General features: G+C 70.4%; 100 protein-coding genes, 5 tRNA genes and 2 pseudogenes (1 of these 107 running past the window's edge). 68 read left to right on the top strand and 39 right to left on the bottom strand.

What is annotated here, in order from left to right; genetic code table 11:
* Positions 1–352: the 3' portion of a hypothetical protein gene (locus tag ACETWP_RS00535; protein WP_373970234.1), read on the top strand. It extends 242 nt beyond the left edge of the window; the window shows 352 of its 594 coding nt (coding positions 243–594); its start codon lies off the left edge, out of view; the stop codon is at positions 350–352.
* A 231-nt stretch (positions 353–583) separates the two neighbouring features.
* Positions 584–2,050, top strand: a complete 1,467-nt coding sequence (locus ACETWP_RS00530; RefSeq protein ID WP_373970233.1) for a glyceraldehyde-3-phosphate dehydrogenase — start codon at positions 584–586, stop codon at positions 2,048–2,050.
* 97 nt (positions 2,051–2,147) lie between these two features.
* Here the strand turns inward: ACETWP_RS00530 and def are convergent, their stop codons facing one another.
* From def to orn, 3 genes are all read right to left on the bottom strand, one after another.
* Positions 2,148–2,720, bottom strand: coding sequence for a peptide deformylase (def, locus tag ACETWP_RS00525; protein ID WP_373970232.1), 573 nt, complete (start codon positions 2,718–2,720; stop codon positions 2,148–2,150).
* Between the two features lie 57 nt (positions 2,721–2,777).
* Positions 2,778–2,853: transfer RNA gene (locus tag ACETWP_RS00520), tRNA-His, on the bottom strand.
* A gap of 141 nt (positions 2,854–2,994) precedes the next feature.
* Positions 2,995–3,609 (bottom strand): oligoribonuclease, encoded by a 615-nt coding sequence (gene orn / locus ACETWP_RS00515; protein ID WP_373970231.1) that lies wholly within the window; start codon positions 3,607–3,609, stop codon positions 2,995–2,997.
* A gap of 275 nt (positions 3,610–3,884) precedes the next feature.
* Here orn and mptB (ACETWP_RS00510) point away from each other — a divergent pair, with 275 nt between their 5' ends.
* The 3 genes from mptB (ACETWP_RS00510) to ACETWP_RS00500 are packed head-to-tail and all read left to right on the top strand — an operon-like array spanning position 3,885 to position 8,341.
* On the top strand, positions 3,885–5,399 hold the full coding sequence (mptB, locus tag ACETWP_RS00510) for a polyprenol phosphomannose-dependent alpha 1,6 mannosyltransferase MptB (RefSeq protein ID WP_373970230.1): 1,515 nt from the start codon (positions 3,885–3,887) through the stop codon (positions 5,397–5,399).
* Complete coding sequence (gene mptB, locus ACETWP_RS00505; protein ID WP_373970229.1) at positions 5,400–7,010, top strand: polyprenol phosphomannose-dependent alpha 1,6 mannosyltransferase MptB; 1,611 nt, start codon at positions 5,400–5,402, stop codon at positions 7,008–7,010. It begins immediately after the preceding gene.
* Entirely contained in the window at positions 7,007–8,341 is a 1,335-nt protein-coding gene (locus ACETWP_RS00500) for a glycosyltransferase family 87 protein (RefSeq protein ID WP_373970228.1), read from the top strand. Before mptB (ACETWP_RS00505) ends, ACETWP_RS00500 begins: the two co-directional genes overlap by 4 nt.
* Before the next feature lie 25 nt (positions 8,342–8,366).
* On the opposite strand, the gene ACETWP_RS00495 is transcribed toward ACETWP_RS00500, so the two are convergent.
* Both ACETWP_RS00495 and ACETWP_RS00490 read right to left on the bottom strand, forming a co-directional pair.
* On the bottom strand, positions 8,367–9,842 hold the full coding sequence (locus ACETWP_RS00495; protein WP_373970227.1) for a DUF2079 domain-containing protein: 1,476 nt from the start codon (positions 9,840–9,842) through the stop codon (positions 8,367–8,369).
* A 50-nt stretch (positions 9,843–9,892) separates the two neighbouring features.
* Positions 9,893–10,525 (bottom strand): uracil-DNA glycosylase family protein, encoded by a 633-nt coding sequence (locus tag ACETWP_RS00490; protein WP_373970226.1) that lies wholly within the window; start codon positions 10,523–10,525, stop codon positions 9,893–9,895.
* A gap of 351 nt (positions 10,526–10,876) precedes the next feature.
* Between ACETWP_RS00490 and ACETWP_RS00485 the strand changes: the two genes are divergently transcribed.
* Genes ACETWP_RS00485 through ACETWP_RS00475 form a run of 3 tightly spaced genes read left to right on the top strand, consistent with a single transcriptional unit; the run spans position 10,877 to position 13,541 of the window.
* Positions 10,877–11,968 (top strand): GTP pyrophosphokinase, encoded by a 1,092-nt coding sequence (locus ACETWP_RS00485; RefSeq protein ID WP_373970225.1) that lies wholly within the window; start codon positions 10,877–10,879, stop codon positions 11,966–11,968.
* A 24-nt stretch (positions 11,969–11,992) separates the two neighbouring features.
* Positions 11,993–12,835 (top strand): aldo/keto reductase, encoded by an 843-nt coding sequence (locus tag ACETWP_RS00480; protein ID WP_373970224.1) that lies wholly within the window; start codon positions 11,993–11,995, stop codon positions 12,833–12,835.
* Positions 12,836–12,890: 55 nt separating this feature from the next.
* Entirely contained in the window at positions 12,891–13,541 is a 651-nt protein-coding gene (locus ACETWP_RS00475) for an SDR family oxidoreductase (protein ID WP_373970223.1), read from the top strand.
* Here ACETWP_RS00475 and ACETWP_RS00470 read toward each other — a convergent pair.
* From ACETWP_RS00470 to ACETWP_RS00460, 3 genes are all read right to left on the bottom strand, one after another.
* Positions 13,538–14,899 carry an MFS transporter gene (locus ACETWP_RS00470; RefSeq protein ID WP_373970222.1) on the bottom strand — a complete coding sequence of 454 codons (1,362 nt, stop codon included), beginning with the start codon at positions 14,897–14,899 and terminating at the stop codon, positions 13,538–13,540. The genes ACETWP_RS00475 and ACETWP_RS00470 overlap by 4 nt on opposite strands.
* Positions 14,896–15,465, bottom strand: coding sequence for a hypothetical protein (locus ACETWP_RS00465; RefSeq protein WP_373970221.1), 570 nt, complete (start codon positions 15,463–15,465; stop codon positions 14,896–14,898). Before ACETWP_RS00465 ends, ACETWP_RS00470 begins: the two co-directional genes overlap by 4 nt.
* 27 nt (positions 15,466–15,492) lie before the next feature.
* Positions 15,493–15,569: transfer RNA gene (locus ACETWP_RS00460), tRNA-Arg, on the bottom strand.
* Between the two features lie 191 nt (positions 15,570–15,760).
* Between ACETWP_RS00460 and ACETWP_RS00455 the strand changes: the two genes are divergently transcribed.
* A complete protein-coding gene (locus ACETWP_RS00455; protein WP_373970220.1) occupies positions 15,761–16,345 on the top strand; it encodes a single-stranded DNA-binding protein in 585 nt (194 codons plus the stop codon).
* A 183-nt stretch (positions 16,346–16,528) separates the two neighbouring features.
* The gene (ettA, locus tag ACETWP_RS00450) at positions 16,529–18,211 is read left to right on the top strand and encodes an energy-dependent translational throttle protein EttA (protein ID WP_373970219.1); all 1,683 of its coding nucleotides are present in this window, start codon (positions 16,529–16,531) and stop codon (positions 18,209–18,211) included.
* Between the two features lie 127 nt (positions 18,212–18,338).
* Here the strand turns inward: ettA and ACETWP_RS00445 are convergent, their stop codons facing one another.
* Positions 18,339–19,298: an acyl-CoA thioesterase gene (locus tag ACETWP_RS00445; protein ID WP_373970218.1), complete on the bottom strand. Its 960-nt coding sequence runs from the start codon at positions 19,296–19,298 to the stop codon at positions 18,339–18,341.
* A gap of 130 nt (positions 19,299–19,428) precedes the next feature.
* On the opposite strand from ACETWP_RS00445, the gene ACETWP_RS00440 reads away from it, so the two are divergent.
* Complete coding sequence (locus ACETWP_RS00440) at positions 19,429–20,175, top strand: DUF8185 domain-containing protein (protein ID WP_373970217.1); 747 nt, start codon at positions 19,429–19,431, stop codon at positions 20,173–20,175.
* Here the strand turns inward: ACETWP_RS00440 and ACETWP_RS00435 are convergent.
* From ACETWP_RS00435 to pepN, 3 genes are all read right to left on the bottom strand, one after another.
* Positions 20,172–20,669 (bottom strand): globin, encoded by a 498-nt coding sequence (locus tag ACETWP_RS00435; protein ID WP_373970571.1) that lies wholly within the window; start codon positions 20,667–20,669, stop codon positions 20,172–20,174. The two genes, ACETWP_RS00440 and ACETWP_RS00435, sit on opposite strands and share 4 nt — an antisense overlap.
* A 128-nt stretch (positions 20,670–20,797) precedes the next feature.
* Positions 20,798–21,286 carry an OsmC family protein gene (locus tag ACETWP_RS00430; RefSeq protein WP_373970216.1) on the bottom strand — a complete coding sequence of 163 codons (489 nt, stop codon included), beginning with the start codon at positions 21,284–21,286 and terminating at the stop codon, positions 20,798–20,800.
* A 168-nt stretch (positions 21,287–21,454) separates the two neighbouring features.
* A complete protein-coding gene (gene pepN / locus ACETWP_RS00425; protein WP_373970215.1) occupies positions 21,455–24,052 on the bottom strand; it encodes an aminopeptidase N in 2,598 nt (865 codons plus the stop codon).
* 238 nt (positions 24,053–24,290) lie between these two features.
* On the opposite strand from pepN, the gene ACETWP_RS00420 reads away from it, so the two are divergent.
* From ACETWP_RS00420 to ACETWP_RS00410, 3 genes are all read left to right on the top strand, one after another.
* The gene (locus ACETWP_RS00420; RefSeq protein ID WP_373970214.1) at positions 24,291–26,144 is read left to right on the top strand and encodes a gamma-glutamyltransferase family protein; all 1,854 of its coding nucleotides are present in this window, start codon (positions 24,291–24,293) and stop codon (positions 26,142–26,144) included.
* Positions 26,145–26,227: 83 nt separating this feature from the next.
* Positions 26,228–26,701: a ribose-5-phosphate isomerase gene (locus ACETWP_RS00415; RefSeq protein WP_373970213.1), complete on the top strand. Its 474-nt coding sequence runs from the start codon at positions 26,228–26,230 to the stop codon at positions 26,699–26,701.
* A 2-nt stretch (positions 26,702–26,703) separates the two neighbouring features.
* On the top strand, positions 26,704–27,618 hold the full coding sequence (locus tag ACETWP_RS00410; protein ID WP_373970212.1) for an Fpg/Nei family DNA glycosylase: 915 nt from the start codon (positions 26,704–26,706) through the stop codon (positions 27,616–27,618).
* 67 nt (positions 27,619–27,685) lie between these two features.
* On the opposite strand, the gene ACETWP_RS00405 is transcribed toward ACETWP_RS00410, so the two are convergent.
* A tRNA-Gly gene (locus ACETWP_RS00405) sits at positions 27,686–27,759 on the bottom strand.
* Between the two features lie 154 nt (positions 27,760–27,913).
* On the opposite strand from ACETWP_RS00405, the gene ACETWP_RS00400 reads away from it, so the two are divergent.
* The 6 genes and pseudogenes from ACETWP_RS00400 (at position 27,914) to ACETWP_RS00375 (ending at position 33,184) form a co-directional block, all read left to right on the top strand.
* A tRNA-Pro gene (locus ACETWP_RS00400) sits at positions 27,914–27,988 on the top strand.
* 82 nt (positions 27,989–28,070) lie between these two features.
* Positions 28,071–29,376: pseudogene (gene tig / locus ACETWP_RS00395) on the top strand (trigger factor); the annotation flags it as partial.
* A gap of 360 nt (positions 29,377–29,736) precedes the next feature.
* Positions 29,737–30,330 carry an ATP-dependent Clp protease proteolytic subunit gene (locus ACETWP_RS00390; protein WP_373970570.1) on the top strand — a complete coding sequence of 198 codons (594 nt, stop codon included), beginning with the start codon at positions 29,737–29,739 and terminating at the stop codon, positions 30,328–30,330.
* Positions 30,331–30,374: 44 nt separating this feature from the next.
* Positions 30,375–31,034, top strand: a complete 660-nt coding sequence (locus ACETWP_RS00385) for an ATP-dependent Clp protease proteolytic subunit (protein ID WP_373970211.1) — start codon at positions 30,375–30,377, stop codon at positions 31,032–31,034.
* Positions 31,035–31,181: 147 nt separating this feature from the next.
* Positions 31,182–32,477: an ATP-dependent Clp protease ATP-binding subunit ClpX gene (clpX, locus tag ACETWP_RS00380; RefSeq protein WP_373970210.1), complete on the top strand. Its 1,296-nt coding sequence runs from the start codon at positions 31,182–31,184 to the stop codon at positions 32,475–32,477.
* A gap of 92 nt (positions 32,478–32,569) precedes the next feature.
* Positions 32,570–33,184 carry a mycothiol-dependent nitroreductase Rv2466c family protein gene (locus ACETWP_RS00375; RefSeq protein WP_373970209.1) on the top strand — a complete coding sequence of 205 codons (615 nt, stop codon included), beginning with the start codon at positions 32,570–32,572 and terminating at the stop codon, positions 33,182–33,184.
* A gap of 348 nt (positions 33,185–33,532) precedes the next feature.
* Here the strand turns inward: ACETWP_RS00375 and valS are convergent, their stop codons facing one another.
* On the bottom strand, positions 33,533–36,160 hold the full coding sequence (valS, locus tag ACETWP_RS00370) for a valine--tRNA ligase (protein ID WP_373970208.1): 2,628 nt from the start codon (positions 36,158–36,160) through the stop codon (positions 33,533–33,535).
* 122 nt (positions 36,161–36,282) lie between these two features.
* Here valS and ACETWP_RS00365 point away from each other — a divergent pair, with 122 nt between their 5' ends.
* The 5 genes from ACETWP_RS00365 (at position 36,283) to ndk (ending at position 43,036) form a co-directional block, all read left to right on the top strand.
* Entirely contained in the window at positions 36,283–37,041 is a 759-nt protein-coding gene (locus ACETWP_RS00365; protein ID WP_373970207.1) for an SDR family oxidoreductase, read from the top strand.
* A gap of 424 nt (positions 37,042–37,465) precedes the next feature.
* Complete coding sequence (gene ileS / locus ACETWP_RS00360) at positions 37,466–40,759, top strand: isoleucine--tRNA ligase (protein WP_373970206.1); 3,294 nt, start codon at positions 37,466–37,468, stop codon at positions 40,757–40,759.
* Positions 40,756–42,114, top strand: a complete 1,359-nt coding sequence (locus ACETWP_RS00355; RefSeq protein WP_373970205.1) for a bifunctional folylpolyglutamate synthase/dihydrofolate synthase — start codon at positions 40,756–40,758, stop codon at positions 42,112–42,114. The genes ileS and ACETWP_RS00355 overlap by 4 nt, the downstream gene beginning before the upstream one ends.
* 7 nt (positions 42,115–42,121) lie before the next feature.
* On the top strand, positions 42,122–42,568 hold the full coding sequence (locus ACETWP_RS00350; RefSeq protein ID WP_373970204.1) for a DUF4233 domain-containing protein: 447 nt from the start codon (positions 42,122–42,124) through the stop codon (positions 42,566–42,568).
* A gap of 51 nt (positions 42,569–42,619) precedes the next feature.
* Positions 42,620–43,036: a nucleoside-diphosphate kinase gene (gene ndk, locus ACETWP_RS00345; protein ID WP_373970203.1), complete on the top strand. Its 417-nt coding sequence runs from the start codon at positions 42,620–42,622 to the stop codon at positions 43,034–43,036.
* A gap of 200 nt (positions 43,037–43,236) precedes the next feature.
* On the opposite strand, the gene ACETWP_RS00340 is transcribed toward ndk, so the two are convergent.
* Positions 43,237–43,899, bottom strand: coding sequence for a vitamin K epoxide reductase family protein (locus ACETWP_RS00340; RefSeq protein ID WP_373970202.1), 663 nt, complete (start codon positions 43,897–43,899; stop codon positions 43,237–43,239).
* Between the two features lie 413 nt (positions 43,900–44,312).
* On the opposite strand from ACETWP_RS00340, the gene ACETWP_RS00335 reads away from it, so the two are divergent.
* The 15 genes from ACETWP_RS00335 (at position 44,313) to nrdF (ending at position 60,778) form a co-directional block, all read left to right on the top strand.
* On the top strand, positions 44,313–48,023 hold the full coding sequence (locus ACETWP_RS00335; RefSeq protein ID WP_373970201.1) for an Rne/Rng family ribonuclease: 3,711 nt from the start codon (positions 44,313–44,315) through the stop codon (positions 48,021–48,023).
* A 202-nt stretch (positions 48,024–48,225) separates the two neighbouring features.
* Complete coding sequence (gene rplU, locus ACETWP_RS00330) at positions 48,226–48,534, top strand: 50S ribosomal protein L21 (protein ID WP_373970569.1); 309 nt, start codon at positions 48,226–48,228, stop codon at positions 48,532–48,534.
* A 46-nt stretch (positions 48,535–48,580) separates the two neighbouring features.
* A complete protein-coding gene (gene rpmA / locus ACETWP_RS00325; RefSeq protein ID WP_373970200.1) occupies positions 48,581–48,835 on the top strand; it encodes a 50S ribosomal protein L27 in 255 nt (84 codons plus the stop codon).
* A 121-nt stretch (positions 48,836–48,956) separates the two neighbouring features.
* Positions 48,957–50,522, top strand: a complete 1,566-nt coding sequence (gene obgE, locus ACETWP_RS00320; protein WP_373970199.1) for a GTPase ObgE — start codon at positions 48,957–48,959, stop codon at positions 50,520–50,522.
* A gap of 2 nt (positions 50,523–50,524) precedes the next feature.
* Positions 50,525–51,664, top strand: coding sequence for a glutamate 5-kinase (gene proB / locus ACETWP_RS00315; protein ID WP_373970198.1), 1,140 nt, complete (start codon positions 50,525–50,527; stop codon positions 51,662–51,664).
* Between the two features lie 118 nt (positions 51,665–51,782).
* The gene (locus ACETWP_RS00310) at positions 51,783–53,144 is read left to right on the top strand and encodes a glutamate-5-semialdehyde dehydrogenase (RefSeq protein ID WP_373970197.1); all 1,362 of its coding nucleotides are present in this window, start codon (positions 51,783–51,785) and stop codon (positions 53,142–53,144) included.
* Between the two features lie 104 nt (positions 53,145–53,248).
* A complete protein-coding gene (locus tag ACETWP_RS00305; RefSeq protein WP_373970196.1) occupies positions 53,249–53,476 on the top strand; it encodes a hypothetical protein in 228 nt (75 codons plus the stop codon).
* Between the two features lie 46 nt (positions 53,477–53,522).
* Positions 53,523–54,161 (top strand): nicotinate-nucleotide adenylyltransferase, encoded by a 639-nt coding sequence (gene nadD, locus ACETWP_RS00300; RefSeq protein WP_373970195.1) that lies wholly within the window; start codon positions 53,523–53,525, stop codon positions 54,159–54,161.
* A 717-nt stretch (positions 54,162–54,878) separates the two neighbouring features.
* On the top strand, positions 54,879–55,439 hold the full coding sequence (locus ACETWP_RS00295; RefSeq protein WP_373970194.1) for a hypothetical protein: 561 nt from the start codon (positions 54,879–54,881) through the stop codon (positions 55,437–55,439).
* 39 nt (positions 55,440–55,478) lie between these two features.
* Positions 55,479–55,988 carry a ribosome silencing factor gene (gene rsfS / locus ACETWP_RS00290; protein WP_373970193.1) on the top strand — a complete coding sequence of 170 codons (510 nt, stop codon included), beginning with the start codon at positions 55,479–55,481 and terminating at the stop codon, positions 55,986–55,988.
* 96 nt (positions 55,989–56,084) lie between these two features.
* Positions 56,085–56,157: transfer RNA gene (locus tag ACETWP_RS00285), tRNA-Ala, on the top strand.
* A 647-nt stretch (positions 56,158–56,804) separates the two neighbouring features.
* Entirely contained in the window at positions 56,805–57,050 is a 246-nt protein-coding gene (gene nrdH / locus ACETWP_RS00280; RefSeq protein ID WP_373970192.1) for a glutaredoxin-like protein NrdH, read from the top strand.
* A 35-nt stretch (positions 57,051–57,085) separates the two neighbouring features.
* On the top strand, positions 57,086–57,568 hold the full coding sequence (gene nrdI / locus ACETWP_RS00275; protein WP_373970191.1) for a class Ib ribonucleoside-diphosphate reductase assembly flavoprotein NrdI: 483 nt from the start codon (positions 57,086–57,088) through the stop codon (positions 57,566–57,568).
* Positions 57,569–57,585: 17 nt separating this feature from the next.
* Complete coding sequence (gene nrdE / locus ACETWP_RS00270) at positions 57,586–59,706, top strand: class 1b ribonucleoside-diphosphate reductase subunit alpha (RefSeq protein WP_373970568.1); 2,121 nt, start codon at positions 57,586–57,588, stop codon at positions 59,704–59,706.
* 97 nt (positions 59,707–59,803) lie between these two features.
* Positions 59,804–60,778 carry a class 1b ribonucleoside-diphosphate reductase subunit beta gene (gene nrdF / locus ACETWP_RS00265; protein ID WP_373970190.1) on the top strand — a complete coding sequence of 325 codons (975 nt, stop codon included), beginning with the start codon at positions 59,804–59,806 and terminating at the stop codon, positions 60,776–60,778.
* A gap of 194 nt (positions 60,779–60,972) precedes the next feature.
* Here the strand turns inward: nrdF and ACETWP_RS00260 are convergent, their stop codons facing one another.
* Both ACETWP_RS00260 and ACETWP_RS00255 read right to left on the bottom strand, forming a co-directional pair.
* On the bottom strand, positions 60,973–61,716 hold the full coding sequence (locus tag ACETWP_RS00260; protein ID WP_373970189.1) for a hypothetical protein: 744 nt from the start codon (positions 61,714–61,716) through the stop codon (positions 60,973–60,975).
* Between the two features lie 75 nt (positions 61,717–61,791).
* Positions 61,792–62,112 carry a hypothetical protein gene (locus ACETWP_RS00255; RefSeq protein ID WP_373970188.1) on the bottom strand — a complete coding sequence of 107 codons (321 nt, stop codon included), beginning with the start codon at positions 62,110–62,112 and terminating at the stop codon, positions 61,792–61,794.
* Between the two features lie 236 nt (positions 62,113–62,348).
* Between ACETWP_RS00255 and ACETWP_RS00250 the strand changes: the two genes are divergently transcribed.
* Entirely contained in the window at positions 62,349–63,200 is an 852-nt protein-coding gene (locus ACETWP_RS00250) for an SAM-dependent methyltransferase (RefSeq protein WP_373970187.1), read from the top strand.
* 701 nt (positions 63,201–63,901) lie between these two features.
* Here the strand turns inward: ACETWP_RS00250 and ACETWP_RS00245 are convergent.
* The 5 genes and pseudogenes from ACETWP_RS00245 to ACETWP_RS00225 form a co-directional block, all read right to left on the bottom strand.
* Positions 63,902–65,296 (bottom strand): FAD-binding oxidoreductase, encoded by a 1,395-nt coding sequence (locus ACETWP_RS00245; RefSeq protein ID WP_373970186.1) that lies wholly within the window; start codon positions 65,294–65,296, stop codon positions 63,902–63,904.
* A 326-nt stretch (positions 65,297–65,622) separates the two neighbouring features.
* The gene (locus tag ACETWP_RS00240; protein WP_373970185.1) at positions 65,623–66,303 is read right to left on the bottom strand and encodes an AfsR/SARP family transcriptional regulator; all 681 of its coding nucleotides are present in this window, start codon (positions 66,301–66,303) and stop codon (positions 65,623–65,625) included.
* A 299-nt stretch (positions 66,304–66,602) separates the two neighbouring features.
* Positions 66,603–67,160: a hypothetical protein gene (locus ACETWP_RS00235; protein ID WP_373970184.1), complete on the bottom strand. Its 558-nt coding sequence runs from the start codon at positions 67,158–67,160 to the stop codon at positions 66,603–66,605.
* A gap of 169 nt (positions 67,161–67,329) precedes the next feature.
* Positions 67,330–70,374 carry an ATP-binding protein gene (locus tag ACETWP_RS00230; RefSeq protein ID WP_373970567.1) on the bottom strand — a complete coding sequence of 1,015 codons (3,045 nt, stop codon included), beginning with the start codon at positions 70,372–70,374 and terminating at the stop codon, positions 67,330–67,332.
* A gap of 60 nt (positions 70,375–70,434) precedes the next feature.
* Positions 70,435–70,629 (bottom strand): annotated as a pseudogene (locus ACETWP_RS00225) (AfsR/SARP family transcriptional regulator); the annotation flags it as partial.
* Between ACETWP_RS00225 and ACETWP_RS00220 the strand changes: the two are divergent.
* From ACETWP_RS00220 to ACETWP_RS00180, 9 genes are all read left to right on the top strand, one after another.
* Complete coding sequence (locus tag ACETWP_RS00220) at positions 70,612–75,159, top strand: nSTAND1 domain-containing NTPase (RefSeq protein WP_373970566.1); 4,548 nt, start codon at positions 70,612–70,614, stop codon at positions 75,157–75,159. The pseudogene ACETWP_RS00225 and the gene ACETWP_RS00220 sit on opposite strands and share 18 nt — an antisense overlap.
* A 182-nt stretch (positions 75,160–75,341) precedes the next feature.
* Positions 75,342–76,514, top strand: coding sequence for a patatin-like phospholipase family protein (locus tag ACETWP_RS00215; RefSeq protein WP_373970183.1), 1,173 nt, complete (start codon positions 75,342–75,344; stop codon positions 76,512–76,514).
* Positions 76,515–76,518: 4 nt separating this feature from the next.
* Positions 76,519–76,917, top strand: coding sequence for a hypothetical protein (locus ACETWP_RS00210; RefSeq protein WP_373970182.1), 399 nt, complete (start codon positions 76,519–76,521; stop codon positions 76,915–76,917).
* Positions 76,918–77,200: 283 nt separating this feature from the next.
* Complete coding sequence (locus tag ACETWP_RS00205) at positions 77,201–77,737, top strand: hypothetical protein (RefSeq protein WP_373970181.1); 537 nt, start codon at positions 77,201–77,203, stop codon at positions 77,735–77,737.
* A 200-nt stretch (positions 77,738–77,937) separates the two neighbouring features.
* Positions 77,938–78,990, top strand: coding sequence for a DUF998 domain-containing protein (locus tag ACETWP_RS00200; protein WP_373970180.1), 1,053 nt, complete (start codon positions 77,938–77,940; stop codon positions 78,988–78,990).
* A gap of 136 nt (positions 78,991–79,126) precedes the next feature.
* On the top strand, positions 79,127–79,582 hold the full coding sequence (locus ACETWP_RS00195; protein ID WP_373970179.1) for a DUF6325 family protein: 456 nt from the start codon (positions 79,127–79,129) through the stop codon (positions 79,580–79,582).
* Between the two features lie 31 nt (positions 79,583–79,613).
* Entirely contained in the window at positions 79,614–79,940 is a 327-nt protein-coding gene (locus ACETWP_RS00190; protein WP_373970178.1) for an SHOCT domain-containing protein, read from the top strand.
* 341 nt (positions 79,941–80,281) lie between these two features.
* Positions 80,282–81,511 carry a glycerophosphodiester phosphodiesterase family protein gene (locus tag ACETWP_RS00185; protein WP_373970177.1) on the top strand — a complete coding sequence of 410 codons (1,230 nt, stop codon included), beginning with the start codon at positions 80,282–80,284 and terminating at the stop codon, positions 81,509–81,511.
* Positions 81,512–81,609: 98 nt separating this feature from the next.
* Entirely contained in the window at positions 81,610–82,296 is a 687-nt protein-coding gene (locus tag ACETWP_RS00180) for a Pr6Pr family membrane protein (RefSeq protein WP_373970176.1), read from the top strand.
* A gap of 4 nt (positions 82,297–82,300) precedes the next feature.
* On the opposite strand, the gene ACETWP_RS00175 is transcribed toward ACETWP_RS00180, so the two are convergent.
* Entirely contained in the window at positions 82,301–83,200 is a 900-nt protein-coding gene (locus ACETWP_RS00175; RefSeq protein ID WP_373970175.1) for an EamA family transporter, read from the bottom strand.
* Positions 83,201–83,285: 85 nt separating this feature from the next.
* Between ACETWP_RS00175 and ACETWP_RS00170 the strand changes: the two genes are divergently transcribed.
* The 4 genes from ACETWP_RS00170 to ACETWP_RS00155 all read left to right on the top strand — a co-directional run bounded on the left by ACETWP_RS00170 (position 83,286) and on the right by ACETWP_RS00155 (position 86,228).
* Entirely contained in the window at positions 83,286–84,137 is an 852-nt protein-coding gene (locus ACETWP_RS00170; protein ID WP_373970174.1) for a LysR family transcriptional regulator, read from the top strand.
* A 134-nt stretch (positions 84,138–84,271) separates the two neighbouring features.
* Complete coding sequence (locus ACETWP_RS00165; protein ID WP_373970173.1) at positions 84,272–84,634, top strand: DUF1801 domain-containing protein; 363 nt, start codon at positions 84,272–84,274, stop codon at positions 84,632–84,634.
* 123 nt (positions 84,635–84,757) lie between these two features.
* Positions 84,758–85,174: a VOC family protein gene (locus ACETWP_RS00160; RefSeq protein WP_373970172.1), complete on the top strand. Its 417-nt coding sequence runs from the start codon at positions 84,758–84,760 to the stop codon at positions 85,172–85,174.
* A 187-nt stretch (positions 85,175–85,361) separates the two neighbouring features.
* Entirely contained in the window at positions 85,362–86,228 is an 867-nt protein-coding gene (locus tag ACETWP_RS00155) for an alpha/beta fold hydrolase (RefSeq protein ID WP_373970171.1), read from the top strand.
* A gap of 95 nt (positions 86,229–86,323) precedes the next feature.
* Here the strand turns inward: ACETWP_RS00155 and mhpA are convergent, their stop codons facing one another.
* The 8 genes from mhpA to ACETWP_RS00115 all read right to left on the bottom strand — a co-directional run bounded on the left by mhpA (position 86,324) and on the right by ACETWP_RS00115 (position 94,991).
* The gene (gene mhpA, locus ACETWP_RS00150; RefSeq protein WP_373970170.1) at positions 86,324–88,102 is read right to left on the bottom strand and encodes a bifunctional 3-(3-hydroxy-phenyl)propionate/3-hydroxycinnamic acid hydroxylase MhpA; all 1,779 of its coding nucleotides are present in this window, start codon (positions 88,100–88,102) and stop codon (positions 86,324–86,326) included.
* Positions 88,103–88,299: 197 nt separating this feature from the next.
* Entirely contained in the window at positions 88,300–89,013 is a 714-nt protein-coding gene (locus ACETWP_RS00145) for an IclR family transcriptional regulator (protein ID WP_373970169.1), read from the bottom strand.
* A 64-nt stretch (positions 89,014–89,077) separates the two neighbouring features.
* Complete coding sequence (dmpG, locus tag ACETWP_RS00140) at positions 89,078–90,121, bottom strand: 4-hydroxy-2-oxovalerate aldolase (RefSeq protein ID WP_373970168.1); 1,044 nt, start codon at positions 90,119–90,121, stop codon at positions 89,078–89,080.
* Positions 90,122–90,130: 9 nt separating this feature from the next.
* Positions 90,131–91,087 carry an acetaldehyde dehydrogenase (acetylating) gene (locus ACETWP_RS00135; protein ID WP_373970167.1) on the bottom strand — a complete coding sequence of 319 codons (957 nt, stop codon included), beginning with the start codon at positions 91,085–91,087 and terminating at the stop codon, positions 90,131–90,133.
* A 67-nt stretch (positions 91,088–91,154) separates the two neighbouring features.
* Positions 91,155–91,997: a 2-keto-4-pentenoate hydratase gene (locus tag ACETWP_RS00130; RefSeq protein ID WP_373970166.1), complete on the bottom strand. Its 843-nt coding sequence runs from the start codon at positions 91,995–91,997 to the stop codon at positions 91,155–91,157.
* Positions 91,994–92,935, bottom strand: coding sequence for a 3-carboxyethylcatechol 2,3-dioxygenase (locus ACETWP_RS00125; RefSeq protein WP_373970165.1), 942 nt, complete (start codon positions 92,933–92,935; stop codon positions 91,994–91,996). Before ACETWP_RS00125 ends, ACETWP_RS00130 begins: the two co-directional genes overlap by 4 nt.
* Before the next feature lie 92 nt (positions 92,936–93,027).
* Positions 93,028–93,477, bottom strand: coding sequence for a PaaI family thioesterase (locus ACETWP_RS00120; protein WP_373970164.1), 450 nt, complete (start codon positions 93,475–93,477; stop codon positions 93,028–93,030).
* Positions 93,478–93,614: 137 nt separating this feature from the next.
* Positions 93,615–94,991 (bottom strand): MFS transporter, encoded by a 1,377-nt coding sequence (locus ACETWP_RS00115; RefSeq protein ID WP_373970163.1) that lies wholly within the window; start codon positions 94,989–94,991, stop codon positions 93,615–93,617.
* Positions 94,992–95,283: 292 nt separating this feature from the next.
* On the opposite strand from ACETWP_RS00115, the gene ACETWP_RS00110 reads away from it, so the two are divergent.
* The 8 genes from ACETWP_RS00110 to ACETWP_RS00075 all read left to right on the top strand — a co-directional run bounded on the left by ACETWP_RS00110 (position 95,284) and on the right by ACETWP_RS00075 (position 102,785).
* Complete coding sequence (locus tag ACETWP_RS00110; protein ID WP_373970162.1) at positions 95,284–96,105, top strand: enoyl-CoA hydratase-related protein; 822 nt, start codon at positions 95,284–95,286, stop codon at positions 96,103–96,105.
* Positions 96,106–96,254: 149 nt separating this feature from the next.
* The gene (locus ACETWP_RS00105; protein ID WP_373970161.1) at positions 96,255–97,604 is read left to right on the top strand and encodes an aromatic ring-hydroxylating oxygenase subunit alpha; all 1,350 of its coding nucleotides are present in this window, start codon (positions 96,255–96,257) and stop codon (positions 97,602–97,604) included.
* A 27-nt stretch (positions 97,605–97,631) separates the two neighbouring features.
* Complete coding sequence (locus ACETWP_RS00100) at positions 97,632–97,979, top strand: non-heme iron oxygenase ferredoxin subunit (protein ID WP_373970160.1); 348 nt, start codon at positions 97,632–97,634, stop codon at positions 97,977–97,979.
* Between the two features lie 57 nt (positions 97,980–98,036).
* Complete coding sequence (locus ACETWP_RS00095; protein ID WP_373970159.1) at positions 98,037–99,248, top strand: FAD-dependent oxidoreductase; 1,212 nt, start codon at positions 98,037–98,039, stop codon at positions 99,246–99,248.
* 27 nt (positions 99,249–99,275) lie between these two features.
* Complete coding sequence (locus ACETWP_RS00090) at positions 99,276–99,854, top strand: aromatic-ring-hydroxylating dioxygenase subunit beta (protein WP_373970158.1); 579 nt, start codon at positions 99,276–99,278, stop codon at positions 99,852–99,854.
* A gap of 36 nt (positions 99,855–99,890) precedes the next feature.
* Positions 99,891–100,742 carry an SDR family NAD(P)-dependent oxidoreductase gene (locus ACETWP_RS00085; protein ID WP_373970157.1) on the top strand — a complete coding sequence of 284 codons (852 nt, stop codon included), beginning with the start codon at positions 99,891–99,893 and terminating at the stop codon, positions 100,740–100,742.
* On the top strand, positions 100,739–102,331 hold the full coding sequence (locus ACETWP_RS00080) for an acyl-CoA synthetase (RefSeq protein WP_373970156.1): 1,593 nt from the start codon (positions 100,739–100,741) through the stop codon (positions 102,329–102,331). The genes ACETWP_RS00085 and ACETWP_RS00080 overlap by 4 nt, the downstream gene beginning before the upstream one ends.
* Positions 102,321–102,785, top strand: coding sequence for a hypothetical protein (locus ACETWP_RS00075; RefSeq protein WP_373970155.1), 465 nt, complete (start codon positions 102,321–102,323; stop codon positions 102,783–102,785). The genes ACETWP_RS00080 and ACETWP_RS00075 overlap by 11 nt, the downstream gene beginning before the upstream one ends.
* Here ACETWP_RS00075 and ACETWP_RS00070 read toward each other — a convergent pair.
* Positions 102,782–103,594 carry an IclR family transcriptional regulator gene (locus ACETWP_RS00070; RefSeq protein WP_373970154.1) on the bottom strand — a complete coding sequence of 271 codons (813 nt, stop codon included), beginning with the start codon at positions 103,592–103,594 and terminating at the stop codon, positions 102,782–102,784. The genes ACETWP_RS00075 and ACETWP_RS00070 overlap by 4 nt on opposite strands.
* A gap of 145 nt (positions 103,595–103,739) precedes the next feature.
* On the opposite strand from ACETWP_RS00070, the gene ACETWP_RS00065 reads away from it, so the two are divergent.
* From ACETWP_RS00065 to ACETWP_RS00055, 3 genes are all read left to right on the top strand, one after another.
* Positions 103,740–104,333, top strand: coding sequence for a helix-turn-helix domain-containing protein (locus tag ACETWP_RS00065; RefSeq protein ID WP_373970153.1), 594 nt, complete (start codon positions 103,740–103,742; stop codon positions 104,331–104,333).
* 152 nt (positions 104,334–104,485) lie between these two features.
* Positions 104,486–105,457 (top strand): zinc-binding dehydrogenase, encoded by a 972-nt coding sequence (locus tag ACETWP_RS00060; RefSeq protein ID WP_373970152.1) that lies wholly within the window; start codon positions 104,486–104,488, stop codon positions 105,455–105,457.
* Positions 105,458–105,919: 462 nt separating this feature from the next.
* Positions 105,920–107,161 carry a cation:proton antiporter gene (locus ACETWP_RS00055; protein WP_373970151.1) on the top strand — a complete coding sequence of 414 codons (1,242 nt, stop codon included), beginning with the start codon at positions 105,920–105,922 and terminating at the stop codon, positions 107,159–107,161.
* Between the two features lie 19 nt (positions 107,162–107,180).
* Here ACETWP_RS00055 and ACETWP_RS00050 read toward each other — a convergent pair whose 3' ends face one another.
* From ACETWP_RS00050 to ACETWP_RS00035, 4 genes are all read right to left on the bottom strand, one after another.
* Positions 107,181–108,692 (bottom strand): leucyl aminopeptidase family protein, encoded by a 1,512-nt coding sequence (locus ACETWP_RS00050; RefSeq protein ID WP_373970150.1) that lies wholly within the window; start codon positions 108,690–108,692, stop codon positions 107,181–107,183.
* Positions 108,689–110,374: an MFS transporter gene (locus ACETWP_RS00045; RefSeq protein WP_373970149.1), complete on the bottom strand. Its 1,686-nt coding sequence runs from the start codon at positions 110,372–110,374 to the stop codon at positions 108,689–108,691. Before ACETWP_RS00045 ends, ACETWP_RS00050 begins: the two co-directional genes overlap by 4 nt.
* A 95-nt stretch (positions 110,375–110,469) precedes the next feature.
* Positions 110,470–112,272: an SLC13 family permease gene (locus ACETWP_RS00040; RefSeq protein ID WP_373970148.1), complete on the bottom strand. Its 1,803-nt coding sequence runs from the start codon at positions 112,270–112,272 to the stop codon at positions 110,470–110,472.
* 192 nt (positions 112,273–112,464) lie between these two features.
* Positions 112,465–112,668: a hypothetical protein gene (locus ACETWP_RS00035; RefSeq protein ID WP_373970147.1), complete on the bottom strand. Its 204-nt coding sequence runs from the start codon at positions 112,666–112,668 to the stop codon at positions 112,465–112,467.
* Positions 112,669–112,785: 117 nt separating this feature from the next.
* On the opposite strand from ACETWP_RS00035, the gene ACETWP_RS00030 reads away from it, so the two are divergent.
* Positions 112,786–113,166, top strand: coding sequence for a DUF1905 domain-containing protein (locus ACETWP_RS00030; RefSeq protein WP_373970146.1), 381 nt, complete (start codon positions 112,786–112,788; stop codon positions 113,164–113,166).
* Between the two features lie 57 nt (positions 113,167–113,223).
* On the opposite strand, the gene ACETWP_RS00025 is transcribed toward ACETWP_RS00030, so the two are convergent.
* Positions 113,224–113,502: a cupin domain-containing protein gene (locus ACETWP_RS00025; RefSeq protein WP_373970145.1), complete on the bottom strand. Its 279-nt coding sequence runs from the start codon at positions 113,500–113,502 to the stop codon at positions 113,224–113,226.
* Positions 113,503–113,525: 23 nt separating this feature from the next.
* On the bottom strand, positions 113,526–113,822 hold the full coding sequence (locus tag ACETWP_RS00020; protein ID WP_373970144.1) for a DUF4193 domain-containing protein: 297 nt from the start codon (positions 113,820–113,822) through the stop codon (positions 113,526–113,528).
* 216 nt (positions 113,823–114,038) lie between these two features.
* Between ACETWP_RS00020 and ACETWP_RS00015 the strand changes: the two genes are divergently transcribed.
* A complete protein-coding gene (locus ACETWP_RS00015) occupies positions 114,039–114,293 on the top strand; it encodes a hypothetical protein (protein ID WP_373970143.1) in 255 nt (84 codons plus the stop codon).
* A gap of 61 nt (positions 114,294–114,354) precedes the next feature.
* Here ACETWP_RS00015 and ACETWP_RS00010 read toward each other — a convergent pair whose 3' ends face one another.
* A complete protein-coding gene (locus ACETWP_RS00010) occupies positions 114,355–114,597 on the bottom strand; it encodes a hypothetical protein (protein ID WP_373970142.1) in 243 nt (80 codons plus the stop codon).
* A gap of 194 nt (positions 114,598–114,791) precedes the next feature.
* On the opposite strand from ACETWP_RS00010, the gene ACETWP_RS00005 reads away from it, so the two are divergent.
* On the top strand, positions 114,792–115,343 hold a 552-nt coding region (locus tag ACETWP_RS00005; protein ID WP_373970141.1), incomplete at its 3' end, for an SH3 domain-containing protein.

The following is a 115,343-nucleotide window of genomic DNA, read 5'->3' as shown; positions in this document are numbered from 1 at the left end:
GGTCCGGTTCACGGACGCCGGCCCGCAGCTGCACGTCAATTCGTCCCACCAATCGGTCGGCGTCATCCCGTCCTCGGTCCGCGTTAACGAGCAGGGCCACCTCGAGCTGCGGCTGGACACGAGCCTGCCCGTGATCTCCTGCAGTGCGGACCCGGACGAGACGCTGGTACAGCGCGACATCTCGGCCGGGATTTCCGGGGGAGGGGCCCTGTGCATCGTGAAGATGCGGATTGCCGGGATGCCCCTGAACAAGCACCTGAACCTCGCGAAAGCCGGGGACTACGCGAAGGTCAAGGGCCCGACGAGCAACATGTGGATCAGCATCCAGTCCTACTACGGCGGAGCCCTGTAGGTCGGGGGCAGCGCTCGGACGGGACGCGTCGTCCGGCCCTCCGGACTCCGCGGGGCTGTGACCGACCTCACCGGGCCCCGCGGCGCCGGCGGCGCGCGACGGCCTAGAATGGTCGCAGGGGCCCTGCCCCGGGGAACGATCCTGAGACCCCAACGAACCGTATCTGCAATGGTGCTTTCACGGTGCCAACCGGCCAGTGGATCCTGGCCGGCTGAATTGGAAGGACAACAAGTGACCCAGCAGTCTGTCGCCGCCCTGGAGGAATGGAGCGGACGCGAAGAACTCGCCGAGGCCATGATTCCCCTCATCGGGCGTCTCTACCGCAAGAACAACGTGGTGACCTCGATCTACGGGCGCAAGCTCATCAACAAGTCGCCCATCGACATCCTCAAGGCGCACCGCGTCGCGCGGCACATCGACCACCAAGAGCTGCCGCTGGAGGAGACCTTCCCGCTGCTCAAGGCCCTGGACGAGCTCAACCTCGGCGCCGTGTCCGCGGACCTGGCGCGGCTCACCCGGAAGTTCAAGGAACAGGGCAACGGCGCGACCCTGCGCGAGTTCCTCACCGCGGAGTTCGGCGACAAGGTCGGCGGCGCCGGCGCGGCGGACGCCGACCCCACGGACGTCGTCCTCTATGGCTTCGGCCGGATCGGCCGCCTGCTGGCCCGGATCCTCATCGAACGCGGCGGCTACGGCCTGCGGCTGCGCGCCATCGTGGTGCGCAACGGCGGCGCCAACGACCTCGTGAAGCGCGCCTCCCTGCTGCGGCGCGACTCCGTGCACGGACCGTTCGAGGGTTCCATCACCGTGGACCACGAGAACAACACCATTCTGGCCAACGGCACGCTGATCCAGGTCATCTACTCGAACGACCCCGCGTCGATCGACTACACGGCCTACGGGATCGACAAGGCCGTCGTCGTGGACAACACCGGCCGCTGGCGCGACCGCGAGGGCCTGTCGCAGCACCTGCGCTCGACCGGCGTCGCGCGTGTCCTGCTCACGGCGCCGGGCAAGGGCGACGTGAAGAACATCGTGCACGGCATCAACCACACGGACATCGAGCCCGGGGACGCCATTGTCTCCGCCGCGTCGTGCACGACCAACGCGATCACCCCGGTGCTCAAGGCGATCAACGACCGGTTCGGCGTCGCGCACGGGCACGTCGAGACGGTCCACTCGTTCACCAACGACCAGAACCTGATCGACAACTTCCACAAGGGCGACCGCCGCGGGCGCTCCGCCGCGCTGAACATGGTCATCACCGAGACCGGCGCCGCCAAGGCCGTGTCCAAGGCCCTTCCCGAGTTCGAGGGCAAGCTCACGGGCAACGCCATCCGCGTGCCCACCCCGGACGTGTCCATGGCGATCCTCAACCTGAACCTGGAGACCGACACGACCAAGGAGGAGCTCAACACCTACCTGCGCGACGCGTCGCTGACGTCGGACCTGCACAAGCAGATCGACTACATCGACTCGCCGGAGGTCGTCTCCACGGACTTCATCGGTTCCCGGCGGGCGGGCATCGTCGATGGGCTGGCCACGATCGCCAACGGGAAGAACGCCGTCGTCTACGTCTGGTACGACAACGAGTTCGGCTACTCCTGCCAGGTGGTCCGGGTGCTCGAGGAGCTCGCGGGCACCCACCCCAAGGCGTTCCCGGCCGTGGAAACCGTCGCCACTCCGGCCACGGTCTAGGCCCCGGCCCGCGGCCGCCGCGCCAGCGAGAAGACAACGGGCCGCGCCCGGGAGATCCTTCCCGGACGCGGCCCGTCGCGTTGGCCGCCGAGGTGTCCTAGTGGCCGAAGGGATCCGGGTCCACGCCGGGCATCCAGGAGAGGCCGGGTCCGCCCCATTCGAGCTGGCGCTTCGCCTTCTTCCAGCGCCGCGACCACTTGTCGTTGAGGCGGTCGACGTACAGCTGGCCGTCCAGGTGGTCGTATTCGTGCTGCATGACGCGCGCGAACCAGTCCGTGGCCTCGAAGTCCACGGCGTTCCCGTCCGCGTCGAACCCCTGGACGCGGGCGTACTCGGCGCGCTTGAGCGGGAACGAGAGGCCGGGCGCCGACAGGCATCCTTCGACCTCGTCCTCCGGATCGGGCTGCGCGCCCGAGACCTTCGAGAGCGTCAGCCGCGGGTTGACGACCACCCCCCGGGACGGGGCGCCGTCGTCGTTGACGAAGTTGTAGGTGAAGATCCGGAGCGACACCCCGATCTGCGGCGCCGCGAGGCCGACCCCGTTGGCCTCGTCCATGGTCTCGAACATGTCATCCACCAGCCCCCTCAGTTCGTCGTCGAAGGACGTGACCTCGGCGGCCCGGCGGTGCAGCGACTCCTCGCCGTAAATGACGATGGGTCGGACGGTCATGCTCGGTTCCTCCTCGTGACGAAGAAAGCCGCCCCGGACTGATCCGGGGCGGCTTGTTGGGGTGAGTAACGGGGCTTGAACCCGCGACCTTCTGGACCACAACCAGACGCTCTGCCAACTGAGCTATACCCACCATGGCGCCTCGCGACGCGGTGCCTTTCGAGCGGATCTCGCGACCTGCTGCCCGGGCAACGGATACTAGTTTACACACTTTCCGGGCGGTCCGCGCCAACCGGGCCCCGGTGTGGCGCAGAACACGGGTCCGGCCCGTCCCTCAGGCTTCGCGCGACCCCGCCACGGCGCTGGCGATGGCCTGCGCCGATTTGCTGTCCGGGCCGGGCGCGGGCACCATCACGGCCTCGCGGTAGTACCTGAGCTCCGCGATCGAGTCCCTGATGTCCCCCAGGGCCCGGTGTCCGCCGGTCTTGGCGGGGGACTGGTAGTAGGCCTTCGGATACCACCGGCGGGAGAGCTCCTTGATCGTCGAGACGTCGATGACCCGATAGTGCAGGTAGTCGATCACGCCGGGCATGTCGCGGGCCAGGAAGTTCCGGTCAGTGCCGATGGTGTTCCCGGCCAGGACAGCCTTCCGGGGTTCCGGAACCCAACGCCTGATGTAGGCCAGCACCTGCTCGGTGGCGGTGCCCAGGTCGACGCCGCCGTCGAGCTCCTCGAGCAGGCCGCTGTCGGTGTGCATCTGGCGGACGAAGTCGCCCATCTGCTCCAGCGCGGCGGGCTCCGGGCGGATCACGATGTCCACGCCGTCGCCCAGCACGTTCAGCTCGGGGTCGGTGACCAGGACGGCGACCTCGATGAGCGCGTCGGCCTCCAGACTCAGGCCGGTCATCTCGCAGTCGATCCACACAATGTTGTCAGCTGAATTAGGCACCGGCCCAATCTACCGGAATCCAGCGACCCGCCGGAATCCCGGGCTCGACGACGCACCGGGCGCGAGGGCGGCGAGACGACGGCGGGGCCCGCCGCGGCGTGGCCGCCGCCACGGTCGGCGCGCGCGGCGTCGCCCCGGCCGTGGGGCGCCCGCCTGCTAACATCGGGGGAGGTTTTGTCGGGCCCCGGGGCCCGCGTCCCCCGGTCCGGCTCAGCGGCCGTGGACACCGCCGACCGACCGTCGGCCCGACACTCAAGGGAACAGGCCGAAGCGAAATGAAGGTGGCTCAGGCCGGCACGGGGGCCGGGCGCGCGGCGGACGCCAGGACGCCGGTCCTGATCCAGGGGTTCGTCGGCGCCCTGCTCGTCCTCCTCGGCTCCTACGGCGTGGGCTGGCTGGCAGCGGTCTCCCCCCTGAACCGCAATTCGCTCCTGATCACCCTCCGCACCGAGCACTGGGGCGTCATTGCGTCGACCGTGGTGCTGACCCTGGGCTGCTGGGTCATGGTCCGGGCCTGGCTGCGGCTGGGCCAGGTGCTGCGCGGGTGGCCCGACGGCTCGCTGGCGACGGTCCGGCGCGCCTGCTGGCTCTGGTCGGCGCCACTGCTCCTGTGCCTTCCGATCTTCAGCAGGGACGTCTTCGCCTACATCGGGCAGGGGCGGCTCGTGGCCGCGGGACAGGACCCCTACCAGGACGGGATCTCGACGCTCTCCAACTGGTTCCAACTCGGGGCCGACGTCACGTGGGCCGAGTCGGAGACACCCTACGGCCCGCTCTTCCTGAGTATCGAGCACCTGGTCAACCAACTCGTCGGCACGTCGCCGGACCTCTCCGTCCTGCTCTTTCGCCTGGTCGCGTTCGCCGGGGTCGTGCTGTGCGTGGTGTACGTTCCGCGGCTGGCCGCGCTGCACGGCGTCTCGGGCGCGAAGGCGCTGTGGCTCACCGTGCCGAACCCGCTGTTCCTCATTTCCTTCGTGGCCAGTGCCCACAACGACGGGTTGATGGTCGGGCTGGCCGTCGCGGGCACATACTACGCCGCCACTGGCCGCGGGATCCTCGCCGTCGTGCTCGTCACCGCGTCGATCGGCGTCAAGCCCATCACGCTCGTCCTGCTCCCCTTCATCGGGCTCCTCTGGGCCGGCCCGGCGGCGTCGTGGCCGCGGAGGATCCGGTACTGGGCCTACACCGCGGGCCTGTGCCTGGGCATCATGGCGCTCATCGGCTGGGCCAACGGCTACGGCTTCGGCTGGCTTGCCGTGATGCTGGGAACGGGTTCGGGCAGCGTCTTCTTCGCCCCCCTGGGCATCCTGTCCAGCTTCTTCCAGGGCGCCTTCGGCGCGCTGGGCATGGAGACCGCCTGGGTGCTGCCGGTGCTGAAGGCCGTGGGCCGGGTCGCCTCCGTCGGCATCGCGCTGGTGCTGATCTTCAAGGGCACCCACAGCCACCTGGTGCAGCGCCTGGCGCTCGCGTTCTCGGCGATCGTCGTGCTGTCCCCGATCATCCAACCGTGGTACATCCTGTGGCTGCTGCCCTTCTTCGCCGCGACGGGCATCCGCGACGACTGGCAGATCGTCTGGGTCTACTTCACGGTCGCGTTCTTCGTGGCCTTCGGAGCGGCGGACCAGATCTTCATCTGGCAGTTCCTCGGTGGGCTCGACCCCTGGGTGAAGCACCTCTCCACAGCGATCTCCTGGGCGGCGATGGCCTACCTCGCGCTCCTCGATCCGCAGACCAAGCACCTGTTCCGGGGCTTCTGGGGCTCCCTCCGCGCGCCCAAGGCGGCTGCCTAGGTGGCGCGCCCGGGCGCGTCCCCGGCGGCGGGGCCCCGCGGGCCCGGCGCCGCCGCCACGGCGTCGATCCAGTCCCTCCGGCACCGGGTGGAGACCCTTCCGGTCCTGCGGCTCCTCGCCGGCGGCGACGAACTCCACACCTCCGTGGCGCTGGCGCAGGGGTTCGTGGCCTCGATGATGATCCTGATCGGCTCGTGGGGCGTCGGCTGGCTCGCAACGACGCAGCAGTCCATCTTCGCGCGCACCACGTTCCTGAACCCGCTCCGCGTCGAGTCCGCCGGCGTCATCGCCTGCACCGTCCTGCTGGCACTGGGCTCGATGATCCTCTGCCGCGCGTGGCTGCGCCTCGGCCAGCGTGGCGGTCCGCAGACGCGGGCGTCGCTGGCCGCGGTGCGCAACGCCGTGCTCCTCTGGTCGGCCCCGCTGATGTTCACGTTCCCGATCTTCAGCCGGGACGTCTACTCCTACCTGGGGCAGGGGCGGCTGATGCACGCGGGCATGAGCCCGTACGAAAACTGGATTTCGCAGCTGCCGGGATGGTTCGCGCAGGGATCGGACAGCCTTTGGGCCGAGTCCGCGTCGCCCTACGGACCCCTCTTCCTCATGGCCTCCCGCGGCGTCTACTACGTGACCGGGGGAGTCCCCGAGGCAGGGGTCGCGATCTTCCGCGTCTTCGCCGCGGGCGGGGTCCTGCTCTGCCTCTACGCCCTTCCGCGGCTGGCGCGGCGCCTCGGCTCGGACGACGCCTGGGCCGTCTGGATCTCGGTGGCGAATCCGCTGTTCCTGCTCAACATGGTCGCCGGCGTGCACAACGACGCGGTGATGGTCGGGGGGCTGCTGCTCGGGTTCCTGCTGGTGTTCCGGGGCAATCGCCTCGCCGGCGTGCTCGCGGTGGCCGTGGCCATCAGCATCAAGCCGATCGTGGTCCTCGCCCTGCCCTTCCTCGGGCTGGCTATGGTCGCGCGCGACGCCGGATGGGCGGCAAGGGTGCGCGCGTGGCTCTACACGGCGCTGGTCGCCGGCGCGGCGACGGCGCTCCTCGGCTGGGCGTCCGGCCTCTGGTTCGGCTGGATCAAGGCCATGGCCACCGCCGGGTCCGCGGCGTTCCCCTATGCGCCCGTGGGCCTGACGGGTCTGGGCGTCGGCTGGCTGTCCTCCCTGCTGGGCGGCGACGTGGAGGACACCGCCGACGTCGTCTACGCGCTCTTCAAGGCCCTGACGGTCGGCCTGACCGTCTGGCTCGCCCTTCGCCGGCCCGGCGGCCCGCCGGTCCTGCACTGCGCCTACGCGCTGACGGCCGCGGTGGTCCTCGCCCCGATCATCCAGCCCTGGTACCTGCTGTGGCTCGTCCCGTTGTTCGCGGCCAGCCGTGTGTACGGTGGCTGGTGGGTCAAAGGCTGGTACCTGCTCTCCATGGTGCTGGTCCTGGTCGGCGTCGTGGACCAGCTCAGCGTCGCGCAATGGATCAACCTGACGCTCGTGCGCGTCCTCGCCGCGGGGGTGGGCCTGGTGTACCTCGGCTACATCGTCTTCATCGACCCGAAAACCGCGTCGCTCTTCGGGAAATCCCGGCCGCGACCATCGAACAGAAACGGGGCCACCACGCCGTGACCGGACCGCTGAACACCCTGCTGCACGCCCGGCGGGCGAACCGCACCGTCGTCGTGCTGCTGCTGCTCGCCACCGCGGCCGGGGCGGGGCTCGCCGTCCTGAGCAAGCAATGGTGCCGCCTCAACGGCTGGGAGGGAGCGGACCAGCACATCCACATGTGCTACTCCGACTTCGCCCAGCTCTTCGGCACGCGCGGGCTGGCCGACAAGCTCTTCCCGTTCTACACGGGCCTGCCGGCCGAGCAGGCCATGGAGTATCCCGCGCTGCTGGCCGTGATCGCCGGGGTCGCCGCGATGATGGTGCCGGGCATCGGCTTCAGCGCCGAGCGCCAGCTGGCGTACTTCGACCTGAACTCCGCGGGAGCGTTCCTCTGCTGGGCGGTCATCGTGGTCGCCGTGGCCTACGCCGCGCGGAACCGCAGCCGGGACGCGCTGATGGTGGCGCTCGCGCCCGGCATCATCCTGACCAGCACGCTGAACTGGGACCTGTGGGCCGTGATGCTCGCGACACTCGGGATGCTCGCGTTCTCGCGCAACAAGGTGGTTCTGGCGGGGCTTCTGCTGGGTCTGGGCACCGCGGCGAAGCTCTACCCGCTGTTCCTCTTCGGGGCCATCCTCGTGCTGTGCTGGCGGACCGGGCGCATGGTCCACTTCTGGAAGGCCCTCGCGGCCGCGGTCGCCGCCTGGCTGGCCGTGAACGTGCCGTTCATGCTGACCGCCTTCGACGAATGGTCGCGGTTCTACACCTTCTCCTCCGAGCGGGAGATCAGCTTCTCGTCGGTGTGGCTCGCCTTCACCTGGACCGGGCTGGACGGCAAGGGCTTCTCGCTGGTCTCCAACGGACTCTTCGCCCTCGCCTGCCTCGGCATCGCGTACCTCGCGCTCAGCGCGGAGCGCCGCCCCCGCATGGCGCAGCTCGCGTTCCTCATCGTCGCCGCGTTCCTGCTCCTCAACAAGGTGTACTCGCCGCAGTTCGTGATGTGGCTCATCCCGCTGTTCGTCCTGGCGCGGCCGCACCGGGTCGAGTTTGCCGTCTGGCAGGCGATCGAGGTCTTCCATTGGGCCGCCGTCTGGCTCATGAGCGCCAAGATCGTCAGCGGCGGCGCCTTCGGCGCCGGTTCGCCGCTCATCGAGATCCTGTACGGCACCGGGATCGCCGCGCACATGGCGGCCGTGGTCTACCTCGGCGTCAAGATCATCGGAGACATCCGGCGTCCCTCGGGGGACCTGGTGCGGTCCGACGGCAGCGACGACCCCCTGGCCGGGCCGCTCGAGGACCTGCCGGACAAGTTCGTGCTGGGGGCGCGGGGGCGCCGATCCGCCGGCACCTGAGCCGGCGTCCGCGCCCGGAGAGGCGTCAGTCGTACGGCAGGTAGGCAGCGCAGACGGGGTCGACGGGAATGTCCCGGCGGAGGACCCAGATGCCGTGGTCGTCCTCGGTGACGACTTCGAAGCCGAGCCCCCGGGCGCGTTCCAGCGCCTGGTCCGGCGTCAGCGGGTCCCAGCCGCCGAGCTCCTCGGCGTTGAAGTCGATGATCATCCAGCTGGACAGGTCGTCGCCGATATCGCCGTGCAGTCCCACGTACGTCCGGTCCACGAGATGCGGAACGGCGGTGTCCGCGGCCTCGACGCAGACACCGTTGGGGATCCGGTCGACGGCACGCTGCTGCGCCTGCGCGACGTCGGGCATGGCCCAGTTCTGCCCTGTCACGGTCCGTCCGAACGGGAAGACGGCATGGATGAACAGGGTGCAGACGAGCGCGAGGCCCAGCAGGTAGGCGGGGGCGCCAACGCGCAGCCCGGTCCGGCCCGTGCGGCGGATGATCTTGGACAGCACGTGCACCGCCGCCATGATCAGGATGGGTGCCAGGATCGCGTCGTACTGGTAGACCGGCGCCCAGGTGTTGAGCCGGTCGTTGAAGAGCCGGCTCAGCAGGATCGGGGCGCCGAGGATGACATACGGCGAGAAGAACGGCAGCAGCGCCAGCGGGACGAAACTCATCAGCCACAGGAGGACCTTGAGTTCGTGGTTGAAGAGCAGCGCCACGGTCCGCAGGGGGTGGCTGAGCATGAAGACGATGGCCGCGCCCGCCGTCGGCCCCAGCGCCGTGTACTGCCAGTAGGACATGGCCTCCGGCGGGGCGAACAGGGGGATGAGGACCGACGTCGTCACGAGGTAGCCGCCGACGCCCGCCACGGCCAGCAGAGCTGCCTTCGCCCACTGGCGGTGGATGGCCATCACGATGCCGACCGCGAGAACGGTCACGCCCATGTCCTCCCGGACCAGCAGCAGCGGCATGGCCAGACCCACGACCAGCCAGTGGCGGCGGCGTTCGAAGGCCCAGATGATCCACGCCATGAGCGGGACGCCGAAGGCGACCTCGTGGAAATCCCAGTTGACCATGGCCTGGAACGGCCACCAGAGCAGCAGCGCCGACGCGGTGAGCAGTCCGCCGCGGTGTCCCAGGTGGCCGCGCGCGAACAGGTAGACCGGGAGCGCCGAGGACACCAGCAGCACGATCATGGCCAGGTTGAGCATCCGGGGGTCCGGCCAGACCCAGTACAGCGGGGCCAGCGCCGCGATGATCGGGTGGAAGTGGTCGCCGAGCAGGTGGAAGTCCACGCCCTTGACCGGGACGATCGGCGGCTTGAACAGCGCGTATTGCCGCACCGCCTGGTCGAAGATCCCCAGGTCGTATCCCTTGGCCTCGAAGTTGCGGAAGCGCAGCAGCGAGTGGGCCGTGTAGAGCAGGGCGGCGGCCGCCATGACGGCGGCGAGCTGTAGCTTCTGGGCGCGGCTCACGGGTTCGGCGGCGGGGGAGTCGACGGACATGGGAACGAGCCTAGTGGCGCCCGTCCCGGCCCCTGCGCCGCCGCCCACCGTTAACGCGAGGGGGCGATGCCCGTGCGGGCCATGGCGTCCGCGTAGGCGGTCTGCATCTGGTCCAGATGCGCCTGCTGGCGCTCGGCGGAGCCGGCGAAGGCCCGTCCGTCGAGGGACTTGACCTTGTAGGTCTTGAAGCCACGGCGCCACAGCAGGGGGTTCTGCGTCTTCAGCAGCTGGTCCGCGAGGCGGTGCGCCTCGGTGCCGTGGGCGACCAGCGCCGATGCGCGCGGCGCGACCTTGAGCAGGCGCAGCAGCGGCTTGAGGCCGGCGGTGATCTGCGCGGGCTCGAGCTTGCCGTTGGCCTCGGTGCCGTTGTGCCACGGGTAGACGTTCCACGGCATCACGTACTCGGGGCGGAGCCCGAGCTCCCACTGCAGGCCCAGCATGCGCGTGGCCGCGTCGGCGTCGCCGGGGGTAATGAAGCCCGAGGCGTCCGCGCAGCCCGTGTTGGAGAACAGCACGACGATCTTCGCCTGGTCCACATCGTGCATCGGGTCGACGTAGCAGACGGACGAGTCGGGGCGCAGGGCCGCGGTGTCATCCAAGAGACGGTTGACGGGAGCGATGTGCTCCTCGTAACGGCGGTTCCACAGCTGGTCGTGTGACGTTTCCGGGGCAAGGGCTGTCATGAAGTCGGGGATCTCCTGGGGTAACTGCGATATCCGCGGAAGGACGGGTCCGCTGATGTTGGTTGATCGGTCGGGCGAATCTCGCCGGATGTTGCCGAACAGGACGAGCGGTAGGGAAGCTTATGGCCTGAGCGATCTCTTCCAGTCTACCAAGCCCGGCGCCGCTTCGGTCCGGAATCCGCGGGGCAATGCCCGGTGATCCATGCCACCCGTGTGCGGACGGGGTCCGCGGCGGCCGGCCGTGCGCGCGGATCCGCCCCGCGGAAGCGCGTGCGGACCCGCCCGCGCGGGCCGGTTGCTAGGGTGGCAGTCGACAGCACGGCCGAGGAACCACGCGAGGGGATGACCGCCTTGGGCACACTTTGGGAGCGCCTGGACGACGGGTTGCGTCCCGGCGTCGAAGCCAGCACGGACGAGTACCGCCGCCTGCGCCCCGTGCTCGAGGCCGTGACGGTCGACGTCCGCGACCGCATCCAGGAGATCTTCGCCGGGGCCGACCTCCAGCCCCTCTTCGTGTCGGCGCGCACGAAGAGCGTGGATTCGTTCCGTGAGAAGGCGTCGCGCACCCTGGAGCCCGCGGTTCCCGGGGGCGAACCTTCGCTGGAGTTCCCGCACCCCCTGCGGGACCTGCACGACCTGGTCGGGGTCCGCGTGATCGTCAGCCTGCCGCACGAGGTCCGCGAGGCCGCGAACCTCATCAAGCGCCGCCGCAACGAGTTCGACTGCCGCGCCGACCGCGAGAAGGACATCGGCTCGGTCGAGTCCGGCACGTACGGGTACTCCAGCCGCCACCTGATCCTGCGCACGCGCCAGAACGACGTCGTCAAGCACTACCAGGGCGCGCTCGGGGAGAACGTGCGCAGCACCGGAAACTACATCTTCGAGGTGCAGATCCGGACGATCCTGGCGCACGCGTGGAGCGAGATCGAACACGACATCCGCTTCAAGAACGTCGACCAGCGGGCCTGGAGCCCCTACCTGGACCGGCAGTTCACGGCGACGGCCGCCATGCTCGAGGCGGTGGAATCGACGTTCTCCGAGCTGCACGAAAGGTACCGGGCCGTCACGGGCTTCTGGGACGAGGACGGGGACGGGGCGGTGCCGCTCGAACCCGAGCGGATCCGCCACGTCTGGCAGACGCTCCTCCCGCACGTGGACCGCAAGACGGACGACGACTGGGGCTGGGCCGCCGAACTGCTGGCCGCCCACGGGCTGACGACCACGACGGAGCTCGCGCGGCTCCTGGACGCCGAGGCCATCACGAAGGTGCGCACGGCGCTGGACCACAGGTACTCGCCCGGCCCGGACCGGCTCCTCGACGATGTGCTCCTGTGGCGGTTCGGCGAGGGGCACATCGAGCTGACGGCCGGCAGCGACCGCCAGCGCCGGGACAGCCTGCAGCGCAGGCTGCGCCAGATGCAGGCGTTCCGCGGAGACGCCTGAGGCCCGAGCGCGTAGCATGTTGCCATGTCAGCCAACGCAGCCTCCGTGCCCCTGAAGAAGCTCGCCAACGGCGCCAGCATCCCCTCGATCGGGCTCGGCACCTATCCGATGGACGATGCGGAGGCCGGCGCCGCCGTCGTTCATGCCCTCGAGGCCGGCTACCGGCTCATCGACACCGCGGAAAACTACTTCAACGAAGAGGGCATTGCCGAGGGCATTGTCCGTTCCGGCGTGCCCCGCGCCGAGCTGTTCGTCACCACGAAGTTCAACAAGCGGTGGCACTCGGTCGAGGGGGTGCGCACCGCGTGGGAGCGCAGCGTCACGCGGCTGGAACTCGAGTACCTCGATCTGCTGCTCATCCACTGGCCCAATCCCGACCAGAACCGCTACGTGGAGGCCTGGAAGGGCCTGGTCCGCCTGCTGGAGGAGGGGAAGGTGCGCGCCATCGGCACGTCCAACTTCACCCCGGCCCAGCTCGGGGAGATCATCGACGCGACCGGTGTCGTCCCCGACGTGAACCAGATCCAGCACAGCCCGCTGTGGCTCAAGGACGAGCAGCTGGACTTCCACGCGCGCCACGGCATCGTCACCGAATCCTGGAGCCCCCTGGGCAAGGGCGGCTCGCTGCTCGCCTCGCCAGCGGTCGAGGACGCCGCCCGGGCCCACGGCGTCACGCCGGCGCAGGCGGTCCTGCGCTGGCACGTGCAGCGCGGGGCGGTGCCGATTCCGAAGACCACGGACCCCGTCCGGATGTCCGAGAACCTCGACGTCTTCGGCTTCGAGCTGACCGGCGAGCAGGTCGCGGCGATCGACGCCCTCGACGGCACGGGGCCGGCGCCCGCGGATCCGATGGCCTTCGGGCACTAGCCGCCACGTCGGGCATAGAGTGGGATTCCAACCCGCGCCAACGAGGGAGACTCACATGAACGTTATCGTCATCGGCGGACACGGCAAGATCGCGCTGTTGCTGGCCCGGGAACTCGCGGGCCGCGGCGACGCGGTCACCGCCGTCGTGCGCAATCCGGAGCACGTTCCCGACGTGGAGGCCGCCGGGGCCCGCGCGCTGGTGCTGGACGTCGAGAACTCTTCCATGGAGGAGATCCAGGAGGCGCTCGCGGGGCAGGACGCCGTCGTCTGGTCCGCCGGCGCCGGCGGCGGCGACCCGGATCGCACCTACGCCGTGGACCGCGACGCCGCCATCCGCACCATCAACGCGGCGTCGGCCGCCGGCGTCGGCCGCTTTCTCACCGTGTCGTTCGCGCGCGCCGACACGAAGTACCTGGTGCCGCTCGACGATCCGTTCTACCCGTACATGGCCGCCAAGATCGCCGCCGACGAGCATCTGAGGCGCTCGACGCTCGAATGGACCATCTTGGGTCCGGGGCTGCTGACCGACGACCCGGCGAGCGGAAAGGTCCGCCCGCTGGACGAGCCGGGCGAGGGCTCCGAGGAAACCTCTCGGGGCAATGTCGCGGCCGTGATCGCGGAGGCGCTCGCGGCGCGGGAGACCTTCGGGAAGACCCTGAACTTCGCCGACGGGGATTCACCGATCCTCGACTGGCTGCGGGCCTAGCCGGGGCCCCGGCCGCTGCCCTGGGCGTCCCGCGGCGGACGGAGGGCGGCGGGGGTGGCGGCCAGGGAGACCGCGAGCATGGCCGCCACGAGGTAGAAGGCGGCGAGGATGCCCCACGCCTCGCCGAAGAAGCCCAGGACGGGCGGGCCCACGAGGAACGCGGAGTAGCCGAAGATGGACACCATGCTCACGCGGCGTGCCGCGTCCGTGGGGTGGTCCGCTGCGGCGGAGATGCCCACGGGGAAGCCGAGCGAGCCGCCGAGGCCCCACAGGACCGCGGCGGCGAAGGCGACCCAGGGCTCGTCGGTGAGGATGAAGGCCGCGATGCCCGCGACGCCCACTGCGGCCATCGCGACGAGGACGACCGGCCGCCCGTGGCGGTCGATCAGCGGGCCGCCCGCCACCCGCCCCAGGGTCATGGCCGCGACGAACGCGCCATAGACGAGGGCTCCGCCCGCGTTGCCCATGCCGTGCCCGTCGACCGCGGCGAGGGCCAGCCAGTCGTTGGCCGAGCCCTCGGCGAACGCCATGCCGACGACCATCAGCCCGAGGAGCAGGAGGCGCGGGTCGCGCGCCAGCCGGGCCGCCGACCCGAACCGCGGGACGACGGCGCGCGGTCCGCGCCGCATGCCGGCCCGGCTCCCGTCCGCCGCCGGCGCGGGAGGCCCGTCGGGCGCGCCGGAACGGGCCGCGCCTCCCGGACCCGCGGGCACGGGGATGCGGCGCGCGCTGGCGGCGCCGGCCACCGCCACCGCCAGCCCGAGCGCCGCGAAGTGCGCGGCCACCGGGACGGAGGCCGCGGCGGCAGCGGCACCGAGGACGGCCCCCGCGACCGTGCCGATGCTGAAGAACGCGTGCATCAGCGGCATCAGTGTCTTGCCCGCGGCGCGCTCCACGAGGGCGCCCTCCATGTTCATGACCACGTCGCAGACGCTGAACGCGAAGCCGAAAAGGCACAAGGCGACGACGGTCAGGGGCAGCGAGGCGAGGAGGCCGGCCGCTGCGCCGAGCCCTGCGGTGCAGGACGCCATCGCCAGCACCGCCACCAACAAGCCGCGGCGGCTGCCGAGGCGGGCGAGGTACGACGGCGCGGCGGCGAGACCGAGGAGCGATCCCGCCGCCAGGCCGAAGAGCATGTAGCCGATGGTCGACGTCGAGAGCTCCATCCCGTCGCGGACCGCGGGGATGCGCGACACCCAGGTCGCGAAGCCCAGCCCGGACAGCCCGAAGACGGTGAAGACGGCGTTGCGCCACACCGCCAGGCCGGGCGGCGTGGCCGGTTGGCCCGTCGCGGCGCCGGATTCGCGGGCGGCGGGCCCGGCGGTCCCGCCGGGACCGGTCCCGCCGGGACCGGTCACGGCCGCGCCGCGGCGGACGGCGGGATCTGCGCCAGGAGGGCCTTCCACGCAGCGCGCCAGACCTCCGCGGCTTCCGGGGAGGCGAGGCGCGTGTGGTTGACGGCCATCCCCGCTCTGCCCGGCGCCTTCTCGTGGATCTCCATGCTGACGCGGGTGCCATCGGCCAGCCCGACGCGCCAGTAGCGCCACTTGGCCGTCGCCGTGAGCGTGGGGACGCCGTCCGCCGGGACGCCGCCGAACGCGGCCATGTCCCGGACCAGTTCGAGCCAGGCGTCCATCGCGTGGTCCATGGTTCCGCCAAAGGTCCGGGAGACGGCCAGCTGGTAGGTCCCGTCGTTCTGCTGGCCCGGCGCGCGCCGGCCGATGTGCTGCTCGTACGCCACGGCGACTCCCTGCGCCCACCAGCCGTCGTTGCCCCCGGCCGTGTCGATCCGCTCCGCGGCCCGGGACGCGATCTCGGCGTGCCCGAGGCCGCGGCCGCCCAGTCCGTCGAGGTACTCCACCCACTCGCCCCAGGGCACCCCCGTCGCCCGGGTGATGGCGCGCGTGTTCGAAGGTTTCGTCATGGGGGGATTCTACGGCGAAGGCGCCTCTGGTGCCCCCGGCGCGATTCGAACGCGCGACCGGCAGATTAGAAGGCTGCTGCTCTATCCAGCTGAGCTACGGGGGCGTGTGCCCCGACGGGCAACTCTCCCATTCTATGCACGGGCCCCGGCGCCCGCGGTCACGACTCGACCCTCACAGGTCGGGCCCATGCGCCCGGCGGTGCCCGGTGCCCACAAGCGCCCGGCCCCGTCCCCGCGCGTCGGGGCGGGGCCGGAGACTGTTCCCAGGGCGACCGCCCGGCAGGATCCGAACAGCGTGGAGGACACCATGAAGGAACGCATCACCGTCCGGGGCTTCGTTGCCACGGAACCGGAACAGATCGTGGTCAACGAGACCATGATGATCTCCAGTTTCCGCATCGCCGCCACCGCCAGGCGGCTGGACCGGGAGACCAACTCCTGGCAGGACGACCACACCAACTGGTTCACCGTGAAGGCCTTCCGGGACACCGCGCGCAACGTCCTGGCCTGTGTTCACAAGGGTGAGCCCGTGGTGGTCACCGGCCAGCTGAAGGTCAGCGGGTTCCAGCGCGACGACGGGACCCGCGGGACGAACGTCGAGATCGAGGCCGACGCGCTGGGCCACGACATCGCCTGGGGCACGACGAAGCTCGTACGGACCCGCCTGCCGCGCGCGGACCGGGAAGGCGCGCCCTCCGCCGGCGCCGCGCCGCGGCACGAGGGCGAGGACGTCGACACGGGGACCGGGGAGCTCGGTCCCGCGGCCGGCACGGATCCGTGGGCCGGATCGGGCATCGGCGCCCCCGGGGAGTCGTCCGATTCCGCTGGAACGGCCGACGAGGAGGACTCGCAGGACCCTCGGGACGCGGATGCGGCCTGACGTCTGCGGACGCGCCGGGCGCGCCCGCCGCGCGCGGACGGCGGGGTTCGGCCCTCGGGTGGTGGGCGCGGGCCGGACCCGGTCCGGCGCAGTCCCCGAAGGTCGGACCCCGCACCGAGGGGATCGGGGCGGAGGCGCCCGGCGAATGTGGGGATTGGGTGTCCAGCGACTAGCCTTGGTGGTATGGCCGAATTCATTTACACCATGACCAAGGCCCGCAAGGCCGTTGGCGACAAGGTGATCCTCGACGATGTCAGTATGTCGTTCTACCCCGGCGCCAAGATCGGCGTCGTCGGGCCGAACGGTGCGGGTAAATCCACGATCCTCAAGATCATGGCCGGGCTGGACACGCCCTCGAACGGCGAGGCGCGGCTGAGCCCCGGCTACTCCGTCGGCATCCTGCTGCAGGAGCCGCCCCTGAACGAGGAGAAGACCGTCCTCGGCAACGTCCAGGAGGGCGTCGGGGAGATCTACGAGAAGATCTCGCGCTACAACCAGATCTCCGAGGAGATGTCCAGCCCCGACGCGGACTTCGACGCGCTGCTCGAGGAGATGGGCAAGCTGCAGGAGGCCATCGACGCCGCCGACGCCTGGGACATCGACTCCCAGCTCGAGCAGGCCATGGACGCGTTGCGCTGCCCCCCGGGCGACGCCGACGTCACGGTCCTGTCCGGCGGCGAGCGCCGCCGCGTCGCGCTGTGCAAGCTGCTGCTGCAGAAGCCGGACCTGCTGCTCCTCGACGAGCCCACCAACCACCTGGACGCCGAGTCGGTCCTCTGGCTCGAGCAGCACCTGACCGCCTACCCGGGCGCCGTCCTGGCCGTGACCCACGACCGGTACTTCCTGGACCACGTCGCCCAGTGGATCGCCGAGGTCGACCGCGGCCAGCTCCACCCCTACGAGGGCAACTACTCCACGTACCTGGAGAAGAAGCGCGCCCGCCTGGAGGTCCAGGGCAAGAAGGACCAGAAGCTGGCCAAGCGACTGTCCGACGAGCTCGACTGGGTGCGGTCCAACGCCAAGGGCCGCCAGGTCAAGTCCAAGGCGCGCCTGGCGCGCTACGAGGAAATGGCAGCGGAGGCCGAGCGCACCCGCAAGCTGGACTTCGAGGAGATCCAGATTCCGCCGGGACCGCGCCTGGGCAGCGTCGTCATCGAGGCCAAGGACATCAAGAAGGGCTACGGGGACCGGGTGCTCATCGACAACCTGTCCTTCACGCTGCCCCGCAACGGCATCGTGGGCGTCATCGGCCCCAACGGCGTCGGCAAGTCGACCCTCTTCAAGACGATCGTGGGCCTCGAGGAGCTCGACGACGGCGACCTGAAGATCGGCGAGACCGTCAAGATCTCCTACGTGGACCAGAACCGCGGCGGCATCGACCCGAACAAGGGCCTGTGGGAGGTCGTGTCCGACGGCCTGGACTACATCCAGGTCGGCAACGTCGAGATGCCTTCCCGCGCGTACGTCTCCGCGTTCGGCTTCAAGGGCCCGGACCAGCAGAAGAAGGCCGGCGTCCTGTCCGGCGGCGAGCGTAACCGGCTGAACCTCGCGCTGACCCTGAAGCAGGGCGGAAACCTCCTGCTCCTCGACGAGCCGACCAACGACCTCGACGTCGAGACGCTCTCCAGCCTGGAGAACGCCCTGCTCGAGTTCCCCGGCTGCGCCGTCGTCGTTTCGCACGACCGGTGGTTCCTGGACCGCGTGGCCACCCACATCCTGTCCTACGAGGGCACGGAAGAGGATCCGGCGAACTGGTACTGGTTCGAGGGGAACTTCGAGTCGTACGAGCAGAACAAGGTCGAGCGCCTCGGCCCGGAGGCCGCCAAGCCGCACCGCGTCACGCACCGCCGCCTCACGCGCGGCTAGCACGCCGGCCCGGAGCCGGGCCATCGCCATGCCGCGGTGCGAAAAGACAGCCGGAGCGCGAGAGCCGCCGTTCCCCGCCCGCCAGGGCCGGGGGGCGGCGGCTCTCGTCCGTTCCGCGGCGTTCCGCTCAGTCCTGGGCGCCGCGCCGCAGCGCTGCCTTGAGGACCGTCGACTGGAGGCCGCCCATGATCTTCGACTTCGGGTCGGTCGGCACGCGCACCATCCCCTCCTGGGCCACGGTGGCGACCAGCCGCCCGTCGCGGTCGTAGAAGCGCCCCTCGCAGAGTCCCCGGGCGCCCGAGGCGCTGGGGCTCTCCTGCACGTAGAGCAGCCACTCGTCCACGCGCACCGGCCGGTGCCACCACATGGCGTGGTCGAGACTCGCGACGCTCATCCCGGGCGTGACCCAGGGAAGACCGTGGCGACGGAGCACGGACTCGAGCAGCGTGTAGTCGCTACCGTAGGCGAGCGCCGCGCGGTGCAGGGCCTCGTCGTCCGGCATCGGGCCGAAGGTCTTCATCCACACCGCATTGGTGGGCTTGCGCTCCGGGCCGGCCTTGGGCGCCTCGATGTACAGGGGCGCATCGACGTAGCGGATGTCGAAGGGCCGGTTGTACGCCCATTCCCGGGCGACCGGGTGGTCGAATTTCCCCAGCAGATCCGCCGTCGTCGGCAGGTCCTCCGGCTGCGGGAGGCCTTCCGGCATCGCGGCCTGGTGCTCCAGCCCCTCCGCCGGCTCCTGGAAGGAGGCGATCATGGAGAGGATCGGCTGGCCGTCCTGGTACGCGTGGACGCGCCGGGCGGAGAACGACCGCCCGTCGCGGAGGCGCTGGACCCCGAAGGTGATGGGCTTGCGGGCGTCTCCGGGGCGCAGGAAGTACCCGTGCATCGAATGGATCGGACGGCCGGCATCCACGGTCCGGTGGGCCGCGACCACCGCCTGGCCCAGCACCTGGCCGCCAAACACACGCTGCCGCGGCTGCTCGGGGGAGTGGCCGGTGAAGATGTCCTCGTCGGTGCGCGCCTCCGGATCCCCGTCGAGGTCGAGCAGGTCCAGCAGGGCCGCGGTGGTGTCGAATTCTCGCACGGTGGGGATACTCCTCGGTAGTGACTGTCCGCTCGACAGTATCCGCGGTCCGCCTCGCGCATCAAGCCAGGTGGCGCACCTCATGCCGGGCCGCGTGGCGGGCGGCCGCCGCAGGTGACAGCATGGGGGGATGTTGCCCGAGTCGCTGACCCTCGAAGACCACGAATCCGTGGCTGACCTGCACACGTTCCTGGCGCGGGCGCGCGCCGTGGCCGACGGGGAGGCGCGGCTTCAGGCGGCCGGCGGAGTGCTGGCCGTCTACGTCTCCGTCCTGCACCCCGACACCCTGGGCAGCGGCGTTCCCACCGTCCTCGGGCTGCGCGTCGCCAGGCTGCTCGGTCCCGACTCCGGGGGCGTCGACGCCGTCTACCCGCTCGGCGCCCTGACCGACCGGCTCGCGAGGATGGCGGACGGAGGCACCGTGCTGTCCCTGCCGCCCGCGGAATCGTCGGCCGCGTGGGCCGGCGTGTCGCCCCCGCGCGCCGGCTGGTCGCGGCTGGGGCGGCTCGACGACGACGCCCTGGCGGGCGTCGCCGCGGCCGGGATGCGGGCCGTCGCCGACGCCCTGCCGGAGAACGCCGGCCGGCCGGTCCTGGCGACGGTCCGGTCGAGGATCTGGTCCAGCCCGCTCGGCCTGGCCACGGTGCCCGACACGGCGCCCGACACGGTGCCGGACGGTACGCCCGCGCTGTCGGAGACGGGCGCAGGCGCGGGCGACGTGCCGTCGGGCGCGGCCTTCGCCGCCTGGTCCCTCGGCTTCCTGCGGGACGGTGGGTCCTCGGTGCTGTACGCGAACGGGCGTTGGCGTCGCCTGAGCAGCGGCGGGGGACACGTGCTGGTGCGGCTGGCCGCGGTGAACCCCCCGGGGAGGGCCTAGCCCGGGGTGTTCTGAAGGGAGTGCGCCGCGCGGTCGAAGTAGTCCCAGAGCGTGGCCTCCTGGAGCGGGGGCAGCCCGAGGGAATCCACCGCGGCGCGCATGTGCCGCAGCCACGTGTCGCGGGCGGCCGAATCGACCGCGAAGGGCATGTGGCGCATGCGCAGGCGAGGATGGCCGCGGCGGTCGCTGTACGTCGTGGGACCGCCCCAGTACTGCTCGAGGAACAGTTGGAGGCGCACCGCCGCCGGGCCCAGATCCTGCTCCGGGTACATGGCCCGGAACCCGGGATCCGCGGCCACCCCGGCGTAGAACCGCTCGGTCAGCTTGCGGAACGTCTCGGAACCGCCGACCTGCGCGTAGAACGTCCCGGCGTACGCGTCGTCGGGCGCCGGAGACCCCTCCGGCGCGGATGGCCCGGGCGCCGCGGGGGTGGCCGGCGCGGACACGGGCCGTGCCACGCCGATGGGCCGGCCGAACGGCGTCGGGGACGGCATCGGCATCGGGCCCTCGGCTGGCCGGGCGCCGTTCTGCGGGGTGTTCATCGGGGGCTCCTTCCGTGGGCGGCGGGTGCCGGTTTCACGCGTCAAGCCTACCCGCGGCCGGGCGCGCGGCGGGACCGGGGCTAGCCGTCCTCGCCGTCGGCGCCCGGCGCGACGGGCTCGGCCCGCACGGGGAAGTTGACGCTGCGCGCGATGAAGCAGACCCGGTGGGCGTCCTCGTGCAGGGCATCGGCGGCGGCGCGCCGGGCCTCGTCCGCGAGGGTCACCACCGGATGCATGACGGCCTCGACGAACTCTCCGCTGCCGTCGCGGTTGACCCGCAGGGAGCCGACCGCCGCGTCCCGGTAGCCCGTCACGACGATCCCTGCCCGCGCCGCGAGGTACAGGTAGGACAGCATGTGGCACTGGGACAGTGCGGCCAGCAGCAGTTGTTCCGGGTTCCAGCGGTCAGGTGCCCCGTGGAAGGTCGGGTCGGCCGTGCCGGGCAGGTCGGGGAGCCCGGTTGCCGAGACCACGTGGTCCCGCCCGTAGGCCCGGGAGTCGGCGGTCCCCGCCCCGCGGTTTCCGGTCCAGCGGATGGCGACGTCGTAGCGGTGCAGGTCGAGTTTCATGCCCTCACCCTAAGCCCGGACGGGCACCGCGCGGCAGGTCCGGGCACGCTCGGCCGATGCGGCCGCCGACCGGGCGGAGCCGCGCCGACCCGTCGGCCGCGCGGCCGCTCCGGCGGCAGCCGGTCAGGCGTCGGCCCGTCAGGCGTCGGCCCGTCAGGCGCCGGCCCGTCAGGCGCCGGGGGATCCGGCGGGCACGGTCTCGCGCCGCGGCGCCGGGGCCTCGACGTCGGCCGCCTGCGCCGCCAGCGCCCTGACGATGCCGTCGCGGCTTTCGACGACGAGCCGGCGCAGCGCCGGGCTGTCCTCGCCGAGCGAGTCGAGGAACCGGTCGGTGCGGGCGAGCGTGTCCGCGGACGTCTGCGCCAGCGGGAACAGGCCGACGACGATCTGCTGGGCGATCTCGTGGCTCTTGGAGTCCCACACCCGGCGCACCGACTCGAAGTACCGCGCGGCGAAGGGTTCCAGCAGCGACGCCTCGTGGACCCGCGCGAAGCCGGTGATCGCGCTGCGCTGCTGGGTGTTGGAGAGCGCTCCGCCCGCAACCACCGCGTCCCATGCGGCCTGCTTGGCCTCCAGCGTGGGGATGGCCGCCTTCGCGAGCTCCGCGGCCAGCTGCCCGTTGGCCGTGTTGTCGCGGGCGAGTTCCGCGTTGATCTCCGGCTGCCCCGCGCGCCCCCCGCAGACGAGGGCCGTCAGCAGCTCCCAGCGAAGGTCGGCGTCGACGGCCAGCCCCGGCAGGACGCGATCGCCGCTGTAGAGCCCGGCCACGACGTCGAGCTGCTCCGCGGTGCGGGAGCGCAGGGAGAAGGCCTTCGCGAACTGCAGCTGGCTGTCCGAGCCCGCGGGCGCGGCCTCGGCCAGGTCCCAGAGGCTCTGCGCCGCGGCCCTGGCGATGGGCCGGCGGTCCGCGGGCGCCACGTAGTAGTCCAGCACGGTGTTCAGCTGGCGCAGCAGCACCAGCACGACGGACGAATCGGACTCGTGGGCGATGTTGTCCAGGACCAGGTCGACGTAGTCCCGGGCGGCGGTCTCGGCGTCGCGCGCGGCATCCCAGGCGGCCCCCCACACGAGGGTGCGCGGCAGCGACTCCGCGAAGTCCTTGAGGTGGGTCCGCGCCGCCGTGAGGGAGTGGGGATCCAGGCGGATCTTCGCGTAGGCGAGGTCGTCGTCGTTGAGCAGCACCAGCGCGGGACGCGCCCTGCCGACCAGGCCCGGGACTTCCGTGCGCGGGCCGGCCACGTCGAGCTCCTCGCGGTGCACCCGCACCAGCTTCCCCGCGCCGTCGAGGTCGTAGAGGCCGACGGCGAGGCGGTGGGGGCGGATCGTCGGATAGTCCGCCGGCGCGGACTGGAGGATGGCGAAGGAGGCGATCGCGCCGTCCTCGTCCACCGTCAGGTCCGGCACGAGCTTGTTCACGCCGGCGGTCTCCAACCATTGCCGGCTCCACGACGCGAGGTCGCGCCCGCTGGCGGCCTCGAGTTCGGCCATGAGGTCCGGAAGCTCCGTGTTGGACCAGGCGTGCTTGCCGAAGTACGCGCGTACCCCCGCCATGAATTCCTCCTGGCCGACCCAGGCCACCAGCTGGCGCAGCACCGACGCACCCTTGGCGTAGGTGATGCCGTCGAAGTTGACCTGCACGTCCTCCAGGTCCTTGATCTCGGCGACGATGGGGTGGGTGGAGGGCAGCTGGTCCTGCCGGTACGCCCACGACTTCTCCATCGAGGAGAACGTCGTCCACGCCTGCGTGAACTCGGTGTTCTCCGCGGCGGCGAGCGTGGACATGAATTCGGCGAAGGACTCGTTGAGCCACAGGTCGTTCCACCATCGCATCGTCACGAGGTCGCCGAACCACATGTGGGCGAGTTCGTGGAGGATCGTGATGGCGCGGCGTTCCACCATCGCGTCGGTGACCTTGGACCGGAAGACGTAGGTCTCCAGGAAGGTGACGGCGCCGGCGTTCTCCATGGCGCCGGCGTTGAACTCCGGAACGAACAGCTGGTCGTACTTCGGGAAGGGGTAGGGCGTGCCGAACTGCTCCTCGAAGAACTCGAAACCCTGTCGCGTGAGCGCGAAGACGTTTTCCGCGTCGAGGTGTTCCATGATGGACTTCCGCGCGAAGACGCCGAGCGGGATGGTGCGCCCGTCCGAGCTCGTCAGTTCGCTGCGCACGGCCCGGTAGGGGCCGGCGATGAGGGCGGTGACGTAGGAGGACATGCGCTGGGTCGGCTCGAACTCCCAGCGCGCGCTGCCCCCGCCCGTGCGCACGGGGACCGGGGTGGGGGAGTTGGACACCACGTCCCAGTGCCCCGGGGCGGTGACGGTGAACCGGAAGGCGGCCTTGAGGTCGGGCTGCTCGAACACCGGAAAGACGCGGCGCGCGTCGGGCACCTCGAACTGCGTGTACAGGTAGGTCTCTCCGTCGACCGGGTCGACGAAACGGTGCAGGCCCTCGCCCGTGTTCATGTAGGGGGCGTCGGCCACGATGCGCAACTCGTTGTGCTCGGCGAGACCGGGGAGCGCGATGCGCACTCCGTCGGAGACGGCGGCGGGATCGAGCGCGGTCCCGTTGAGCGTCACCGAGTGGACCGCGTCGGTGACCGCGTCGATGAAGGTGCTCGCGCCCGCGGGGGCGCTGAACCGGACGGTGGTCGTCGTGCCGAAGACCCGGTCCCCGCGCGTCAGGTCCAACTCGATGTCGTAGGAGTCGACGTGCAGGAGAGCCGCGCGCGCGCGTGCCTCCTCGCGGGTGAGATTCAGTCCTGGCAAGGCGGTGCCTCCGTGTGTCGTGGCCTCAGTGGCGGCGTGCGGCGGGAAACGGGCTTGTGAAACGTTCCCTGAACAATGTGGTCATTGTCTCACCGATAGGGCGTCGGCGCTTCCCTTCGGCGCGCCGAGTTTGGAGGGGAAGCGGACGCCGCTTCCCGAGTGGAACGCCTGCGGAGGCACGGCGCGCCCGGCGGGGACCCGTGTGCGGCCCCGCCGCGGCCGCCGCTAGGCTCGCACCATGACGACCTTCACGCCCCCGCCGGCCTTCACCACCCGTCCCACCCTGCGCGGGTCCTTCGGCATGGTCTCCTCGACCCACTGGATCGCCAGCGCCAGCGCGCAGGCCGTCCTCGAGCGCGGCGGCAACGCGTTCGACGCCGCGGTGGCCGGTGGATTCGTGCTCCACATCGTGGAACCGCACCTCAACGGTCCGGGAGGGGACATGACGGCCATCGTCAGTGCGGCGGACCCGGGCACGGCGCCCGGCACGGGCGCGGAAGTGCTCATGGGACAGGGGCCGGCGCCCGCGGGGGCGACCATCGAGCACTTCGAGCGGGAGGGGCTGGGGCTGGTGCCGGGGGCCGGGGCCTTGGCGGCCGCCGTGCCCGGTGCCGTCGACGCCTGGCTGCTGCTGCTTCGGGAGCGCGGGACCTGGGAACTCGCCGAGGTGCTGGACTTCGCCATCCATTACGCCCGCGAAGGCCACCCCGTGTCCGGGCGCGTGGCGGCGACCATCACGGCGGTCTCCGAACTGTTCCGCGACCACTGGACCAGCTCGGCGGACTTGTGGATGCCCGGAGGGACCCCTCCCGAAGAGAACCAGACGGTTCGCAACCCCGCCTACGCGGACGTGTTGCAGCGTCTCGTCGACGCCGGAGCCAACGATGTTGGCCAGGACGACGCCCGACGGGCGCGCATCGACGCAGCGCGCCGGGCATGGGCCCACGGGTTCGTCGCGGAGACGGCGGTGTCCTTCGCGGCTCGGCCCCACCGCCATTCCACCGGCACGGACCACGCGGGTGTGATCTCCGCGCCGGACTTCGCCGCGTTTTCCGCCTCCTTCGAGCCGGCCACCACCCTTGACTTCCGAGGCGTCCGGCTGGCCAAGACGGGGCCCTGGGGACAGGGCCCGGTGCTGCTGCAGACCCTGGCGATCCTCGACGGGTTCGGCGACGAACGGCTCGACCCGTCGACCGAGCTCGGCGCCCACACGATCCTCGAGGCGCTCAAGCTCGCGCTCGCCGACCGCGACGCCTACTACGGGGACCCGGCGGACCCGGGCGACGTGCCGTTGGAGACGCTCCTGTCCCCGGAGTACGCCGAGGGGCGGCGGCGCCTCATCGGGGAGCGCGCCTCGCACGAGTTCCGGCCCGGGAGTGTCCCGGGGTACGCCCCGTACATGCCGCCGCTCGCGACGGAGGCGGAATACTTCGCCTCGCTCGGGGCCGGCGCGCAGCGGGCGTCGGGCGCCGCGGGGGAGCCCACCGTCTCCCGCGCCGGGGAGACGCGCGGGGACACCTGCCACATCGACGTCGTCGACCGGTGGGGCAACATGGTCGCGGCGACCCCCTCCGGCGGGTGGCTGCAGTCCTCTCCGACCGTCCCCGGGCTCGGGTTCTGCCTCGGCACGCGTCTGCAGATGACGTGGCTGGACCAGGCGTCGCCGTCGGCGCTTCGGCCGGGGCGCCGCCCGCGCACGACGCTGACGCCGACCGTCCTGCTGCGCGACGGGCGCGCCGTGGCCGCCCTCGGATCGCCCGGGGGAGACCAGCAGGACCAATGGCAGCTGCTCTATCTCCTGCGGACGATCGTCGGTGGTTACTCGCCGCAGGAGGCCATCGACGCACCGATGTTCCACACGACGTCCGCGGCGGGATCCTTCTGGCCGCGCACCTGGGAACCCGGCGGTGCGGTGGTCGAGGACCGGCTCGGGAGCGAGGTTGTCGCGGGGCTGGAACGGCGCGGGCACCGCGTGACCCGCGCGGGCGACTGGTCGCTGGGGCGGATGTGCGCCGTCGGGGTCGAGGACGACGGGTCCCTGTATGCGGCGGCGAACCCGCGCGGCATGCAGGGGTACGCCGCCGGGCGGTAGGTTGCCGCCGCCCTGGCGCCGCCGCGCCGGGCCGAGGCGATAGGCTGGCCGTCGACACCAGCCGCCGAACCCCGAGGATCCCCATGCGCGTCCACATCGCCACCGACCACGCCGGACTCGAACTCAGCGCACACCTGATCGCGCACCTGGGTGCCGCGGGCCACGACGTCGTCGACCACGGCCCGGGCTCCTACGACCCGGAGGACGACTACCCGGCCTTCTGCATCAACGCCGCGGTCGCCGTCGTCGAAGACCGGACGGCCGGCCGGGAGGCGCTGGGCATCGTGCTCGGAGGCTCCGGCAACGGCGAGCAGATCGCCGCGAACAAGGTGCGCGGCGTCCGCGCGGCCCTCGCGTGGAACCTGGACACCGCCAAGCTGGCCCGGCAGCACAACGACGCGAACGTCGTCGCGGTGGGTGGCCGGCAGCACAGCCTCCAGGAGGCGACCGCCATCATCGAGGCGTTCCTCGCCGAGCCCTTCAGCGGGGCCGAGCGCCACGCGCGACGGATCGGCAAGATCGCCACCTACGAGACGACCGGACGGATCGTCGAGTAGCGGTGCCGGAGGGTCACTCGGTTCACCGCCTCGCGCGCCAGCTCGGCGACGTCTTCGCGGGCGAGGCCGTGGCGGTGAGCAGTCCCCAGGGCCGGTTTTCCGACGGCGCGCGCCTGATCGACGGCGCGACGGTCGTCGGGGCGGCCGCGCACGGCAAGCAGCTGTTCGTCGAGTTCGACAATTCACTGGTGTTGCGCGTGCACCTGGGACTCTACGGCGCGTGGGAATTCGGCGGCGACGCGACGTTCCGCGGCGCGTCCAGCATCGGCGCGCCCCGCCGCGTGGGCGAGCGGGAGTCCTACGACGGCGGGGCGGCGGAGCGCTACGCTGGTCCGCCCGAACCCGTCGGGCAGGTGCGGGCCCGGCTCGTGTCCGCGCGCGGCTGGGCGGACTTGCGCGGTCCCTCGGCCTGCGTCGTGGCGACGGCGCAGGAGGCCGCGGCCGTCCGCGCGCGGCTGGGGCCGGACCCGCTCGGACCGGGTGCGCCGGACTCAGGCCGCGAGGAGTTCACGCGCCGGATCCGCCGCTCCTCCACCATCGTCGCCACCGCCCTCATGGACCAGTCCGTGCTCGCCGGGGTTGGCAACATCTACCGCGCGGAGTGCCTGTTCCGTTGTGCGGTCAGCCCGTGGACCCGCGGCATCGACCTCGGCGGGGAGCGGGCGGATCGGCTTTGGGACGACGTCGCCGCCGCCATGGCCGACGGGGTTCGGGACGGACGCATCGTCACGACCCAAGCGGGGGACCGGCCACCCGGCGGAGGCGCACGGGTCCGCAGCGAGGACGCCTACTACGTGTACCGGAGGCAGGGCCTGCCGTGCCGCCGGTGCGGGACACCGGTCGCCCTCGAGGCGCTCGCGGGGCGCAAGCTCTACTGGTGCCCCGGCTGCCAGCCGAGCGACGCGGCGCGCCGGTAGCCTGTGTTGCAGGCACCGGGCTTAAAGCCGAGAAGGGCCGCGATCCCTGCGGAACGCGGCCCTTCGATGGAGGGGATGACGGGAATCGAACCCGCATCATCAGTTTGGAAGACTGAGGCTTTACCACTAAGCTACATCCCCACGTCGGCCACGGCGGAACCGGGTCCCGGGCCGTGCGGCGCAGGAACAACAGTAGCATCGGCCCCGGCAATGGACGAATCGGACGCGCCCCGCAGGCCGCCCGGGTGATTAGTGGTTGGGCTGGGCATCTGCGTAAACTGGCCTCTGCACTTATCGGGGTGTAGCTCAGCTTGGCTAGAGCGCGCGCTTTGGGAGCGTGAGGTCGCAGGTTCGAATCCTGTCACCCCGACTCTGTCAACATCCCTTACGATGCTCCATCGCGAGGGAAGCCGTCCCATCCGTCCACGATCAGACATCAGGAGAACTACGCTGTGAAGAGCGCCGTCGAAAACATCACCCCGACCCGGGTCAAGCTCAACGTCGAGGTTCCCCTCGCGGAACTCCAGCCGAGCATCGACGAGGCCTACAAGTCGATCGCCCAGCAGATCCAGGTGCCCGGCTTCCGCAAGGGCAAGGTCCCGAACCGCCTGATCGACCAGCGCGTGGGCCGCGGCTACGTCCTCGAGACGGCCGTGAACGACGGGTTGAACGGCTTCTACCAGGAGGCCATCCGCCAGTCTGAACTGGTGCCGCTGTCCCGCCCCGAGGTCGAGATCACCGAGGTCCCGCAGCCGGACAAGGCCGAGGGCCAGCTGGTCTTCCAGGTCGAGGTCGACATCCGGCCGCAGATCGAGCTCCCGGACTACGCGGGCCTCGAGGTCCAGGTCGACGCCGTCTCCGCATCGGACGAGGACATCCAGACCGCACTCGACGAGCTGCGCGGCCGCTTTGGCACGCTCAAGGTCGTCGAGCGCCCCGTCGCCGACAACGACTTCATCACCCTGGACCTGGCCGCCTCGGTCGACGGCGAAGAGGTGGACGCGGCCACCGGCCTGTCCTACCAGGTCGGATCCGGCACCATGCTCGAGGGCATGGACGAGGCCGTCGTCGGCCTGTCCGCGGGCGAGGACGCCGTCTTCGAGACCAAGCTCGCCGGTGGCGAGCACGCCGGCCAGACCGCCGAGGTCAAGGTCGCCGTGACCGCCGTCAAGGAGCGCGAGCTTCCCGAGGCCAACGACGAGTTTGCCCAGCTGGCGTCCGAGTTCGACACCATCGAGGAGCTCAAGGCCGACCTGTCTGAGAAGGCCGCCGAAGGCAAGCTCGTGGAGCAGGGTGTGCAGGCCCGCGACCTCGTTATGGACAAGCTCGTCGAGCTCGTCGAGGTCCCCGTCCCGGCGTCCGTCGTCGACGAGCAGGTCGAGCAGCACTTCGCCCAGGGCGGCCACAACGAGGGCGAGGACCACGACACGGAGGAGCACCGCTCCGAGGTCCGCACCAACACGGAGCGCGCCTTCCAGAACGAGGTCATCCTGGACAAGATCGCCGAGAAGGAAGAGATCGGCGTCGAGCAGTCCGAGCTCATCGACTACATCGTGCAGTCCGCCAGCCAGTACGGCATGGACCCGAACCAGTTCGCGCAGATGCTCGACGGCGCCGGCCAGGTCCCGATGATGGTCGGCGAGGTCCGCCGCCGCAAGGCCCTGGCCAAGGTGCTCGAGCTGGCCAAGGTCACCGACTCCGACGGCAAGGACGTCGACCTGACCGACTTCGTCCGCCCCGCGGGCGAGGCGTCGGCCGAGTCCGTCTCCTCGGCGTCGTCGGCCTCCTCCGAGTCGTCCGCTTCTTCGGCGTCGTCGGCCTCCTCGGCGTCGTCCGCCTCGGCCGCGACCCCGGCCTAGCAACGAGCGTTCCGGCCCCCGGCCGGACTCCGCGGGACCGCCCTGAAAGGGCGGTCCCGCGGTGTTTTAAGCCCCCGCCGTCCCCCCGACGCGGGGTATGCGCCGTCAGCGAACAGCTCCGCGTAGGGCCGCCGCCGGCGCGGGCGAGGCAGTAGTCTCGTGGGAAGCAAGAGCGCTTGATGTTCGCGGCCGGACGGCCGCGGCGCACGGCACCATGGAGAGGTATTCGAGCATGTCCAAGGAATCCCGCACCCCCACGATGGCCTCCGTCGATCCGGCCAGCCGCGAGGACTACATCTACAACCGGCTCCTCAAGGAGCGCATCATCTGGCTGGGCTCCGAGGTGGCCGACGAGAACGCCAACGCCATCTGCTCGCAGCTGCTGCTCCTCTCCGCCGAGGACCCGGACAAGGACATCTACCTCTACATCAACTCGCCCGGCGGCTCGATCACCGCAGGCATGGCGATCTACGACACGATGAACTACATCCCCAACGACGTGGTCACCGTCGCGACCGGCCTCGCCGCCTCGATGGGGCAGTTCCTGCTGTCCTCCGGCACGAAGGGCAAGCGCTACGCGACCCCCAACGCCCGCATCCTCATGCACCAGCCGTCCGGCGGCATCGGCGGCACCGCCTCCGACATCCGCATCCAGGCCGAGCTGATCCTGCACATGAAGAAGGTCATGTCCGACCTCACCGCCGAGCAGACCGGCCAGTCGCTGGAGACCATCCTGCGCGACAACGACCGCGACAAGTGGTTCACCGCCCGCGACGGGCTCGAGTACGGCTTCTTCGACCACATCGCCGAGAGCTCGGTCAGCGTCTCCGGCGGCGGCGGAGTCCAGCAGTAATCACGCGGCGCCCAGCACCCACACGAGATTTCCAGGAGAGAACAATGAATTTCAACGGTTACGGCACCGCCGGGGAGCTCCCGTCCTCCCGCTATATCCTGCCCCAGTTCGAGGAGCGCACCCCCTACGGCTTCAAGCGGCAGGACCCCTACGCGAAGCTGTTCGAGGACCGCATCGTGTTCCTCGGAGCGCAGGTCGACGACGCGTCGGCCGACGACGTCATGGCCCAGCTGCTGGTGCTCGAGTCGATGGACCCGGAGCGGGACATCACGCTCTACATCAACTCGCCGGGCGGCTCCTTCACCGCCATGACGGCGATCTACGACACCATGCTGTTCATCCGCCCCGAGGTCCAGACGGTCTGCCTCGGACAGGCGGCCAGCGCCGCCGCGGTGCTGCTCGCCGCCGGGGCCCCGGGCAAGCGGCTGGCCCTGCCGAACGCGCGCGTCCTGATCCACCAGCCGGCCATGGGCGGCGGCGAGCGCGGCACGGCGACGGACCTGCAGATCCAGGCCGAGGAAGTCATGCGCATGCGCTCCTGGCTGGAGAGCGCGCTCTCGAGCCACAGCAACAAGTCCCCGGAGCAGGTCGGCATCGACATCGAGCGCGACCTCTACATGACCGCCGAGGGCGCGAAGGCGTACGGCCTGATCGACGAGGTCCTCACGCCCCGCAAGATCAAGCCGCAGCCCGTCACCACGTAGGGACGGCGCGCGGGCGGCCCGGGGCGATCTCGCACCACGGGCCGCCCGGTCACCTAAACTGACGGTCTCCTGACCTACAGTGGAAGTGAGAGGTTCTCCGCGGTCCAGAACGGTCCGCGGCACTGTACAGATAAGGGGTCGAACGCGATGGCACGAATGGGTGAAAACTCTGATCTGCTCAAGTGTTCCTTCTGCGGCAAAAGCCAGAAGCAGGTGCGCAAGCTGATCGCCGGTCCCGGGGTCTACATCTGCACCGAGTGCATCGAACTGTGCAACGAGATCATCGAGGAAGAGCTGGCCGAGGTGGAGGAGGGCGCCGAGTTCGAGCTGCCCCGCCCCCGCGAGATCTTCGATTCGCTGCAGGAGTATGTGATCGGCCAGGAGGGCGCCAAGCGGTCGCTCGCGGTGGCCGTGTACAACCACTACAAGCGCATCCAGGCCGGCAGCGCCCCGAAGGCCGCGACCAGCCTGGGCGACGCCGCGAATCCGCTCGACGACGTGGAGGTGGCCAAGTCCAACATCCTGCTGATCGGGCCGACCGGCTGCGGCAAGACCTACCTCGCCCAGACCCTCGCGCGCCGGTTGAACGTCCCCTTCGCCGTCGCGGACGCCACGGCGCTCACGGAGGCCGGATACGTCGGCGAGGACGTCGAGAACATCCTCCTCAAGCTCATCCAGGCCGCGGACTACGACGTCAAGAAGGCCGAGCAGGGCATCATCTACATCGACGAGATCGACAAGATCTCCCGCAAGAGCGAGAACCCGTCGATCACCCGCGACGTCTCCGGCGAGGGCGTCCAGCAGGCCCTGCTTAAGATCCTCGAGGGGACGGTCGCGTCGGTCCCCCCGCAGGGCGGGCGCAAGCACCCGCACCAGGAGTTCATCCAGATCGACACGACGAACGTCCTGTTCATCGTCGCGGGCGCGTTCGCGGGCCTCGAGGAGATCATCGGGTCGCGCGCCGGCCGGAAGGGCATCGGTTTCGGCGCGCCGCTGACCGCGCTCAAGAGCGAGGCGGCGTCCTATTCCGACGTCCGGCCGGAGGACCTGCTGAAGTTCGGGCTCATCCCCGAGTTCATCGGCCGCCTGCCGGTCATCACCACGGTGGAGAAGCTGGACAAGGACGCGCTGATCCAGATCCTCACCGAGCCGAAGAACGCGCTGCTCAAGCAGTACCAGAAGATGTTCAAGATCGACGGGGTGGAGCTCAGCTTCGTCCCGGAGGCCCTCGACGCGGTGGCCGACATGGCCCTGGAGCGAGGCACCGGTGCCCGCGGGCTCCGGGCGATCCTCGAGGAGGTCCTCGGCGCCGTGATGTTCGACCTGCCGGGCCGCGAGGACATCGCCGAGGTGGTCATCACCGCGGACGTGGTCACGGGCGGCGCCGAGGCGACCCTGATCTCGCACGAAGTTGCGACCAAACGCCGGAATAAGTCGGCGTAGCGGCCGCGTTCACTTAACCGGTGCGCGTCAGCGCGCGCCGCAGAACCGTCCGCCCGGCGCCCCCGCCGGGACGCCGAAACTCAGGAGGCCCCGTGTCCGAACGTACCCGCGTCGATTTCTGGTTCGATCCCCTGTGCCCGTTCGCCTGGGCCACCTCGCGCTGGATCCTGGAGGTGGAAAAGGTCCGTGCGATCGACGTCAACTGGAACGTGATGAGCCTGGCCGTCCTCAACGAGGGACGCGACCTGCCGGAGAGCTACCGCGCGTTCATCGACACCGCGTGGGGGCCGGTCCGCGTCGCGGTCGCCGCCGGCGCCGCGCACGGCGACGACGCGGTCGCCCGCCTGTACACGGCCATGGGCGAGCTTGTGCACCACGAGGGCGTCGAGGACCGGGCCGAGATGATCTCGCGCGCGCTGGAGACGGCGGGGCTGCCGCCCGAGCTCGCGGCCGCCGCCGACAGCGAGGCCCACGACGACGAGCTGCGCCGCAGCCACGCGGCCGGCGTCGAGCAGGTCGGCGAGGACGTCGGCACGCCGATCCTGTCGCTCGACGGCACCGCGTTCTTCGGGCCCGTCATCACCCGCGTCCCCAGCGGCGAGGAGGCCGGGCGGATCTTCGACGCATCGGTGGCCCTCGCCTCCTACCCGCACTTCTTCGAGCTGAAGCGGACGCGCACGGAGAGCCCGGAGTTCAGCACCAACTAGCGCGCGCCCACGCCCCGGACGCGTCAAGAGCGCCAGGGCACAGGGATTCGCCCCGGATGTCGGGGGAGCGCACAACGTTCCCCCGGCACCCTTGCGGGGTCGCACGCCGCGGCGTAGAACTGTGTGTACGCATCCCCCAAAAGATGCGGGGACGACCACCGAATCAGCAGAGACGGAAAGGGGACATCCTCCCCCCACCGACCGCGAGTAGCGAAGCGGGAAGACCTGCATGACAAGGAGATCGTCCGGTTCAACAATCATCGCTACAAGCGAACCAGATGAGTCGAAGCCCCTCCGACGCGGAAACGCCGAAGGGGCTTCCCCTCTTTAAGACCGGCTGCGGCGCGGTTAGGCCTGCGCGGGCTCCTCGGCCGGAACGAGCTCGACGTCGGACACGACAAGGTCCCCGGTGCCCGCGACCAGGGTCAGCTCCCGCGCGTTGCCGGCCGCCAGCAGGTCGCCCAGTCCGGCGCGCAACTGCTCGAGTTGGGCCTCGGGCGCGCTCACGACGCCGGAGAGGACCTCCGTGCGCTGCTTGACCTTGGCCTCCGACTTCGCCTTGCGGATGCCGCCCAGTGCCGTCCCGACGGTGGGCAGGACCCCCGCGTCGGCTCCCTCGACGGCGCCGGCCAGGTGCTCGGCGGTCGGCCAGGGGGCGCGGTGCACGGACCCGCCGCGCCACCAGCCCCAGACCTCTTCCGTGGCGAAGGGCAGGAACGGGGCGAAGAGCCGCAGCGCGGCGTCGAGCGTGGTGGCCAGCGCCGCCAGCACGGAGGCCTGCTCGGCCTCGCCGCGCGCGCCGTACGCGCGGTCCTTGATGAGTTCGACGTAGTCGTCGGTGAACGACCAGAAGAACGATTCCGCGATGGAGAGGGCGCGGGCGTAGTCGTAGGCGTCGAAGGCGCGTGTGGCTTCCTCCAGGACCTGCGCCAGGCGCGCCAGCAGGGACCGGTCCAGGCCGTTGGTGACCACCGAGGCGTCGCCGGCGAGCACGTTCGACTCGGTTGCGCCCAGGTTGAGCACGAACTTGGAGGCGTTGAGCAGCTTGATCGCCAGCCGGCGGCCGATCTTCATCTGAGCGATCTCGTAGGCCGTGTCCGCGCCCAGCTTGGCGGAGGCGGCCCAGTAGCGGACCGCGTCGGCACCGAACTCCTCGAGCACGTCGGTCGGGACGACGACGTTTCCCTTGGACTTGGACATCTTCTTCCGGTCGGGGTCCAGGATCCAGCCGGAGATCGCCGCGTGCTTCCAGGGGGCGGCGTCGTGGAGCGAGTCAGCGCGCACCGCGGAGGAGAACAGCCAGGTGCGGATGATGTCGTGACCCTGGGGACGCAGGTCGAACGGGAAGACCTTCGAGAAGAAGTCCTCGTCCCGGCTCCAACGCCCCACGATCTGGGGCGTCAGCGACGACGTCGCCCACGTATCCAGCACGTCGGCGTCGCCCGTGAAGCCGCCGGGCTGGTCGCGCCGGGACTCGTCGAAGCCGGGGGCCGCGTCCGCGGCCGGGTCCACCGGCAGCATCTCGTCCGTGGGCAGGACCGGGTGGTCGTAGTCGGGCTCGCCGTCGGCGTCGAGGGGGTACCAGACCGGGATCGGCACGCCGAAGAAGCGCTGGCGGGACACCAGCCAGTCGCCGTTGAGGCCGGAGATCCAGTTCTCGTAGCGGGACCGCATGAACGCGGGGTGGAACTCGATTTCGTGGCCGCGGGCGATCAGGCGCTCCCGGCGGTCCTCGTCGCGGCCGCCGTTGCGGATGTACCACTGGCGGGAGCTGACGATCTCCAGCGGCTTGTCGCCCTTCTCGAAGAAGTTCACCGGGTGCGTGATCTTCTTCGGCTCGCCGTCGAGCAACCCGGCCTCGCCGAGGAGCCGGACGACCCCCTCCTTGGCGGAGAAGACCGTCTTGCCGGCGATCTCCGCGAAGGCGGCGCGGCCGGCGTCGGTCGTGATCCACTCGGGCGCCTCCGCGGCGACGCGGCCGTCCCTGCCGATGATGGCGCGCGTCGGGAGCCTGAGCTCACGCCACCACGTGACGTCGTTCAGGTCACCGAAGGTGCAGACCATGGCGATGCCGGAGCCCTTGTCGGCCTTGGCGAGCGCGTGCGGGAAGACCTCCACCTCGACGCCGAACAGCGGGGACGTGACCTTTTGGCCGAAGAGCGGGCGGTAGCGCTCGTCGTCCGGGTTGGCGACCAGCCCGGAGCAGGCCGCGAGGAGCTCGGGGCGCGTGGTCTCGACGTAGACCTTGGTGCCGTCCTCCGCGAAGAACGGGTAGCGGTAGTAGGCGCCCGGCATCTCGCGGTCCTCGAGCTCGGCCTGGGCCACGGCCGTGCGGAACGTGACGTCCCACAGCGTCGGGGCCTCGGCCATGTAGGCGTCGCCGGCAGCGAGGTTGCGCAGGAAGCCGCGCTGCGAGACCGCGCGCGACGTGTCGTCGATGGTCCGGTAGGTCAGGTCCCAGTCGACCGACAGGCCAAGCGTGCTGAACAGGTGCTCGAAGACCAGCTCGTCCTCCACGGCGAGCTCCTCGCAGAGCTCGATGAAGTTCCGGCGGGACACGACGTCCCAGTCGCGCTGGTTTTTCGCCGGCTGCGCCGGCGCGCGGTAGGCCGGGTCGTAGGGGATCTTCGGGTCGCAGCGCACGCCGTAGTAGTTCTGCACCCGGCGCTCGGTCGGCAGTCCGTTGTCGTCCCAGCCCATCGGGTAGAACACGTTCATGCCGCGCATGCGCTGGTAGCGCGCCAGCACGTCGGTCTGCGTGTAGGAGAACATGTGGCCCACGTGCAGGGAACCCGACGCCGTCGGCGGGGGAGTGTCGATCGAGTACACGTCCGCACGCGTGGTCTGGGGGTCGAACTTGTACGTCCCCTCCTCGCGCCAGCGGCGGCCGAGGCTCTCCTCGAGCCCCTCCAGCGCCGGCTTGTCGGGGACGGAAACGGTCGCGGGCGTGTCTGTGCCCAAGGTGTCATCAGCCATGGGCACCATTCTTTCACGTCGGGCCGCCCCCTCCGGCCCGCGGGGCGCGGTGCCCCGGTGCGGGTGCCCGCGGCGCGCGACACGGAAGCCCGCGTGGCGCGTGCCCACATTAGGCTGGCGGCATGACCGAAAACAGCACACACGCAGCAGTCGTTACGGGAGCCTCCACGGGGATCGGCGAGGCCACGGTCCGCCAGCTGAGGGCCCGGGGCTGGACCGTCTACGCGGTGGCCCGGCGCGCCGGCCGCCTGGAGGCGCTGGCCGCCGAGACCGGTGCCGTCGCCGTGCCCACCGACATCACCGCCGACGACGACGTCGCGCGCCTCCTCGCGACGGTCGAGGCCGGCGGTGGGATCGACACCCTCATCAACATCTCCGGCGGGGCTCGGGGCGCGGACACGCTGGCCGAGGCCAAGACCGGGGACTGGGAGTGGATGTACCAGGTCAACGTCGTCGGCACCATGAAGGTGACCCGCGCCTTCCTGCCGATGCTGCGCGCCACCCGGGCGGGCACCGTCCTGAACCTGACGAGCGTCGCGGCCCTGGTCAGCTACGAAGGGGGAGCCGGCTACAACGCCGCCAAGGCGGCCCAGCGGGCCATGACCCAGGCCCTGCGTCTCGAGGAGGTGGCCAACAACCTGCGCGTCGTCGAGGTGCTGCCGGGCATGGTCCGCACCGAGGAGTTCTCGCTGCGGCGTCTCGGGGACGCCGGCCAGGCGGACGCGGTCTACGCCGGGGTGGCCAAGCCACTGACGGCCGACGACGTCGCGGACGTCGTCGCCTACGCCGTGACCGCGCCCCACCACGTCAACCTCGACGAGATCGTGATCCGGCCGGTGGCGCAGGCCGCGGCACACAAGGTCGTCCGGGAAGGGACGTAGCCCCGGCGTCCAGGGGGTCTGTCGGCCACCGCCGCCGGGCCGGTCGACCCGGCGCGGCCGGCGGGGCCTCGGCAGCCGCCGCCGGGCTGGCCAGCGCGGGGGAGCGGGCAGCGCGGGGGAGCGGGCAGCGCGGGGAATCGGCTAGCGCGGGGAATCGGCTAGACTGGACGCACCAGCTTCGACCCGGCCATCACCGGTGAGCTTCCGGAAGAACAGTCCGATCGGCCCGCGCCGCGAGGACCCAGTAGAACCGGACGGGTAAGCCCGTCACAGCAGACAAGAAGCGGCCGCGCGCCGGATGTCCGGGGCGCGAGCAAGCGGGGTGGTACCGCGAATCCCGGCGACCGAACGCCGGGGGGCGTCCCCGCATCGTGAATACGAGGTGTCCTTCGCGGATGCCGCACCGATGCCAGGACTGCCGCCGATGACCACGTATCCCAAGGCCTCCACCGACCCGCACGCCTCCGCGCCCGCGTCCCCGCGCTTTCCCGAGATCGAGGAGCGCGTCCTGAAGTACTGGGACGCGGACGGCACGTTCCAGGCCTCCGTCGACGCCCGCGCGGCCGGCGCGAACGAGTTCGTGTTCTACGACGGCCCGCCGTTCGCCAACGGCCTGCCGCACTACGGCCACCTGCTCACGGGCTACGTCAAGGACCTCGTCGCCCGCTACCAGACCCAGCGCGGCCGGAGGGTCGAACGCCGGTTCGGCTGGGACACCCACGGCCTGCCGGCCGAGCTGGAGGCGATGAAGCAGCTCGGCATGTCGGACAAGCAGCAGATCGAGGCCATGGGCATCGACAAGTTCAACGACGCCTGCCGGTCCTCGGTCATGAAGTACGCGGACGAGTGGCAGGCCTACGTCACCCGCCAGGCGCGCTGGGTCGACTTCGAGAACGACTACAAGACGCTCAACGTCGAGTACATGGAGTCGGTCATCTGGGCCTTCAAGGAGCTCCACGGCAAGGGGCTGACCTACCAGGGGTTCCGCGTCCTGCCCTATTGCTGGAAAGACGAGACGCCGCTGTCCAACCACGAGCTGCGCATGGACGACGACGTCTACAAGGACCGGCAGGACCAGACCGTGACGGTCACCTTCCCGCTCCTCGCGGGCGAGTCGGAGGCCTCCCGGGAGCTCGCCGGCGTGCAGGCGCTCGCGTGGACCACCACGCCCTGGACGCTCCCCACCAACCTGGCCCTCGCCGTCGGACCGGACGTCGACTACGTCGTCGTGCCCGCGGGACCCGACGGGGTCCGCGCCTCGGCCGCGGCCGGCCGGTTCCTGATCGCCCGCGAGCTCGTGGGCGCCTACGCCAAGGACCTCGGCTACGCCGACGCGGAATCGGCGGCCGCGGCCGCGACGGGCTCCTACGCGGGACGCGACCTCGCCGGGATCGCCTACGAGCCGCTGTGGGACACCTTCGCGGACACCGAGAAGTACGGCACCCACAACGCCTGGCGCATCCTCGTCGCCGACTACGTGACAACCACCGACGGCACCGGCATCGTGCACCAGGCTCCCGCCTACGGCGAGGACGACCAGCGGGTCTGCGAGGCCGCCGGCATCCCGGTGCTGCTGTCCGTGGACGAGGGCGCCCGGTTCCTGCCGCTCTTCGACGGCGGGCCGCTCGCCGAGATCGCCGGCGTGCAGGTCTTCGAGGCCAACAAGACCATCACCGGCGTGTTGCGCGCCGACGGGCGCCTGGTGCGCCTGGCCAGCTACGAGCACAGCTACCCGCACTGCTGGCGCTGCCGCAACCCCCTGATCTACCGCGCGGTCTCCTCTTGGTACGTGGAGGTGACCAAGATCAAGGACCGCATGCTCGAGCTGAACCAGGGCATCAACTGGATCCCGGGCAACGTCAAGGACGGCCAGTTCGGCAAGTGGCTGGCCAACGCCCGCGACTGGTCGATCAGCCGCAACAGGTACTGGGGATCCCCGATCCCGGTCTGGGAGTCGGATGACCCCAACCACCCGCGCCGCGAGGTCTACGGCTCCCTCGAGGAGCTGCGCGAGGCCTTCGGCCGCCTCCCGCTGAACCACGCCGGTGAGGTCGACCTGCACCGCCCGTTCATCGACGAGCTGGTGCGCCCGAACCCGGACGACCCCACCGGCCGGTCCATGATGCGACGGGTCGAGGACGTGCTCGACGTCTGGTTCGACTCCGGGTCGATGCCCTACGCCCAGGTGCACTACCCGATGGAGAACAAGGACTGGTTCGACTCGCACAACCCGTCCGACTTCATCGTCGAGTACATCGGCCAGACGCGCGGCTGGTTCTACACCATGCACGTCCTGGCGACCGCCCTCTTCGACCGCCCGGCGTTCCGCAATGTCATCAGCCACGGCATCGTGCTCGGCTCGGACGGGCAGAAGATGTCGAAGTCCCTGAAGAACTACCCCGACGTCAACGAGGTCCTGGACCGGGACGGCTCCGACGCCATGCGCTGGTTCCTCATGGCCTCGCCGATCCTGCGCGGCGGGAACCTGGTGGTCACCGAGCAGGGTATCCGCGAGGGCGTGCGCCAGGTGCTGCTGCCCATGTGGAACGTGTGGCACTTCTTCAGCCTGTACACGAACGCCGCCGCCGGCGGCACCGGCTACGAGGCGCGGCTGCGCCACGACTCGACGGACCCCCTGGACCGCCACATGCTGGCGGCGACCGGGGACCTGGTCCGGGAGACGACGGCGTCGCTCGACGCCTACGACATCTCGGACGCGTGCGACGCGGTGCGCCGCTACATGGACACCCTGACGAACTGGTACGTGCGGCGGTCCCGGCAGCGGTTCTTCGAGGAGGACACGCAGGCCTTCGACGTGCTGTTCACGTGCCTGGAGACGCTGTGCCGCGTGGCCGCCCCGCTGCTGCCGCTGGCCACCGAGGAGATCTGGCGCGGCCTCACGGGCGGCCGCTCGGTCCACCTGGCCGACTGGCCCGACGCGACGCTGTTCCCGCGCGACGCGGGGCTGGTGGAGCGGATGGAGCTGACGCGCCGCATCTGCTCGGTCGGGTCTTCCCTGCGCAAGGGGGCCAACCTGCGCGTCCGGCTGCCGTTGCGTGGCATGACGGTCGTCGCCGACGGGGCGCGCGGGCTGGAGGGGACCTTCGGGGCGATCATCGCCGACGAGCTGAACCTCCGCGGCGTGACGCTCCTGGACGCCGCCGAGGCAGACGCCGGCGAGTTCGGCATCAGCCAGCGGCTCGTCGTCAACGCCCGCGCCGCCGGTCCGCGGCTGGGCAAGGGCGTCCAACAGGCCATCAAGGGCGCCAAGTCCGGGGACTGGTCCGTGGGCGCGGACGGCGGGGTCGTCTCCGGTGGACTCGCCCTGGAACCCCACGAATACGTGCTGGAGACCGTCGTCGAGCAGGCCGAGGGCGGGGCGGCCGTGGCCGCGGCCGTGCTGCCCGGGGGCGGCTTCGTGGTGCTGGACACGGAGGTCACGGAGGAACTGGCCGCCGAGGGCGTGGCGCGCGACATGGTGCGCACCGTCCAGCAGGCCCGCAAGGACGCCGACCTCAACGTCAGCGACCGGATCCGCACGGTGATCCACGCCGGCGCCGACACGCTCCGGGCGCTGCACGCCAACGCGGAACTGCTCAAGGCCGAGACGCTCACCGTGGGACTCGTCCTGGAGGAGACCGCCGGGCCGGTGAAGGTGGAAGTGGAGACCGTGGCCGCCGCCGAGGCGACCGTCAACGGATGGGAGAGGAACCTGTGAGCGGCTTCGACGAGTTTTCCGTGGAGAGCGTCTACGCGGAACTGCTGGGCCGCGCGCCCGAAAACAAGATCGAACCCCGCATGGGACCGATGTTCCGGGCCATGGAGATCCTGGGGGAGCCGAACAAGGCCTTCCCGATCATCCACATCACCGGCACCAATGGGAAGACCTCGACCGCGCGCATCCTGGAGTCGCTGCTCGGGGCCTACGGGCTGCGCACCGGGCGCTACACCAGCCCGCACCTGGCCAAGGTCACCGAGCGGATCAGCATCGACGGCGAGCCGGTCTCCGACGAGGCGTTCGTGCGCGTCTGGGACGAGGTCCGGCCCTACCTGGAAATCGTCGACGCGGAGCTGGAGGCGGCGGGGGAGAACCGCCTGACGTACTTCGAGGCGGTGACCGTCCTGGGCTTCGCGGTGTTCGCCGACACTCCCGTGGACGTGGCCGTGATCGAGGTCGGCCTGGGCGGCATCACCGACGCCACCAACGTCGGGGACGGGAAGGTGTCCGTGGTCTGCCCGATCTCGCTGGACCACACGGACCTGCTCGGCGACACCGTTCGGGACATCGCGCTGGAGAAGTCGGGCATCATCAAGCCCGGGGGATACCTGGTGAGCGCCGCGCAGGACCCCGAGGCGGCCCAGGTGCTGCTCGAGGACGCCCGCGCGAAGGACGTGCCGTTCCGCTTCGAGGGCGTGGAGTTCGGCGTCGAATCGCGGGCGCTGGCCGTCGGCGGGCAGGTGCTGACCCTCCGCGGCCTGGCGGGCCGCTACGAGGACCTGCTGCTGCCGCTGCACGGCGCGCACCAGGCGCAGAACGCGGCGGTCGCCGTGGCCGCGCTCGAGGCCTTCCTCGGCGGCGGGGAGAAGCCGCTGGAGATCGAGCTGCTGCGCGAGGGCTTCGCGAACGCGACCTCGCCGGGTCGCCTCGAGGTCGTCCGCACCGCCCCCACGGCCATCGTCGACGCCGGGCACAACCCGGAGGGGCTGCGCGTGAGCGCCGAGGCCGTGAAGGAGGCGTTCGGCTTCAGCAAGCTCGTGCTGGTCGTGGGGATCCTGCGCGACAAGGACGCGCCGGCGATGCTCGCCGAACTCCGCGCGCAGTACGGCGGCCTGGTCGAGGACATCTGCCTCACGCAGTCGACCTCGCCCCGGGCCATCCCCGCCGGTGAATTGGGGGAAATGGCGGTCGCCGCGGGGTTCCCCGAGGGCGACCTCCACGTCACCGAGCGGCTGGACGACGCGCTCGAGTGGGCGGTCGGCCGCGCCGAGGCCACCGAGGACTTCGGCGGCGGCATCCTGGTCACGGGCTCCATCACGGTGGTCGCCGAGGCCCGAACCCTGCTGGGAAGGTAGAGGAGACATGGCACGACTGACCAAGGCCCAGCGCGCATGGCGCCCGGGCATGAAGAAGCCCCGGCGCTCCATCCGCGTGATGTTCGCCTCCACGGTGCTGTCCCTCGAGGCCTTTGTGGTCTTCTTCGCCACGCTCGGGCTTTTCGGGCTCTACCGGGACCAGGTGGCGCCGTGGCTCATCCTCGGGGCCGGAATCGCGTTCTCCGCGGTCTGCATCCTGACATGCGCGCTGCTGGGCCGCCCCCTGGGGTACTGGATCGGCTGGGGCATCCAACTGCTCTTGGTCCTGGCGGGTTTCGTCGAGCCGATGATGTTCGTCGTCGGTCCCCTCTTCGCCGCCGCGTGGTGGTACGCCGTGGTCAAGGGCCGGTCCATGGACCTCGAGAACGCGCGGCGGGACCGCGAGGAGGCGGAGTGGGAAGCCCGGCAGGGCCCGCCCGCCGCGGACGGCTAGACTCGATCGCGGCAAACCCTCCCATCCGCACACCACCGAAGGAGCACCGCCTTGTCCACTGAACGGACCATGGTCCTCATCAAGCCCGACGGCGTCGCACGCCAGCTCACCGGAAGCATCCTGGCCCGCATCGAGGCCAAGGGCTACCGCCTGGTCGAGCTCAAGCAGCTGAGCGCGACCCGCGAGATGCTGGAGGCCCACTACGAGGAGCACGTCGGCAAGCCGTTCTACGAGCCGCTGGTCGAGTTCATGCTCTCCGGCCCGCTGGTCGCCGCCGTCTTCGAGGGCCACCGCGCCATCGAGGGCTTCCGCTCGCTCGCCGGGACCACGGACCCGACGACCGCCGCGCCGGGCACCATACGCGGCGACCTCGGCCGCGACTGGGGCCTGAAGGTACAGCAGAACCTCGTGCACGGCTCGGACTCGCCGGAGTCGGCCGCGCGCGAAATCGGTATCTGGTTCTCCTAGCGGGCTCCGTCGGTGCGTCGGCCCGGGTCGACGCACCGACGCGCCACCGCCGCCCCGCGGCACGACGGCGGGCCGCGTGGCACGACGGCGGGTCGCACCGCACGACGGCTGGCGCATGGCACGACGGCGGGAGCGCACCGAGCGCCCCGCCGTCGGAGTGTCCGCGGGGTCCGGATGGGCCCGACGGCCCCACGGCTCGGCTACCCGAGGAAGGCGTTCATGAAGCGCAGGAAGACCGAGGCGGCGCACAGGATCAGCAGCAGCGTCGTGGCGACCCAGGGCCACTCCGCGGCGGCCGCCCGAAGGCGCGGTCCGGCCGGCAGGACGCCGCGCAGGATGTTGCGCGCCGTCGTGTAGACGAAGAGCGGGATCACCATCGCCCACACCACCATGCAGTAGAGGCAGAGGGCGTTGATCTCGTAGAGCGCCTGCGACCACAGCCACACCACGAAGGCGAACGCGGCCGTCACGCCCGCCTGGAAACACGCCCAGTACCAGCGGGCGAAGCGCCCGCCGGCGAGCAGCGCTGCGCCGACCGTGACGACCACCGCGAACCCCACGATGCCGATGAGCGGGTTCGGGAACCCGAACAGCGCGGCCTGCCACGTCTTCATGACCACGCCGCAGGAGACCCACGGGTTGACGTCGCAGCTCGTGACGTAGCCGGCGTCCTTGTAGAGCTCCAGCCGTTCCAGCACCAGGATGCCGGAGGCGATCCAGCTCACGGCGCCGGTCACGACGAGCAGGATCCCGAATCCGCGGTCGCGCGCGAGACGCGGCACCCCGGCGAGGCCGTCGCCAGCCGCGTCCGCGGCGCCGCGTTCGCCCGCTGCCTGGTCTGCGGCCTGGTCTGCGTCGGACACGCTGGTTCCCCTCTGTGGCGGTTCTCGGGCGGGCACAATCGCGCCGCACTTCGATTCTAGGTCGCTTCCCGCCCACTCTTCCGACCATGTGAGAGAATGGAGGCGGTCGGTCGAGGATCCACAGTCCCCGTCCGGCCCAGCGACAGGCTTCCAGGCCCGCGGGCGATGGATCATTTGACGGCGTCGAACACCGGCGCCGCCTGAATACCGCCGACGGTCGCCGCAACGTAAAGCGGCATGCCGGGAAAAGCGCCGCTGGTCCGCCGGGACGTCCGCACCCCTCAACGTTGGTGCACCTCGGCGGATAGCTCACTGACTTCCGGGAAGTGGACGGCCACCCGGCCCCTCTCCCCGAACTGACCGTCCGGCGGTCCCTACTGTGGAGGAGCCACCGGGTAGGAGCATGACCCTTCATGGAATCCGTTAACGAAGAACCGAACAGCACCACGAACGATCCGGCCGCGCAGGCCGCTCCGGCGGCCAAGGCGCCGCGGAAGCGGGCGCCACGCAAGAGCACCGCGCCGGCGTCGACGGTGGAGGCCGCACCGCCGGCCGGTCCGGCCGCCGCCGCGGTGTCCGCGGCGGACGCGCCCGAGGCTTCGGGCCAGCCGTCCGACGAGCCGGCCCCGGCGCCCAAGACCACCCGCCGACGCGCCTCGGCCAAGAAGGCCGCCCCCGCGGCCGGGGTGCCCGGGGACGGCGCGGCCGCCGCCGAGGATGCCGTTTCCCCGGCGTCGGCGGAGACCGCCGAGCCCGCGACGAAGGCCGAACCCGCGGAGAAGCCGGTGCGCCGCCGCGCGAGCCGCGCCAAGAAGCCCGCCGAGGCACCCGCTGCCGACGCCGCGGCCGAGGCCCCGGCCACCGGCGACTCCCTCACGGGCGCCGCCGCGACGATCGACGCGTCCGCGGACGAGGCGGCGGACGACACCGCCGTCGCCCCCAAGGCCGCCCGGACCCGCAAGGCGCCCGTGCGCCGCACCCGCAAGGCCGCAGCGGTGGACCCGTCCGCGCCGGCCGAGGGGAACGCCACGGACGCGACCGCCGATGCCGAGCCGCCCGCGGCCACGGAGGCCGGGGGCGGCGCCGCGCAGGATGCCCCCACGGATGGTTTCTCCGCCCGGGACGCCGCCGCCGAGCCCGCCGTCGAGGAGGCGGAAACCGTCGCCGACCCGTTCGCGGTCCCGTCCGCCGCCTCCCTGCTTTTCCACGCCCCCGACCTGACGGCCGTCGTCGCCCCCTCCCGCACGAAGCCTGCCGCGGACGAGGGCGCCGAGGGCGAAGAGGACGAGTCCGAGGGCCGCGGCCGGCGGAGCCGCAGCCGCCGCGGACGCGGACGCACGCGCGACGAGTCCGCCCAGCAGGAGTCCGGCGACGCCGCCGCCGAGTCGGAGGGCGGCGAGTCCGGCCCCGCGGCCGAGGGCGACGGCGTCGTCTCCCGCCGGCGCCGGCGCCGGCGCCGCGGCGACGCCGACCTGGAACTGACCGGCGGGCAGGACGACGATCCGCCCAACACGGTCACCCGCGTCCGCGGGCCGCGCCAGGCCGCGCCCGAGGCCGCGCCGTCGAACAAGGTGACCAGCGTCAAGGGATCCACGCGGCTCGAGGCCAAGCGCCAGCGCCGGCGCGAGTCCCGCGAGACGGGCCGCCGCCGGCACGTCATCACGGAGGCCGAGTTCCTGGCCCGCCGCGAGTCCGTCGACCGCCAGATGATCGTGCGCCAGCGCGAGGACCGCATCCAGATCGGCGTGCTCGAGGACGGCATGCTGGCGGAGCACTTCGTGTCCAAGACGCAGCAGGACTCCCTGATCGGCAACGTGTACGTCGGCAAGGTCCAGAACGTCCTGCCCTCCATGGAGGCGGCGTTCGTCGACATCGGCCGCGGCCGCAACGCGGTGCTGTACGCGGGCGAGGTCAACTGGGACGTCGCGGGGCTCGATGGCCAGCCGCGCCGGATCGAGCACGCGCTGAAGTCCGGGGACTCGGTCCTGGTCCAGGTGACCAAGGACCCCGTCGGACACAAGGGCGCCCGGCTGACCAGCCAGATCTCCCTGCCCGGCCGCTACCTCGTCTACGTCCCGGGCGGCTCCATGACCGGGATCTCCCGCAAGCTGCCGGACGTCGAGCGCAACCGGCTCAAGAAGATCCTCAAGGACCACCTGCCGGAGAACGCCGGCGTGATCGTCCGCACCGCGGCCGAGGGCGCCAGCGAGCAGGAGCTGATGAACGACATCAACCGCCTGCGCGCCCAGTGGGAGGAGATCGAGCGGAAGTCCACGTCCAACAAGACGACGCCGCCCGAGCTGCTCTACGGCGAGCCGGACCTCACCATCAAGGTCGTGCGCGACGTCTTCAACGAGGACTTCTCCAAGCTCATCGTCTCCGGCGAGGAGGCCTGGGACACCATCGAGGCCTACGTCACCTACGTCGCCCCGGACCTGCTGTCCCGCCTGGAACAGTGGACCGCCGAGGAGGACATCTTCACCGCGCACCGCCTGGATGAGCAGATCCACAAGGCGCTGGAGCGCAAGGTCTTCCTGCCGTCCGGCGGCTCCCTGGTCATCGACCGCACCGAGGCCATGACCGTCGTCGACGTCAACACCGGGAAGTTCACGGGCAGCGGCGGCAACCTCGAGGAGACCGTCACCAAGAACAACCTCGAGGCGGCGGAGGAGATCGTCCGCCAGCTGCGCCTGCGGGACATCGGCGGCATCATCGTGATCGACTTCATCGACATGGTGCTCGAGGCCAACCGCGATCTGGTCCTGCGCCGCATGGTCGAGTGCCTCGGTCGCGACCGGACGAAGCACCAGGTCGCGGAGGTCACCTCCCTGGGGCTGGTGCAGATGACGCGCAAGCGCATGGGCACCGGGCTGCTGGAGGTCTTCAGCGAGAACTGCGAGGCCTGCAACGGCCGCGGCGTGGTCACGCACGAGGAGCCCGTCGAGCACCGCCGGGCCTACACCGCCCAGGGCGAGCCGCAGGGAGGCAACCGCGGCGATCGCGGCGCCCAGGCGGACCGGGCGCCCCGGGGAGACCGCAAGCGGCGCGGCCGGGGCCAGGACCGGGAGGCCGACGCGTCGACCGAGCCGCTGCACGTCGCTCCCGTCGCGGCGGCGGACCCGGAGCGCGAGGCGAAGGCCACGGCCGCCCGCGCAGCGTTCGCGTCCATTGCCGCCGCGGCGCACGCGGCGCACGAGCACGAGCTTCAGGGCAACCGGGCCGTCCGGCCGGAAACCCCGGCGACGCCGGAGCCGTCCCGCCCCGTCGAGGCCGCCGAGCCCGCCGCGGTGGGGGAGGAGCAGGACGAGGAGCAGGTCGTCACGATCGCCGGCGAGGAGGTCCGCCTCCCGCGGTCCCGGCGCCGGCGCCGCGCGTCGTCGCCGACGCACGCGCCCGAACTGACGCTCGAGGGCCTGTCCGCCGCCTTCGCGGCCCCCGGGACGAGCCCCGGCGCGCCCGCGCAGGAGCCCGGCACGGAACGCGACGCTCATCGCCCCGGGTCCGGCGAGGGAACCCACGACCGGCCCGAGACGGCAACTGCGGAGACCGCCGAACCCGTGGCCGGCCCGGACGCGGGGCGGTCCCCCGAAGCCGGAGCAGCAACCGCGCCACGCGCTTCGCGCCGTTCGCGCGGTTCCCGGCGCGCCACCGACTCCGGGAAGCGTTCCGACGCCGCCGCGGAGCCGGCCGCGCAGGCTCCGCACCAGGCGGCCTCGGGCGACGAGCCGACGCAATCCCGCCGGGAGCGGTCCGTCCCGGAGCCCTCGGCCCCGGTATCCGCGATTCCGGAAAGCGCGGTGCCGGAGCGCGCGGAGGCGCCGGCCTCCGGCGCGACGGCGGCCGGCCCGGCCGCGGACACCCGGCCCGGGGTTCCGGCGTCGTCCCACACGGCGGAGCAGAGCCCCCGCCGCGTGCGGCGGACCCGCTCGGCGCGCAGCGCCCAGGGTTCGGCCAACGAGCCCATCGAGCGCAGCGCCGGTGACACGGCCCAGCGGCCGGCCGGCGAGGCGGTGGTGGCGCACGTCGCGAAGCTCCCGGCACGCGCCGCCCGTGCCCGCCAGGACAGCGAGGCCGCCGCGGCGCCCATGATCCTCGGGGTCGGCGTGCCGGCCTCGGAGCTGTAGCCGGAAAGTGCTTGACGACCCGCCGGGGCAGAGTGTATTTGCCCCGGCGGGCCGGACTAGCGTAATCTAGACCTTCGGTGCGAACGCCAGCCAATCGGATTCTTCCGCTCGGCGTGACAGCACGGCGCAAACCCGGGACATCGTGTCCGGGGTGCCTTATGCGCAGTTAGAGTAATAAACGTCGAGAGAAGTGAGTTCCCAAGTGGTGTACGCGATTGTCCGCGCTGGCGGCCGCCAGGAAAAGGTTTCCGTTGGAGACTTCGTAACGCTTGACCGCGTGCCCGTAGCAGCCGGTGGCACCATCGAGTTGCCCGCCCTGCTCCTGGTTGATGGCGACAAGGTGACGTCCGCGGCGAACGAGCTGGCCAAGGTCACCGTGACCGCCGAGGTTCTGGAGAACCTCCGCGGCCCGAAGATCGTCATCCAGAAGTTCAAGAACAAGACCGGCTACAAGAAGCGCCAGGGTTTCCGCTCCGCGCTGACGAAGGTCAAGGTCACCTCCATCGCCTAAGGCGCCGGAGACCAGTTTCCCCCCGATTTGAAGGTAGGCACATTCAATGGCACATAAGAAGGGCGCGAGCTCCACTCGCAACGGCCGCGACTCCAACGCTCAGTACCTGGGCGTCAAGCGCTTCGGCGGACAGGTCGTCTCCGCAGGCGAGATCATCGTCCGCCAGCGCGGCACCCACTTCCACCCGGGCGCCAACGTCGGCCGCGGCGGCGACGACACCCTGTTCGCCCTCTCCGCCGGCGCCGTCGAGTTTGGTACTCGCCGCGGCCGCCGCGTGGTGAACATCGTGACCGCCGACTAATACGGCGTCGTCAAGTTTCATTAGACTGGAGGGTGGGCCACTCGGCCCACCCTCCAGTCGTCTTTCAGGCAGTACCGCGCCGCTAACGAAGCGGCGCATCCTTTACAGAGGAGTTTCGGCAGTGGCAGCGTTTATAGACCGCGTGGTCCTCCACGTATCCGGTGGAACCGGAGGCCACGGCTGTGTCTCCATCAAGCGGGAGAAGTTCAAGCCGCTCGGCGGGCCCGACGGCGGTGCCGGGGGCAACGGCGGCGACGTGATTCTCCGCGTCGACCACCAGACGACGACGCTGCTGGCGTACCACCATCTGCCGCACCGCCACGCCAGCAACGGCGAGGGCGGCAAGGGCGACATGCGCCCGGGCAAGCACGGAGAGACCCTGGTCCTCCCCGTCCCCGACGGAACGGTGGTGAAAAGCCCGAGCGGCGAGATCCTCGCGGACCTCGTCGGCGAGGGCACGGAGTACGTCGCCGCCGCCGGCGGACTCGGTGGGCTCGGGAACGCGGCACTGTCGTCGCAGAAGCGCAAGGCCCCCGGATTCGCGCTCCTCGGCATCGCCGGCACGGCCGGCGACGTGGTGCTGGAACTCAAGACCGTCGCGGACGTGGCCCTCGTCGGCTACCCCTCGGCCGGCAAGTCCAGCCTGATCGCCGCGATCTCGGCGGCGCGCCCGAAGATCGCCGACTACCCCTTCACCACCCTGGTGCCCAACCTCGGCGTAGTCCAGGCGGGGGACGTCCGCTTCACCGTCGCCGACGTGCCCGGGCTGATCCCCGGAGCCAGCGAGGGGCGCGGCCTCGGCCTCGAGTTCCTGCGACACGTCGAGCGGTGCGCGGCGCTGGTGCACGTCCTCGACTGCGGCACGCTGGAATCGGACCGCGACCCGATCTCCGACCTCGAGATCATCGAGGCCGAGCTCGCCGCGTACGAGGTCGACTCCAGCTTCGCCGGCGTCGACGGGCAGATCATCCCGCTGAACGAGCGTCCGCGCCTGGTCGCCCTGAACAAGGTCGACATGCCCGACGGCGAGGAGATGGCCAAGTTCGTGCGTCCCGAGCTCGAGAAGCGGGGCTACCGCGTCTTCGAGGTCTCGGCGCTGACCCGGACCGGGCTGCGCGAGCTGACCTTCGCCATGGCCGGCCTTGTGGAGGAGGCGCGCGCCCGGATCGAGGCCGCGCCCCCGATCGCCGCGGTTCCCGTCCTCCGTCCGCGCGCCGTCAACGCCAAGGGCTTCGACATCCGCCGCGAGGAGCGCAACCTCGAGCCGCTCTTCCGCGTCACCGGCGAGAAGCCGATCCGCTGGGTCAAGCAGACCGACTTCACCAACGACGAGGCCGTCGGCTATCTCGCCGACCGGCTCGCGAAGCTCGGTGTGGAGGACAAGCTCTTCCGCATGGGCGCGAAGCCGGGCGACGCGGTCGTCATCGGCGACGACTACGACGGCGTCGTCTTCGACTGGGAGCCGACCATGGCGGCCGGCGCCGAGTTGCTCGGCTCGCGCCGCGGCCACGACGTGCGCCTCGAGGAGCTGAACCGGCCCACGCGCGAGCAGAAGCGCCAGGATCACCAGGACCGCAAGGACGCCCGCGAGGCGGCGCGCTCCGAGCTCGAGGCCGAGCGCAAGGCCGGCATCTGGACGGAGTCCGTCAACTACAAGCACCAGCGTCCCGCCGAGGACAGCGAGTAGGGATGCGGCAGAACCGGAAGCCGTCCGCCGTCACGGACCGCTCGGGGCTCGCCGGGGCGACCCGGCTGGTCGTCAAGGTCGGGTCGTCCTCGCTGACCACGGTCGGCGGCGGCATCTCCGAGGCCGCCCTGCTGGGACTGGTGGAGCAGCTGGCGGCGGTGCGCAACGCGGGCACCGAGCTCATCCTCGTGTCCTCCGGCGCGATCGCCGCGGGGCTCGCTCCGCTGGGCCTGCCGCGCCGTCCGCGCGACCTCGCGACGCAGCAGGCCGCGGCGAGCGTCGGGCAGGGGCTGCTCATGGCCCGCTACACGCAGGCGTTCGGCGCGCACGGCGTGACGGTCGGGCAGGTGCTGCTCACGGCGGACGACCTCATCCGGCGCCAGCAGTACGCCAACGCCTTCCGCGCGCTCAACCGCCTGCTGGCGCTCGGCGTCGTTCCGGTCGTGAACGAGAACGACACCGTGGCCACGCACGAGATCCGCTTCGGCGACAACGACCGGCTCGCCGCGCTCGTCGCCCACCTCGTCAAGGCGGACGCCCTGGTCCTCTTCTCCGACGTCGACTCCGTCTATGACGGGCCGCCCGCGCAGGGGGCGCGGCGCATCCCGCACGTCGGGTCCGCCGACGACCTGCGGGGCGCCAGCATCGGCAGGACCGGCACGGCGGGCGTCGGGACCGGGGGCATGGCCACGAAGGTCGAGGCCGCCACGATGGCGGCCGAGTCGGGGATCCCTGCGCTGGTGACCTCCACCGACAACGCCGCGCGCGCCTTGGCGGGGGAGGACGTCGGCACCTGGTTCGCGTCCCGCGGCAACCGGCGGCCGGCTCGCCTGCTGTGGCTTGCGCACCTGGCCGACACACGGGGACGGCTCATCCTGGACGACGGGGCGGTGACGGCCGTCGCCTCCGGCTCGCGCTCGCTGCTCCCGGCGGGCATCACCTCGGTCGACGGTGATTTCGAGGCGGGGGACCCCGTCGAACTGACCGACACCGCCGGCCTCGTGGTCGCCCGCGGCCTGGTCAACTACTCCTCGCAGGAGCTCCCCGAGATGCTCGGGCGCAGCACCCGCGAGCTCGCCCGCAACCTCGGGCCGCACTACGAGCGCGAGGTCGTCCACGTCGACGACATCGTGCTGGTGTGACGCGGCCCCGCTCAACATTCCGCTTGGTGTGACGCAGCACCGCTTAACATTCCGCCTGGCGGGGCAGCCGACGCCTCCCGACGCGGCGCCGCGGGGACGCGCGGACTAAACTGGCCGCATGAGCCAGCAAGCCGCCGACGCGATCCGCGACACGTCCGCCCCCGCTCCCTCCGAGTCTCCCGGCACGGCCGACCGACCGGCGGACCGCGCGCCGGACGCGCCGGAGGAGGTCCGCCACGCGGTCGGACTCATGGCCGACCGGGCCAGGACCGCGTCGCGGGCCCTGGCCCGCGCCGACCGCGACTGGAAGGACCGCGGGCTCCACGCCATCGCCGCGTCCCTCGACGCCCGCCGGGCGCAGGTGATCGCCGCGAACCGCGAGGACGTAGCGCGCGAGCGGGAGGCGGGCATGGGCGGCGCACTGCTGGACCGGCTGCGGCTCGATGACGCGCGGGTCGACGCGCTGATCGCCGCGCTGCGCGAGCTGGCCGGGCTGCCGGATCCGGTGGGCACGGTCGTCCGCGGCCAAACCCTCCCCAACGGCCTGCGCCTGCGCCAGGTGCACGTGCCCATGGGGGTGGTCGGCGCCATCTACGAGGCCCGCCCCAACGTGACCGTGGACATCGCCGGGCTGGCCCTGAAGAGCGGCAACGCCGTGCTGCTCCGCGGAGGGTCCGCGGCTGCCGCCACCAACCGGGCGCTGCTGCACCTGATCCGCGACGCGCTCCATGGCGTCGGCCTGCCCGCCGACGCGGTGCAGAGCGTCGACGAGTACGGGCGCGAGGGTGCCAACGCCCTCATGGCCGCTCGCGGCAAGGTCGACGTCCTCATCCCGCGTGGCGGGCGTTCGCTGATCCAGGCCGTCGTGCGCAACGCCACGGTCCCGGTCATCGAGACGGGGGAGGGCAACGTCCACATCTTCCTCGACGAGTCGGCCAGCGCGGATACGGCCGTCCCGATCCTGCTCAATGCGAAGACGCAGCGTCCGTCCGTGTGCAACACGGTCGAGACCCTGCTGATCCACCCCCGGTGCGCCGCCGCCCCCGCGGTCCTGCGGGAACTCTCCCGGTCGGGCGTGCGGCTGCACGCCGACGAGCGGGCGCGGGCGATCGCGGGCGACGTGCCGACCGTGCCGGCGACGGAGGAGGACTGGGCCACCGAGTACATGGACCTGGACCTGGCCGTGGCCGTGGTGGACGACCTCGACGCGGCGCTGGAGCACATCCGCCGCTGGTCCACCGGACACACCGAGGCCATCCTGACGAACGACCTCGCCAACGCGGAACGCTTCATCGCCGAGGTCGACTCCGCAGCGGTCATCGTGAACGCCTCCACCCGGTTCACCGACGGCGGCCAGCTGGGGCTGGGGGCCGAGGTGGGGATCTCCACGCAGAAGATGCACGCCCGCGGGCCCATGGGGCTGCGCGAGCTGACGACCACCAAATGGATCGTGCAGGGCGACGGCCACGTCCGTTCGTAGACGGTGGTCAACATGGGTACGATGGAACCCAGTTAAGCAGGACTTTCCGCGCCCGCCACCGCATCATGCGGCGGGCGCGGCGCGACATCGATACTAGGAGAGACATGCTCACTCAGCTCATGGGAACCGTGCTGGCCAGCGCGGTGGAAGCCGAAGCGGAATCAGCCTCCGGTCAGGCCCTGCTCATCGGCGCTGGCATCATGGCGATCTTCCTCGTGGGACTGCTCGTCACCGTGTCCTTCTCCAACGTGGGGCGACGCCACGAGGCGCACCCCGAGGTCGCGGATTCGCACCGCCAGCACTCGAACAAGCACGGCGTCGAACATCACTAACCGAACCGCGACGGAGCGGTCCAAGAGGCCGGTTCGTCTGGGCGTGATGGGCGGAACCTTCGATCCGATCCACCACGGCCACCTGGTGGCCGCGAGCGAGGTCGCGGCCGAGTTCGGGCTGGACGAGGTGGTCTTCGTCCCCACCGGGCGACCGTGGCAAAAGGAAGACACGGAGGTCTCGCCCTCCGAGGACCGGTACCTGATGACGGTGGTGGCCACGGCGTCGAACCCCCGGTTCACGGTGAGCCGGGTGGACATCGACCGACCGGGACCCACGTACACGATCGACACCCTGCGCGACCTCCGCCGGGAGCGGCCCGAGGCCGAGCTCTTCTTCATCACCGGCGCCGACGCGATGGCGCAGATCATGTCCTGGAAGGACATCGATGAACTGTGGAGCCTGGCCCACTTCGTCGGGGTCACCCGGCCCGGTCACGAGTTGCCGGAGCTGGACCGCCAGAACGTGAGCCTTCTCGAGGTGCCCGCCATGGCGATCTCCTCCACCGCCTGCCGCAACAGGGTGCGTGCGCACAAGCCCGTGTGGTACCTGGTGCCCGACGGCGTGGTGCAGTACATCGCCAAGTACGAGTTGTACGCGGGCGACGCCGGATCCGACGGCGCCGAAGCGGTCAACGCCGGAACCGTGGACACGGGATCCAACGGCACCGGAGCCGTCGGCGCCTAGCCCGGGAGGGACAGCATGAGCAAGAACCGCGGGAGTTCCCCGAGGGGACGCAAGCAGCGTCGGGGGCCCCAGGCCGCCGTGGCGCCGAACTCCGACGCGCCCGCGGCCGCCAGCGTCCCCGCCGACGCGGGCGCCCACGCTCCGGCCCCCGGGCCAGGACCCGCAACGAAGCCCCCAGCGGGGCCCGACGGCGGAACCACACCCCCCCGGCGGAGCCGACGGGCCTCCGACGCGCCCGTGGACGCGCTGCCCGCACGCGCGGAACGCCCCCCGGTGCCGTCCTCCCGCGACAGCGGGTCGCTCCCCTCGGCGCGCGACGTCGGCGAGCCAGCGGACGGGGCTGCGCCCCTGACCCGGCGTCAGCTCCGGCTGCGGGCGCAGGGAGCGGTCCCGCCGCGGACCGACGAGGCGGCGGGTGGGGAAGCCGGGCACGCCCCCGGGACCTCCGGTGCCGGTCCGGCCGGTCCCGCGCCCGCGGAAGCCGGAAGCGGGTCCGCCGGCGAGCCGCAAGCGCCGCGCAGCGCCGGTCTCATGACGGTGGAGGAGGCCCTGGCGGCCCGTGCCCGCACGGCCGGAAACCCCGCGCCGGCGCCTTTTGCTCCGGTGCCGCACGAGCCCGCGTCCCCCGCGTCACACGAACCCACGTCCCCCGCGCCGGATTCCACCGCGCCGGATTCCACCGCGCCGGATTCCGCGGCGGCGGTGGAGACCGGCCTGATGGACCTTGAGGAACTGGCCCGGCGGCGCGGCAACGCGACCCGTTCGGCCCTGTCCCACCGCTCTGCCGGGGACGGGGCACGCGCGGAGGGAAACGGCCCGGACGAGGCCCTCCCGGAGACGGCGGGTGCGGCGGGAACCGACCCCGTGCGGTCGGACCCCTTCACCGGGGCCATGAATATCCTGCGCGACCCGCAGGGCGAGAAGAAGCTGGCGAACACGGGTGTCGATGGACCGATGACCAGCGGATTCCGTCTGGAGTTGCCGCCGCGTCCGTCCGCCGCCGCGGCGGCCGAGGCGGCCCGGCCGGGCGGGCCGCGGGCGGAACCCGACGATGTGCCCGCGCACGACGAGGCGCCGCGCGTCGCCGCCGTCGTTCCCCGTGAGGGGGACGGGGCGCTGCCGGTCCGCGCCGACGGCGCGCAGGGACTCGACACCCTGGACTACCTCACGGCCACCGCGCGCCAATCCAGGATCCGCGTTCTCGCGGTAACCGGTTCGCTGGTCCTCGGAGGCATCGCCTTCGTGACCGGCCTTATGATGATCATCAATTCCCGCTAGGCGTCACACGCCGCCGGCACCACCGACCCAAGGAGCACAGTGACCGCCACAGATCACTCCCTAGACATTATCCGTATCGCAGCCCTGGCGGCCGCGGACAAGCTCGCCGAGGACCTCGTCGCGCTGGACGTCAGCGACCGCCTGGGCATCACCGATGCGTTCCTCATCGCGTCGGCGTCCAGCGAGCGGCAGGTCAACGCCATCGTCGACGGCATCGAGAAGGCGCTGGGGGAGCAGCTCGAGTTGCGGCCCGTCCGTCGCGAGGGCCGCGGCGAGGGCCGCTGGGTCCTGCTCGACTACCTCGACGTCGTGATCCATGTCCAGCACGTCGAGGACCGCGTGTTCTACGCGCTCGACCGCCTGTGGAGCGACTGCCCGCTCATCGAGCTGCCGACGACCGGGGAGCCGGCGTCCGCGGCGACCGGCGCGGCTGCCGCGGAACCCGCCCAGACCGTCGGGGGCGACGCCCGGGACGGGGCGCCGGCGGCGGAGACGGCGGAAACCGCCGAGGGCGCACCGGCCGACTCGCCGGAGCCGGGCCAGCGCTGAGTCCGTCCCGCCGCGCGGGATTTGCGCGGCGGTTTTACCCTGAACTATGATGGACGAGTTGTCCGGCGGAGCAATCGGCCGGGGCAGCGTCCTTCCGGGGGTATGGCGCAGTTGGTAGCGCGTCTGCATGGCATGCAGAAGGTCAGGGGTTCGAATCCCCTTACCTCCACGGAAGGATCTCCCAGGAGATCCCGGCAGACCGGACCCACGACGTGGGTCCGGTCTTTTCGTGTGCCACGGTGCGGCGGCCCGCCGGCCGGCGCCTCGCCGAGCATGGTGGTGTGAACCAGGATCCGCCCGCGTGCCCCGAATGCTCCCGCAACGACACCCACGAGCCCGGCGCCCTGCTGGTGTGTCCCCGCTGCGTCCACGAGTGGGCACCTGAAGACGCCGGCGGTGGACTGGACGGGGGCGGGCGGGTCATCCGGGACGCGTTCGGGAAGTCAAGCCGTCCCCGCTCCACGTCCCGCGCGACACGCCGCGCGGCGGCGACACGCCGGATTCTTCACCTGTGCACGGCGGCTCCACAGCCTGTGGACGGGTAGGCCCGAACGGCGGATCGGCGCGGAAAAACGAGTCCATTTTGTCCACACCGGCTGTGGACTAAGGGGGTGGCGAATGACATACTTGTAATACATCATCTTGGGGTTCAATCCCTCGGCTTGCACAACATGTAGTATTGAAAACGCTGGAGGGGCCAAAGGTCGGTCACGGGAAACAGCCCGAAAAACGACCTGTTCCACCGGGGCCGAGAGGCACCCGTGACACCGGACCGGCAACCACACACACGAAACTTTGCACGAGGGGATCACGGCCATGACCGTCACGGTTTACACGAAGCCAGCTTGCGTACAGTGCAACGCAACTTACCGCGCGCTGGACAAGAAGGGCATCGCCTACCAGAGCGTCGACATCTCGCAGGATCCCGAGGCGCTGGAGCGCGTCCGGGCCCTCGGGTACATGCAGGCGCCCGTCGTCATCACGGAGGCCGACCACTGGTCCGGCTTCCGCCCGGACAAGATCGAGGAACTCGCCCAGCTCGCGACGTCCTCCGTCGCCTAGGCGCACCCACCTCAACACCCGGCAAGAAGGCGGTCATGGTGTCTGCCAGCGCAACGCTGACCCCGGCAAGCGGCTCCGCGGCCGCCGGTGAAACGGCGACCGACAGCAGGCTCGTCTACTTCTCCTCCATTTCCGGCTACACGCGCCGATTCGTGGAGAAGCTCGGTGTCGACAGCGCGCGGATCCCGCTCTTCGGCTACGAGCCGGCGCTGGTGGCCGCCCGGCCGTTCGTCCTGGTCCTCCCCACCTACGGAGGGGAGGAGGGCAGGCACTCGATCCCCCCGCAGGTGGTCCGCTTCCTGAACGACCCGCGCAATCGCGCGCTCCTGCGCGGCGTCATCGGCGCCGGCAACACCAACTTCGGCACGACCTATTGCCTGGCGGCACGCAAGATCTCCGCCAAGTGCGACGTGCCCCTGCTATATCGCTTTGAACTCATGGGCACGCCTGAAGACGTGACCCTCGTACGCCAAGGATTGGAAGAGTTTTGGACACAACAGTCGCAGAGCCGGCCGTGACCACGGACGGCAAGGACATGCCCGCAGCATTCGAGGGGCTCGGCTACCACGAGCTGAACGCCATGCTGAACCTCTACGGGCAGGACGGCCGGATCCAGTTCGGTGCCGACCGTGCCGCGGCGCGCCAGTACTTCCTCCAGCACGTCAATAACAACACCGTCTTCTTCCACGATCTGGACGAGAAGCTCGACTACCTGGTCAAGCACGAATACTACGAGCGCGAGACGCTGGACCAGTACACGATGAACTTCGTGCGCGACCTGTTCTCCCGCGCGTACAAGAAGAAGTTCCGCTTCGAGACGTTCCTCGGCGCGTTCAAGTTCTACACCTCGTACACGCTCAAGACGTTCGACGGCAAGCGCTACCTGGAGCGCTACGAGGACCGCGTGTGCATGGTCGCCCTGCACCTCGCCCGCGGCGACGAGGAGCTGGCCACCCAGCTCGTCGACGAGATCATCGACGGCCGGTTCCAGCCCGCCACCCCGACGTTCCTCAACGCCGGCAAGGCCCAGCGCGGCGAGCTCGTGTCCTGCTTCCTGCTCCGCGTCGAGGACAACATGGAGTCGATCGCCCGCGGCATCAACTCCTCGCTGCAGCTGTCCAAGCGCGGCGGCGGCGTCGCGCTGTCGCTGACCAACATCCGCGAGTACGGCGCGCCGATCAAGCAGATCGAGAACCAGTCCTCGGGCGTCATCCCCGTGATGAAGCTCCTCGAGGACAGCTTCTCCTACGCCAACCAGCTGGGCGCCCGCCAGGGCGCCGGCGCGGTCTACCTGCACGCCCACCACCCGGACATCCACCGGTTCCTCGACACCAAGCGCGAGAACGCCGACGAGAAGATCCGCATTAAGACCCTCTCGCTGGGCGTCGTCATCCCGGACATCACGTTCGAGCTGGCCCGCAAGAACGAGGACATGTACCTCTTCTCGCCGTACGACGTCCAGCGCGTCTACGGGATCCCCTTCTCCGACGTGAACGTCACCGAGAAGTACTACGAGATGGTCGACGACGCGCGGATCAAGAAGACCAAGATCAGCGCCCGCGAGTTCTTCCAGACCCTCGCGGAGATCCAGTTCGAGTCGGGCTACCCGTACCTCATGTTCGAGGACACGGTGAACCGGGCGAACCCGATCAAGGGCAAGATCACCATGAGCAACCTCTGCTCGGAGATCCTGCAGGTGTCCTCCCCGTCGGTGTACGGCGAGGACCTCGGCTACGAGGTCGTCGGCAAGGACATTTCCTGCAACCTGGGCTCGATGAACATTGCGAAGTCCATGGACTCCCCGGACCTCGGCGCCACCGTCGAAACCGCCATCCGGGCCCTGAGCGCCGTGTCGGACATGTCCTACATCGGCTCCGTCCCCTCGATCGCGGAGGGCAACCTGCAGTCGCACGCCATCGGCCTGGGACAGATGAACCTGCACGGGTACCTGGCGCGCGAGCGGGTCCACTACGGCTCCGCGGAGGGCCTGGACTTCACCAACATCTACTTCTACACGGTGCTCTTCCACGCGCTCCGCGCCTCCAACCGGCTCGCCATGGAGAAGGGCGAGGCCTTCGCCGGCTTCCCCGATTCGAAGTACGCCTCGGGCGAGTTCTTCGACAAGTACACCGAGCGCGAGTGGACCCCGGAGACCGCCCGCGTCGCGGAGCTCTTCGACGGGATCCACATCCCGACCCAGCAGGACTGGCTCGAGCTGAAGGCCTCCGTCATGGAGCACGGCATCTACAACCAGAACCTGCAGGCGGTACCGCCGACCGGCTCGATCTCCTACATCAACAACTCGACGTCCTCGATCCACCCGGTGGCCTCGAAGATCGAGATCCGCAAGGAGGGGAAGATCGGGCGCGTCTACTACCCGGCGCCCTACCTGGACAACGACAACCTGGACTACTACCAGGACGCGTACGAGATCGGCTACGAGAAGATCATCGACACCTACGCCGCGGCGACGCAGCACGTGGACCAGGGCCTGTCCCTGACGCTGTTCTTCAAGGACACCGCGACCACGCGCGACATCAACAAGGCGCAGATCTACGCGTGGCGCAAGGGCATCAAGACGCTCTACTACATCCGTCTCCGCCAGCTCGCGCTGGAGGGCACGGAAGTCGAGGGCTGCGTGTCCTGCGCCCTCTAGGCGCCCCCAGCCGAGGCGTACGACGGCGGGTACCCGCCCGCCGTCGTACCCCGGGTCCAAGAAACTTCGCAATGCACAAGGAAAGTCAGAGGATCTCATGACCGAGAAGGTCAAGCTGCTCAGCCACGTCGAGGCGATCAACTGGAACCGCATCCAGGACGACAAGGACGTCGAGGTCTGGAACCGTCTGGTCAACAACTTCTGGCTGCCCGAGAAGGTGCCCCTGTCCAACGACGTGCAGTCGTGGGGGACGCTCACCGCCGACGAGAAGCTGCTGACGATGCGCGTGTTCACGGGTCTGACGCTGCTCGACACCCTGCAGGGAACCGTGGGCGCCGTCTCGCTCATCCCCGACGCGATCACCCCGCACGAGGAGGCCGTCTACACGAACATCGCGTTCATGGAGTCGGTCCACGCCAAGAGCTACTCGTCGATCTTCTCGACGCTGTGCTCCACCAAGGAGATCGACGACGCGTTCCGCTGGTCCACGGAGAACGAGAACCTCCAGAAGAAGGCGCGCATCGTCGAGGGCTACTACCACGGCGACGATCCGCTGAAGAAGAAGATCGCTTCGACGTTGCTGGAGTCCTTCCTGTTCTACTCGGGCTTCTACCTGCCGATGTACTGGTCCTCGCGGGCCAAGCTCACCAACACCGCCGACCTGATCCGCCTGATCATCCGCGACGAGGCCGTGCACGGGTACTACATCGGCTACAAGTTCCAGAAGGGGCTCGAGGGCCTCAGCGAGGAGCGCAAGCAGGAGCTGAAGGACTACACGTTCGAGCTGCTCTTCGAGCTCTACGAGAACGAGGTCCAGTACACGCACGACCTCTACGACGGGGTCGGCCTGAGCGAGGACGTCAAGAAGTTCCTGCACTACAACGCGAACAAGGCGCTGATGAACCTGGGTTACGAGGCCATGTTCCCGGCCTCCGTCACCGACGTGAACCCGGCGATCCTGTCCGCGCTGAGCCCGAACGCCGACGAGAACCACGACTTCTTCTCCGGATCGGGATCCTCCTACGTCATCGGCAAGGCCGTCAACACAGAAGACGAGGACTGGGACTTCTAGGTCGTTGTAGATTTCCAGGCAACTTGGTCCTTTTGTCGCCGTACTTGGTCCATTCCCAACGAACTTGGTCCATTGGTCCATACGATGACAACGGAAGGGCCGGATGCCGTTGGCGAGCTAGCGGTCCATGACGCCGTCCAAAGAGGTTCCTGGCCCGGAGTGACGGGCCAGGAACCTTCTGGCGGTGAGCGTCATCAGTGGACGGCTTGAATCGGGCGCTCCGAAATGTCCGTAGCTCGTTCCGGCTCGCCGGCCCGTTCTGCCGTGGCGCTAACCGCGAGGTCAAGGGGCAAGAGTTCGGAGAACTTCAGCGACTTCAGCGCGCGGGCGTCGATCGAGGGTCGGAAGCGTGTCGGCGCAGAGTGCAACGTGTCGCGAATGTCCCGGAGCGCGCGACCCATGGTCCCAGCCGTCGCATCGCCGCGAAGACCAATTTGCCAATTGTTGTAGGCCCTAGGTTCGTCCAGTAGCTTGGGCGAAATTTCCAGCAAAGCTGCGGCAAGTACGGCATTCGCCCGAGCACCCGCCCACGTCCACCACCGCAGCCGGCCATTGGCCTCGCGGACCAGAACCGTAGAATCCGCCGCGACACGATTGATGTACTCTCCGCGGAGCTCCTCGAGCTTAACGATGGCTCGCTTGGACAGCGTCACCCCAGTTGGCTCAGCGCCGAGCAGCACGCGCCTGGTCGCGTCGCTCAACGCATACGATTCCGGTTGCGGCATGCTCGACCATTTGGAGTCCGCCGCCCGGTCTGACGGCTCGACGTAGGCCCGGTGCCGCTTCCAGTCGACGTAGTTCACCTGCCAGGAGCGCCCGCCGAGGGTGATGAGCCGCGGCCCCTCGACCCTCCGCTGCAGCAACATCGGATCGACCGAGCCGACTTCTTCACGTCCGTGCAGGATCACGATTTGCGGATCGGCGGTGAAGACCGCCACAAGAGGCGCTCGGAAAGCCGACGCCGATCGAGTTGGAGACATTCAGCAACTTGGCGCCAGCCGCGTAGGAAACTCTCAGCCCCGCGGGTCAACCAAACCGTGGGCAGTCCCCAACTCGGCCTGCGCGTGGGCGAGCAGGAGTTGAGTCTCGCGAAGAAGTTCTAGCGACGTCTCTTGAATTTCTCGCGACGCATCCGTCGCCGCCTCTGCCTTCTCTGCCGCACGACGGGGCAGGAGAAATTCGATAAGAAGCGTTGCTGCGGTGCCGAGCAAGACGCCTGACAGCACCAGTAGGAATTGCGCCATGGATCGCATCTCGGGAACGGTCCAGCGGACGACGAAGCCGTAAGCGATTGCGGGGAGGCGAGCTGTCCGCTGATCCAGGTTGTCAGCCACCCACGGACCCTTGGGACGAAGGGAGAATTGCACGACCGCGACCCTTCCGATGTCGTTTAGGAGGACAGAGATCGTTTGCTGGTCAGGGGGGTCTGCGATGCCGTTCTGCGGTCGAGTGGAGACCTCGTGAGGGCACAGGCCAGACCCTCCCTCCTGCCGGAGGAGGGCAGGTGACGGGGTGGTGGGAGCAAGCGCTTACTTGACGGCTCCCCGAAATCCGCGCAGGATTTGCGTCCATGGGCGAGTCGCACGAGGAAATGCTTCGTCACTACGAGCCGGGCGGACTTCTGCCGCGAATCGTGGCGGGGTTGCAAGCTCTCGGCAAGGACCTGGACTCGGTCACGCACGAAGATCTCGCGCCGGCCGACGAGTTTCACTCCGCGGGACGTTCGGCCACGCGCGCATTGGTGGAGCTTGCAAAGATTCCGCCAGGATCGCGAGTGCTCGACGTAGGCAGCGGGTTGGGCGGCCCGGCGCGTTACCTCGCCGCAACTTTGGGTTGCGACGTGACAGGCATCGATCTCTCGCCTGAATTCTGCGGGTTGGCCAACGCCCTTTCTCGGATGACGCGGTTGTCCGATCGCACCCGCTTTCAGGCGGGTGATGCCCTGGAGCTTCCGTTCGCCGCGTCCAGCTTCGACGTGGTGTGGACGATACAAATGCAGATGAACATCCGGGACAAGCGCCGCCTGTATTCCGGAATCGCCCGGGTACTCAGGCCGGGCGGGCTGTTCGTCTGCCAGGAAATCTGCGCGGGGAACGGCGAGCCGATCGAGCTTCCGGTCCCATGGGCGAGCCGCCCCAACCAGAGCCATCTGGCCGATGCGGAATCCCTCCGCGGGTTGATCCGCGGTGCAGGTCTCCTGGAGCGCACCTGGCGCGACATTACCGCCGACATCGTGGCGGCGCGCAAGGCACAGCAGGCGAAGGCGCAAGCGTCGGGTGCGAGCGGCTCCAGCGCCCCTCCTCCGCTTGGAATGCATCTCGTGCTGGGAGAACAGGCAGCCGTCAAGATGAGTAACTCCGGGCGCAACACCGACGCCGGGCGCACGGTGTTCATCCAGGGCGTATTCGACAAGCCTGGCTAGTGGTCCGATCCGCTGATCCCGCTGGAAAACTCTGTCGAAAGCAAGTCCGATGCCAGACTCGGACTCATGTCGGCAACGCCTGATCCGCAACCGTCCGGGTCAGCGTTCAACGCCCAGCAGAATAGTGCATTGTCAACTTAATCGGGATGTCAGGGAAAACAATGCCCGAGTCCGGTCGAGAGAATGCTTCGCTTTCAGTCCGCCGGCGCTAGAAATGCTAGGTGCTGTTTTGATGACCTGCGCCAATGGCGACCGCAAAGTATCCGGAGACAGAAGCGTGATTCTCGCACGAGAGTTCCAGCCGAACGCCAATATCCGTGAGTATGTCGAGTATGGATTTAATGAGTTAGGGACCGACCCCTGGGATCAACGCGGTCCAAGAAGCCGTGTTTAGCCAGCCGATGTGCGGGTCCGGTGTAAAAGGACCAACCAGTTTGACCACGGGAAGATCCGGCCGGGCTCATGCCCCTGCGCAAACGCGGGGGAGGGGAATGGTCCCAGGGACCAAGTGGCCTGCCGATCTACATTCGTGACGCATGCTCGCGGGTCCTGGCTCCATATTGGAGCCAGGACCCGCGACTTTTTTGCGTGGTGCCCAGGACCGAGGGAACCCGAAGGAGGACCCGCCATCTCGCCGGGACGTTCAACGCGGCCGGCGAGGGCGTCGTCGCACGATACACCGCCGTCGCGACTCGCGGTTTTCAGGCCGGTGTGATGTTGACGTTGTGGCGGAAGACGTTGCCGGGATCGTATTCGGCCTTGATGCCGGCCAGCCGCGCCAGTTTCGCGGCCCCATAGGTGGCGCGCAGACGGGCGTCGTCGTATTCGGCCATCGTGTTCACGTAGGCCCCGGCGCCCTGCGCCGCCGGCTGCAATGCATCCCAAAAGTCCCGGACCCACGTCCGCTCGGCCGGGAGCTGTTCCGGTTCGGGGGCCACTGCGATGATGAAGACGGAATAGCGTGGCGTGCGTCGCCCTCCGAAGGCCGTGTCGCCCTCGCCCACGTCGGAGTACGCGCCGTCCAGCCTGTAGATGAGGGTCACGGACAGGGGGTTGTTCTTACGCGGAACGTAGTGGGTGATGGTGTCGATGGCCTCGTCGGTGAGCTCCGGCAGGTACGTTGCCTTCTCGTAGTTGAACATGCCCCAGGCGTTCGCCTCGTCGAGCAGCTGTTGGAGTGCCGTGTACGGCATGGGGGAGACCATGTCGAACAGCGGCGGCACGGCCGTGCGGATCCTCTGTGCCACGCCGGCGTGCTGCCCGGTCGGTCCGAATCCGGTCAGGAGCAGCGCATACCCGGGCTGAAAATGGTACTGCTCGGGGACGAAGGGTGCCGGGGGCGCGTTGAGCCCCGCGAGCACGACGTTGAGGTCCCGCGGCAGGGTGGGGATGATCTCCCGCGCCCAGCGCAACATCCGGGACCCCTGATCCAAGGGCCAGAAGAACAGCCCGAAGTCCACCATCGGGCCTACCTCGTGGAGGACGAACTCGAACTCGGTGACGACGCCGAAGTTGCCTCCGCCGCCGCGCAGCGCCCAGAACAGGTCCGGGTGCTCGTCCTTCGACGCATGGACGATGTCTCCGTTTGCGAGGACGACCTCGGCGGAAAGGAGGTTGTCGATGGTGAGGCCCTCGCGCCGGGTGAGCCACCCCATGCCACCGCCGAGGGTGAGTCCGCCGACTCCCGTGTGCGAGACAATGCCGGCCGGCACCGCCAATCCGTGTTCCTGGCACGCGGCATCCACATCGCTCAGCAGGGCTCCGCCGCCCGCTCGGACCCGCCTTGCCACCGGGTCCACGCTTACCCCGCGCAGGGTGCTGAGATCGATGACCAGGCCGCCATCGATGCTGGATGCCCCGGACGTGCTGTGCGCCCCGCCCCGGACCGCCACTTCCCAGTTGTGGGTTTGCGCGCGGCTCAAGGCAGAGGAGACGTCTTGAGGCGACGCGCACCGGACGATGAGCGCGGGTCTGCGGTCGATGTCGGCATTCCAGAGTCTGCGGGCGGTGTCGTAGTCGGGATGGTCGGGGGCGATGACCGTGTCCGCGGGTGGTGGCTCGAGCGGGGCCGTGTCCTGGGGGAGGTGGTGCGACATGAGTGCCTGCTTTCCGCAACCGGGCCACGCAACCGATGACCTGGCCGTTCGGTCGGTAACGATATCTCCGCGGGCGCCACGCCGCGGACGCAAGTGGCTCGCCGATCCAGCTGCCGGGCCCCGCGGAAGCGGGGGATTCCGGTGCCACTGATGGATTTCCGGTGACCCGGGCATTCGTGCCGACCCGGGCCTCGTCGCATGCGACACCCCGTCGTCCCGGCCGGCAATCCTCCGCCGCGCCGTCGGGCGGGACATGGGGCCATGATATTCCTGTCGGTCGCGTTCCGACACGCGTCAGGCGGCACTTTTTCCCCGGCTTTCCGTCGTCACCGCCTCGCCGCGATGGCGGCGTCCGCCGGGCGATGATCGGCCGGGCGCCCTGTGAGGACCGGTGCCCATCCGGGCCGGCGCCCGGCAACGGGGGCCACCAGCGCGGAGAGCCGGGGAGAGGGAGCGACACCGTATTCGCTCCGCAGGCGGACGGCGAAGGCTTCATAGAGCCGGATCACACGGACGTGGTCGCCGCTGGCCAGGTGCGACCTGAGCAGGAGCCCCAGCGCGCTCTCGCGCCACGGGTCGATGTCCACGGCACACTGCGCCGCATCCGTGGCGAGGGCGGTCTCACCGGCCTCGAGAAACTCCATGGCCAGGCCCTCCAGCGCACCCAGCCGCAGGCGGAGCCAGCAGTCCTGTTCGGTCAGGACCCAGTCCTCGTACCATCCGGAAAGCAGGCCGGCATCGCGCAGGAGTCCCAGCAGCCGCAACCGCTGGGGACCCGACCGCGCCGTTCGGGCACCTGACACGTGCTTTCGGATCCTGTCGGCATCGACGTCGACGCCGTCCGCGAGTGCCACGATCCGGGCGTCGTCCTGCAGCAGGCCCGGAGCCTGGTGGTTGACGGTCCACAGGCTCTCCCTCAGGCTGTCGGATCCGCGCCCCTCGGCGCTCTCCGGCCACAGGACGCCGGCCAGCACGGCCCGTGGACGGCCGCCCTGGAGCGCCAGCAAGGAGAGATCAGGCGTTGCTGCCGCAGTGTGACCCTGAGGGCGCCGTCCGGGCCGGAGAGCCGCCACGCGCCGACCAGCTGGAGTCTCCAGCCGCGTCCCCCCGACGGGGCGGCGATGGTGGTGGCGGTTCGCGGTGCCGGCTGCTGCGTGGACATGGCGGGTTCCTTGGGGGCGGTCGATCCGTTGCGGTGGGAGGAAAGGATCCGGACCGTTGGCTCGGCGTGGGGACGTGGGCGAGCCGAACCGGCATGCCCGGTTTCCCGGCATGCCGGTTCGGCAGGTCCTCGCGTCCCGCGGAGTCAGTGGTGGATCGGGGCGTAGTGGCTGCTGTGCCATCCGCTCCAGTGGCTCCAGCCGTCGTGGTGGCGCTCCTGGTACTTCACCTTGTGGAAGACCTCCTCCGTGTAGTCGTCGTCGGGGGTGTGGTGGAGAAGCTTGTAGCTGTGCAGCGTGGTCCACTTGCCGTGCTCGACGTAGACCTTGTGCCAGTTGTAGCCGCCGAGGTAGTCGTGGCCGTCGCCGTGCTGGTCGTAGTCATGGTCGTAGTCGTCGTCGTGCTTGCCGTCGTATTCCCAGTACTGCTGCTTGATGTTCAGGTACCGGTCCTTGTGGCAGTAGATGCTGACCGGGTAGTCCACCACCTTCTTGCCCCACTTGTGGTCGCCGGTGTCATAGGGCTTCTTGGCCTTGACGGTGCACGAGTAGTCGTAGTCCGACGAGGACGTCGAAGCCGGCGACGCCTGGGCGGGCGCGGCGAGGACCAGGGGGAGGGCGGCGGCAAAGGCGGCCGCGGCGGCCACGATGTTCCTCGTGCGGGGGCGGGAGCGGTTCGTACGTGACGGCTGGCGCGTGGTCATGGTCTGTCCTTAGGGGTTGGCTGGGGTTCGTTCCGTTACGGAGCCCGCCGTGTCCGGTGTCCCGGTCGACGCGGTGTGGCTCCGTGACTCAATTACGCGCCACACCGTTTGAGTGCCGTTTGACGGGCATTTGAAGCGCGACTTGAGTCCGTCGGAACTGCCGTGTGGCCTACGCTTCGAGCGTGGCCAGCGCCGTGCGTGCCGCGGCGATCCAGTACGGGGACTCCGCCCGTTCGGCCACGGCGAGGGCGTGGCGATAGTGTCCGACGGCGTCGGCGCGCAGCCCCAGCCACAGGGCGAGGTCGCCGGCGATCTGTGCCACGGGACCGTGCGCCACGACCGCCGTGTCGGCGGCCGCCACCTCGTCGAGGTATGGCTCCAACGCCTTGTAGGCCCACTCGATCCGGCGCCGGTCGTCGAGTCGGAGTCCCGTGATGGCACGCCAGACGCTGGTCAGCAGGAAGGACGCCTCCTGCGGCACCGGCGGCAGTTCTTCGGCGATCCTGCGCGCGGCCTCCGGTTGCCCCGCTGCCAGGAGCGACTGGGCGTAGACCTCGCGGCCCATCACCGGCCACTTGGCGAAGGCCCCTTCCATGAGTTCCAGAATCCCGGCCATCTGGTCCTGCTGCATGGCGAGGCTGATGGTGGTGCCAAGCACCCATGCCTCGTCCACCTCCCAGAGCCGTGTCCGGGCGCTGAGTTCGGCGGCGACGCGGTACGCGTCCGCGGCCTCCCTGAACCGTCCGTGGACGAGGTGGCGCAGCCCGTCGTACCAGCTGGAAACGGCCAACGGCGACGGCAGTTGGTACTTTTCCGACAACCTCCTCGTTTCCGCATGGTGCTCGTCGGCGACCCGGAAACACCCGCGGGCGCTGGCGCATTCGGTCATCATCAGGTGCGCGACGACTTCCGCGGTGAGGAAGCGGTGCTTCCGGGCCAACCCGAGCAGCTCCTCGGCGAGCGTGAAGCGGAAGTCCAGCTGGCCGGGTAGGTAGGACTGGCGGAAGAGGGCTTCGATGGCCTTGCAGAGCAACAACGGCTCATCCAGCTCCCTGGCCATGGTGACGGCCAGGGCCGCCGCCTGCCGTCCCCGGTCGAGTCCGGTCCATTCGAGTTCCAGGGCCAGGCAGGTGAGCAACTGGCAACGCAGGGCCGATGTTCGGTGGGGCAGTTCCGCGAGGGTGCGCTCGATGATGTCGACCGTCGGCTGGTCCACGGTTCCGTATTCCTGATTGACCCACAGGCTGGGAACGTCGTACGAGACGATGAGGCGGGCCGTCAGGTCGGCGTCCTCCAGCGCCTCCGCGTCCCGGAGGGCGCGTTCGCGTATCTCCCGTGCGTGTGCGGCTTCCCCGCCCCATGCCGTGGCGCGCACGAACCGCATGGCGATTTCGAGGCGGTCGCGCGGATCGCCGTCGCCCACCGCTTCCAGGCAGTCCGTCGCCTGCCGCCAGAGGGCGGCCGCTTCCCGGAAAGCGAACCGGGACTCCGTTTGCTCGGCCGCGGTGCGCGAATAGCCGATCGCCCTGCGCAGCAGCGGCACGTTCGCCGAACGTGCGTAGTGGTAGGCGATGGCGGAGGCGTCCTCGGGATGCGCCGCCTCCATGGCTTGGCCGATGCGGGCGTGGAGGTGGCTGCGCCTGATGTTGGAGATGTCGGTGGTGATCGCTTCGCGCACGATGCCGTGGACGAATGCCACGCGCCCTGGGCGCGGCTCGATGAGCAGCCCGGCGAGCAGGGCGCGTTCGACCGCCTCGAACTGGGACGTCGCCGGGACGTCGTCGAGTGCCAGGAGCAGGTCGACGTCCGTCTCCATCCCGATCACCGCCAAGGTGGTCAGCAGCGCCCGGGCGTCGGTCGGCAGCCGTGCGAGACGGTGCCGGACGACGTCGCGAACCCCGACGGGGACACTGGAAAGCGTCGTCCCCGGCTGCAGGGTGTCCAACAGGCTGCCGATCTGACGGACGAAGAACGCGTTGCCCCCGGTCCACCGGTTGATGGCGAGGAGCTCGTCGTCGGAGGGTTCCCGTGACGACGTCGTTCGCAGCAGGGCCGCCACGTCGTCAAGGGGCAGCCCACCCAGTTCCAGACGGGTCTTGATGACGGGGAGGAGCCGGCGGATGGCGTGCGAGACGCTGCCCTCCCCGGAGTGCTGGATACAGACGAAGAGAATCGGATCCGCGGCGAGGTCGAGGACAACGCGGTTCAGGATCGCCAGGGTTTCACCGTCAGCCCGGTGAAGGTCGTCCACCACGACGAGTACGGGTGCGGACGCCGCCACTTCGTGCAGGAACGCACCGATGCGCCGGTGGCGCCGAAACCTCTCCAGGATCGGATCCGCTCCCTGGCCGGGATCCCGGTGGCCGGTCGCGAAAATGGCCTCGAGCGGCTGCTCGAACTCGTCAGGGTGGAGGTGGTGGAGCTCATCGATGACGGCCGCCCATGGCAGGCCCGCCGGGGCGCCCTCCTCGGCGTCGCATCTCCCCACGGCCACGAACCACCCGTCCGCCCGCAACCTGTTGGCGAATTCCATGACAAGACGCGTCTTGCCCGTGCCGGTGTGTCCCTCGACCAGCGCCACCTGGGCGGCGCTGCGGCGCGCGAGTTCGGCCGCTGCCAGCAGCCGCTCCAATTCGGCGGACCTCCCGAGGAACGGGTCCGTGCTGGGAGCGGCTTCCTTCGGGCGAACCGACGTCGGGGCAGCGGACGGAGCGAAGGCGGACAGGGTGTGGGCGTCGTCCCAGAGCGCCGGGGACTGCGCGAGGACATCGGCCTCGAGCCGGCGGAGGCCGGGCCCAGGCTCCACTCCGAGTTCCCGGGCCAGCGTGCGGCGTGCCCGGCGGACGGCGGCCAGCGCGTCACCCTGCCGGTCGCCACGGTAGAGCGCCAGGACCAGAAGCTGCCAGACGCTCTCCCGGAGGGGTGACCGGTCGAGGACCAGTTCGAGATTCGTCAGCGCCTCGGGGACCTGTCCCAGGGCCAGGGATGCGGCGGCAAGTCGCTCCCGCGCGGCACACCACAGTTCGTCCAAGCGGGAGATCTCGGGTGCCGCCCACGCCTCGCCGGTGAAGTCCGCATACGCGGGGCCGCGCCACAGCGCCAAGGCGTCGATGAGGCGGCGTCGAACGTGCTCGGCCGGAAGATGTTGGGGATCCGAATCCAGGAATGACTGTTCGAATTGCCAGGCATCGACCTGGTCGCGGTGGAGACTCACACGGTAGCCCGGTGGAACCGTGAGCAGGACGGTTGCCGGGGCGCGCGCCGGCCTGACCGGCTCGAGGACGCGCCGAAGCCGCGAGACGTAGGTCTGCAGGGAGAGCAAGGCCCTGGCGGGGGGCTCGTCCCCCCAGAGGTCGTCGATCAGACGATCCGCCGAAACGGTCTGTCCGCGGGCGACCAGCAATCGCGCCAGAACCGCTCGTTGCCTCCAGCCGCCGATGGCGAGGACCCCATGGCCATCGTGCGCCATCAGGGGACCAAGGACTCCCAGCGTCACCATGTGGAACAGGATAGGCCGTCGGGGCGGATAACCCATCCACTTCCAGGGAGAAGGCACGAGTGCCGCAACCGGAGCGGGCGCGGCGGCGCTTCCCCGCAGGCGTCGGGCGAGGGACGGAGGCGGCGACTCGACGGAAAGCCGAGGTTGCTGTGGCGTCTGGTCATTGCCGTGCCGCGGATTCGGGTGGAGCATGGACAGCATGGACTGGGGTTCGGGCCATGGCCGGTGTGGGCCGTCGTTCCGTCGCGGATCCTGCGGGGCGACGGCGGCGGGTTCCGCCGGCTTGGCAACCCGCCTCGTCCCGGGAGTGGTCTCGTGTCACGTATCTTCCTGAGCCACTCGAGCCGGAATTCCGCGGAGGCGATCGCCCTCAAGCGCTGGCTCGTGGAGCGGGAGCCCGGCCTGGCCGAGGAGATCTTTCTGGATCTCGATCCCGACACGGGCATTGCCCCCGGCGAGCGGTGGAAACGGGCGTTGCGTCAGGCCAATGAGCGGTGTGAAGCGGTCATCTGCCTGCTGTCCACGCACTGGGAGACCTCGAGCGAATGCCTGGCCGAGTACCGGACCGCGGAGAACCTGGGCAAGCTCATACTGTGCGCCCGCCTCGAGCCGCTGAACCGGGAGGGGATCACGGGGGAATGGCAACGCTGCGATCTGTTCGGCGACGGACCGTCCACGGAGATCCCGGTCGGCGACACGGGCAGTTCCGTCAGTTTTCAGACGGACGGCCTGCTGCGGCTCCACCGGGGATTGCGCCGGGCGGGCATCGGGGCGGGGCAATTCGCCTGGCCGCCGCCGGGCGATCCGGAGCGGTCGCCCTATCGAGGGTGGGAACCGCTCGAGGAGGACGACGCGGCCGTGTTCTTCGGGCGGGACGCGCAAATCGTTCGCGGAATGGACGCGCTGCGGGGCATGCGTGCGTCCGCGGTGGAATCGCTCTTCGTGATCCTGGGCCCGTCCGGCGCCGGCAAGTCCTCGTTCCTGCGGGCGGGCCTCCTGCCGCGGTTGCGGAGGGACGACCGGCACTTCCTCGTCTTGGCGATCGTGCGCCCGGGGCGCGACGTGTTGACCGGGGAACGCGGACTGGCGCGGGCGGTCCACGACCTGCGCGCCGATGTGGGGCTGCGTTTCCCCTCCCTCGGAGACATTAAAGACGCCTGCCTGCGCGCGGATGCCGAGCTTGTGGCGCGGTGGCTGGCCGAAGCCCGGCAGGCTGCCAGAACGCGGCTTCTCGATGAGACGGACGGGCTCTCCTGGCCCACTGTCGTTCTGCCATTGGACCAGGCAGAGGAGCTCTTCGGCGCGGACGCGGGCCCCGAAGCGCCGCGCTTCCTCGGGTTGCTCGCCCACCTGACGAGCCGGGGAGACGGGTCGGTGCCCGGGATGGTGGTGGCGTGCACGATCCGCACGGACTTCTACGGCTCGTTGCAGGCGGCCCCGGAACTGGCGCGGCTGAAGAGCGTGGTTTTCGACGAGCTCCGGCCGATGCCGCCGGCCAACTTCAGGGAGGTCATCCAGGGACCCGCGGCGCGCGCGACCGCGGCCGGCCGCCCCCTGGCGGTCCGGGCCGAGCTCGTGGAGCGGCTCCAGCGCGACAGCGCGCACGGCGCGGACAGCCTTCCGCTGCTTTCCCTGACCCTCGCGCTGATGTACGAAGACTATGGCGACACCGGTGAGCTCACGCTTGCGGGATACGAGTCGATGGGCGGCATGGGCCGCGTGGTCCAGACCCAGATCGACTCGGTGCTGGCCCGGGACCCCGTGGTGAGGAAGTCCCAGCTGGACCGGCTCCGCACGGCTTTCATTCCCTGGCTGGCCACCGTGAATGCGGACAACGACCAGCCAATGCGGCGCGTCGCCCGATTGGCGGACCTGCCGGCCGAGGCGCGACTGGAAATCGATGCCCTCGTGGCCAAACGCCTTCTGGTCCAGGACGAACGCGACGGCGAGGTCCTCATCGAGGTGGCCCTGGAAAGCCTGCTGCGCCAGTGGGGGGATTTGGCCGGGTGGCTCGCCGCGGAGCGGGAAGACCTCAAGGAAGCCGACAATCTCGAGCGGGCGGCGGAGGCCTGGGCGCGAAACCGCCGCAATGCCGCCTGGCTGCTGGAGGGCGAACGCCTCGGCAGTGCCGAGAACCTGGCGTCGAAGCCGGGCTTCAGGGACCGCTTGGCGCACGCGGGGGAGTTCCTCTCCGCCTCCAGGGCCCGGGAAGACAAGCGCATCGCCGAGGAAAGACGGCGGAAGGATGCCGAACTCAGTGCGGCGCGGGAGAAGCAGCGACTGGCCGAGGACCATGCGTCCGCGCTGCGCCGACGGTCGCACGTGCTGCGGGCCGTTCTGGCGGCGACCGTCCTCATCGCTCTCGTCGCCATCGCCGGCTTCTTCCAGGCCTTCCAGGCCCAGCGGGTTGCGACCGACCGGGCCCGTGAGGCGACGGCGTTGCAGCTCACGGCCGAGGGCCAGGCGATGCTTGCGGGAGCCACACCGGGGGGTGAGTTGCTGGGAATGCAGCAGATGCTGGCGGCCCAGGCCCTCACGCGCACCCCACAGGGCGATCGGGCGATCGCCAGCGCCGTGGTGACACAGCGCGACGTTCACAAGATGGTCGACGTGGGGGCTCCCGTCGGGAGCGTGGTGTTCGGTCCGGACGGGCGCCTCGTCGTATCGGGCGACAGCGGCGGCTCGGTGCAACGCTGGGACGCCGAAACCGGCCAGCCGGTCGGGGACCCGCTGACCGGGCATGACGGAGCGGTGACGGCGGTGGCCTATGGCCCGGACGGGCGGCGGATCGCGTCCGCCGGCGCGGACGGCACCGTGCGGCTGTGGGACGCCGGCACCGGCCTGCCGGTGGGGGACCCGCTGACCGGGCATGACGGAGCGGTGAGAGCGGTGGCCTATGCCCCGGACGGACGGCGGATCGCGTCCGCCGGCGCGGACGGCACCGTGCGGATGTGGGACGCCGATTCCCGCCAGCCGGTGGCGGAGCCGCTGACCGGACATCGGGGCGCCGTCCACGCGGTGGCACTGAGCCCGGGAGGGCGGCTGATCGCGTCGGCCGGCGCCGACGGCACGGTACGGCTGTGGGACGCCGTGACGGGCCGGCCGGTCGCGCCGCCGCTGGCTGGCCATCAGGGGGCGGTGAATGCGGTGGCCTTCGACGCGGATGGGCGGCTGATCGCCTCCGCCGGCGACGATCGCACGGTGCGCCTGTGGGACGCGGACACCGCCCGGCCGGCGGGGGAACCCCTGACCGCCCACAAGAACTGGGTGTTGGGCGTGGCGTTCAGCCCGGACGGGCGGCGCCTCGTCTCGGCCAGCGCCGACTACACCCTCGTCCTCTGGGACACGCTGGAGCGCCGCCCGATCGGAGAGCCGCTGACGGGGCACGGGCAGGAGGTGTTCAGCGCGGTGTTCAGTCCGGACGGGCGGCGGATCGTCTCGGGCATGGGTGACGGCACGGTCCGCCTGTGGGACGCGGAGGCCGCCGTGCCCATCGAACACGGCGCGTGGGTCTTCGGCATCGGGACGAGCGCCGACGGCCGCCTGATCGCCTCCGGCGGCGGCGACGGGAGCGTGCGCCTGTGGGACGCCGCCACGGGGCGGGCCGCGGGCGGCGCGCTGACCGGGCACGACGGCGCGGTGAACTCGGTGGCGTTCGCCCCGGACGGCCGCCTCATCGCCTCCGGCGGTGGCGACGGGACCGTGCGGCTGTGGGACGCGGAGACCCGCCGACAACTCGGTCGGCCCTTGGCCGGGCACGACGGCGCGGTGAACTCGGTGGCGTTCGCCCCGGACGGCCGCCTCATCGCCTCCGGCGGTGCGGACAAGACCGTGCGGCTGTGGAACGCGGAGACCCGCCGACAACTCGGTCAGCCGTTGGCCGGGCACGACGGCGCGGTGAACTCGGTGGCGTTCGCCCCGGACGGCCGCCTCATCGCCTCCGGCGGTGCGGACAAGACCGTGCGGCTGTGGGACGCGGAGACCCGCCGACAACTCGGTCAGCCGTTGGCCGGGCACGACGGCGCGGTGAACTCGGTGGCGTTCGCCCCGGACGGGCGCCTCATCGCCTCCGGCGGCGCGGACAAGACCGTGCGGCTGTGGGACGCGGAGACCCGCCAACAGACCGGGCAGCCGTTGGCCGGGCACGAAGCAGCCGTGAAAAGCGTTTCCATCGGTCCGGATAGCCGGCGCGTTGCCTCCGGCAGTGACGACAGGACGGTGCGGTTGTGGGATACGGGCACCGGAACGGCCATCGGTGATCCATCCATCGGGCATTGGGACGAAGTGAACGGCATCGCGTTCACCTCGGACAACCTGCGCATCGTCTCGGGTAGCCGCGACAGCAGCGTCCGTGTCTGGCCCGCGCCCCTGGACTGGTCCGACGCGTTGTGCTCCAAGCTCACACACAACCCGAGCCGTGAGCAGTGGCGGGCCTGGGTCCCGCCGGACGTCGCGTACACGGCCCCGTGTCCCGATCTTCCGGTCCCGCCTTCGCGGTGAGCTCCGGGCCGTGTTCTTGACTGCGTGCTCCGCGGGCAGGAGCATGTGACCATCGACCGGGAAGACCCGGCGACGCACCCGGTGGTTCCGACGCGATGTCGTTCCGCCCGCCCCAGCAAGTCGATCGACGTCGCGTTCGCTGCCCCCGGACGCAACTCTCGTGGGAGAGGAAGGGCAAGGGGATGGCAGTCCAGGACCTCACCCGCGACGACCACTTCCGCAACGATGGCCGCCCGAAACGCATCCTCGCCCTGGATGGTGGGGGACTGCGCGGCATCCTGAGTCTCGGAATCCTCGAAAGGATCGAGACCCTGCTTCGAGAGCGGCACGGCGGCGACCCGGACTTCCGCCTGTGCCACTATTTCGATCTGATGGCCGGAACGTCCACGGGCGCGATCATTGCGGCCGCGCTGGCCCAGGGCTGGAGCGTCGCCCAGGTGCGGGAGAAGTATCTGGGCCTGGGACGGCGTGTCTTCAGCAGGAGCGTGTTGCGGCACGGCTTCCTGCGGGCGAAGTACGACAAGCGGGGGTTGAACGCGGAACTGAGGGACGTCTTTGGGGCAGACACCACACTGGGCAGCCCGCGCCTGCTGACGGGCCTGGTGGTGGTCACGAAACGCCTGGACACCGGCAGCGTGTGGCCGCTGGGCAACAACCCCCGGAGCAAGTTCTTTGCCACGGACCCGGACGGAAGCGCCGGGAACGCCGGCTACCTGCTGTGGGAGGTGGTGCGCGCCTCGACGGCCGCTCCGTCCTACTTCGAGCCGGAGTCCATCACGATTTCGGGTGCCGGGGACCGCGACCCCGTGGTGGGCAATTTCGTCGACGGGGGAGTGAGCCCCTTCAACGACCCGTCCCTTTTGGCCTTCATGTATGCCACGTTGGAGGGCTACCGGGTCGGCTGGCCCACCGGCGGCGACAGGTTGTTGCTCGTCTCGATCGGGACCGGTCGCCGTGACGCTGCGGTGAAGAAATCGAACATCGCGGTCAGCCACGCCGTGCGTGCGCTGGCGTCCCTGATGCAGGACTGCGCCGCGCAGCAGCGGGCGATGCTGCAGTGGATGTCGGAGAGCCCCACCGCGGGAGTGATCGATCGGGAGGTGGGCGACTTGCGCGGCGACCGGATCCCCGGCGGCCCGCTGCTGAGCTACCTGCGCTACGACGTCGACCTGCAGCGCGAGAGCGTCCTGTCGCTGGTCGGGTCCCCGGCCGACGCCGGCGCGATCGATTCACTGAGCAGGATGGACGCCCCGGACAACATGGGCCTCCTGCACCGGCTGGGAGTCCTGGCCGGCGAGCGCGATGTGGACCCCCGGGATTTCAGGCCCGTTTTCGACCTGCCGCCCGAGGGCTGACCGGATGAGTGCCCAGCCCGAGCGCAAGCGCTATCTTCCGCGGCCGGACCGGTACGTCGTGGCCGTGCCCCTCCGGTTGGACACGCCCGGGTTCGGCTACCGCAAGTGGGGCGCCGAGCAGTACTGCAAGGCCGGCGATTGGCTGGTCGACGACGAGGGTGACATCCACACCGTCGATTCCGAGGTCTTCGCCGCGACGTACCGCGAGGTCGGCCGCGGCCTGTACTCGAAGTCCACCCCCGTGTGGGCGTACCTCGCCCGGGAGCCGGGGAGCATCCGGACCAAAGAGGGCCGCACCCACTTCCGCGAGGGCGACTACGTGGTGTGCAACAACGCCGACGGCACGGATGCCTATGCCATGGGCGCGGCGAAGTTCGAGGACATCTACGCGCCAGACGACTGACGCGCGCCTGCGGCACGACTGACGTGCGCCTGCGGCGGCCGCGGTCTCGGCCGGGGTGGCATCGCCTGCGTGGCGACGCCTGGGAGGAGGCCCGACGTCGTCCCTCGACAGCGTGGCGCGGGTGTCCTTCAAGCGGGCGTCTAGTGGACTTCAAACGCGTGCGCGCCTACTGGAGGTGCGGAACGAAGCGGTTCGACAGGGGAACACGGAACATCGATCCGGCGGGCAGTGACGTTGTCCGGGCCGGAACACACGGGGACTCGGGGCGGAACAGGAGCACAGGATGGAAACCTACTGGTACGACTTGCACGAGGCGTTCGCGCGCGCGGAGGCCACGAGGACACCGCTCCGTGCGGTCTGCCAGGCGATCCACGGGCGGCGGGCCTGCAGTCGGCTATGGGGCGCCGGATCGCGGGTCGGCGTCATCGACACGGGCCACGTCCAAAGCGGCGGGCACTGCCCCAAGTTGCGTTTCCAGGACGGGAGCTGGATCTGGCTCGACCTCACCATCCGCATGGTCATGGACGCCGACGATCTCGAGGCACAGCTCGTCGCCGACGCGCTGGCCGTCCGCGACGAACAGGGCGCCGCGGAACTCGCGAGATCGACCCACTTGGCCGCCAACGCAGTCGCGGGGGCGCTCGGCCGCCTCGAAGCGCAGGGAGCCGTGCGTGCCGATGGGCTGCGCTGGTCCGTCACCGCCCGCGACCGCGCGAGGCGCCCCTTCGGTGCCCCTGGCCCCCACGCGGAGATGGGCCCGCGCCTGTCGATGGTGGCAAGCGAGATGCGCCGGGGGGAACCCGCCCGGGTGGCTTCCTAACGTTGGATTCACCCGCACGCGTCCGAGGTCCGTCACGTGGACTACAGGGGCCGGAACCCCGGATTCATCCGTCCCGGGTGAGGCAGCCGCGCCCCCGCGGGCGTAGCGTGGTTCCCTGCGGGTGCGGGACGGTCGGTGGGACGGGCCCCGGGAAGGGCTCCGGTGGCGCCGCCACCGTCCCCGGGGAAAGGAAGTGCGCCATGGCGGACAGGGCCCGGATCACCGCGGTTGCGTCCGAGTCGCGGGCGCTCGCCGTCGGAAGCGGTGCCCTCATCGTGCTGGGCACGGTCGCGTACCTTCTCACCGGGCGTGAACCGCTGGCGCTGTCCGGGAGGGGTTCCGCCGGCGATATCGCGGCGCTCGGCACGGCGGCGCTGGGCGCCGCCGCCGTGGTGCTGGGTAGCCTGCAGCGGCGGCCCACCGCGCCAACGGCCGGCCGGGGAGATGGGCGGACACGCGCCGCCATCGACATCGCGGCCCTCGCCCTGGCCCACGCCTGCGTGTTCCTGCTGGGCTGGCTGGCGCTCTTCTCGATTCTCCAGCGGGCCTTCGTGGGAGCGGTCCTCTACCCCGTGGCGGGGTCGGTGCTGATCGGGACCGCCGGCGCCATCAGCGCCTATGCCGCCTACCTGTCGGCGCTCACCATGGACGCGTACCGGCTGGCCACTCTCCTTGCCGTGTTCCTCGTCGCCGGCGGCCTCACCAGCATGCTCACCACGGAGAACCCCCAGTGGTGGCAGGAGAACCTCAGCGCCTTGGGCGCCAGCTCCGACGTCTCCGGATGGGCCTTCAACATCACGCTCATCGTCGCCGGGGTCGTCATCACCACCCTGGCCGGATACGCGACGCGGACCCTGCGGTCGGTGGCCGACACCCCGTCCGAGCGGCGCCGCGCCCGGCGGCTCGAGGGCGGCCTCGTCCTGATCGGCCTGTTCCTGGCGTGCGTGGGCCTGTTCCCGGTCGACGAGAACTTCTGGATCCACACGGCCTTCGCCTCCGGCATGGTCCTGGTCTTCGCGGCGTTGGCGGCCGGCATCCGACGTCTCGTCCCGCCGATTCCCGTCGCCTTCTGGTCGTTGGGACTGCTCTTCCTCGCGGTGATCGCCTTCGCGGTCGTGATGTTCTTCCCGCTCGGCTACTACAACCTCACGGCGGTGGAACTCATCGCCGGTTCCCTGGTCTTCGCCTGGCTCATCGTCCTGATCAGGAACCTTGCCGCGCTCGACGCCGACCCGGCCCGCGACCGGCCCTGAGGTGCCGGCCCCACCGCTCCTGCGACCCCACCGTCGTCGGAATCATGCGCGGAGGGTGGTGACATCCGCAGGGACCGCTCCCACACTGAAACCAGAGCGCCGGCCAGTGCGCCCGATACTCAATGGAGGTATGCCAGTGACAGCCACACCGGAGACCGAGGCCCATGGCCCGGTCGACTTCGTACTGCTCGAGTTCCCACTGGATGGATTGACGGGACGCGCGAGCGAGGAACTCATGAAACTCGTGGACAGCGGCATGATCCGGCTCTTCGACCTCACCATCGTCGTGAAGGACGAAGACGGGGCGATCGAGGTGCTGGAACTCACCGATCCCGGCGGACCCGGGGAGGCGTTCTCCTACTTCGCGGGAGCGCGTTCCGGGCTCCTCGACGAGGACGACATCGCCGAGGCGTCGGTCGCGATCATGCCGGGCAGGGTCGCCGCGCTCATCGTCTACGAGAACACCTGGGCCGCGCCCTTCGTGGCGGCCGTGCGCGAGAGCAAGGGAGAACTCGTCGCGAGCACGAGGATCCCGGCGCCGGACGTGATGGCAGCACTCGACGCCCTCGACGCCAAGCCACCGGCAGCCTGACGGCTGAGAATCGAAACGACGGGAGAACAAGATGGGACTACTGAGAGGCGTCGCGCGAACGGCGGTCGTCGCCGGGACGGCGACAGCGGTCAGCGGCCGCGTGCAGCGGCGGCAGGCCGCGAGATTCAGCGACTCCGACGCCCAGTTGGCGGCCCAACGGCAGCAGGCCTACGAGGAGCAGGTGTACCAGCAACAGGCGCCGCCTCCGCCACCACCGCCGCCGGCACCGCCGGCCGCCGGGGGCGGCATGGGCAACGACGTCGTCGAGCAACTCAAGGCTCTGGCCTCGCTGAAGGACCAGGGGATCCTGACGGAGGAGGAGTTCGCCGGGCAGAAGGCGAAGATCCTGGGCATGTGAGGTTCGCTGGCCGCGACCCGATCCGGTCGCGGCCAGCGCGCGCATGCGCTGGGCGCGGTCGCGGTCACGGCGTCCCGAGCGGTCCATGGGCCAGGCGCGTCGCCGGAGTCGAGTCACGGCAGCCGTGAAGCAGGCCGGGGTCGACGGATTCCGCATCGCCTACGCGCGCGACGGGTCCAGGGCCCAGATAGTCCTGCTGCACGGCTACGCCGGCGACGGAATCCGCCGGCCCGATCTTCACCCGCCATTAACCGCGAGTTGTGGAGCCCGTTGCGGGGGTCGGCAAGCCTCGAGAGGAAGCGGCAACCAGCCGAACCACTCAACAGGACGAGGTCCACACCGTGAACAACCACTTGGCCACCACCCTCGCCGGGTCCGCGGCCGCCGCCGCCGTGGGACTCTCGCTGATCTCTCCGGCCGCCGCCGCGCGGCCGGCAGACGTGCCGGGGAGCGAGCACACAGCGCCGCCCCTCGTCATCGGCCACCGCGGTGCGGCCGGCACCGCACCGGAAAACACCGTCGCCGCCTTCAAGGACGGCCGCGCCTCCGGGGCGGACTTCTTCGAGATCGACGTCCAGCTCAGCGCCGACGGCGTGCCGTTCCTGTTCCACGACGACACGCCGGCCCGCACGACCAACGTCGAGGAGGTCTTCCCCGGCCGGGCGGCCGATCCGATCACGTCGTTCACGTGGGCGGAACTGCAGCGGCTCGATGCCGGCTCCTACTTCGGCGAGAAGCACGCCGGCGAGTCGATCCCGCACCTGGACGACGCTGCCCGGATCGCGACGCCGAACACGGGCGTCTACATCGAGATCAAGTCGCCGCGGAACTCCCCGGGCGTCGAGGCGGTGGTGGCGGCGGAGCTGGCGACGGATCCGCGCTGGAAGCGCCTGGTTGCCGCCGACAAGATTCAGGTGCTGGGGTTCGACGAGGCCTCCAACCGCACGTTCGCGGAACTCGCCCCGGAGGTGCCGCTGCAGCAACTGTCCGGTTCCGTGCCCGGTGCCGCGACGCTGGCGTCTTGGGCCGGCTTCGCGGACTCGGTCGGGACGAACTACCGCACTCTGACCGAACAAAACGTGGCCGACGTCAAGAACGCGGGACTGGTCATGGGCGTGTACACCGCGAACTCGCCCGAGGCGGTGCAGGCGGCGATCGACCTGGGGGTGGACGCGGTGACGGGCGACTTCCCCCTCCAGGCGGTGCGCCACATCGAGGGTCGCGAGCCCTTCCCCGGCGGATCCGGACTCGTCATTGGCGGCTCTGTGAACAACCCGGCCGGCGACGACGTCCAGGCGGAGACGGGGGAGTACGTCCTGGTGCGGAACACATCCGGCCGCCCCGTCGACGCCAGCGGTCTCCTGCTGCGCGATGCGGCCAACAACGTCCTGCGCGTCGGCGGGGGATACGTGCTGGCCCCCGGGGCCGAGCTCCGCGTGTACACCGGCCCCGGCACGAACTCGGCGGACGCGTACTACAACGGCGGCACCGCGTCGGTGCTGAACAACGGCGGCGACTCGGTGGCGCTGTGGAGCAAGCGCGGGAAGCTCCTGGACGTCTTCGCGAACTAGCCCGCCGCCGCCGGACGCGGCGCCGGATCGTCCCGCTCCGACGCCTGACCGCGGCCCGGGGCGGCGAGCGCCGCCCGTAGCGCGGGTACCCTGCACGTATGCGCGCACTGACGCTGGGCCTGCGGGCCGCCGGCGCCCTCGCCCTGGGGGCGGCCGTCATCGACCAACTCGTGTGGACGATCGAGAAGGAGGCGTCCGGCGGTGGGAACGTCGGATTCGCCGTCGTGAACTTCTTCAGCCTGTTCACCATCGAATCCAGCCTGCTGGCCCTGACCGTCCTGGCGATGGGGCTGGTGCTCGCGGTGCGGCCGGCATGGGAGCCGGGGTGGTTCGGGACGGCGCGCGCGGCGGCGACGACCTTCATGGTCGTGACCGGCGTGGTCTTCAACGTCCTGCTGCGCGACACCGGACCAGGGGCGGCCGCCGTGCCGTGGTCGAACGAGGTCCTCCACGTGGCGGGGCCCGTGATCATGCTCCTCGATTGGCTGATCTCCCCGGCGACGCGGCCGCTGCCCCGGTGGACCCTTGCGTGGATCGCCGGGTTCCCGATCGTGTGGGCGGTCTACACGATGCTCCGGGGAGCGCTGGCCACGGACCCGGGGACCGGCGTCGGGTGGTACCCCTATCCGTTCCTGGATCCCGGCACCTCCGCGAACGGCTACGCGTCCGTCGCGCTCTACGTCCTGTCGATCGCCGCGATGATCGCGCTGGTCGGAACGGGGCTGGTCCGCCTCGAGCGCCACAGGTCGCGCGGGGCGGTTCCCGCGCGTACCTCGATCCCCTAACCCCTCACGCGGGGCCCGCGGCGGCCGCCCTCGGAGCACCGGATGCCGGCCCCCGGTGGTTGAGGAGAACGGCCACCACGTTCGCCCCCACGATGAGCGCGATGCCCGCCCACTGGCTGGCCCGCAGCGATTCGTGGAGGGCCACGACGCCGATCACGGCCGCGAAGACCGGGTTGACGCTCGCGAGGATCCCATAGAGGTTGGCCGGAATCCGGCGCAGTGCCAGCAGGTCCACCGTGTAGGGGACGACGGTCGCCAGGATTCCGGCGCCCACGGCGAAGAGAATCGTCGGCACGTCGGGACGCCGGGTGGCGAACACCAGCAGCACGGCCGGCAGGAAGATCGCCGCGGAGACCCCCGCCGCGGCCGCGGTTCCCTGGATGCCGGGGATGCGGGCCCCGACGGTCTTGTTCAGTGCGATGTACGCGGCCCAGCAGGCCGCCGCGGTCAGCCCCAACGCGATGCCGACGTAGTCGGTCGACGGGCCCGGCTGCGTGATCGCGACGACGCCCGCGGCGGCGGGCAGCGCGCACGCCTTCCCCGCCCACGTGCGCACCCCTACGATGGCCACGGCCAGTGGACCCAGGAACTCCAGGGTCATGGCCAGGCCGAGGCCGATGCGCTCAACCGCGGCGTACAGGCTCAGGTTCATGGCGCCGAACACGAGACCGAGTGACAGGACCGGCCACCACTGCCCGCGGGAGAAGGCCCGCAGGTCGGGACGGACGGCGGGCAGAAGGACGACGGCGGCGACAAGTTGCCGGACAGCGACGACCCCCAGCGGTCCCATGGCGGGGAACGCCAGCGAGCCGCTCGCCGCCCCGAGCTGGTTGGACAGCGCGCTTCCCACGAGCGCGGCGACCCCGGCCGAGCGGCCCCGGGCGGCCGGCATGTTCTGTTCCATGGGCCGATTCTGCGCCGCCCTAGACCATGCGCATAATGCAGGTGCGGCCGTATTCATGCCACTCGCGCATGAATAGACTGTGCGTGTGGACTTCGAATTGCGTCACCTCCGGTCATTGCTCGCCGTTGTGGACGCGGGGAGCTTCACCGACGCCGGGATCGAACTGGGGATCTCGCAGGCCGCCGTCTCGCGGAACGTGGCGGCGCTCGAGCGCGCCCTGGATGTCCGGCTTCTGCACCGCACCACCCGCAGCGTCGAACCCACGGCCGCGGGGGAGCGGACCATCCGTCGGGCGCGGCGCATCCTTGCCGCCGTCGGCGAGCTGGAGCGGGAGGCCACGGCCGAGGCCGAGACCTTCCGGATCGGGTACGCGTGGTCCGCGCTCGGCCGCCACACGCCGGAGCTGCAGCTGCAGTGGGCGTCCGCCTTCCCGCGCAGCGAACTGCGTCTGGTCAGGAGCAACACCCCTACCGCGGGCCTGGCCGAGGGGGCCTGCGACCTGGCGATCCTCCGGCGGGTGCCCGACTCGTCGGCTCTGGAGCTGGTGCTCATTGGGCACGAGAAGCGCTACTGCGCGCTGGGCGCCGGCGACGCACTGGCCCGACGGCGCACGGTCACGCTGGCTCAGGTCGCGGACGCGCCCGTGGCCATGGACCCCAAGACCGGCAGCACGACGCCGGAGCTCTGGCCGGCCGACCTGCGGCCCCGCCGGACCATCGCCACGGACGACACCGAGGACTGGATGACCCTCATCGCGACCGGCCGGGCACGCGGTGTCACCGCGGAGTCCACGGCGTACCAGCACCGTCGTCCGGGCCTCGTCTATCGGCTGGTCCGCGACGCGCCGCCCGTGCCGGTCTACGCCGCGTGGTCCACGGCGGACCCGCCCCGGGAACGGCGGAACGTCGTCGACCTGCTGGCCAGCCTGTACGCCTGACGGGCTGGCGGGACGGGCGGCCGCGAAGCCCGGTGCCCCGCGGCGCATGCCGTCACGGTGGCCGGGCGGGGCGCGGGGTCGCCGTCGAATAGAATGCTGAGCGAAACCGGCATCGACGCGTGAGGAGCTTGACCGTGGCGGAGAAGAAAACCAAGCAGCCGGCGGACGCCGGGGCGGCGGTGCTCGAGAAGGTCGCCACCTGGCCGGAGCCGTTCCGCTCCATGGGCGCACGCGTGCACGCGGTCATCCTCGACAGCGTGCCGGAGCTCCGCCCCAAGCTCTGGTACGGGATGCCCGGGTATTCCAGGGGTGGTCCGGTCCTGTGCTTCTTCCGCTTCGACGACGGGTACATGTCGTTCGGCCTGACGGAGAAGGCGCACCACTCGGTCGAGGACGGCGCGAGCGACCAGCTGATGGGATCGGCGTGGTTCCTCACCCGGCTCGACGAGGCCACCGAGCGGAGGATCTCGGAGATCGTTCGCAAAGCCGCCGGGTGAGGTGCTCCGGGCGGCAACCCTCGCCTCGGCGTCCGATCCGCAGCAGAATGGGACGCGACAGCCGGAACCGGCGCGAGGAAGCCCGAATCCCGGACCCAGCACGCAGCGAGGAGCACGGCAACGATGGCGACCCAGCTCAACCCCTACCTTGGATTCCGGGACAACGCACGCCAAGCGATGGAGTTCTACCACGATGTCTTCGGTGGCGATCTGACGCTCAGCACCTTCGGCGAGGCACACGCCAGCGACGACCCCGCCGAGCGGGACAAGATCATGCACGGGAGGGTCGACGGCGCCAACGGGCTGACCCTCATGGGATCGGACACCCCCGACTCGATGGAGTACGCGAAGCCGCAGGGGTTCTCCGTGTCGCTGAGCGGGACCGACGAGACGGAGCTGCGCGGATATTGGGACAAGCTCGCCGCGGGTGGCACGGTCCTGCAGCCACTGGTCGCTGCCCCGTGGGGCGACATCTTCGGCATGTGCACCGACAGGTTCGGGATCGGCTGGATGGTGAACATCGCTGGTGCCCAGGGCTGAGGCCGGAGCGGCCAGCGTCGTGCCGGGAACGACGTCGTGCCGCCCACCGGAACGCTCCCGTGGACGCGCGTCCACGCGTGCCTAGGCTGGATGGGGAGGGGACCCCCGCGCGGCGCGCGGGGCCGGCCCCATCCCATGCCGCGGGTCCGCGAGGACTCTGCGCGTTGACGAGCAACAGGAGTGCGCCATGACCACTGTCCAGATTCCCGACTACACGACCGACGCGTTCTTCGGCCTCGAGGACCGGTGGCTCGAGACCGCCCCGGGCGAGGTCACCCACTACCACGAGCTCGGCGAGGGCACCCCGATCCTCTTCCTCCACGGCTCGGGCACGGGCGTCACCGCCGCCGCGAACTGGTGGCTGAACCTGCCGGAGATCTCCGGGCTGGGCCGCTGCATCGCGATCGACTCGATCGGCTACGGGCAGTCCATCGTGGCACCCGGCACCGAGTACGGCATCAAGGAATGGGTCCGCCACGCGGTGCGGGTGCTCGACGCGCTCGGCATCGACAAGACGTGGATCGTCGGCAACTCCATCGGCGGGTGGGTCGCCCTGCAGTTCGCGATCGACTTCCCGGAGCGGCTCCTCGGCATCGTCTCCATGGGCACCGGAGGCGCGAAGAAGACCGCGGCCCTGTCCGGCCACGCGAAGCCGGAGCTCTCCGAGGCCGGCATCCGCCGCACCCTGGAGCAGTTCGTCGTCGACAAGTCCCTGGTCACCGAGGAGCTCGTGTCGCTGCGCTACCAGTCCGCGCTCAACGACACGGCCTCCGACCGCCTTGTCGAGGTCGTCACGGCCCGCGACCGCGACCGCGACGCCCTCCCACTGGACTTCGATGTGCTCTCCAAACTGGAGATCCCGGTGCTGCTGATCCACGGCATGCAGGACGTCGTGATCCCGCCGTCGCGCACGTGGGAGCTTCTCAACGTGATCCCCACCGCGGACGCGCACGTCTTCAGCCAGTGCGGACACTGGTCGCAGGTGGAGCGCGCGGAGGAGTTCAACTCGGTCATCAAGGACTACCTGTCCTCCCGGGGCGTCGGCGGCAACTAGCCGGCACGGCCCGCCCGGGCCCTGAGGCACGACGGCGGCGGCCGGCTTCCCCACGGAAGCCGGCCGCCGCCGTCGTGCCGGACGGACGCGGCCGGCTACCCGAGCAGGGACCGCGCGTCGTGGGGGACCGCTACCCGGCCCGGCGCCGCGCCGCGGCCGGTGAAGGCCATCGAGCGCAGGATCGCGTCCAGCGTGGCGGGGCCGTTCTGCGTGAGGCACGCGCCGGCCACAAAGCGGTCCGGACGGAGGAACACCATCGGGGTGGGCCGGTCGTCGAACCACTTCTTCATCCGGCCGGTGTGGTCGCCGAGGACCAGCACGTCGTCGCCCATGTTCTGTTCGGCCCAGCCGCGCTGCGTCTCCGGCAGGATGCAGACCAGCCGGGCGCCGAGTCCGGCGAGCTTCTCCAGCGATTCGGCCGGCAGGACGTCCTTCGGGTTGTTGCCCCAGACGACCACGGACCACCAGTTGCCGACGACGTCGTCGAGCAGGACGTTCTCCCCGTGCCTAGAGTTCACGCGCGGTTGCGGGAACTGGACGCCGACCGGCGAGACCTTGGTGTTGGCGCTCAGGACGGGGATGAGCTTGCTCGTGAGCCTGGCCGTGGCGCGTCCGGACGCCTGGCTGTTCGGATCCGCGAGGACGCCCCGCGTGTAGCGGGGCATGGGCTTGAACTTCATGTCGGAGAAGTAGCTCTTGACCGACGGGAAGAGGTTCAGCAGCGAGGCCGCGGCGTCGCGTCCGGCGGCGAGGACGGGATGGGTGATCTTGATGAAGTTGCCGAAGGTCAGGGAGAGGTCGACCATCGCCTGGGCGTGCTCCTTGCGCTCCGAGGTGAAGGTGTCCAGCAGGGCGTCCCCGGCCTGGCCCGACAGCACGGCCGCGAGCTTCCAGCCGAGGTTGGTGGCGTCGCGCATTCCGGAGTTCCAGCCCTGGCCCATCCACACGGGCATCAGGTGCGCGGCGTCCCCGGCGATCAGCTGCCGGCCCGTGCGGAAATTCCCGGCGACGCGGGCGTGGTGGGTGAACACCCGGCGGCGGATGAAGTCGAGCTTCGTGGGATCGGGCACGTGATCGCGCAGGAGGGCGTTCACGTACTCCGGATCGGTGACCTGCTCCTCGGTCTCGTCGTCGTGCAGCATGAACTCCCACCGGCGCACCGCGTGGGGCAGGCCGATGGAGACGTAGGGGCGCTTCGGGTCCGCGCCCAGGAAGACATTGGGGGTGCCGAGCGGATCGTTGTTGACGTCGACGACGAGCCAACGCGTCGACGGCGACTCGCCCTCGAAGGTCACGCCCAGGCGCTTGCGGGTGGGGGACTTGCCACCCTCGCAACCCACCAGGTATTGCGCGCGGAAGAGCCGTTCCTCGACGCCGCCCCCGGGCCGCGCGACGAGTGCGGTGGCCGTGACGCCGTCGGCGGTCTCCCGCACGTCCTCGACGCGGTGCCCGAACAGGACCCGCACGTGATCGAACCGCGCCAGGCCCTCGTAGAGCGCCTTGTCGGCCTCGGGCTGGATGAAGCCGTGCTTCCGGTGCCATCCGAACTCGTCCGTCTGCGGGTTGTTCACCAGGATCACCTTGCCGGCGCCGTTGACCAGCCGCATGATGTGCTGCGGGGTGGTGTGCGGGCGGATGGCGTCCACGAGGCCGACGGTCTGGATGGTGCGGAAGGACTCGTCGTCGAGTCCCACGCCGCGGGGATAGTCGATGAGCCGGTCCATCGCCTCCAGGACCGTCACCCGCCGTCCGTACATGCCGAGCAGGTTGGCGAGCATCAGGCCGGCCGGCCCGGCTCCCACGATCAGGACTTCGCTGTCGGTGTCGATTGCGGGCGCGGTGCCGGCGTCGATGCGGGGGTGGTCGGTGGTCACGGGAATCCCATCGTCAGGCGGTGTAAATATCGCACCGCAAATACGCTATATGCAACACTCGGTCTCCATCAGAGCATCGCGGTGTGACGCCCGTCAACGAGGCCGTGCTGTTGGGCGGAACACCGTTACGCGCGGCGGGACGTGGGAACCCGGGGCTCGACGCCGGCGTGGCCGGCGGAACCAGGAGACCCGGGTCGCTAGGCGAGGAGCCGTTCCGCGATCCTGGCGGCGCTGGCGCGGAGCGGGGCGACGGCGTTGGCGGCGACGTCCTCGCGGACCGCGATGACGTTCAGGCAGGCCTCCACGCCGGCCGCCCGGGCGTCGATCGGCACGGCCAGGCCATACATGCCCGGTTCGACCTCGCCAAAGGTCAGGGCGAAGCCGTCGTCGCGCACGCGACGGACGGCCTCGGACTCCCCGGGGGCCGGGGTTCCCGCGGCGCGCAAGGCGTGTCCGGCGGCCCCCCGGTCCAGTGGATGGCGGCTGCCCTGTGCGAAGGAGACGTGGTACGAGCCGCCGGTCGGGGCCACGACGGCGAGGGCGACGGCGTCGTCCCCCTCCCGGACGATGAGGGCGACCGTCGCGCCGAGGTGGTCCGCCGTCTCGCGCAGCACCGGCAGCGCGGCCGCGTTCAGGGACTGGAGCGCCGCGGACGCCAGCGCGAGCAGGCCGGCGGCGCCCCGGTAGCGGGCGTCCTGGCCGCGGTGGACCATCCGCGCATCCGCCAGGGTGTTGAGGACGCGGTAGGCGATGGTGCGGTGGACACCGGCGCGCTCGGCGACCTCGGCGACGGTCAGGCCGTCCCGGGCGAGCGCCACGGAACGCAGCACCTCCAGGCCGCGCGCCAGCGTCTGGGATCCGGCGGTGCGGGAGGCGGGCGGCCGGGGCGTCGCGGGAGGGTGATCGGTCACGCTGACGATCCTGCCACACGTGCCGCCGCGGGCCGCCGCGCGCGGCCCGCGGCCGCCCGTTCGCTCACCGCCCGGCGTCCGCCAACCGAACGGCGACGTCGACGATCATGTCCTCCTGGCCGCCGACGTAGCCGGCCTTGCCGATCTCCTCGAGGATCCTGTAGGCGGGGACGCCGTAGCGCTCCGCGGCGCGTTCCGCGTGGATCAGGAAAGAGGAGTAGACGCCGGCGTAGCCCTGCATGATGGACGCGCGGTCCATGACGGGCATCCTGGTGATGAACGGCTTCACCACGTCCTCGGCCGCGGCCATCAGTCCCTGGGTGTCGACGCCCGTCTTGATCTCCAGGCGGTCGAACGCGGCGGCGAGGACCTCGGTGGGGGAGTTGCCGGCGCCGGCGCCCAGGGCCATCAGGGTGCCGTCGATCTGTTGGGCGCCCGCGCGCACGGCGTAGACCGAGTTGGCGACGCCGAAGCTCATGTTCTGGTGCCCGTGGAATCCGACCTGCGCGTCGTCGCCGAGCTCGGAGACCAGGGCCTCCACGCGGTCAGAGACGTCTTCCAGGATCAGCGCGCCCGCGGAATCCACCACGTAGACGCACTGGCAGCCGGCATCGGCCATGATGCGTGCCTGCTTGGCGAGGTTCTCCGGCATCGTGCGGTGGGACAGCATGAGGAAGCCGACCGTCTCCATGCCCAGCTTGCGGGCGTGCTGGAAGTGCTGGATGGAGATGTCGGCCTCGGTGCAGTGCGTGGCGATGCGGGCCACGGAGGCGCCGGCGTCGTGCGCCTGGTTGAGGTCGTGGATGGTGCCCAGCCCCGGGAGCATCAGGACGGCGATCTTGGCCTGCCTGGTCTCGTCGACGGCGGCCTTGATGAGGTCCAGCTCCGGCGTCAGGGAGAAGCCGTAGTTGAACGAGGAGCCGCCGAGGCCGTCGCCGTGGGTGACTTCGATGACCTCGACGCGCGCGTCGTCCAGGGCCCGGACGACGTCGCGGACGTGGCGCTCGGTGAACCGGTGGCTCATGGCGTGGGAGCCGTCGCGCAGGGTGGTGTCCGTCAGGCGGACGTCGAAGGTGGTGGGCACGGGCGTGTCCGTCGTGGTGGTCATGGCGGGCTCCTACTTGGTGGCGGTGACGGTGCCGGCGCTGGCCAGCTCGGCGGAGTGCTCGTCCATGCGCTGGGCGAGCAGGTCGGCGGTCCGGGTGGCGGCCGCGGTGATGATGTCCAGGTTGCCTGCATACTCGGGAAGGTAGTCGGCGGCGCCGGCGACCTGTACCCAGATGCCGACGCGGCCGTTGCCGCCCCAGTCCTCTCGCGCGGTGTCGAACTGCGGCTCGACGCGCAGCGCGTAGCCGGGGACGTAGTCGCGGATCTTGGCGGCGGCCTCGTCGATGGCCGCGCGGATCCGGTCCCGGGTCTCTCCGGGCTCGGCGGCCTCGGCGGGGATGGCGCAGTAGATGGTGTTGCGCATCATCATGGGAGGCTCGACCGGGTTGATGATGATGATGGCCTTGCCGCGCTTGGCGCCGCCGACGACCTCGAGGGCCTTCGCGGTCGTCTCGGTGAACTCGTCGACGTTGGCGCGGGTGCCCGGGCCGGCGGACTTGGACGCGATGGACGCGACGATCTCCGCGTAGTCCACGGGCACCACCGAGGAGACGGCCGCGACGATCGGGGTCGTGGCCTGGCCGGCGCAGGTGATCATGTTGACGTTCAGGGTGTCGGTCAGCGAATCCAGGTTCACCACCGGGGCCAGGTAAGGCCCGACGGCGGCCGGGGTCAGGTCGATCGCGTGGATGCCGGCGGCCTTGTACTTCGGCGCGTTGGCCGCGTGCGCCTTGGCGGAGGTGCACTCGAACACGAAGTCCGGCAGCTCGTCCTGGGCCAGGAGCCAGTCCACGCCCTCGGCCGACGTGGTCAGGCCCAGGCGGGCGGCGCGGGCCAGGCCGTCGGAGGCCGGGTCGACGCCGATCATGTACTTGACCTCGACGTTTTGCGAGCGTCGCATGATCTTGAACATCAGGTCGGTGCCGATGTTGCCGGATCCGACGATGGCGGCTGTCTTCTTGGCCATGGGGAAGTCCTTTGCGTGGGGAAGCGGGGAAGCGAGGAGGGCGGGGGCGCCGGGCCCGGGGTGGGGTCTAGGTGAAATCGATCGTCAGGGATCCCAGATCCCCGAAGTCGGCCGTCGCGGACTCGCCGGAGACGACGGGCAGGGCCTTCGTGAAGGAGCCGGGCAGGACCAGCTGTCCCGCCTCGAGGGCCACGCCCTGCTCGCCGAGGACGTTGGCCAGCCAAGCCAGGGGCGCCACGGGGTCGCCCATGACCGCGTCGCCGGTCCCGGTCTCGCGGACCTCGCCGTCGATCAGGAGCGAGCAGGAGACCCCGGCGAGCCGGTCCACCGCGACGTCCAGGGGCGTGGTGCCGACGGCGATGGCGCCGCAGGAGGCGTTGTCGGCCACGGTGTCCACCAGCCGGATGTCCCAGTTGGCCACGCGCGAATCGATGATCTCGATGGCCGGGTAGACGGCGCCGATCGCGGCGCGCGCCTGCTCCAAGGTGACTCCCGGGCCGCGCAGCGTCTTCTGGAGCACGAACCCGAACTCGGGCTCGACCTTGGGGGCGATGAACGCGCCGGCGGGCAGCCGGGCGCCGTCGTGGTGGACCATGTCCTCGAAGAAGAAGCCGAAGTCCGGGGAGTCGACGCCGAGCTGGCGCTGCATGGCGGGCGACGTGAGGCCGACCTTGCGCCCGGCCAGGACCCGGCCGTCGGCCAGGTGCCGATCGAGCTGGTGCGTCTGGATGGCGTAGGCGTCGTCGAGCGTCATGTCCAGCACCCGGTCGCGCAGCGGCGCCACGGGCTCCAGCGTTTCGGTGGCTTCGAGGAGCTCGCCCGCCAGCCGGCGCATCTGTTCGTCGCGGGTCGCCTCGTCGGAGTGGTGGGAGGTCCAGCCGGCCGCGCCGCTCTCTGCCGCGGCGGTCACGGCTTCAGCACCGCGGTCGTGACGCCGAAGCCGGCGATGTACTCCTTGATCGGCTTGTAGAACTCGTACGTGACCTCGTACTCGCCGCAGGCGCGCAGCGCGGAGTAGGCGGCGACCCAGGTGCGGACCTCGTGCGAGGAGTGGCCGGCGACCGCGTCCATCTCCGCGGGGATGTAGGCGTCGAAGCGCTTGACGTCCCCGGACTTGCAGACCTCCATGAACTCGCGGTCCCATTCGGGGTTCAGGTCCATGATGTCGGCCTCCCCGCGGGCGAAGGCCTTGGCGGTGTCGATGGTGCGCTGCTGCCGTGCCGCGCGTGCCTCGGGCGTCGGGTGGCGGCCGTCCGTCAGGAAGGCGCGCTGCTCGTCGGTCGCGGTGGCGATCTGCGGGACCGGCGGGTCGTGGGACAGCCCGCCGGAACCGATGAACAGCACCTTCATGTCGGTGTTCTTGAAGAACTCGCCGACGGCCGTGCCGAACTCGCGGATCCGGCTCATCTTCGAGAAGGGCGGGGCGACCGAGTTGACGAACACGGGGATGACCGGGATGGAGCTGATGTCGCCGTAGATGATCTCCATCGGCTGGACGGCCCCGTGGTCGACCTCCATCTTGCGGGAGATCGCGGTTTCGATGTCCTGGTCGATCACGTACTGGGCGAGCGCCTCGGCGATGTCGGTCGGCACGTTCAGCGGGCCGTCCCACGAGTCGTAGTCGCCGGTGCCGTGGGCCTGGTAGCCGATGCAGAAGGGCGGCATGAGGTCGTAGAAGAAGCCGTTGTAGTGGTCGGGGCCGAAGTTCACGATCAGGTCGGGCTTGAAGTCGGCGGCGAACGCGCGGACCTGGTCGAATGCGGCCTCGACGGCGGCCTTGACCTCGGCCGGCGGGTCGGTGTGTTCCAGCAACGGGCTGTGCGACATGCACACGAGTGCCTGCTTCATGGCGTGGCTCCTTTGGTTCGTCTTGTCTTCAATTGCACATCGGGCTCCGGGTCCTGAACATACGGTCGTTCCGCCTAGCGGTACACGGGTCCCTACTTGCCGAGCTTGCGTTCCTTGATGACGTAGGTGAACGTCGAATGCACCAGGTCCTTGCCGTCGGCATCGCGGACGACCACCTCGGCAACGGCCACGGAGCCGCCGCCGCGCAGGACCCGAGCCGTGGCGACGGCCGGAGAGGATGTGGAGTTGGACAGGAAGTTCAGGTTCGACTGGATGGCCAGGGGGAACTGTCCCGTGCCGGCGTAGGCCTGGAGGGCCAGGAAGGTCCCGGTGATGTCCGCGGCTCCGAACAGGGCCGCGGCGGAGAACATCCCGTTGGCCTGGGACAGGGGTTCCGTGAGCGGCATGCTCATGCTGATCGAGTCGCCGTCGACGGCGTGGGGCTCCAGCCCCAAGGTGGCGGCGATGTCGTCGAAGCCCCTTGTGGCGGTGAACTTCTCCACGAACGCGGTGAATTCCTCGAGGGTGGCGGGCAGTGCCATGGTCGGCTCCTTGGGGTGGCTGGCGGGTTGCCCCGCGGGGGCGGTTGGTTTCACCCTAACGACGGCGGCACCCGTCCGGTGAGGTCGGGTGCCGCCTGGCAGAACGGAGGCCTGCCGGTCGTGGTGGCCGGGGCAGGCTAGACCGCGTTCGCCGCCGCGGCATCCTCACGCGCGGTCCGGTCGCGGTCCGCACGGCCGCGCGTCTCCTTGGAGAGGTACACGGCGAGGGCCGAGACGGCGATGAGGCCGATGAAGTACCAGGCGATGTTGCTGGTGCCGGCGCCGTTTTCGAGTCCCACCAGCCAGGTGGCGAGCAGGGGGGCGGTGCCGGCGCCCAGCACGGAGCCCACCTGGAACGTCAGGGAGACGCCGGTGTAGCGGTCCTGCGTCTCGAACTTCTCGGCGAGGAAGGCCCCGATCGGTCCGTACATGGACGCCTGGATGATCGGGTTGCCGACCATGAAGGCCAGCGCGATCAGCCAGTAGCTGCCGGAGTTGAACATCGCGAACATCGGGAACACAAGCGCCACGGAGACGGCGGCGCCGGCGAGCATGACCGGCCTGCGGCCGAACTTGTCGGAGAGCCACGCGAAGAACGGGATGGCGAAGATGTGCACGAACGAGGAGGCGGTCAGCATCATCAGCGCCGTCTGGCGGTCGACCGCGCCCGTGGAGACCACGTACGGGACCATGAAGACCGCCAGCAGGGCCTGCATGAACAGGGGACCGGCGGCGGCCAGGATCCCGTACAGCGAGGACAGCGGGTACTTGCGGAGCACGCGCATGATCGGCACGCCGGTGTGGACCTCGCCGGCCTCGCGGGCCTTGACGAAGTCGGGGGACTCGGTGACCCGGTAGCGCAGGTAGAGGCCGATGACCACGAGGGCGGCGGACATCAGGAACGGGATACGCCAGCCCCAGCTGAGGAAGGCTTCCTCGGGCAGGCCCGCGAAGAGGCCCAGCACCAGGGTCGCGAGCACCGACCCGGTCGGGCCTCCGGTCACGGCGATCGAGGCCGCGAAGCCGCGGTTCTTCTCCTTCACATGCTCGGCCGCCATCAGGGTGGCGCCGGCCCATTCGCCGCCGACGGCGAGGCCCTGGATGACGCGCAGCAGAACGAGGATCAGCGGGGCGGCGACGCCGATGGCGGCGTAGGTCGGCATCAGGCCGATGCAGATGGACACCACGCCCATCATCATCAGGGTGATGAACAGCATGTTCTTGCGCCCGAACTTGTCGCCGAAGTGGCCGAACAGGATGCCGCCAATCGGGCGGGACACGTAGCCGGCCAGCAGGATCACGAAGGAGAGCATGGTTCCGAGCGCCGGGTCCATCTCGCTGGAGAAGAACAGCTTGGGGAACACCAGGCCGGCTGCGGCGGCATAGAGCAGGAAGTCGTAGTACTCGACGGTCGAGCCGAGGAAGCTGGAGACCAGCGCGCGTCGCGAGTCCTTCTCGGTGGTTTCTCCGTGCGCCGGCGGGACCGCCGCCGGCGTGGAAAGGTTCGATGACATGGTTATCTCCTGGCGTGCTGTGGGGATCGGACCAGTGGGTCTATCGAAAAGAATGACGCGTGTGACGGTTGCCACCTACGCCGCGTGCCGGAGCGTGGAACGCTGAACCGTCTTCGGCGGCGCGGCACCGGGCATTCGTGTTCTGCGCCCCGGCACGCGGCGGCCGAGGGAAACGTTCCGCATGCAACAGTGGGCGGCACGGCCGGAGCCCTTCAAAACTCACGCCCCGTCCTAGACCACCCGGAACCACCCAAACCACCCAAACCACCCAGAACCACTCCAGGAGAAACCCGTGCCGAGACGCTCCCAGCCGACCGACGTCGTACTCAGTGAACGCCGCGGACCGGCGCTGATCGTCACGATCAACCGGCCCGATCGGCTCAACGTGATCAACACCGAGGTCGCCACGGCACTCGGCGCCGCCTTCGAAGACGCCGACGCCGACCCGGCCGTGCGCGCGCTGGTGTTGACCGGCGCGGGCGATCGGGCCTTCACGGCGGGCGCCGACCTCGGGGCGCTGGCCGCCGGGGAACTGCTGCGGTCCGCCGCGCCGGAGGGAGACGCCTGGGGCTTCGCCGGCATCGTGCGGCACCACATCTCCACGCCGGTCATCCTCGCCGCCAACGGCGCGTGCCTGGGCGGCGGGACGGAGATCCTTCTGGCCTGCGACCTGGCGGTCGCCGCGGATCACGCCGTGTTCGGGCTGCCCGAAGCCACCGTGGGGGTCTACCCCGGTGGGGGCGGGGCGTTCCGGCTGTACCGCCACCTGCCGCCGAAGATCGCCCTCGAGGCACTGCTGACCGGCCGGACGTTGAGTGCCGATGAAGCCGCGCGCTGGGGGCTCGTGAACCGCGTGGTGCCCGCCGCGCAGGTGCTGGAATCGGCGCTGGAGTTGGCCGGCCGCATCGCGGCCAACGCGCCACTGAGCGTCGCCGCGACCAAGCGGATCGCCCGGGGCTTCGAGCGGACGGCCGGCGCGCTGGCCTGTCCCGACGAAGACGGCGCGTGGGGGCGTACCTATGCGGAGGGGCCCGTCGTGCTCGATTCCGAGGACTGCGCGGAGGGCGTTTCCGCCTTCAGGGAGAAGCGCGCCCCGGTCTGGACCGGCCGCTGACGCATCGCCGCCCGGGGGTTGACAAACCCCACCGTCCTAGTGTTCGGAACGCCCGCTGGCCCCCCGGTCCCACCGGGTGTGTGATGGATCCAAGCACATCGCGCCGCACGGCGCGGCCAACCGTTCCCCCGTCAGAAGGAATGTTCCAGATGAGCACCACGGACTCCTGCCCGTCGAAGGCCAACCCCGCCATCGGTCGGTTGCCGCGCCCGGCCTCCATGGCCACCAACGTCGACGTTTCCACGCTGGTGGACAGCGACGGCGGCATGATCGACCGCTCCATCTACACGGACCGGGGGATCTACGGCCAGGAAATGCGGCGCGTCTTCGCCCGCAGCTGGCTTTTCCTGGCGCACGAGAGCCAGTTCAGAAAGCCCGGTGACTTCTTCACGACGTTCATGGGCGAGGACCCCGTCATCGTCACGATGGACAAGACGAAATCCATCCGCGCCTACCTGAACTCGTGCCGCCACCGCGGGGTCCGGCTCTGCCGCGCCGACGCGGGCGCCACGAAGATGTTCACCTGCACCTACCACGGCTGGTCGTTCGACCTGGCCGGTGCGCTGCAGTCCGTGCCCAACGAAACGGCCTACCCGGAGGACTTCGACCGCAAGGACTGGAGCCTCATCGACGTGCCCAGCCTGGCGACGTACAAGGGCCTGATCTTCGGAAACTGGGACCCCAACGCCGAACCCCTCGAGGAGGCGCTGGGGGACATGCGCTACTACATGGACGCCATGCTCGACCGGGACCCGGAGGGAACGGAGGTCATGGGCGGGGTCATGAAGTGGGAGCTGGAGGGCAACTGGAAGCTCGCCGCCGAGCAGTTCGCCACCGACTGGTACCACGTGAACATGTCGCACGCCTCGGCGCTGATGGTCATGTCGCCGACCGGCCGCGGACCGAAGGCGGACATCGTGGCCACCCCGGGACGGCAGTTCGTGGCGCCCAACGGCCATGGCGCCGGATTCCCGACGCACCCCAAGTCACGGTTCGACGCCGGTCCGGTCCACGAGTACTACGACTACCCGGCCCTGCGCGAACGACTCGGCGACGCCGCCGTCGAGGGGCCGATGACCACGGGCCACGCGACCGTGTTCCCGAACTTCTCCTACCTGCCCGTCAACGGCTCGATCCGCGTCTGGCACCCGAAGGGCCCGGACAAGATCGAGGTCTGGGCGTGGATCCTGGTGGACAAGTCCATGCCCGACGACGTCAAGGACGCCCAGCGGCTCTACAACCTGCGCACGTTCGGCCCGTCGGGCATCTTCGAGGCGGACGACGGCGAGAACTGGTCCGAGGTCCAGGCCATCTCCCACGGCTTCGTGACCAACAGCGTGCCGCTGAACTTCCAGATGGGCATGGGCAGCGAGCGTGAGGACGGCGTCTATCCGGGCCAGACGTCGGAGCTCTACTCCGACGCCGCCGGCCGGTCCTTCTACAGGCACTGGGCCGGCCTCATGAACGAGCCGGCCTGGCACGAGAACACCGGCAAGTAACCACCAACGTTGGCAAGGAGCACCACAATGAGCGAGGCAATCAACCTGGGCAGCATCGACGACATCGACGAGGGCGAGGCCAAGGTCATCCCCGGCGACGAGAACGGCACCGGCGAGGACATCGCCGTGTTCCACGCCGAGGACGGCAACTTCTACGCGCTCAACGACGAATGCACCCACGAGACGGCGTCGCTGGCCGACGGCTGGATCGAGGGCACGGAGGTCGAGTGCCCCGTGCACTCCGCGAAGTTCTGCCTCAAGTCCGGCCAAGCCATGTGCATGCCCGCGACCATCGCGGCCCGCACCCACAAGGTGGTCGTCCAGGACGGCGCCGTCATGCTCTACCCGAACTGCCCCGTCGCGGCCCAGGTCTAGGCGGCGCGACCACCCCACACTTCCGGCCCCACTCCAGCAACCTGCAAGGAAAAAACCATGTCGCTTGAATCAGTCATCATCGTCGGTGGTGGGATGGCGGGCTTCACCACGGCCAAGGAGTTGCGCTCCCGCGGCTTCGACGGCCAACTGGCCATCGTCGATCCGGAGGGTTTGCCCTACGACCGACCGCCGCTGAGCAAGGATTACCTGCTGGGCAACCGGAGCGGGGACCAGATCCTGCTCTCCGCCGCCGCATGGTTCGAGGAGCAGGGCGTCGATGTCGTGACCGGCCGGGCCGTGGCGCTGCGCCCCGACGACGGCGTCGTGGTCCTCGAAGACGGGCGCGAACTGGCCGGCGACAGGATCGTCCTCGCCACCGGCGGGGCTGCCCGCCGCCTCGACATCCCGGGCGGGAGCCTCGATTCGGTCCTGGAGCTGCGCAGCCGGGCCGACGCCGACAGGCTCCGCGGCCTGCTCCGGCCCGGCATCAGGCTCGCCATCATCGGCGCCGGACTGATCGGCGCCGAGACGGCATCCTCCGCGCTGACCCTCGGCGCGGACGTCACCCTGATCGACCCCATCGACCCGCCGCTGGTGCCGGCCGTCGGTCCGGAGCTCGCCGGGCGCCTGCACCGGATGCACACCGACCGCGGCATCGGCCTGGTCACGGGCATCCCCACGGCCATCACGGTCGACGACGCCGGTCACCACATCGTCATGGACACGGGCGGGACCATCGATGCCGACCTCGTCCTCGTCGGCATCGGGATCGTCCCCGAGACCGCGCTGGCGGCCTCCGCCGGCCTGGACATCGACAACGGAACCCTCGTCGACGAGCACCAGCGCACCAGCCACCCCCGGGTCTACGCGGTGGGGGACTCGTCCCGCACCCGACGGGCCGACGGCACACTGCTGCGCCGGGCCGAGCACTGGGAGCACGCCATGAACACCGGCACGACGGCGGCCGCCTCGCTGCTGGGCCAGGACCTCCCGGCGCACGGGGCTTCCTGGTTCTGGTCCGACCGCCACGGCGTGCACGTCGAGGGCGTCGGCTCCATGGTCGGCGAGGGCAGCGTGGTGGTCCGGGAACGGGACGGCGTCCCGCTGGCGAGCTTCCGCCTGGACCCGGACGGCTACATGGGAGGGTGCGCCGCCATCGACGGCGGCCTGACCGTGCGTGCCGCCCGCCGCATCATCGACCGGCGCATCCTGGTGGACCCCGCGCAACTGGCCGACCCCGACATCGACCTCAAGAAACTCGCCCGCTGATTCCCCGAAGAAACGTGAGCCGACACCATGACAGAAAACGTGGCCCCCACGACGGGGCCTGACACCGCCGAGACGGACGCCGAGGAGGACGACCGCCTGGTCGATGCGGAGCTGAGCTACCGCGTGCAACAGTTCTATTTCCGCGAGGCGGAGCTGCTGGACGACGGCCGCTTCGCCGACTGGCTGCAGGTCTTCGACGACGACCTCTTCTATTGGGCGCCGCTACGCACCAACAGGCTCCGGCGCCAGGCGGCCCTGTCCATCGGCGCGCAGGGCGAGGCCGCCTACTTCGACGAAACCAAGGAATCCCTCGCCTGGCGCATCAGGCGCTACGACTCCGGCATGGCCTGGGCCGAGGACCCGCCCTCGCGGACCCGGCATCTGATCTCCAACGTGACGGTGCGCCACCAGCCGGACGGCACGCTGCGCGCGCGGTGCGCCTTTCTGGTCTACCGCAACCGCCTGCAGACCGAGACGGACATCTACGCCGGCGGCCGGACGGACGTCCTGCGGATCCAGCCGGACGGCGGCTTCCGGGTTGCGCGACGCGAGATCCTTTTCGACGCCAACGTCCTGCAGGCCAAGAACCTCAGCACCTTCTTCTAGCAGCGCTCCCGCCCCACCGCACCACGAGAGGTCCACATGAGTGAAACACAGCAGGCCGGTTGGCTTCAGGGCGACGTGGCCCTGATCACCGGCGGCGGCTCGGGCATTGGCCGGGCCGTGGCCGAGCGCTTCCTCGCCGAGGGGGCCCACGTCGCCGTCTTCGGCCGCAACCAGGAAAAGCTCGACGCCGTCGTCGCGGAATCCGGCCACCCCGAGCGCATGCTGGCCGTCGCCGGGGACGTGCGCAGCTCCGAGGACCTGCACCGGGCCGTCGGCGCGACCGTGGACCGCTTTGGCCGGCTCGACATCGCCGTGCCCAATGCCGGGATCTGGGACTTCAACCGGTCCCTGACGCGGCTCAGCGGCGGGGAGTTGGCCGCCGCGTTCGACGAGCTCTTCTCCATCAACGTCAAGGGCTACCTGCTCACGGCGGAGGCGGTCTGGCGCGAGCTGGTGAAGACCCGCGGCTGCATGGTGATGACGCTGTCCAACGCGTCCTTCCACACCGCCGGCGGCGGGCCCGTCTACACGGCCAGCAAGTTCGCGGCGCGCGGCCTCGTCAACCAACTCGCCTACGAACTGGCCCCAAAGGTGCGGGTGAACGGCGTGGCCGTGGGCGGGATGAACACCGACCTGCGCGGCCCCGCAGCGATCGGTTTGAGGGAGCGCTCGATCGCCGACTCGTTTGCGCGGTCCACGGTCACCGGCAACAACCCGCTCATTCCCCTGCACGACTCGTCCGTCGACCCGGTGGACTTCACCGGACCCTACGTGCTGCTGGCCTCGCGGGCGAACTCGGGCAACATCACCGGACAAACCCTCCAGGCCGACGGCGGCATCGCCGTCCGTGGCTTCGGGGATCGGGCCGCGGGAGGCGACCAGCTATGAGCACCCAGATCGACATCAACCCCGTCGCCGGCGTGCGCCGACAGGCGCAATTCGGTCCCGGCGCCCCGGCACTGGTCTACGAGGGCCGCACCATCGGCTATGCCGAACTCGTCGACGATGCCGGACGGCTCGCCGCCGCGATGCGCGCCAACGGCGTCGTGGAAGGCGACCGCGTGGCCTACCTCGGCCTGAACAGCGCCACGTTCCTCACCACGATGCTCGCCACCTGGTGGCTCGGCGGGGTGTTCGAACCGCTGAACTTCCGCCTCGCTCCGCGGGAGGTCGGCGTCCTGTTGGAACGTTCGACACCCAGGCTGGTGGTGACCGAGCCCTGCCACCAGGACGTGGTGGAGACATTGGCCGGGCACGAGGGGTTCGACGCCGGGGCGTACCGTCTGGTGCTCGTCGACAACGATCCGGCGGTGCCGGTGGCCATCGAACCCGCCGCGTTCTGGACGCCGCTCAGCGGCTTCCTCGCCACGGCCGGCGGGGAGCTCCCCGAGGCGCGGGCCCGGTTCGAGGACGATCTGGCGATCCTCATGTTCACGTCCGGCACGACGGGTGTGCCCAAGGGCGTCCAGCTGACGTTCGGCAACCTGTGGTGGAACTCCGTGAACGTGGACTCGCTGGTGGACACCCGCCGGGGCGACACCAACCTCGCCGTCGCCCCGCTGTTCCACATCGGCGGCCTGAACGCCCTGACCCTCCGCGTGCTGGTGCGCGGCGGCACGACGGTGGTCCGCCGCACCTTCGACCCCCGGCAGACCCTGCGCGACATCGAGGAGCACCGGGTGTCCCAGGCGTTCCTCGTTCCCGCCCAGCTCTCCGCGATGCAGCAGACCGACGAGTTCGAGCGGCACGACCTCTCCAGCCTGCGGGCCCTGATCTGCGCGGGCGCCCCCGTGCCGCCGGTGCTGCTGAAGCAGTACGAACACAAGGGCGTGCCCGTCCAGCAGGCGTGGGGCCTGACGGAGACGTCCCCGTTCGCCACGTACCTGCCCTCCGAGCTCACCTACGAAAAAGCCGGGTCCTGCGGCATCCCCATGCCGTACACGCAGGTCAAGATCGTCGATCCGGCCACCGGCGAGGACGTCGCCGCGCCGGGGACCACCGGTGAAATGTGGGTGAAGGGCCCCAACGTGACGCCGGGCTACTGGAAGGACCCCGCCATGACGGCGGTGTCGTTCCTCGGGGGCTGGTTCCGCACCGGGGACATCGGTTTCCGGGACGAGGACGGCTTCTTCTACATCGTCGACCGCCTGAAGGACATGATCATCACCGGAGGCGAGAACGTGTACCCCGCCGAGGTCGAACGCGCGCTGATGGAGTTCCCCGGGGTGCTCGACGTCGCCGTCGTCGGCGTCGAGGACAGCAGGTGGGGCGAATCCGTGGTCGCCGTCATGAGCTGCGCCAACGGCACCGTTCCGGACATCGAGGAGGTCCGGAACTTCACTTCGACCTACCTGGCGCGCTACAAGTTGCCCAAGAAACTGGTGCTGACCGGGGCGGTCCCGCGCAACGGCGCGGGAAAGCTCGACAAGCCGGCCATCCGCAAGATGGTCGCGGAGGAGGGTCGCGATGTCCGCTGACGACGAGGTCGACCAGCTGAGGTGGCCGGAGCCGCTTCCGGGATCGTGGGTGGCGGAGCCCGCCGCGCCCGACGACGGCTACGACGGCGCCTTCGCGGTGACCGAGAACGGCGTGCCGCGCGGGCGGGTCTCCGTGGCTCTGGTGGTGAGGAGCGAGTTGGACGCGGCCTACCCCGCCTCGGTGAGGGACCGCCTGCTCAAGCCGTCGGACGACGCCACGGCGGAGGCGCTCCAGTTGGTGTCCGAGCTCGTGATGGACGCCCACCCGTCGTGCCGGCGGCTCGTCGTCTCGACGCCGGAGGGCGACGTCGCGCAGATCGCCCGGGCGGAGAAGGCCGGGTACCGCTACGTCGTCGACGTGGACCTGCCGGACCGGTCCGTGTCGCTGATGGCCGCCGAGCCGGGGTGGGTCCTCGAAGAGTCCCGCCGGATCGACGACGTCCCCACGCGCTAGGCGCTCTTGGGGGCCTGCCGCTTCGTCGGGTGCTGCTGCCCGCTGATCGCGGCCACCGCGCGCGAGGCCGCGTAGCAAACCTTCCGCAGGACGGTGGCCTGCGACTCCGGCATGAACTTGCCGACCGGACCCGACACCGACATCGCGGCCACCGGCTTTCCATTCGGTCCGAAGATCGGCGCCGCGACACAGTTCAGCCCGGTCAGGATCTCTTCGCGGTCGTACGCCAGGTTGGTGCTGCGAACCTCCTGCAGTTCCGCCCTGAACTTCTCGGGGTCCGTGATCGTTGTGGGCGTCCACGCGAGCATCTCCGACCTCATGACCTGCTCGGCGCCGTCGGAGTCGTAGGCCAGCAGGACCTTTCCCACCGCGGTGCAGTAGGCGGGCGCGCGGCCGCCGATGCGCGAGGGGCTGCGCACCTGGAGATGGCCGTAGAGCTTGTTGAGGTAGACGACGTCGGTTCCCTGCAGGACGGCGAGGTGGACCGTCTGCTTGGTCAGTTCATAGAGGTCCGCCAGGAAGGGTGTCAGCGCGTCGCGCATGCGTCCCTGCAACGCGTCCTCTTGGGTGGAGCCCAGGTCCTGGATCATCTTGCCCAGCCGGTAGGCGTTGCCCGCGCGCTCCACGGCCCCGTTGTTCTGCAGTGTCGCCAGGAGCCTGAACGCGGTGGACTTGGACAGCGAGGCGCGGCGGGCGAGTTCGCTGACACCCACGCCGACGAACGCGTCGTTCCCGAAGGCGTTGAGCAGGGACATGGCCTTGTCGACGGCCGTGCGCTCGTCTCGGGGGGCAGGTGTGCTGCGGGTCATGGTCTCCTCCGGCGCGGGGGTTCAGATAGCCGAACAATGTGGGGCCTGGTGTGCCGGTGTGCGGTACGAACCCCGGCACCACCAGTATCGCGCCGCACCCGGGGGTGAGTCAAACATGACAGATCGTCACTTATATGTGACAGTTGTGTCCGTGCAGACGAACGAGTTGATCACCCGGAACATCCGACGCTTCAGGGTCGAGAGAGACCTGTCCCTCGGTGAGCTGTCCGCCCTGGCGGGCATCTCCAAACAGACGTTGTCCAAGGTGGAGAGTGGCGTCGGCAACCCGACCGTGGAGACCCTCGAGCGGATCGGCCACGGTCTCGGCGTCAGCGTGGCCCGCCTGCTGACCGAGTGGGGAACGCCGCTGCACGTGTCCCGTGCCGCGGACGCCCCGTGGCGCCCGGTGTCGGTCGGGCGGATCCGGGATCTGGACCGCATCTACGGCTCGGGGTACGTCCGGACGCATGTCGTCCGGGTCGAACCGGGGCGGGAGGCGCATGTTGTCGGTGCCCACGGCTTCGGGACACTGCACCAGCTCTACGTCGTCTCCGGGACGCTCGAGGCCGGGCCCACGGACGCGGTGCGGCAACTGGGGGAGGGTGACTTCCTGCGCTTCCCGGGCGACAGCGAGCACACCTTCCGCGCGGTGGGCGGACCCGCGGTGGCGCACCTGACGACGACGGCGCCGCAGGTCCCGCAGTTTTCCCCCGCGGTCGACGGCGGGGACCCGGCGTGAGGCGCCCCGTGTCGGGGGGACACGGGGCATGCCGGATGCCGACAGGCGGAACGCTTGGTCGATCTGGCCGTCGAGGTTTGGCAGACTCCGGGTGATGCCCTCCGGCGCCTTGGCGTGCCGGTAGGTCCACCTACCGAGGAGGAACCCCCCGCGTGCTTGCCGCCGTCGCCGTTGCCCAAAATGCCGAAGACCCGCTGTCCTGCCTCGAGCTGAAGGACGTGCCCGTGCCGGAAGCGGCGCCCGGGTGGACGCGGGTCAGGGTCCGGGCCTCCTCCCTGAACATGCACGACGTGTGGACGCTGCGCGGCGTGGGACACGACCCCGCGAACATCCCGATCATTCTCGGCTGCGATGTCGCCGGGGTCACCGACGACGGACGCGAGGTCATCGTCTACCCCGTGATCGCCGACCCGGACGCCGGCGCCGGCGACGAGACCCTGGACCCGAACCGCGCGCTGCTCTCGGAGCGTCACGACGGCGGGTTCGCCGAGTACATCGTCGTGCCGGACCGCTGCGTGGTCGACAAGCCCGCCCACCTGAGCTTCGAGGAGGCGGCCTGCCTTCCCGTCGCCTGGTCGACGGCCTACCGGATGCTGTTCTCGCAGGCGCGGATTACGGCGGGCGACCGGGTCCTGGTGCAGGGCGCGGGCGGGGGCGTGGCCGGAGCAGCCATCGCCCTCGCCGCGGCCGCCGGGGCCACGGTCTACGCCACGAGCCGGACCGCCCAGAAGCGTCGGCTCGCCCTCGAACTGGGCGCGCACGCGGCGTTCGCCCCCGGCGAACGGCTGCCGCATCGCGTCGACGCCGTCATCGAGACCGTCGGCGAGGCCACGTGGGCGCACTCCCTGCGCTGTCTCCGGCCCGGCGGCGCGATCGTGATCGCCGGGACCACCAGCGGCACCGCCCCGGCGGCCGACCTGGGCCGCATCTTCTACCAGCAGCTGCGCATCCTGGGGTCCACCGGATCGACGCGGCACGAGACCGTGGCCATGCTGCGCATGCTGGAGGCGACGGGGCTGCGGCCCCGGATCGACCGCGTGCTGCCTCTCGCGCGCATCCACGAGGGGCTCCGGGCCCTGATCGACGGCGACGCGGCCGGAAAGATCGTTGTCGCCATCCCGTAGGCAGCTCGGCGACGGCCATGCGGGATCCGCGCCGCGGCCATGCGGGATCCCCGCCGCGGCCATGCGGGATCCCCGCCGTGGGAGGCGGAGATCCGCGCGACCGCCGCGCAAGAAAGCGCCCCCATCCGGCCGAGCGGATGGGGGCTCCAACTGGGCGCCGGGCCTGGGGGGAACCCGGCGTCTGCGGGACCGCCACTTGGGGTTGGCGGCGCCGCGTCGATTCGGCGGGCCCGGGGGAGGCCCCTATCGAATCTGTGATCATCTTAGTCACGGAATGACCTGTTCTGTCAATACTTGCGATACGTCCCTCGGGCAAGCCCTCGCGGGCCATGCCGAACCGCTCGGTCCCCGGCCCTGACAAACGCGGCACATGGTCCTAGGGTGGGCCACAGGCGAACGGTCGGCCGCCCTGGACGGTCCGGTCCAGGCGCAACGGTGACGGCGGCGGGGAGGCTCTTATGGATGGTTCCGGCGCTGGCCCGCACCCGGTCCCGCGGGACCGCCATGGACGTTGAGGAGCTCCTCTCGCTGCTCGTGGTCGGATCCGTCGCGGTCGCCGCACCCGTGCTTTCCCGCCTGACCGGCAGAATCGCTCCGGTCCCCCTGGTGGTCTTCGAGATCCTCCTGGGGATGGCGGTGGGGCCAAGCCTGCTCGGGTGGGCGAGCCCGAACCACGCCATCGAACTGTTGTCGGAGTTCGGGCTGGCGTTCCTGTTCTTCATGGCCGGCAACGAGATCGACTTCGGTGCCATCAGGGGCAGGCCCCTGCGGCGGGCGGCCATCGGGTGGTCCGGGTCGCTGGTGCTCGGCGTGGGCGTCGGCCTCCTCCTCGCCCCGCGGCTGGACGTGGCGGTCATTGTGGGGATCGCCCTCACGACGACGGCGCTCGGAACGATCATGCCGGTGCTGCGCGACGCCGGACTCCTGGCGCGGCCCTTCGGGAGGTCGGCGGTCGCGGTGGGGGCCGTCGGCGAGTTCGGGCCCCTGCTCGCGATCTCGCTCTTCCTCAGCGGACGACGACCCGCGGAGGCGCTCGCGGTCGTCGTCGTTTTCGCCGCGGTCACCGGCGCCGCGATCTTCCTCGCGGGCCGCGGCGGGCACACGCGGCTGCACCGCCTCGTCGCCGATACGCTGCACACCAGCGGGCAGTTCGCCGTCCGGATCGCGATCCTCGTCATCGTCGCGCTGGTCACCCTGAGCGTCGTCATGGGACTGGACATGCTCCTCGGGGCCTTCGCCGCGGGCGTGCTGAGCCGCCTCGTCCTGCGCGAGGCGGGCGACGCCGACCGCCACCTCGTGGAGTCGAAGCTCGAAGCGGTCGCCTTCGGCTTCCTCGTGCCGATCTTCTTCATCACCACCGGGCTCACCTTCGACCTGGCGGCCCTCACGGGTTCGACGTCGACGCTGCTCCTCGTGCCGGTCTTCCTCGCGGCCCTCCTGCTGGCCCGCGGCATTCCGTCGGCCCTCGCCGCCCCACCCGGCGCCACGGCCCGCCAGCACGCCGCCCTCGGGCTCTTCGGCGCGACGGCGCTCCCGCTCGTCGTCGCCATCACCGACATCGGCGTCGCGGAAGGCATCCTGGAGACCGCCACCGCGTCGGCCCTGGTGGGGGCGGGCATGCTGTCGGTCCTGGTCTTCCCCCTCGTCGCCCTCGGCCTGCTGCGGACCGGTTCCGGACGAACGGAGCAGGGCGGCCGGACCTAGCCGGCGCACCCGCGCCGGCCTACGGTCCGCTGAAACCCCGCGCCAGATCGATGAGGATGCGCGTGGCAAACCCGGTCGCGCCCTTCGAACGCCAGCCGTCGTCGTTGTCCGACTGCATCGTGCCCGAGATGTCCAGGTGCGCCCACGGGGTATCGCCGACGAACTCCGCGAGGAACAGCGCCGCCGTGGTCGCCCCCGCGTACTTTCCGCCGAGGTTGGAGATGTCCGCGATGTCGGAGTCCAGCTGGTCCCGGTATTTGTGCTCCAGGGGAAGCTGCCACACCTGTTCGTCCGCCCGCGCGGCCGAGGCGCGCACCTCGTCCACGAGCGGTTGGTCGTTGCCGAAAAGCGCGGCCGTCCGGGGGCCCAGGGCCATCAGCGCCGCTCCGGTGAGGGTGGCCACGTCCACGACGGCGTCAACGCCCTCCTCGACGGCGAGGGTCAGGGCGTCGCACATGACCAGCCGCCCCTCGGCGTCGGTGTTCTTGACCTCGATGGTGGTCCCGTTGCGCGCGGTCAGCACGTCCCCGAGCTTGTAGGCCGAACCCGCGGGCATGTTGTCCGTGCACATGAGGAACCCGGTCGCGGCGGCCGTCGCGCCGAGCTCGCGCAGTGCGGTGAAGGACGCCAGCACGGACGCGGCGCCGCCCATGTCCATCTTCATCAGGAGGTGCATCGGGTCGCTGGGCTTGAGGCTTACGCCGCCCGAGTCGTACATGATGCCCTTGCCCACCATGCCCAGGTGACCGGACGGCTCGCCCCCGGGCTCGAAACTCAGTTTGATCATGCGCGGCTCCTGGGCGCTGCCGGCATTCACTCCGAGCAGGCCGCCGCACCGCAGCCCGATCAGCTCCTCCTTGCCGAACTCCTCGACCCGGAATCCGTAGCGTTCGCCCAGATCCCGGGCGACCGCGCCGAGCCCGGCGGCCGTGAGGTGGCTGGGCGGCGCGTTGCACAGGTCCCGGGAGATGTTCGTGGCGCGGGCGGTGACGCGTCCCACAGCCACGCCCTCGGCGGCCGCCGCGGCGTCGACCCCGGGCGCCCGCACCTGCAGCAGCGAAAGCGGAACGTCCCGGGGGTTGCCGCGCAGGACGTCGTAGCGGTAGCGGGCGAGGAGGGCTCCCTCCGCGACCGCCTGCCCCAGGGCTCCGGCATCCAGCGACGCGGCGGCCGAGACATCGAATCCGACCCGCGCGTGCCGCGGCGTCGCGCGCATGAGCGTCGCCACCGCGTCGCGCAGCCCGTGCGCACCCAGCCCGCCGGCAGCCCCGCCGCCCACCGCAACCATGATCGGGCCGTCCGCGGTGGGCACCACCAGGCTGGTGCCGGCAGCTGCCGTGAATCCCGCCCGCTCCAGGGCACCCCGATCCAGACCGAGGGCGGCGGGCGGTTGCCCGTCCGTGGTGATCAGGACGCCGAGCGCGTCGAGCTGGCCGAATGCCTCCACCCAGTCCAGCGCCGGTTCGGTGTGCAGGAGGCTGGGGACGGGCGTGAAGCTGTCGGGGATCAGCTTGTACGAGTCATGCGTCATGCCGGGTTCCTTCCCGTGGTGGAACGCGGTGCGGGATCAGGCTCCGCGTCGGGCTCGTCGGGCTCGAGTTGCTCCGGCAGGTCCCCCTCCATCCGGCCGGGCATGCGCCCGGCCGGGACGATGGCGAGCAGGGCGAACCCCGCGAGGCCCAGCAGGGAGACCTGCAGCGCCTGAAGCCGGGCCTCGGCGTTCACGGCGACGGCGGCGGCCAGCTCCGCGGCATCGGCCGTCCGGTCGCCGATGGCGGCCTCGACCTGCTCGTTGGTCATGAAGTTGGCGTCGTTGATGTTCACCGTCGCGATCAGTTCGTCGGAGACCTCCGGGTGGTCCGCCGCCCCGCTGGCGATGAACAGGGTGAGGGTGCCGACGGCGAAGGCGCTGGCGACGGCGATGCCGACGCTGCCGGAGAGGTTGTGCACGAGGCCGCGCCAGGCCCCGACGTCGCCCGCCAGCTGCTTGGGGACGGCGCTGAGCAGCGTGTTGAACACGAGGGCGACGATCGCCCCTTGGCCGAGGCCCAGCAGGATCAGCCCCAGCACCACCAGGAGTTGGCCCCAGTCGTTGCGGATGGTGAAGGCGATCAGCGCCAGGGCGGCCGCGACGACGATGAACCCGTAGCGCGCGATGATCCGCGGGGGGAACTTGTCGTAGAGGAAGGCCACGAACGTGCTGGCGAGGAAGATGGACAGCGTGTAGGGGATGATCGAGAAGGATGTCTCCAGACCGGAGAGTCCCTGGACCATCTGCATGTAGAGCGGGATGAGGAAGTTGGCCGCCGTGCCGACGAAGAGCATGATGCCCATGCAGGCGGTCACGGCGAGCTCCGAACTCGAGGCCAGGACGCGCAGGTCGAAGATGCGCGAGAGCTTCGCGTCCTGGCGCTTGCGGAGCCAGCTGAAGAACAGCTGTCCGGCGATGAGGCCCAGCAGGATCAGCACCGGCGCCGGGGAGAGTCCCAGGATCTCGAACGGCGCCTGGTCCGTCGCCAGCCAGATGCCCCACGTCGCCATCCCGCTGAAACCGAAGCTGAGGAGGATGATCGCGACGGCGGCGATGGCCGCGCCGGTCCAGTCGATCCCGAGGTCCGGCTGCGGGGGGATGTTCCTCAGCCGGAAGCTGAGCGCGAGGTTGACCACGCCGAGGACCACCATGAGGCCGAACGAGTAGCGCCACCCGATGGTTGTCGCGAACGTGCCGGCGATCAGCAGGGCCAGGACCCCGGCGGCGGGGATGGCGGCCGCGAGGAGGCCGATGGCCCGGGCCTGCTGCTCGTCCTTGTAGTTGGTCGCGATGAACACGGTCAGCGCCGGCGCAATCAGCGCGATCACCGCGCCCGAGGAGGCCTGGGCGATGAAGAGCATGGCCGGGCTGAGACTCAGGGCCACGCAGGCCATCGCCGCGGCGTGGATGGCGACGGCGATCTGGAACACCCTCCGCGTCCCGAAGCGGGCGCCGACCTTGGCGCCGAGCAGGATGAACGCGGCCATGGAGAACGTGCCAGCGGTGATGGCCGTGCCCACCGACGTCGCCGGCGTGTCCAGGTCGGTGGTGATGCCCTGCATGGACACGGTCAGGGCGTTGACCGCGAACGACGCCTGGATCTGCGTCAGGACCACCACGATGAGCGGCAGCCACGAAGCGGCCTTGACCGCGGGCGGGGTATCGGGGAGGGGATTGGCCATCGGATGCTCCTTCGCGGCGTCCTGCTGGATCAGTCTGGGGAGGGGATCCGCAGACTCCGGGTCCGTGCTCCGCATGCGTGGCGTGCCGTGCTTCGTCACGCAACGTGCGCTGGCCAAAAGACCGGCACCAGCAGGATCGCGACCCCCGCGTAGAGGACCATGACCGCCAGGCCGAACTTCCAATAGTCGCCGAACCGATAGCCGGCCGGTTGCATGATCATCATGTTGGCGGGCGTCGACACGGGCGTCAAGAGCGCCGCCGCGGACGCGACGGCGACGCACATCAGCACCGTGATCGGGTTGATCGAGGACTCGGCGGCGACGGACAGCGCGATGGGGATGATGACGAGGGCCGTGGCGGTGTTGCTTATCAGCTGTCCCAGGATGGTCGTGACGAGGAAGATCCCGGCCAGCAGGGGCAGCGGCCCGGCCCCGCCGATGGCGGCCACGAGGGCGTCGGCGATCAGCTCGGCGGCGCCGGTCTGGGTGATGGCCGTGGACAGCGGAATCATCCCGCCCACCAGGATGAGCGTCTGCCACGCCATCGACCGGTGCGCCTGTCCGACCGTCACGACCCGCAACACCACCATCCCCAGGGCGGCCAGGAGGGCCGCCACCGGGGCCGGGACGACGCCGGTCGCCAGCAGGACGACCATGGCGGCCAGGATGGCCAGTGCCGGCCGCGATCCCGGGCCCAGGGGCACGGTCTGACGCCGGATGGCATCCGGGGAGTCGACCAGCAACACGTTGTGGTCCGCCGTATGCCGGTCCAGGGCGGACCAGGCACCCTGGAGGAGCAGCGTGTCGCCCGCCTCGATGCGGTTGCGCCCCGCAGCGCGCGGCGATCGGGGCCGGTTGTGGGCCAGCACGACCAGCGCGCCGCTGTCGGTGACCATCCCGGGGTAGGTCTCCGTGCCCACGAGGTCCGACCGCGGCGCCACGACGACTTCGGCCACCCCGTAGGACCGGCTGATCAGGCCGCAGTTCGCCGCGCCTCCGGGTTCCAGGCCGTGCTGCGCGGCGAACGCGTCGACGAGATCCCGGCCACCGCGGACGACGACGTGGTCGCCCGCGGCGAGGACGGCACCGGCCACGGGCCGGCCGTCCGGGCCTTGCACGCTGACCACGTGCACGCCGGTCCCGCCCGCCGCGGGTATCCGGTCCGTCGGCGAACCCACCAGGTCGGAGCCGGCCGGCACGCCCAGGCGCACCAGCGCGTCCCCGCCGAGATAGTGCTCCCCGAGCGTGCGCCGGTGGGCGCTCAGGTCCTTCGGCAGGGTGTCCGGCGTGCGGTCGGGAATCAGCCGGGGTCCCAGCCACAGCGCAAGCCCGACGGTGCCCAGCAGCAGGGGCAGCCCCACGAGGGCGAACTCGAAGAATCCGATGCCGCGGCCCGCGGACTCGAGGGCGGCGTTGAGGACGAGGATGTTGACGGGCGACCCCGTGAGCACCAGGAGCGAGCCGGCGTGCGCAGCGAAGGCCAGCGGCATCAGCAGTTGGGAGGGCAGGCGACCGAGGCGGACGGCAGACACCACGACCATCGGCAGGAGCGCCGCGACGGCGCCGTTGACGCTGATCAGGGCGGTGAGCACCGCCGTGATACCCATCATGAGGCAGAGAAGCCGGACCCGGCTCGTTCCCGCGAACCGGATGATCAGGGACCCGAGCCACGTGGTCACGCCCGCCGCGTCGAGGGCCTCGGCGACCACGAACAGGGCCGCGATCAGCACCACCGTTCCGCTGCCGAAGCCCGCAAACGCCTCGTCGAGCGAGATGACCCCCGTCCCGTAGAGGGCCAGCGCCACCGACAGCGCCACGATCTCCACCGGGAGCCGGTTCCACACGAAGGCGGCCACCGCCAGCAACAGGATCGCCACCGTCGTCCACGTGTCCGTCATGGGGAAACGCTAGACCACGATGTGCCTCCTGTCCGCCCGTTGGGAAACCCCGATGACCGCGGACGAGGCCTCGTCGCCGTGAAGGGGTTGGGTTCGCCGTCCCCGCCTCGAACAACGGGACGCCGGAGGGGGCCACGCGGAGCCCACCACCGGCGTCGTGCCTGCGGGTGCCCGCTCGGCGCCGGCGGGATGCTAGTCGGTCGCGTCGTCCCGCCGGACGTCCTCGCCGGGGAGACCGTCGGCCCGCAGCTTCTCGCTGTCCGTGGCGTCGTCGCCGTGGCCGTCGGGACCCCGCAGCCCGTCCGCCTCCAGCTTGTCGCCGTCCGTGGGCCCGCGGACCCCTGCCCGGTCTCCGGCGTCCGTGCTTCCGTCGTGCTTCTTGTCTTCCAGTCCCATCGGGTCCTCCTCGTGGCGTGCGCGGCATGAACATTCCGAACCTACGGTCCCCGGCGAGGCCCGTCCTGTCAACGCCGCGGGGGTATGCATGGCACGACTCGTGCGGGGACTGCCGCAATGGCAGGATGGGACGTGCGCCGGGCCATGGCCCGGGCCGGGCAGATCGATCGGGCGGTGAGGGACATGGAGGACGACAACGACCACGATGACGACGGCGTCGATGTCACCGGCCCCGTCGTGCACTGGCGCGGACCCGCGCCGTTTCACTTCGTGCGGGTCCTGGGGGAGGAGGCCTCGTTCCTCAGGAGCGTGGCTCCCGCCGTGACCTACGGATGGGGCATGGTCCCGGTGGCGGCCAGCGTCCGCGGCACGGCCTTCACCACCTCGCTCATCCCGAAGGACGGCGGATACCTCGTCCCGCTCAAGGACGCGGTCCGCGCCGCCGAAGGCCTCGGGGTGGACGACGTCGTCACCGTCCGACTCCGGATCCGCCGGTGAGGGCGGTCGGCGGGTGTGGCCGGCGGCACGCCCCTTAACCGTGGGAGGACGCGTCTTCTAGGACAGCCTCTCGATCTCCACGAACGCGAGGGGCGCACTCCCGCGATTGGCCACCGTGTGGCGCGCGCCGGCGGGCCGCGCGTAGCTGCGGCCGACGCGCAGTTCCACCGCCGCCTCGGAGCCGTCGGCTTCGACCACGTGCAGGGTGGCGTCCACCAGCGGCACCACGACGTACTCGTGCTCGTGCCGATGGAGGGGGATCGCGCCGCCCGGCTCGATTTCCCAGCGGGTGACCCGCAGCGACCCGGTGTCGATCTGGGTTTCCCCGGTGGCCATCGCGCCGTCCCCTTCCGAAGTGCTCAATCGCAGTCGCGGCAGAACTTCACGCCGTCCTTCTCGCGCGCCAGCTGCGAGCGGTGACGGACCAGGAAGCACTCCCCGCAGGTGAACTCGTCGCTGGCCTGCGGGACGATCCTGACCACGAGCTCCTCGCCGACGATCGCGCCGGGCAGCTCCAACCCGTCAAACGAGTCGACCTCGTCGAGTTCCGCGACGACGCTGCGCGCGTCGGGTGCCGACGTCGCGCGGACGCCCTTCAGCGTCTCCTCGCTCTCCTCGGCCACCTCGGGGCGGGCGAGGTCGTAGTCCTGGGCCATCGTTGCTCCTATCCGTCGGGCGACTTCTCCTGCGAGGGTAAGGCATCGGGGCACCGTGCGCCACGTGGACGCGAACCCGGGACGCGGGGCCCGCAACCGGCCCGGACCTTCCCGTAGGATCGGGCCAGACCACCACGCTCCCGGGGGACCGACCATGAACGCACCCGACCGCAGGACACGGCACGACGCCGGCGCCGCCTGCGCCATGATGGCCGCATGAATCCTCTGCTACCGAATGCCTGGGAATGGACCCTCACCGGCGTCGGCGTGCTCGCCTGCCTGCTCTTGGTGGCCGCGCTCATTGACGTCGCACGGTCCTCGGCGCGGCCGCGGACCGTGGTGCTCGCGTCGGTGATGCTGGTCGTCCTGCCGGTGGTCGGGCCGGCGGTCTGGTTCCTCGTCCGGATCCTGCGGTCTCGGGAGGACCTTTCCGCCGAGGCCCCCGACGGCCGAACCGCGCGGGAGGGTTGAACATGCAGGGAATCCCCACACCCGGGCCGGGTCACTGGCCGATGCGCGGACTCCCGCGGGGCTAAGAGTCCCGCCGGAAGGAGTCCCCGCGCCGGTTCCAGGCTTCGTGGATCTCCTGGAAAGGCCGATGGGCCTCCCGGTCCACGACGTCGACGAGCATGGTGGGTATCGGGTCCGCCACCGAGCGTCCGGGCTCGGGACGGCCCAGGATGTCGCGCCCACCGGCGAGCACCGGTGTCGACGCGAGGATGTCCCCGAGACGTGACGTCGTGTTGTGCGGGATGAAGTCGTCGAGGTAGTCCACCAGGGCCTTCGTGGGAAAGCGCGCCCGCTCGGCGCCCGTACCCGGGCGCGAGGCCAGGGGACGCCGGGGTGCGCGCCAGGAGGGGCGGCCGGCCCGGGGCGTAGCCCCGCCATCGAACCCTTCCCATACCCAAAGGCCACTTCACCCTCTAGAGTTCCTTCTGTAACATCAATCACTTGCTTCACGGGGGAAACATGGATAACACAGAAGCCTCGCCGCGGCACGCCCGCAGCACAGCCTTCCGCGCACGCCACCTTGCCATCACGACCCTGGCGGGTCTTGCGTTGGCCGCCGCGGCGGCTGGCCCGGCGCACGCCGCGCCCGTCCCCGTGGCCGGCTACGCGGCACCGGCCTCTGTGGCCGCCCTCCAGCCGCCGGCCGGCACATCCCTGGCGGCGGCGTTGACGGCGGCCGTCCCCGCGGCACTGCCGGCTGCGACGACCACCACCTACGCCACGACCGCGAACGTGAACCTCCGGGTCGGCGCGTCCACGAAACACCGCGTCGTCGTCGTGTTGACGAAGGGCACCAAGGTGGTCCTGCGCTCCAGCAGCGGAAGCTGGCACAAGATCACCGCGAACGGCAAGACCGGCTGGGTGTCCAAGACCTACGTCAAGAGGACGGCCGTGACAAGCGCGTCGGCCTCGGCGACCACGACCACCGCCAAGAACGTCAGGCTGGCGACGACGGCGAACCTGTTCCTGCGCTCGAGCGCCCCGTCGGGCAGCGTGCTGGCGACGATGAAG

It is taken from the genome of Arthrobacter halodurans (assembly GCF_041877255.1).
Classification (GTDB): Bacteria; Actinomycetota; Actinomycetes; order Actinomycetales; family Micrococcaceae; genus Arthrobacter_N; species Arthrobacter_N halodurans.
The sequence above is the reverse complement of the archived record's forward strand: the minus strand, read 5'-3'. Positions and strand labels throughout refer to the sequence as shown.

Coding starts and splice junctions, on each gene's coding strand:
- def (WP_373970232.1), bottom strand. CDS start 2,720: ATGACCGTCCGACCCATCGTCATTTACGGCGAGGAGTCGCTGCACCGC.
- mptB (WP_373970230.1), top strand. CDS start 3,885: ATGAAGGTGGCTCAGGCCGGCACGGGGGCCGGGCGCGCGGCGGACGCC.
- ACETWP_RS00495 (WP_373970227.1), bottom strand. CDS start 9,842: ATGTCCGTCGACTCCCCCGCCGCCGAACCCGTGAGCCGCGCCCAGAAG.
- ACETWP_RS00490 (WP_373970226.1), bottom strand. CDS start 10,525: ATGACAGCCCTTGCCCCGGAAACGTCACACGACCAGCTGTGGAACCGC.
- ACETWP_RS00480 (WP_373970224.1), top strand. CDS start 11,993: ATGTCAGCCAACGCAGCCTCCGTGCCCCTGAAGAAGCTCGCCAACGGC.
- ACETWP_RS00475 (WP_373970223.1), top strand. CDS start 12,891: ATGAACGTTATCGTCATCGGCGGACACGGCAAGATCGCGCTGTTGCTG.
- ACETWP_RS00465 (WP_373970221.1), bottom strand. CDS start 15,465: ATGACGAAACCTTCGAACACGCGCGCCATCACCCGGGCGACGGGGGTG.
- ettA (WP_373970219.1), top strand. CDS start 16,529: ATGGCCGAATTCATTTACACCATGACCAAGGCCCGCAAGGCCGTTGGC.
- ACETWP_RS00440 (WP_373970217.1), top strand. CDS start 19,429: ATGTTGCCCGAGTCGCTGACCCTCGAAGACCACGAATCCGTGGCTGAC.
- ACETWP_RS00435 (WP_373970571.1), bottom strand. CDS start 20,669: ATGCCGTCCCCGACGCCGTTCGGCCGGCCCATCGGCGTGGCACGGCCC.
- ACETWP_RS00430 (WP_373970216.1), bottom strand. CDS start 21,286: ATGAAACTCGACCTGCACCGCTACGACGTCGCCATCCGCTGGACCGGA.
- ACETWP_RS00420 (WP_373970214.1), top strand. CDS start 24,291: ATGACGACCTTCACGCCCCCGCCGGCCTTCACCACCCGTCCCACCCTG.
- ACETWP_RS00415 (WP_373970213.1), top strand. CDS start 26,228: ATGCGCGTCCACATCGCCACCGACCACGCCGGACTCGAACTCAGCGCA.
- ACETWP_RS00390 (WP_373970570.1), top strand. CDS start 29,737: ATGGCCTCCGTCGATCCGGCCAGCCGCGAGGACTACATCTACAACCGG.
- ACETWP_RS00385 (WP_373970211.1), top strand. CDS start 30,375: ATGAATTTCAACGGTTACGGCACCGCCGGGGAGCTCCCGTCCTCCCGC.
- clpX (WP_373970210.1), top strand. CDS start 31,182: ATGGCACGAATGGGTGAAAACTCTGATCTGCTCAAGTGTTCCTTCTGC.
- valS (WP_373970208.1), bottom strand. CDS start 36,160: ATGGCTGATGACACCTTGGGCACAGACACGCCCGCGACCGTTTCCGTC.
- ACETWP_RS00365 (WP_373970207.1), top strand. CDS start 36,283: ATGACCGAAAACAGCACACACGCAGCAGTCGTTACGGGAGCCTCCACG.
- ileS (WP_373970206.1), top strand. CDS start 37,466: ATGACCACGTATCCCAAGGCCTCCACCGACCCGCACGCCTCCGCGCCC.
- ACETWP_RS00350 (WP_373970204.1), top strand. CDS start 42,122: ATGGCACGACTGACCAAGGCCCAGCGCGCATGGCGCCCGGGCATGAAG.
- ACETWP_RS00335 (WP_373970201.1), top strand. CDS start 44,313: ATGGAATCCGTTAACGAAGAACCGAACAGCACCACGAACGATCCGGCC.
- rpmA (WP_373970200.1), top strand. CDS start 48,581: ATGGCACATAAGAAGGGCGCGAGCTCCACTCGCAACGGCCGCGACTCC.
- proB (WP_373970198.1), top strand. CDS start 50,525: ATGCGGCAGAACCGGAAGCCGTCCGCCGTCACGGACCGCTCGGGGCTC.
- ACETWP_RS00310 (WP_373970197.1), top strand. CDS start 51,783: ATGAGCCAGCAAGCCGCCGACGCGATCCGCGACACGTCCGCCCCCGCT.
- ACETWP_RS00305 (WP_373970196.1), top strand. CDS start 53,249: ATGCTCACTCAGCTCATGGGAACCGTGCTGGCCAGCGCGGTGGAAGCC.
- nadD (WP_373970195.1), top strand. CDS start 53,523: ATGGGCGGAACCTTCGATCCGATCCACCACGGCCACCTGGTGGCCGCG.
- ACETWP_RS00295 (WP_373970194.1), top strand. CDS start 54,879: ATGGACCTTGAGGAACTGGCCCGGCGGCGCGGCAACGCGACCCGTTCG.
- nrdH (WP_373970192.1), top strand. CDS start 56,805: ATGACCGTCACGGTTTACACGAAGCCAGCTTGCGTACAGTGCAACGCA.
- nrdI (WP_373970191.1), top strand. CDS start 57,086: ATGGTGTCTGCCAGCGCAACGCTGACCCCGGCAAGCGGCTCCGCGGCC.
- nrdE (WP_373970568.1), top strand. CDS start 57,586: ATGCCCGCAGCATTCGAGGGGCTCGGCTACCACGAGCTGAACGCCATG.
- nrdF (WP_373970190.1), top strand. CDS start 59,804: ATGACCGAGAAGGTCAAGCTGCTCAGCCACGTCGAGGCGATCAACTGG.
- ACETWP_RS00250 (WP_373970187.1), top strand. CDS start 62,349: ATGGGCGAGTCGCACGAGGAAATGCTTCGTCACTACGAGCCGGGCGGA.
- ACETWP_RS00245 (WP_373970186.1), bottom strand. CDS start 65,296: ATGTCGCACCACCTCCCCCAGGACACGGCCCCGCTCGAGCCACCACCC.
- ACETWP_RS00235 (WP_373970184.1), bottom strand. CDS start 67,160: ATGACCACGCGCCAGCCGTCACGTACGAACCGCTCCCGCCCCCGCACG.
- ACETWP_RS00220 (WP_373970566.1), top strand. CDS start 70,612: ATGGCCATCGTGCGCCATCAGGGGACCAAGGACTCCCAGCGTCACCAT.
- ACETWP_RS00215 (WP_373970183.1), top strand. CDS start 75,342: ATGGCAGTCCAGGACCTCACCCGCGACGACCACTTCCGCAACGATGGC.
- ACETWP_RS00210 (WP_373970182.1), top strand. CDS start 76,519: ATGAGTGCCCAGCCCGAGCGCAAGCGCTATCTTCCGCGGCCGGACCGG.
- ACETWP_RS00205 (WP_373970181.1), top strand. CDS start 77,201: ATGGAAACCTACTGGTACGACTTGCACGAGGCGTTCGCGCGCGCGGAG.
- ACETWP_RS00200 (WP_373970180.1), top strand. CDS start 77,938: ATGGCGGACAGGGCCCGGATCACCGCGGTTGCGTCCGAGTCGCGGGCG.
- ACETWP_RS00190 (WP_373970178.1), top strand. CDS start 79,614: ATGGGACTACTGAGAGGCGTCGCGCGAACGGCGGTCGTCGCCGGGACG.
- ACETWP_RS00180 (WP_373970176.1), top strand. CDS start 81,610: ATGCGCGCACTGACGCTGGGCCTGCGGGCCGCCGGCGCCCTCGCCCTG.
- ACETWP_RS00175 (WP_373970175.1), bottom strand. CDS start 83,200: ATGGAACAGAACATGCCGGCCGCCCGGGGCCGCTCGGCCGGGGTCGCC.
- ACETWP_RS00160 (WP_373970172.1), top strand. CDS start 84,758: ATGGCGACCCAGCTCAACCCCTACCTTGGATTCCGGGACAACGCACGC.
- ACETWP_RS00155 (WP_373970171.1), top strand. CDS start 85,362: ATGACCACTGTCCAGATTCCCGACTACACGACCGACGCGTTCTTCGGC.
- dmpG (WP_373970168.1), bottom strand. CDS start 90,121: ATGACCACCACGACGGACACGCCCGTGCCCACCACCTTCGACGTCCGC.
- ACETWP_RS00135 (WP_373970167.1), bottom strand. CDS start 91,087: ATGGCCAAGAAGACAGCCGCCATCGTCGGATCCGGCAACATCGGCACC.
- ACETWP_RS00125 (WP_373970165.1), bottom strand. CDS start 92,935: ATGAAGCAGGCACTCGTGTGCATGTCGCACAGCCCGTTGCTGGAACAC.
- ACETWP_RS00120 (WP_373970164.1), bottom strand. CDS start 93,477: ATGGCACTGCCCGCCACCCTCGAGGAATTCACCGCGTTCGTGGAGAAG.
- ACETWP_RS00115 (WP_373970163.1), bottom strand. CDS start 94,991: ATGTCATCGAACCTTTCCACGCCGGCGGCGGTCCCGCCGGCGCACGGA.
- ACETWP_RS00105 (WP_373970161.1), top strand. CDS start 96,255: ATGAGCACCACGGACTCCTGCCCGTCGAAGGCCAACCCCGCCATCGGT.
- ACETWP_RS00100 (WP_373970160.1), top strand. CDS start 97,632: ATGAGCGAGGCAATCAACCTGGGCAGCATCGACGACATCGACGAGGGC.
- ACETWP_RS00095 (WP_373970159.1), top strand. CDS start 98,037: ATGTCGCTTGAATCAGTCATCATCGTCGGTGGTGGGATGGCGGGCTTC.
- ACETWP_RS00090 (WP_373970158.1), top strand. CDS start 99,276: ATGACAGAAAACGTGGCCCCCACGACGGGGCCTGACACCGCCGAGACG.
- ACETWP_RS00085 (WP_373970157.1), top strand. CDS start 99,891: ATGAGTGAAACACAGCAGGCCGGTTGGCTTCAGGGCGACGTGGCCCTG.
- ACETWP_RS00080 (WP_373970156.1), top strand. CDS start 100,739: ATGAGCACCCAGATCGACATCAACCCCGTCGCCGGCGTGCGCCGACAG.
- ACETWP_RS00075 (WP_373970155.1), top strand. CDS start 102,321: ATGTCCGCTGACGACGAGGTCGACCAGCTGAGGTGGCCGGAGCCGCTT.
- ACETWP_RS00070 (WP_373970154.1), bottom strand. CDS start 103,594: ATGACCCGCAGCACACCTGCCCCCCGAGACGAGCGCACGGCCGTCGAC.
- ACETWP_RS00055 (WP_373970151.1), top strand. CDS start 105,920: ATGGTTCCGGCGCTGGCCCGCACCCGGTCCCGCGGGACCGCCATGGAC.
- ACETWP_RS00050 (WP_373970150.1), bottom strand. CDS start 108,692: ATGACGCATGACTCGTACAAGCTGATCCCCGACAGCTTCACGCCCGTC.
- ACETWP_RS00045 (WP_373970149.1), bottom strand. CDS start 110,374: ATGGCCAATCCCCTCCCCGATACCCCGCCCGCGGTCAAGGCCGCTTCG.
- ACETWP_RS00040 (WP_373970148.1), bottom strand. CDS start 112,272: ATGACGGACACGTGGACGACGGTGGCGATCCTGTTGCTGGCGGTGGCC.
- ACETWP_RS00035 (WP_373970147.1), bottom strand. CDS start 112,668: ATGGGACTGGAAGACAAGAAGCACGACGGAAGCACGGACGCCGGAGAC.
- ACETWP_RS00030 (WP_373970146.1), top strand. CDS start 112,786: ATGGCAGGATGGGACGTGCGCCGGGCCATGGCCCGGGCCGGGCAGATC.
- ACETWP_RS00025 (WP_373970145.1), bottom strand. CDS start 113,502: ATGGCCACCGGGGAAACCCAGATCGACACCGGGTCGCTGCGGGTCACC.
- ACETWP_RS00020 (WP_373970144.1), bottom strand. CDS start 113,822: ATGGCCCAGGACTACGACCTCGCCCGCCCCGAGGTGGCCGAGGAGAGC.
- ACETWP_RS00015 (WP_373970143.1), top strand. CDS start 114,039: ATGAATCCTCTGCTACCGAATGCCTGGGAATGGACCCTCACCGGCGTC.